The organism is Bradyrhizobium sp. UFLA05-112 (assembly GCF_053572325.1).
Genome location: NZ_JBANBK010000019.1, coordinates 1 through 112,427 on the forward strand (window position 1 = coordinate 1; position 112,427 = coordinate 112,427).

Annotated in this window: 111 protein-coding genes, 1 tRNA gene and 1 pseudogene (1 of these 113 running past the window's edge); 50 read left to right on the top strand and 63 right to left on the bottom strand. The window is 64.1% G+C overall.

Features of this window, described 5'->3' with window-relative positions:
- A pseudogene (locus SO180_RS13560) lies at positions 1-1,058 on the bottom strand (hypothetical protein); the annotation flags it as partial.
- A 272-nt stretch (positions 1,059-1,330) separates the two neighbouring features.
- On the opposite strand from SO180_RS13560, the gene SO180_RS13565 reads away from it, so the two are divergent.
- The gene (locus SO180_RS13565; protein ID WP_449379327.1) at positions 1,331-2,413 is read left to right on the top strand and encodes a helix-turn-helix domain-containing protein; all 1,083 of its coding nucleotides are present in this window, start codon (positions 1,331-1,333) and stop codon (positions 2,411-2,413) included.
- Between the two features lie 7 nt (positions 2,414-2,420).
- On the opposite strand, the gene SO180_RS13570 is transcribed toward SO180_RS13565, so the two are convergent.
- The 7 genes from SO180_RS13570 to SO180_RS13600 form a co-directional block, all read right to left on the bottom strand.
- Positions 2,421-3,680 carry an MFS transporter gene (locus SO180_RS13570; protein ID WP_449379328.1) on the bottom strand — a complete coding sequence of 420 codons (1,260 nt, stop codon included), beginning with the start codon at positions 3,678-3,680 and terminating at the stop codon, positions 2,421-2,423.
- 72 nt (positions 3,681-3,752) lie between these two features.
- Positions 3,753-4,721 carry an ABC transporter ATP-binding protein gene (locus tag SO180_RS13575; protein WP_449379329.1) on the bottom strand — a complete coding sequence of 323 codons (969 nt, stop codon included), beginning with the start codon at positions 4,719-4,721 and terminating at the stop codon, positions 3,753-3,755.
- A complete protein-coding gene (locus SO180_RS13580) occupies positions 4,718-5,713 on the bottom strand; it encodes an ABC transporter ATP-binding protein (RefSeq protein ID WP_449379330.1) in 996 nt (331 codons plus the stop codon). Before SO180_RS13580 ends, SO180_RS13575 begins: the two co-directional genes overlap by 4 nt.
- The gene (locus tag SO180_RS13585) at positions 5,713-6,642 is read right to left on the bottom strand and encodes an ABC transporter permease (protein WP_449379331.1); all 930 of its coding nucleotides are present in this window, start codon (positions 6,640-6,642) and stop codon (positions 5,713-5,715) included. The genes SO180_RS13580 and SO180_RS13585 overlap by 1 nt, the downstream gene beginning before the upstream one ends.
- Positions 6,608-7,567: an ABC transporter permease gene (locus SO180_RS13590; protein ID WP_449379332.1), complete on the bottom strand. Its 960-nt coding sequence runs from the start codon at positions 7,565-7,567 to the stop codon at positions 6,608-6,610. Before SO180_RS13590 ends, SO180_RS13585 begins: the two co-directional genes overlap by 35 nt.
- 28 nt (positions 7,568-7,595) lie before the next feature.
- The gene (locus SO180_RS13595) at positions 7,596-9,389 is read right to left on the bottom strand and encodes a peptide ABC transporter substrate-binding protein (protein WP_449379333.1); all 1,794 of its coding nucleotides are present in this window, start codon (positions 9,387-9,389) and stop codon (positions 7,596-7,598) included.
- 258 nt (positions 9,390-9,647) lie between these two features.
- Entirely contained in the window at positions 9,648-11,066 is a 1,419-nt protein-coding gene (locus SO180_RS13600) for a M20 family metallopeptidase (protein ID WP_449379334.1), read from the bottom strand.
- 265 nt (positions 11,067-11,331) lie between these two features.
- Here SO180_RS13600 and SO180_RS13605 point away from each other — a divergent pair, with 265 nt between their 5' ends.
- The 3 genes from SO180_RS13605 (at position 11,332) to SO180_RS13615 (ending at position 13,694) form a co-directional block, all read left to right on the top strand.
- Positions 11,332-12,303, top strand: coding sequence for a S1C family serine protease (locus tag SO180_RS13605; RefSeq protein WP_449379335.1), 972 nt, complete (start codon positions 11,332-11,334; stop codon positions 12,301-12,303).
- A 37-nt stretch (positions 12,304-12,340) separates the two neighbouring features.
- Entirely contained in the window at positions 12,341-13,411 is a 1,071-nt protein-coding gene (locus SO180_RS13610) for a carboxylesterase family protein (protein ID WP_449379336.1), read from the top strand.
- Between the two features lie 82 nt (positions 13,412-13,493).
- Positions 13,494-13,694 carry a hypothetical protein gene (locus SO180_RS13615; protein ID WP_027522122.1) on the top strand — a complete coding sequence of 67 codons (201 nt, stop codon included), beginning with the start codon at positions 13,494-13,496 and terminating at the stop codon, positions 13,692-13,694.
- 75 nt (positions 13,695-13,769) lie between these two features.
- On the opposite strand, the gene SO180_RS13620 is transcribed toward SO180_RS13615, so the two are convergent.
- From SO180_RS13620 to SO180_RS13630, 3 genes are all read right to left on the bottom strand, one after another.
- The gene (locus tag SO180_RS13620; RefSeq protein WP_449379337.1) at positions 13,770-14,444 is read right to left on the bottom strand and encodes a DsbA family protein; all 675 of its coding nucleotides are present in this window, start codon (positions 14,442-14,444) and stop codon (positions 13,770-13,772) included.
- Between the two features lie 132 nt (positions 14,445-14,576).
- Complete coding sequence (locus tag SO180_RS13625) at positions 14,577-15,056, bottom strand: PaaI family thioesterase (RefSeq protein WP_449379338.1); 480 nt, start codon at positions 15,054-15,056, stop codon at positions 14,577-14,579.
- Between the two features lie 4 nt (positions 15,057-15,060).
- Positions 15,061-15,486 (bottom strand): acyl-CoA thioesterase, encoded by a 426-nt coding sequence (locus SO180_RS13630; protein ID WP_449379339.1) that lies wholly within the window; start codon positions 15,484-15,486, stop codon positions 15,061-15,063.
- A 99-nt stretch (positions 15,487-15,585) separates the two neighbouring features.
- Here SO180_RS13630 and SO180_RS13635 point away from each other — a divergent pair, with 99 nt between their 5' ends.
- A complete protein-coding gene (locus tag SO180_RS13635; protein ID WP_449379340.1) occupies positions 15,586-16,140 on the top strand; it encodes a TetR/AcrR family transcriptional regulator in 555 nt (184 codons plus the stop codon).
- Positions 16,141-16,183: 43 nt separating this feature from the next.
- Here the strand turns inward: SO180_RS13635 and SO180_RS13640 are convergent, their stop codons facing one another.
- Complete coding sequence (locus SO180_RS13640; protein ID WP_449379341.1) at positions 16,184-16,675, bottom strand: hypothetical protein; 492 nt, start codon at positions 16,673-16,675, stop codon at positions 16,184-16,186.
- Positions 16,676-16,877: 202 nt separating this feature from the next.
- Here SO180_RS13640 and SO180_RS13645 point away from each other — a divergent pair, with 202 nt between their 5' ends.
- Together SO180_RS13645 and SO180_RS13650 are read left to right on the top strand one after the other, a co-directional pair.
- The gene (locus SO180_RS13645; protein ID WP_449379342.1) at positions 16,878-17,147 is read left to right on the top strand and encodes a PsiF family protein; all 270 of its coding nucleotides are present in this window, start codon (positions 16,878-16,880) and stop codon (positions 17,145-17,147) included.
- A gap of 89 nt (positions 17,148-17,236) precedes the next feature.
- Positions 17,237-18,322: an AbrB family transcriptional regulator gene (locus tag SO180_RS13650; RefSeq protein ID WP_449379343.1), complete on the top strand. Its 1,086-nt coding sequence runs from the start codon at positions 17,237-17,239 to the stop codon at positions 18,320-18,322.
- Positions 18,323-18,471: 149 nt separating this feature from the next.
- Here the strand turns inward: SO180_RS13650 and SO180_RS13655 are convergent, their stop codons facing one another.
- Positions 18,472-19,014, bottom strand: coding sequence for a disulfide bond formation protein B (locus tag SO180_RS13655; RefSeq protein ID WP_449379344.1), 543 nt, complete (start codon positions 19,012-19,014; stop codon positions 18,472-18,474).
- 154 nt (positions 19,015-19,168) lie between these two features.
- Here SO180_RS13655 and SO180_RS13660 point away from each other — a divergent pair.
- Positions 19,169-19,253 (top strand) — tRNA-Leu (locus tag SO180_RS13660).
- Positions 19,254-19,441: 188 nt separating this feature from the next.
- Positions 19,442-19,675 (top strand): hypothetical protein, encoded by a 234-nt coding sequence (locus SO180_RS13665; RefSeq protein ID WP_449379345.1) that lies wholly within the window; start codon positions 19,442-19,444, stop codon positions 19,673-19,675.
- A gap of 22 nt (positions 19,676-19,697) precedes the next feature.
- Here SO180_RS13665 and SO180_RS13670 read toward each other — a convergent pair whose 3' ends face one another.
- Positions 19,698-20,657 carry a helix-turn-helix transcriptional regulator gene (locus tag SO180_RS13670; protein WP_449379346.1) on the bottom strand — a complete coding sequence of 320 codons (960 nt, stop codon included), beginning with the start codon at positions 20,655-20,657 and terminating at the stop codon, positions 19,698-19,700.
- Between the two features lie 307 nt (positions 20,658-20,964).
- Here SO180_RS13670 and SO180_RS13675 point away from each other — a divergent pair, with 307 nt between their 5' ends.
- Positions 20,965-21,207, top strand: a complete 243-nt coding sequence (locus SO180_RS13675) for a hypothetical protein (RefSeq protein WP_449379347.1) — start codon at positions 20,965-20,967, stop codon at positions 21,205-21,207.
- A gap of 20 nt (positions 21,208-21,227) precedes the next feature.
- Complete coding sequence (locus SO180_RS13680) at positions 21,228-21,479, top strand: GCG_CRPN prefix-to-repeats domain-containing protein (RefSeq protein ID WP_449379348.1); 252 nt, start codon at positions 21,228-21,230, stop codon at positions 21,477-21,479.
- A 62-nt stretch (positions 21,480-21,541) separates the two neighbouring features.
- Here the strand turns inward: SO180_RS13680 and SO180_RS13685 are convergent, their stop codons facing one another.
- From SO180_RS13685 to SO180_RS13735, 11 genes are all read right to left on the bottom strand, one after another.
- Positions 21,542-22,507: an alpha/beta hydrolase gene (locus SO180_RS13685; RefSeq protein ID WP_449379349.1), complete on the bottom strand. Its 966-nt coding sequence runs from the start codon at positions 22,505-22,507 to the stop codon at positions 21,542-21,544.
- A 574-nt stretch (positions 22,508-23,081) separates the two neighbouring features.
- Positions 23,082-23,750, bottom strand: a complete 669-nt coding sequence (locus tag SO180_RS13690) for a hypothetical protein (protein ID WP_449379350.1) — start codon at positions 23,748-23,750, stop codon at positions 23,082-23,084.
- Between the two features lie 121 nt (positions 23,751-23,871).
- The gene (locus tag SO180_RS13695; RefSeq protein WP_449379351.1) at positions 23,872-24,549 is read right to left on the bottom strand and encodes a hypothetical protein; all 678 of its coding nucleotides are present in this window, start codon (positions 24,547-24,549) and stop codon (positions 23,872-23,874) included.
- Between the two features lie 129 nt (positions 24,550-24,678).
- Complete coding sequence (locus SO180_RS13700) at positions 24,679-24,927, bottom strand: hypothetical protein (RefSeq protein ID WP_449379352.1); 249 nt, start codon at positions 24,925-24,927, stop codon at positions 24,679-24,681.
- Positions 24,928-25,304: 377 nt separating this feature from the next.
- Complete coding sequence (locus SO180_RS13705) at positions 25,305-26,078, bottom strand: thioesterase family protein (RefSeq protein ID WP_449379353.1); 774 nt, start codon at positions 26,076-26,078, stop codon at positions 25,305-25,307.
- Positions 26,079-26,089: 11 nt separating this feature from the next.
- Positions 26,090-27,058 (bottom strand): NAD(P)H-dependent flavin oxidoreductase, encoded by a 969-nt coding sequence (locus SO180_RS13710; protein ID WP_449379354.1) that lies wholly within the window; start codon positions 27,056-27,058, stop codon positions 26,090-26,092.
- Positions 27,059-27,206: 148 nt separating this feature from the next.
- Entirely contained in the window at positions 27,207-28,607 is a 1,401-nt protein-coding gene (locus tag SO180_RS13715; protein ID WP_449379355.1) for an aspartate ammonia-lyase, read from the bottom strand.
- A 39-nt stretch (positions 28,608-28,646) separates the two neighbouring features.
- On the bottom strand, positions 28,647-29,186 hold the full coding sequence (locus SO180_RS13720) for a hypothetical protein (RefSeq protein WP_449379356.1): 540 nt from the start codon (positions 29,184-29,186) through the stop codon (positions 28,647-28,649).
- 63 nt (positions 29,187-29,249) lie between these two features.
- A complete protein-coding gene (locus SO180_RS13725) occupies positions 29,250-29,852 on the bottom strand; it encodes a YqaA family protein (RefSeq protein WP_449379357.1) in 603 nt (200 codons plus the stop codon).
- A 45-nt stretch (positions 29,853-29,897) separates the two neighbouring features.
- Positions 29,898-30,302 (bottom strand): phosphoribosyl-ATP diphosphatase, encoded by a 405-nt coding sequence (gene hisE / locus SO180_RS13730; RefSeq protein WP_449379358.1) that lies wholly within the window; start codon positions 30,300-30,302, stop codon positions 29,898-29,900.
- 105 nt (positions 30,303-30,407) lie between these two features.
- Positions 30,408-30,779 (bottom strand): hypothetical protein, encoded by a 372-nt coding sequence (locus tag SO180_RS13735; RefSeq protein ID WP_449379359.1) that lies wholly within the window; start codon positions 30,777-30,779, stop codon positions 30,408-30,410.
- Positions 30,780-31,007: 228 nt separating this feature from the next.
- Here SO180_RS13735 and SO180_RS13740 point away from each other — a divergent pair, with 228 nt between their 5' ends.
- The 6 genes from SO180_RS13740 to SO180_RS13765 all read left to right on the top strand — a co-directional run bounded on the left by SO180_RS13740 (position 31,008) and on the right by SO180_RS13765 (position 38,634).
- Positions 31,008-32,066: an ABC transporter substrate-binding protein gene (locus SO180_RS13740; protein ID WP_449379360.1), complete on the top strand. Its 1,059-nt coding sequence runs from the start codon at positions 31,008-31,010 to the stop codon at positions 32,064-32,066.
- Positions 32,067-32,157: 91 nt separating this feature from the next.
- Positions 32,158-33,954 (top strand): glucan ABC transporter ATP-binding protein/ permease, encoded by a 1,797-nt coding sequence (locus tag SO180_RS13745; RefSeq protein WP_449379361.1) that lies wholly within the window; start codon positions 32,158-32,160, stop codon positions 33,952-33,954.
- 181 nt (positions 33,955-34,135) lie between these two features.
- Positions 34,136-35,596, top strand: a complete 1,461-nt coding sequence (locus SO180_RS13750) for a D-alanyl-D-alanine carboxypeptidase family protein (protein WP_449379362.1) — start codon at positions 34,136-34,138, stop codon at positions 35,594-35,596.
- A 189-nt stretch (positions 35,597-35,785) separates the two neighbouring features.
- Complete coding sequence (locus SO180_RS13755; protein WP_449379363.1) at positions 35,786-37,471, top strand: long-chain fatty acid--CoA ligase; 1,686 nt, start codon at positions 35,786-35,788, stop codon at positions 37,469-37,471.
- A gap of 12 nt (positions 37,472-37,483) precedes the next feature.
- A complete protein-coding gene (locus SO180_RS13760) occupies positions 37,484-38,038 on the top strand; it encodes a DUF924 family protein (protein WP_449379364.1) in 555 nt (184 codons plus the stop codon).
- 110 nt (positions 38,039-38,148) lie between these two features.
- Entirely contained in the window at positions 38,149-38,634 is a 486-nt protein-coding gene (locus tag SO180_RS13765) for a peroxiredoxin (protein ID WP_027520654.1), read from the top strand.
- A 172-nt stretch (positions 38,635-38,806) separates the two neighbouring features.
- Here the strand turns inward: SO180_RS13765 and rnhA are convergent, their stop codons facing one another.
- From rnhA to ispH, 3 genes are read right to left on the bottom strand one after another with little or no spacing between them, the layout of a single operon-like run.
- Complete coding sequence (gene rnhA / locus SO180_RS13770; RefSeq protein ID WP_449379365.1) at positions 38,807-39,271, bottom strand: ribonuclease HI; 465 nt, start codon at positions 39,269-39,271, stop codon at positions 38,807-38,809.
- Entirely contained in the window at positions 39,268-40,263 is a 996-nt protein-coding gene (locus SO180_RS13775; protein WP_449379366.1) for a homoserine kinase, read from the bottom strand. Before SO180_RS13775 ends, rnhA begins: the two co-directional genes overlap by 4 nt.
- A 6-nt stretch (positions 40,264-40,269) precedes the next feature.
- Positions 40,270-41,238, bottom strand: a complete 969-nt coding sequence (gene ispH, locus SO180_RS13780; RefSeq protein ID WP_449379367.1) for a 4-hydroxy-3-methylbut-2-enyl diphosphate reductase — start codon at positions 41,236-41,238, stop codon at positions 40,270-40,272.
- Between the two features lie 245 nt (positions 41,239-41,483).
- Here ispH and SO180_RS13785 point away from each other — a divergent pair, with 245 nt between their 5' ends.
- The gene (locus SO180_RS13785) at positions 41,484-42,176 is read left to right on the top strand and encodes a DUF1013 domain-containing protein (RefSeq protein ID WP_449379368.1); all 693 of its coding nucleotides are present in this window, start codon (positions 41,484-41,486) and stop codon (positions 42,174-42,176) included.
- 292 nt (positions 42,177-42,468) lie between these two features.
- On the top strand, positions 42,469-42,651 hold the full coding sequence (locus SO180_RS13790; RefSeq protein WP_449379369.1) for a hypothetical protein: 183 nt from the start codon (positions 42,469-42,471) through the stop codon (positions 42,649-42,651).
- Positions 42,652-42,702: 51 nt separating this feature from the next.
- On the opposite strand, the gene SO180_RS13795 is transcribed toward SO180_RS13790, so the two are convergent.
- From SO180_RS13795 to SO180_RS13815, 5 genes are all read right to left on the bottom strand, one after another.
- Positions 42,703-42,909: a DUF6494 family protein gene (locus tag SO180_RS13795; RefSeq protein ID WP_449379370.1), complete on the bottom strand. Its 207-nt coding sequence runs from the start codon at positions 42,907-42,909 to the stop codon at positions 42,703-42,705.
- Positions 42,910-42,934: 25 nt separating this feature from the next.
- On the bottom strand, positions 42,935-43,204 hold the full coding sequence (locus tag SO180_RS13800) for a hypothetical protein (RefSeq protein ID WP_449379371.1): 270 nt from the start codon (positions 43,202-43,204) through the stop codon (positions 42,935-42,937).
- Between the two features lie 226 nt (positions 43,205-43,430).
- On the bottom strand, positions 43,431-45,353 hold the full coding sequence (locus tag SO180_RS13805) for a propionyl-CoA synthetase (protein ID WP_449379372.1): 1,923 nt from the start codon (positions 45,351-45,353) through the stop codon (positions 43,431-43,433).
- Positions 45,354-45,602: 249 nt separating this feature from the next.
- Positions 45,603-46,994: a tetratricopeptide repeat protein gene (locus SO180_RS13810; protein WP_449379373.1), complete on the bottom strand. Its 1,392-nt coding sequence runs from the start codon at positions 46,992-46,994 to the stop codon at positions 45,603-45,605.
- 262 nt (positions 46,995-47,256) lie between these two features.
- The gene (locus SO180_RS13815) at positions 47,257-47,985 is read right to left on the bottom strand and encodes a hypothetical protein (protein WP_449379442.1); all 729 of its coding nucleotides are present in this window, start codon (positions 47,983-47,985) and stop codon (positions 47,257-47,259) included.
- A 146-nt stretch (positions 47,986-48,131) separates the two neighbouring features.
- Between SO180_RS13815 and SO180_RS13820 the strand changes: the two genes are divergently transcribed.
- Entirely contained in the window at positions 48,132-49,676 is a 1,545-nt protein-coding gene (locus SO180_RS13820) for a cation:proton antiporter (RefSeq protein WP_449379374.1), read from the top strand.
- 192 nt (positions 49,677-49,868) lie between these two features.
- Here SO180_RS13820 and SO180_RS13825 read toward each other — a convergent pair whose 3' ends face one another.
- The 5 genes from SO180_RS13825 to SO180_RS13845 all read right to left on the bottom strand — a co-directional run bounded on the left by SO180_RS13825 (position 49,869) and on the right by SO180_RS13845 (position 55,063).
- Positions 49,869-50,675, bottom strand: a complete 807-nt coding sequence (locus SO180_RS13825) for an SDR family NAD(P)-dependent oxidoreductase (protein WP_449379375.1) — start codon at positions 50,673-50,675, stop codon at positions 49,869-49,871.
- Positions 50,676-50,730: 55 nt separating this feature from the next.
- Positions 50,731-51,144 (bottom strand): DUF1850 domain-containing protein, encoded by a 414-nt coding sequence (locus SO180_RS13830; RefSeq protein WP_449379376.1) that lies wholly within the window; start codon positions 51,142-51,144, stop codon positions 50,731-50,733.
- The gene (locus tag SO180_RS13835) at positions 51,105-53,213 is read right to left on the bottom strand and encodes a TRAP transporter permease (RefSeq protein ID WP_449379377.1); all 2,109 of its coding nucleotides are present in this window, start codon (positions 53,211-53,213) and stop codon (positions 51,105-51,107) included. Before SO180_RS13835 ends, SO180_RS13830 begins: the two co-directional genes overlap by 40 nt.
- Positions 53,214-53,416: 203 nt before the next feature.
- Entirely contained in the window at positions 53,417-54,364 is a 948-nt protein-coding gene (locus SO180_RS13840) for a TAXI family TRAP transporter solute-binding subunit (protein WP_449379378.1), read from the bottom strand.
- Between the two features lie 222 nt (positions 54,365-54,586).
- Entirely contained in the window at positions 54,587-55,063 is a 477-nt protein-coding gene (locus SO180_RS13845) for a hypothetical protein (RefSeq protein WP_449379379.1), read from the bottom strand.
- Positions 55,064-55,291: 228 nt separating this feature from the next.
- On the opposite strand from SO180_RS13845, the gene SO180_RS13850 reads away from it, so the two are divergent.
- Positions 55,292-55,597: a hypothetical protein gene (locus SO180_RS13850; RefSeq protein WP_449379380.1), complete on the top strand. Its 306-nt coding sequence runs from the start codon at positions 55,292-55,294 to the stop codon at positions 55,595-55,597.
- Between the two features lie 265 nt (positions 55,598-55,862).
- On the opposite strand, the gene SO180_RS13855 is transcribed toward SO180_RS13850, so the two are convergent.
- From SO180_RS13855 to SO180_RS13885, 7 genes are read right to left on the bottom strand one after another with little or no spacing between them, the layout of a single operon-like run.
- Positions 55,863-56,387: an NADH-quinone oxidoreductase subunit B family protein gene (locus SO180_RS13855; RefSeq protein ID WP_449379381.1), complete on the bottom strand. Its 525-nt coding sequence runs from the start codon at positions 56,385-56,387 to the stop codon at positions 55,863-55,865.
- A gap of 3 nt (positions 56,388-56,390) precedes the next feature.
- Positions 56,391-57,899: a hydrogenase large subunit gene (locus SO180_RS13860; protein ID WP_449379382.1), complete on the bottom strand. Its 1,509-nt coding sequence runs from the start codon at positions 57,897-57,899 to the stop codon at positions 56,391-56,393.
- A gap of 3 nt (positions 57,900-57,902) precedes the next feature.
- On the bottom strand, positions 57,903-59,342 hold the full coding sequence (locus tag SO180_RS13865; protein ID WP_449379383.1) for a hydrogenase 4 subunit F: 1,440 nt from the start codon (positions 59,340-59,342) through the stop codon (positions 57,903-57,905).
- Positions 59,339-60,001, bottom strand: coding sequence for a hydrogenase-4 component E (locus SO180_RS13870; RefSeq protein ID WP_027521310.1), 663 nt, complete (start codon positions 59,999-60,001; stop codon positions 59,339-59,341). The genes SO180_RS13865 and SO180_RS13870 overlap by 4 nt, the downstream gene beginning before the upstream one ends.
- Before the next feature lie 3 nt (positions 60,002-60,004).
- Positions 60,005-60,961: a respiratory chain complex I subunit 1 family protein gene (locus SO180_RS13875; protein ID WP_449379384.1), complete on the bottom strand. Its 957-nt coding sequence runs from the start codon at positions 60,959-60,961 to the stop codon at positions 60,005-60,007.
- Entirely contained in the window at positions 60,958-62,958 is a 2,001-nt protein-coding gene (hyfB, locus tag SO180_RS13880; RefSeq protein ID WP_449379385.1) for a hydrogenase 4 subunit B, read from the bottom strand. The genes SO180_RS13875 and hyfB overlap by 4 nt, the downstream gene beginning before the upstream one ends.
- Before the next feature lie 34 nt (positions 62,959-62,992).
- Positions 62,993-63,265, bottom strand: coding sequence for a helix-turn-helix domain-containing protein (locus SO180_RS13885; RefSeq protein ID WP_449379386.1), 273 nt, complete (start codon positions 63,263-63,265; stop codon positions 62,993-62,995).
- Between the two features lie 250 nt (positions 63,266-63,515).
- On the opposite strand from SO180_RS13885, the gene SO180_RS13890 reads away from it, so the two are divergent.
- Positions 63,516-65,621, top strand: a complete 2,106-nt coding sequence (locus SO180_RS13890; protein WP_449379387.1) for an EAL domain-containing protein — start codon at positions 63,516-63,518, stop codon at positions 65,619-65,621.
- Positions 65,622-65,786: 165 nt separating this feature from the next.
- On the opposite strand, the gene SO180_RS13895 is transcribed toward SO180_RS13890, so the two are convergent.
- Positions 65,787-66,317: a MarR family winged helix-turn-helix transcriptional regulator gene (locus SO180_RS13895; protein WP_449379388.1), complete on the bottom strand. Its 531-nt coding sequence runs from the start codon at positions 66,315-66,317 to the stop codon at positions 65,787-65,789.
- 177 nt (positions 66,318-66,494) lie between these two features.
- Between SO180_RS13895 and SO180_RS13900 the strand changes: the two genes are divergently transcribed.
- The 3 genes from SO180_RS13900 to SO180_RS13910 are packed head-to-tail and all read left to right on the top strand — an operon-like array spanning position 66,495 to position 70,038.
- Positions 66,495-67,535 carry a branched-chain amino acid ABC transporter permease gene (locus SO180_RS13900; RefSeq protein WP_449379389.1) on the top strand — a complete coding sequence of 347 codons (1,041 nt, stop codon included), beginning with the start codon at positions 66,495-66,497 and terminating at the stop codon, positions 67,533-67,535.
- A gap of 5 nt (positions 67,536-67,540) precedes the next feature.
- A complete protein-coding gene (locus SO180_RS13905) occupies positions 67,541-69,310 on the top strand; it encodes a branched-chain amino acid ABC transporter ATP-binding protein/permease (RefSeq protein WP_449379390.1) in 1,770 nt (589 codons plus the stop codon).
- Positions 69,307-70,038, top strand: a complete 732-nt coding sequence (locus SO180_RS13910; protein ID WP_449379391.1) for an ABC transporter ATP-binding protein — start codon at positions 69,307-69,309, stop codon at positions 70,036-70,038. The genes SO180_RS13905 and SO180_RS13910 overlap by 4 nt, the downstream gene beginning before the upstream one ends.
- A 180-nt stretch (positions 70,039-70,218) precedes the next feature.
- Here the strand turns inward: SO180_RS13910 and SO180_RS13915 are convergent, their stop codons facing one another.
- Positions 70,219-70,845, bottom strand: coding sequence for a pyridoxamine 5'-phosphate oxidase family protein (locus SO180_RS13915; protein WP_449379392.1), 627 nt, complete (start codon positions 70,843-70,845; stop codon positions 70,219-70,221).
- Positions 70,846-70,963: 118 nt separating this feature from the next.
- On the opposite strand from SO180_RS13915, the gene SO180_RS13920 reads away from it, so the two are divergent.
- The gene (locus tag SO180_RS13920) at positions 70,964-71,848 is read left to right on the top strand and encodes a LysR family transcriptional regulator (protein WP_449379393.1); all 885 of its coding nucleotides are present in this window, start codon (positions 70,964-70,966) and stop codon (positions 71,846-71,848) included.
- A gap of 47 nt (positions 71,849-71,895) precedes the next feature.
- Here SO180_RS13920 and SO180_RS13925 read toward each other — a convergent pair whose 3' ends face one another.
- Positions 71,896-72,315 carry a PaaI family thioesterase gene (locus SO180_RS13925; RefSeq protein WP_449379394.1) on the bottom strand — a complete coding sequence of 140 codons (420 nt, stop codon included), beginning with the start codon at positions 72,313-72,315 and terminating at the stop codon, positions 71,896-71,898.
- 213 nt (positions 72,316-72,528) lie between these two features.
- On the bottom strand, positions 72,529-73,698 hold the full coding sequence (gene pobA / locus SO180_RS13930) for a 4-hydroxybenzoate 3-monooxygenase (protein WP_449379395.1): 1,170 nt from the start codon (positions 73,696-73,698) through the stop codon (positions 72,529-72,531).
- Positions 73,699-73,959: 261 nt separating this feature from the next.
- Between pobA and SO180_RS13935 the strand changes: the two genes are divergently transcribed.
- The 9 genes from SO180_RS13935 (at position 73,960) to SO180_RS13975 (ending at position 83,068) form a co-directional block, all read left to right on the top strand.
- The gene (locus SO180_RS13935) at positions 73,960-74,976 is read left to right on the top strand and encodes a TRAP transporter substrate-binding protein (RefSeq protein WP_449379396.1); all 1,017 of its coding nucleotides are present in this window, start codon (positions 73,960-73,962) and stop codon (positions 74,974-74,976) included.
- 198 nt (positions 74,977-75,174) lie between these two features.
- The gene (locus tag SO180_RS13940) at positions 75,175-75,684 is read left to right on the top strand and encodes a TRAP transporter small permease (protein WP_449379397.1); all 510 of its coding nucleotides are present in this window, start codon (positions 75,175-75,177) and stop codon (positions 75,682-75,684) included.
- A 2-nt stretch (positions 75,685-75,686) separates the two neighbouring features.
- A complete protein-coding gene (locus SO180_RS13945) occupies positions 75,687-77,006 on the top strand; it encodes a TRAP transporter large permease (RefSeq protein ID WP_449379398.1) in 1,320 nt (439 codons plus the stop codon).
- Between the two features lie 10 nt (positions 77,007-77,016).
- Positions 77,017-77,478 (top strand): DUF3237 domain-containing protein, encoded by a 462-nt coding sequence (locus SO180_RS13950; RefSeq protein WP_449379399.1) that lies wholly within the window; start codon positions 77,017-77,019, stop codon positions 77,476-77,478.
- A gap of 354 nt (positions 77,479-77,832) precedes the next feature.
- Positions 77,833-78,642 carry a crotonase/enoyl-CoA hydratase family protein gene (locus SO180_RS13955; protein WP_449379400.1) on the top strand — a complete coding sequence of 270 codons (810 nt, stop codon included), beginning with the start codon at positions 77,833-77,835 and terminating at the stop codon, positions 78,640-78,642.
- Positions 78,639-80,522 carry a feruloyl-CoA synthase gene (locus SO180_RS13960; RefSeq protein ID WP_449379401.1) on the top strand — a complete coding sequence of 628 codons (1,884 nt, stop codon included), beginning with the start codon at positions 78,639-78,641 and terminating at the stop codon, positions 80,520-80,522. The genes SO180_RS13955 and SO180_RS13960 overlap by 4 nt, the downstream gene beginning before the upstream one ends.
- Before the next feature lie 25 nt (positions 80,523-80,547).
- Positions 80,548-81,309 carry an SDR family NAD(P)-dependent oxidoreductase gene (locus tag SO180_RS13965; protein ID WP_449379402.1) on the top strand — a complete coding sequence of 254 codons (762 nt, stop codon included), beginning with the start codon at positions 80,548-80,550 and terminating at the stop codon, positions 81,307-81,309.
- Between the two features lie 81 nt (positions 81,310-81,390).
- Positions 81,391-81,825 carry an acyl-CoA thioesterase gene (locus SO180_RS13970; RefSeq protein WP_449379403.1) on the top strand — a complete coding sequence of 145 codons (435 nt, stop codon included), beginning with the start codon at positions 81,391-81,393 and terminating at the stop codon, positions 81,823-81,825.
- Between the two features lie 91 nt (positions 81,826-81,916).
- Entirely contained in the window at positions 81,917-83,068 is a 1,152-nt protein-coding gene (locus tag SO180_RS13975; RefSeq protein WP_449379404.1) for an ABC transporter substrate-binding protein, read from the top strand.
- Positions 83,069-83,126: 58 nt separating this feature from the next.
- Here SO180_RS13975 and SO180_RS13980 read toward each other — a convergent pair whose 3' ends face one another.
- Positions 83,127-83,855: a glutathione S-transferase family protein gene (locus SO180_RS13980; protein ID WP_449379405.1), complete on the bottom strand. Its 729-nt coding sequence runs from the start codon at positions 83,853-83,855 to the stop codon at positions 83,127-83,129.
- Positions 83,856-83,891: 36 nt separating this feature from the next.
- Positions 83,892-84,167: a hypothetical protein gene (locus SO180_RS13985; RefSeq protein ID WP_449379406.1), complete on the bottom strand. Its 276-nt coding sequence runs from the start codon at positions 84,165-84,167 to the stop codon at positions 83,892-83,894.
- A gap of 114 nt (positions 84,168-84,281) precedes the next feature.
- Here SO180_RS13985 and SO180_RS13990 point away from each other — a divergent pair, with 114 nt between their 5' ends.
- Both SO180_RS13990 and SO180_RS13995 read left to right on the top strand, forming a co-directional pair.
- The gene (locus tag SO180_RS13990; protein WP_283038261.1) at positions 84,282-84,980 is read left to right on the top strand and encodes a helix-turn-helix transcriptional regulator; all 699 of its coding nucleotides are present in this window, start codon (positions 84,282-84,284) and stop codon (positions 84,978-84,980) included.
- A gap of 5 nt (positions 84,981-84,985) precedes the next feature.
- The gene (locus tag SO180_RS13995; RefSeq protein ID WP_449379407.1) at positions 84,986-85,312 is read left to right on the top strand and encodes a YkgJ family cysteine cluster protein; all 327 of its coding nucleotides are present in this window, start codon (positions 84,986-84,988) and stop codon (positions 85,310-85,312) included.
- Here the strand turns inward: SO180_RS13995 and SO180_RS14000 are convergent.
- Both SO180_RS14000 and SO180_RS14005 read right to left on the bottom strand, forming a co-directional pair.
- Positions 85,309-85,707 carry a hypothetical protein gene (locus SO180_RS14000; RefSeq protein WP_449379408.1) on the bottom strand — a complete coding sequence of 133 codons (399 nt, stop codon included), beginning with the start codon at positions 85,705-85,707 and terminating at the stop codon, positions 85,309-85,311. The two genes, SO180_RS13995 and SO180_RS14000, sit on opposite strands and share 4 nt — an antisense overlap.
- 126 nt (positions 85,708-85,833) lie before the next feature.
- Positions 85,834-86,181 (bottom strand): DUF3307 domain-containing protein, encoded by a 348-nt coding sequence (locus tag SO180_RS14005; protein ID WP_449379443.1) that lies wholly within the window; start codon positions 86,179-86,181, stop codon positions 85,834-85,836.
- A gap of 395 nt (positions 86,182-86,576) precedes the next feature.
- Between SO180_RS14005 and SO180_RS14010 the strand changes: the two genes are divergently transcribed.
- The 5 genes from SO180_RS14010 to SO180_RS14030 all read left to right on the top strand — a co-directional run bounded on the left by SO180_RS14010 (position 86,577) and on the right by SO180_RS14030 (position 91,098).
- Positions 86,577-88,034: a TAXI family TRAP transporter solute-binding subunit gene (locus tag SO180_RS14010; protein ID WP_449379409.1), complete on the top strand. Its 1,458-nt coding sequence runs from the start codon at positions 86,577-86,579 to the stop codon at positions 88,032-88,034.
- 108 nt (positions 88,035-88,142) lie between these two features.
- Positions 88,143-88,361 (top strand): hypothetical protein, encoded by a 219-nt coding sequence (locus tag SO180_RS14015; RefSeq protein WP_449379410.1) that lies wholly within the window; start codon positions 88,143-88,145, stop codon positions 88,359-88,361.
- A gap of 158 nt (positions 88,362-88,519) precedes the next feature.
- Positions 88,520-89,629: a cyclic nucleotide-gated ion channel gene (locus SO180_RS14020; protein ID WP_449379411.1), complete on the top strand. Its 1,110-nt coding sequence runs from the start codon at positions 88,520-88,522 to the stop codon at positions 89,627-89,629.
- A 12-nt stretch (positions 89,630-89,641) separates the two neighbouring features.
- Entirely contained in the window at positions 89,642-90,427 is a 786-nt protein-coding gene (locus SO180_RS14025) for an enoyl-CoA hydratase/isomerase family protein (RefSeq protein ID WP_449379412.1), read from the top strand.
- A gap of 431 nt (positions 90,428-90,858) precedes the next feature.
- Positions 90,859-91,098 (top strand): hypothetical protein, encoded by a 240-nt coding sequence (locus tag SO180_RS14030; protein WP_449379413.1) that lies wholly within the window; start codon positions 90,859-90,861, stop codon positions 91,096-91,098.
- A gap of 60 nt (positions 91,099-91,158) precedes the next feature.
- Here the strand turns inward: SO180_RS14030 and SO180_RS14035 are convergent, their stop codons facing one another.
- The 7 genes from SO180_RS14035 to SO180_RS14065 all read right to left on the bottom strand — a co-directional run bounded on the left by SO180_RS14035 (position 91,159) and on the right by SO180_RS14065 (position 99,631).
- A complete protein-coding gene (locus SO180_RS14035; protein ID WP_449379414.1) occupies positions 91,159-91,860 on the bottom strand; it encodes a nitroreductase in 702 nt (233 codons plus the stop codon).
- A 154-nt stretch (positions 91,861-92,014) separates the two neighbouring features.
- On the bottom strand, positions 92,015-93,259 hold the full coding sequence (locus SO180_RS14040) for an acyl-CoA dehydrogenase (RefSeq protein ID WP_449379415.1): 1,245 nt from the start codon (positions 93,257-93,259) through the stop codon (positions 92,015-92,017).
- A gap of 138 nt (positions 93,260-93,397) precedes the next feature.
- The gene (locus SO180_RS14045; protein WP_449379416.1) at positions 93,398-94,642 is read right to left on the bottom strand and encodes an acyl-CoA dehydrogenase; all 1,245 of its coding nucleotides are present in this window, start codon (positions 94,640-94,642) and stop codon (positions 93,398-93,400) included.
- A 143-nt stretch (positions 94,643-94,785) separates the two neighbouring features.
- The gene (locus SO180_RS14050) at positions 94,786-95,913 is read right to left on the bottom strand and encodes an acyl-CoA dehydrogenase family protein (protein ID WP_449379417.1); all 1,128 of its coding nucleotides are present in this window, start codon (positions 95,911-95,913) and stop codon (positions 94,786-94,788) included.
- An 85-nt stretch (positions 95,914-95,998) separates the two neighbouring features.
- A complete protein-coding gene (locus SO180_RS14055; RefSeq protein WP_449379418.1) occupies positions 95,999-97,870 on the bottom strand; it encodes an AMP-binding protein in 1,872 nt (623 codons plus the stop codon).
- 272 nt (positions 97,871-98,142) lie between these two features.
- Positions 98,143-98,901, bottom strand: coding sequence for an SDR family NAD(P)-dependent oxidoreductase (locus tag SO180_RS14060; protein WP_449379419.1), 759 nt, complete (start codon positions 98,899-98,901; stop codon positions 98,143-98,145).
- Positions 98,902-98,971: 70 nt separating this feature from the next.
- Positions 98,972-99,631 carry a TetR family transcriptional regulator gene (locus tag SO180_RS14065; RefSeq protein WP_449379420.1) on the bottom strand — a complete coding sequence of 220 codons (660 nt, stop codon included), beginning with the start codon at positions 99,629-99,631 and terminating at the stop codon, positions 98,972-98,974.
- 152 nt (positions 99,632-99,783) lie between these two features.
- Here SO180_RS14065 and SO180_RS14070 point away from each other — a divergent pair, with 152 nt between their 5' ends.
- The 5 genes from SO180_RS14070 to SO180_RS14090 all read left to right on the top strand — a co-directional run bounded on the left by SO180_RS14070 (position 99,784) and on the right by SO180_RS14090 (position 105,727).
- Positions 99,784-100,956: an acetyl-CoA C-acetyltransferase gene (locus SO180_RS14070; protein WP_449379421.1), complete on the top strand. Its 1,173-nt coding sequence runs from the start codon at positions 99,784-99,786 to the stop codon at positions 100,954-100,956.
- A gap of 190 nt (positions 100,957-101,146) precedes the next feature.
- Positions 101,147-102,691: an acyl-CoA synthetase gene (locus tag SO180_RS14075; RefSeq protein WP_449379422.1), complete on the top strand. Its 1,545-nt coding sequence runs from the start codon at positions 101,147-101,149 to the stop codon at positions 102,689-102,691.
- Between the two features lie 131 nt (positions 102,692-102,822).
- Complete coding sequence (locus SO180_RS14080; protein WP_449379423.1) at positions 102,823-103,965, top strand: alpha/beta hydrolase; 1,143 nt, start codon at positions 102,823-102,825, stop codon at positions 103,963-103,965.
- 166 nt (positions 103,966-104,131) lie between these two features.
- Positions 104,132-105,103, top strand: coding sequence for an iron exporter MbfA (gene mbfA, locus SO180_RS14085; RefSeq protein ID WP_449379424.1), 972 nt, complete (start codon positions 104,132-104,134; stop codon positions 105,101-105,103).
- A gap of 270 nt (positions 105,104-105,373) precedes the next feature.
- A complete protein-coding gene (locus SO180_RS14090) occupies positions 105,374-105,727 on the top strand; it encodes a nuclear transport factor 2 family protein (protein WP_449379425.1) in 354 nt (117 codons plus the stop codon).
- A gap of 198 nt (positions 105,728-105,925) precedes the next feature.
- Here SO180_RS14090 and SO180_RS14095 read toward each other — a convergent pair whose 3' ends face one another.
- Positions 105,926-107,014, bottom strand: coding sequence for a Zn-dependent alcohol dehydrogenase (locus SO180_RS14095; RefSeq protein WP_449379426.1), 1,089 nt, complete (start codon positions 107,012-107,014; stop codon positions 105,926-105,928).
- An 82-nt stretch (positions 107,015-107,096) separates the two neighbouring features.
- The gene (locus SO180_RS14100) at positions 107,097-108,881 is read right to left on the bottom strand and encodes an acyl-CoA dehydrogenase family protein (protein ID WP_449379427.1); all 1,785 of its coding nucleotides are present in this window, start codon (positions 108,879-108,881) and stop codon (positions 107,097-107,099) included.
- Between the two features lie 245 nt (positions 108,882-109,126).
- Here SO180_RS14100 and SO180_RS14105 point away from each other — a divergent pair, with 245 nt between their 5' ends.
- Together SO180_RS14105 and SO180_RS14110 are read left to right on the top strand one after the other, a co-directional pair.
- Positions 109,127-109,828, top strand: coding sequence for an SDR family NAD(P)-dependent oxidoreductase (locus SO180_RS14105; RefSeq protein ID WP_449379428.1), 702 nt, complete (start codon positions 109,127-109,129; stop codon positions 109,826-109,828).
- 119 nt (positions 109,829-109,947) lie between these two features.
- On the top strand, positions 109,948-110,778 hold the full coding sequence (locus tag SO180_RS14110; RefSeq protein WP_449379429.1) for an enoyl-CoA hydratase: 831 nt from the start codon (positions 109,948-109,950) through the stop codon (positions 110,776-110,778).
- Between the two features lie 22 nt (positions 110,779-110,800).
- Here SO180_RS14110 and SO180_RS14115 read toward each other — a convergent pair whose 3' ends face one another.
- On the bottom strand, positions 110,801-111,691 hold the full coding sequence (locus SO180_RS14115; RefSeq protein ID WP_449379430.1) for a LysR family transcriptional regulator: 891 nt from the start codon (positions 111,689-111,691) through the stop codon (positions 110,801-110,803).
- A 122-nt stretch (positions 111,692-111,813) separates the two neighbouring features.
- Between SO180_RS14115 and SO180_RS14120 the strand changes: the two genes are divergently transcribed.
- Positions 111,814-112,427, top strand: the 5' portion of a protein-coding gene (locus SO180_RS14120) for an oxidoreductase (protein ID WP_449379431.1). 229 nt of this gene lie beyond the right edge of the window; only the first 614 of its 843 coding nucleotides appear in the window; it begins with the start codon at positions 111,814-111,816; its stop codon lies off the right edge, out of view.

Consider the following 112,427-nt stretch of genomic DNA (forward strand, 5'->3'; position numbering starts at 1 on the left):
CCACCCGCAGCCCCGACGCCACCAACTCCATACCCAGACGGTCCGCCGCCACCGCCGCCGAAGCCACCGGCACTGCTCGGAGTGCTGCCCGACTGGCCGCCGAAGCCGCCGCCGCCGCCTGCGCCTCCTGGCGTGTCGCGGTTCCCCCCGCCGCCGCCGCCGCCTCGGGCACCCCCGGTTGTCCCGGTGCCGTCTCCGCCGGACTTGCCCGTAAGACCGCTGATCCCGAGTTGGCCGTCCTGCCCATTGAGGTTGTGGTTACCGCCGGCGCCCGTATAACCACCACCGCCGCCGCCGTCCGGGTATCCGAGGCCGCCGGTGCCGAAAACGCCACCGCCTCCCGCGCTGCCGTTACCTGCCCCGCCGCCACCGGCGCCGAACAATCCACCACCACCGCCGCCATTGAGACCGCTCGGATTTGTCCCGCCTCCAGCACCGCCGAGGCCGCCGCCGCCACCGCTCGTTCCGGCGGCACCGGCACCGCCTGTTGCGCTGTTGTTGTTGAACGAGACGCCGGTCAGGGTGACGTTCGCCGACTGGTTGACGAACAATGCGCCGCCCGCCCGCAGTCCTCCGCCCCCGCCGGAGCCGCCTGCACCGCCCTGGGCAAGGCCGTTAGCCAAGGTAAGATTACTGATACTGACGTTCTGCGTCTGGGCCACGATGGAGCCGGCCACTGCCGCGCTGGTCTTTGTCGCAGTGTCCACGCCGACAAAAAAGATCCGCTGGGTGCCGCCGCCATCGATGGTGTAACCATTGCCGTTGATCGAGAGCGAATTGAAGATCGGCGACAGTGGGCCGGACAGCGTCACATTGGTCTGAATGTTGATCGTGACCGCCGCCGACTGGGCATTGGCGTAGGCGAGCGCGTAGCTCAGCGTTCCGGCTGCACCCGTCGCACCACTCGAAGACGTACCGGGGTCGCTTGCAATCGTGACGGTGCAGGTATTGCCGGCACATTGGGCCTGCGCGACGCTTGCAACTGTCACATTGGCAATTGCAAACCCAATGGCTGCGATCGAGAAAGCCCGCACGCGCATCAGGCCACTCGACGTCATTCCCACCCGCATTCCAACCTCACTCCGCACCGGGCATAGGCGCCGGTTTTGCGGCCTGCACTCGGCATTGCCACGCAAAAGCGGACCATAATCGCGCGCCTGCGGTGCCGATGTGCCCAGAGTCTCAGTCACAGATTCGAGAAACGACTGATGCAATTGCACCACAGTTTGGACGCAAGCGTTGCCGCACGGTTGCCCGCCATTGTCCGAATGCCTAAGTCAGCGCGTCGATATCGGTGCGCTCTTCGTCCGTGCCGCGGGTGTGATCGGGAATGGACGGAGCAACCTTGAACGTGAACATGCTGGCGGACACTCCTGGGCGCGGGGCATATGCGCTCGCACAATTGCGCGCGATGACAACCGACATCTGCGACGTCATTCCGCTCACCGCGGATGACGATTTCCATGTCACCAGCCTCACGATGATGACCCGCAATGCATTGCTGGTCGACACGCGTTCCACCGATCTGGAATACGACCGGACTCCCGCGCACGTCGCCCGCGGCGCGATGGACCACTTCCAGATCACGCTCTGTGTCGAAGGCGAGATGCAGTTCAGCTCGGGCTCGCGCGAGGTGACGTTGGGGCCGGGCGACATCTGCCTGCTCGACATGGCGCAGCCGAACCGGACGGTGTTTCGCGGCGGCGGCGACCGCACACGCCTGATCGCGATCATCCTGCAACGTGCCATGCTGGCGCCGCGGCTAGCACATCCGGATTCCGCGACGGCTACCTTGCTGTCGTCAAATCACCCGCATGCGCGCCTGCTCGCCAACCATTTTGCGGCGCTTGCACTGCCGCCCGACCCTGAAGGCGGCAGCGCCGAGGCCACGATCGAGGCAATCGCCGACATCATGGCCGCGGCTGCGGGCGGCGCAGCCGACATTGCGGCCGGCGTCGACCGCGCCGAGCGACACCTTTACCTTGCGATGATCAAGCGGCGCATCGCAGACAACCTCGAAACCGACGAGCTCACGGCGGGTGAGCTCTGCCGCCACTTCCAGATCTCGCGTGCGAGCCTGTATCGGTTGTTCGAGGCCGACGGCGGGCTTGTCCACTATGTGAGAGAGCAGCGGCTGAATCTCGCTTTGAAGATCCTGATCTCTCCGGCCGCGCAGGACCGGCGCCTGATCGACCTCGCCGTCGACTTGCGGTTCAGCAGCGACTCGACCTTCATCCGGGCGTTCCGCCGCAAGTTCGGCCTGACGCCGGGCGAGCTGAGGGAGCTGTCAGATACCTGGCTTCGCGAGACCGGAGCGGTCCCGGCGATCGACACGGTGCTGCATCAACTGACCCGCCGCCGCAGCATTACAGCCGCCCGACACGGCGCCCCAGCAGCGTTCGGCGGACGGTGAGCGCACATCAAGCGAGCTCCACGCCGCGGCGCTCGGGGATCAGCGCGAGCAGCGCCGCGATATCGAGCAAGTAGAGCAGCGCGAGTCCGGCGATCGCGGTCGGAAAGCCATAGGCTGCGCTGACGATGCCGACCACCAGCGGACCAAAGCCGGCGACCGCGCGACCGATATTGAAGAACACGTTCTGCGCGGTGGCCCGCGCCGCGGTCGGATAGAGCTCGCTCATCAGCGCGCCGTAACCGCCAAGCATGCCGTTGACGAAGAAGCCCATCACGGCGCCGCCGATCAACAGCGCCGTCGCGGCCGTCAGCTGCGAATAGACCACCACCATGATGGCCGCGCCCAGCATGTAGGTCAGGAACGCAGGACGGCGGCCGAAGCGATCGGCGGCGTTGCCGAACAGGAAGATGCCGAGCGCCATGCCCGCAATGGTGACTGATGTCCAGACCGCCGATTGCGTCAGCCCATAGCCGAACCGCGTCGAAAGATAGTTCGGCAGCCAGATCATGATGCCGTAGTAGCCGAAATTCTGCACCGAGCAGAGGATGATCATCCCGAGGCTGATTTTGGTCGTCTCTCTGTCGGCGATGAGCGCGCGGAGCGAAGAACTTGCATCCGCCGGCTTCGCCTTGTGCGCCGTGAAGACATCCGGCTCGTGCAGCCTGCGCCGGATCAAATAGGCGACCAGCGCCGGAAACACGCCGAGTGCGAACATCCCGCGCCAGCCGATGAGAGGCAGCAGGATCGGCGTCACCAGCGCCGCTACGAGCACACCGAACTGCCAGCCGAGACCGACATAGGATGTGGCCCGTGCGCGTTTCTCCGCGGGCCAGGCCTCGGCCACCAGCGCCATGCCGATGCCGAACTCGCCGCCGAGACCAATGCCGGCGATGGCCCGATAGGTCAGGAGATCCCAATAGCCCTGTGCGAGTGCGCAGAGGCCGGTGAAGACCGCGAACAGGACGATGCTCCAGGTCAGCACGCGGACCCGGCCAAGCCGGTCCGACAGCATGCCGAAGACGAAGCCCCCGAGCACCGCGCCGACCAGTGTCCCCGTCACCAGCGAGGCCGCCTGGGGTTGCGTGAGATGGAGGTCGTTCGAGATCGCGCTCAGCATGAAGCCGAGGATGAGAAGGTCGAACCCATCCATGGCGTAGCCCAGCGCCGACCCCCACAGAGCCCGGCGTGCCATGGTATCGACATCCCCGGCACGGGAGGCCGACGGTGCTTCGGCTCCAGCGAGACTGACATCCTGTATTTGGCTCATGGCCCCCGCTCGCCGAACGATCCTCGGGACGATTCCTTGGGATCGTACCCCGTTACGCCGCCACCCTACAGCTCAGACCAGATGACACGCCACGGCGTGCCCGCCCGCACCTTCCTTCAGCTCCGGCGCGCTCTCCGAGCAACGCGGCTGGGCAATCGGGCAGCGGGTGTGGAAGTGACATCCCTTTGGCGGATTCATCGGGCTCGGCACGTCGCCCTTCAACCGGATGCGGTTGCGCTTGAGCTTGGGGTCCGGTACCGGCACCGCGGAGAGCAGCGCCTTCGTATAGGGATGCTGCGGATTGCGGTAGAGGTCGCTCGCCTTCGCGATCTCGACGATGCGCCCGAGATACATCACCGCGACGCGATCAGAGATGTGCTCGACCACCGAGAGGTCGTGCGCGACGAAGAGATAGGTGAGGTTCAGCTCGGCCTGGAGATCCTCCAAGAGGTTGATCACCTGCGCCTGGATCGAGACGTCGAGCGCGGAGACCGGCTCGTCGCAGACGATCAGTTTTGGCTCGACCGCGAGCGCACGCGCGATCACGATGCGCTGGCGCTGGCCGCCGGAGAATTCGTGCGGATAGCGCCGCATATGCTCGGCCTTAAGGCCGACCTTCACGAGCAGGCTCGCGACGCGATCCTCGCGCTCCTTGGCCGATGGCGCGAGGTTGTGGATGATGAAGGCTTCGCCGAGGATGGCGCCGACCGTCATGCGCGGATTGAGCGAAGCGAACGGGTCCTGGAACACCAGCTGCATGTTCCGCCGCATCGTGCGCAGATCGTTGCCGCCGAGCTTGCGCACGTCCTGGCCTTCGAATACGACCTCGCCGTCGGTCGGCTCGATCAGGCGCAGCACGCAACGCCCCGTCGTCGACTTGCCGCAGCCGGATTCACCGACCAGGCCGAGCGTCTCGCCGCGATTGAGCGAGAACGACACGCCGTCGACCGCATAGACGCTGCCGACCTGGCGCGACAACAATCCGCCGAGCACCGGGAAATGTTTCTTCAGGCCGCTGACGCGGAGCAAGGGTTCGCTCATGCCGCGCCTCCCAGATTCGTATCTCCCAGATGACAGGCCATGCGATGGCCGGGCGCGATCTCGCGCAAGCGCGGCTCCTTCTCCGTGCAGATGCTCATGGCATGACGGCAACGTGGGGCAAAACGACAGCCGACCGGCGGATTGATCAGGATTGGCACCGAACCGCCGATCGCCTCGAGGCGCGTCTTGTGCGCGCTGTCGAGATCGATGCGCGGGATCGAGCGGATCAGGCCCTGCGTATAGGGATGGCGGGGATCGCCGAAGAGATCGTCGACGAGCGCCTCCTCGACCACCTTGCCGGCATACATCACGACCACGCGCTGCGCGGTCTCGGCGACCACGCCCATGGCATGGGTGATCAGCATCACCGCCATGCCGAAGCGCTCCTTCATGTCCTGAAGGAGATCTAGGATTTGTGCCTGGATGGTGACGTCGAGCGCGGTGGTCGGCTCGTCAGCGATGACGAGCTTGGGCTTGCAGGCGAGCGCCATCGCGATCATCACGCGCTGGCGCATGCCGCCGGAGAACTGGTGCGGATAGTGATGAACGCGGCCTTCGGCATTCGGGATCTGCACCAACTTCAGCATCTCGATGGTGCGCTCTAGCGCCTGCTTCTTGGTCACCGCCTCGTGGCGGCGCAGGCTCTCGGCGATCTGCTCGCCGACGGTCAGCACGGGGTTGAGCGAGGTCATCGGCTCCTGGAAGATGAACCCGATCTCCTTGGCCCTGATGTCATCCAGCTGGTTGCTCGTCAGCGGCACGAGATCGCGGCCCTCGAAGATGATCTGGCCGGCCGCGATGCGGCCGGGCGGCATCGCGATCAGCTTCAGGATCGACATCGCGGTCACGGTCTTGCCGCAGCCGGATTCGCCGACGACGCAGAGCGTCTCGCCCCTGTTGATGGAGATGTCCACGCCGTCGACGGCCTGCAAAATGCCGTCGTCCGTCGAAAAGTGGGTCTTGAGACCTTTGATTTCGAGCAGCGGCGCCATCAGATCACCCGTCGCGCATCGAGCGCGTCGCGCAGGCCGTCGCCGATGAAGTTGATGGCCACCACGGCGATGAAGATCGCGCTGCCCGGAAACAGCGCCCAGTGCGGGCCGATGTCGAGAAAATCCTTGGCATCATAGAGCAGCCGTCCCCAGGTCGGCGTATCCGGCGGAAAACCGAGTCCGAGAAAGGACAGCGTCGATTCCGCGATGATCGCGGCCGCGACGTCGATGGTGCCAGCAATGATTACCGGCCCCACGGCATTGGGCAGGATGTGGCGCACCACCTGGCGCACCGGGCTCGCCCCGAGCGCGCGTGCCGCCTCGACAAATTCCTTCTCGCGGATCGACAGGAACTGCGCGCGCACCAGGCGAGCGACTGGCATCCAGCGCAGGCCGCCGATAACGAGCACGATCAGGATGAAGATGCCGCCTTCGGGACCGAACATCGCCTTCAGCCCGTCGCGGAAGAGATAGATGAGCAGGAGCAAGAGCGGCAATGGCGGCAGCGACAGGAAGAGATCGGTGAGCCACATCAAGCCATGGCCGAGCGCACCGCGCGACATGCCGGCGAGCGCGCCGATCAGCGTGCCGACGAACACCGAGACCAGCATCGCGGCAAGCCCCACCGCAAGCGAGATGCGGCCGCCATAGATCATGCGCGCCAGCAGATCCTGGCCGAGATCGTCGGTGCCGAAGGGATGAGCGAGCGAGGGTCCCTGGAGCCCAGCCACGATGTCGATGTCGTTGATCTTGACGCGCCAGAGGAAGGGGCCGACCAGCACCGCCAGGATCAGGAGCAGCAGCAGGAATGCGCTGAGCACGGCGAGCCGATGACGGCGAAAACGCCGCCATGTCTCGCGCCAAGGCGAATAGATCGTCCGCTTGGTTGCCTTCTCAGCGGAGGGAGATGCGAGGGTCAAGCCAGCCATACAGGACGTCCGCAATGAGATTGAAGAGCACAACGAGGCACGCGAACACGAAGGTGACGGCCATCACCACCGGCGTGTCGTTGGCGAGAATGGAGGAGATCAGCAGCGAGCCGATACCGGGGATGCGGAAGATCTGCTCGGTAACGATGGCGCCGCCGAACACGGCCGGCATCTGCAACGCAATGAGCGTGACGACCGGGATCATCGCGTTGCGCATCACGTGCTTGACGATCACCTTGGCTTGTCCGAGCCCCTTGGCGCGGGCGGTGGTGACGTAATCGAGCCGGATCACATCCAACATCGCCGAGCGCACGAAGCGCGTCATGGACGCCGCCTGGAACAGGCCGAGCACCGCCACCGGCATGATCGCCTGCCGGATCATCTCGAGGACCCAGTGGATGCCGGTCCCCTTGACGTCGGTGGTATAGACCAAGGGCAGCCAGTCCAGCGTCACTGAGAAGATCAGGATGAACAGGATGCCGGTGAAGAACGTCGGCAGCGAGAAGCCGACGAAGGCGAGCGTGTTGGCGATCTGGTCGAACAGCGAATAGGGCTTGGTCGCAGCAAAGACGCCGACGGGTATGGCGATCAGGAGCGCCAGGATCTGCGCCGAGCCGACCACGTAGAGCGTCGCCGGCAGGCGCTGGAGGATGAGCTGGTCGACGTTCATCCGGCTGACGAAGGAGAAGCCCCAGTCGCCGTGCGCCATCGCCGCGATCCAGTGCAGGTAGCGAAGATAGATCGGATCGTCGAGGCCGAACTTCGCCCGCAGCGCGGCAGCGACCTCGGCCGGCACATTCGGATTGGTCGCCAGCTCCGAGAACGGATCGCCCGGAGCGAGCGCCAGCACGACGAACAAAACCAGCGAAATGCCGAGCAAGCTCGGAATGGCGATCAGGATGCGACGCAGGACATACTGACTCATAGGGAAAGACCCCGTCTACGTCCCGTGATCATGCCTCCCGGTACCAGTCGAACAGATTGTCGGTCTCGTTGGCCCAGCCGCTGACGATACACACCAGGTTATTGGCGGCTGCTTCCACCTTGAGGCGGTGCTGCACCGGGATGAAGACGACCTCCTTGATCAGGAGATCATTGGCCTTGATGTAGAGCTCCGCGCGCTTGATCGGATCCATCTCGGCTTCCGCGGCCGCGATGATCGCGTCGTAGTCCTTGTTGGCCCAGCGCGAGAAATTCGGTCCCTGCCACTTGTTCTCCTTGGTCGCGACGTTGTCAGACGTATAGCGGCGCATGTGCTGCGCGGGATCCGGCTGGCTCATGGGGATCTGGAACATCTCCATGTCGGCGTAGAACTTCGGATAGGTGTCGGGATTGCCGACATCCGAGGAGAAGAACACGGAGGCCACGACCGACTTGAGCTCGACGTTGATGCCGGCCTTCTGGCACGCCTGCTTGACGATGGCCTGGGTCTTCTGGCGCGGGCCGTTGATCGAGGTCTGGTAGAGGAGCTTCAGCTTCTTGCCGTCCTTCTCGCGAATGCCGTCGGCACCGGGCTTCCAGCCAGCGTCATCAAGGACCTTCGCCGCTTTCTCGATATTGAATTCCCAGGTGTTGTTTTTGGAGACGAACTTTTCGGGACCGTTGAGGAAGTTGGCCGTGGTCCGTCCCGCGCGGCCGTAGATCGCCTTCTTGACCGCCTCGCGGTCGACCAGCATCGTCAGCGCCTTGCGCACCGCGGGATCGGAGAACAGCGGATGCTTGGTCTTCATCGAGGAGCGCTCACCGTCCACCTCGATGTTGGGATCGGTGGAGTTCAGCACGATGAACTCGGTGTCGCCGCCGACCGCGTAGACCGCTTTGCCCTTGCCGCCCTTCTCTAGGCGCAGCAGCACGTCGTCTTCGACCTGGATGTTGTAGCCAAAATCATACTCGCCAGTCTGGATCACCGCGCGGGCCGCCGAGACCGCATCGCCGCCGCCCTTCATTTCGAGCGTGTCGAAATAGGGACGATTCGGCATGTGATAGTCGGGATTGAGCTCGCCGCGAACGAGATCGCCCGGCTTGAACTCGATGAATTTGTACGGGCCGGTACCGACCGGCGAGAGGTTGTTCGGCGCCTCGCGGGATTTCGCACCCTTGTAAGCCTCAAACAAATGCTTGGGGATGATCGGTCCGACCGCAGCGCCGACGAAGGCGTCGGCCCAGAAGGGGGTCGGCTTGGGAAACAGGATACGGACCGTAAGATCGTCGACCTTCTCCACCGTGATATCGCGATAGACGGCAATGCTGGTTGCTGCGGTCGCGGGGTCCTTCGCATATTCCCAGTTGAACACGACGTCGTCGGCGGTGAACGGCTTGCCGTCATGCCATTTGACGCCGGGCTTGAGCTTCCAGGTCACCGACTTGCCGTCGGCGGCGAGGCCGCCGTTCTGGATCGACGGGATCTCGGCCGCGAGCACCAGCTTCATGTTGCCGTCGGGATCCCAGCAGGCCAGCGGCTCGTAGAACAGGCGCGAACCGTCCTGGTCCTTGGTGCCGGTGGCGAAATGCGGGTTCAGCAGGGTCGGACCCTGCCACCACAACAGCTTCAGCGCGCCGCCGCCGCCACGCTTGGTAGGCTTGTAGGTCGAGGGCCCCTCGGCCATGGCGACGCCGCCGAGCGCGAGGATCTGGTTGGCCAGCGGGGCGGTCAGGCCGACAGCAGCCATGCGCTTGACGAAGGCGCGGCGATCCATCCGGCCGTCCGCCACCTTGTCGATCATTGCGCGCAGTTTCTTGTCCAGCATGGTTGTCCCCCGTCTGGTTCCGGTATGGATGCAGGCAACCGCAAAGGGCCGCCGGGTTAGCTGGCGGTAGATGGCACACCGAATGGGGCGCGCGTCAACTGCGACCGTGTGTATGCAAACGGTCTGCTGGCTGTCTCTTGGGCAAAACTCTGTTCCGCCGCTCAACCGTTTGGCAATTCGGCGGCGAAACGCCCGTTAATCAACGCTGCACTGCGGAAAATTTGTTCGGCAGATCAGACGAAGTAACGAGACCGAATTCTACGCCACGGACATATCCAGCGGTGGTGCAATATGGTCCGGCAGCGGACAGACGTAAGGTGTCTTGGCAGTCCGCTTCGTCAGATCCGCTTTCGCAGCCTTGATCAGCTCCGGCTCCGTCAGCGCCTTGATGCCGAGACCGGCCATCGCCTTGGCGGCCTGCACCATCGCCTTGTGGGCATGCGGGGTCTTGCCCTGCGCCACCACCTGCCAGGTGTGGAACGGCGTGCCGATTGCAACCGTCGGTGCATGGACTTGCACGGTCGGCACCACCCAGCTCACGTCACCGACGTCGGTCGAGCCGACCAGCGGATTGCGCTTGGCATCGAGCGGCACCAGGAAGTCGGCGAGCGGCCGCTCCGTCGGCTCCATGCCGATCGCGTAATAGACCGACGCGATGTCCTTGTCGCTCAGCGTCGCGCGAATCTGGCCGGCGAAATTCTTGTCGGCATCGTCGAAATGCGGCGGTCCGAGCTCTTCCATCACCCGGTGCAGCGCCTGCTCCAGCGGCGCGTTGGGCAGGATGTTGGAGACTGCGGAAATGATCTTCATCTCTACCTTAGTCTCGGTCATCAGGGCTGCGCCCTGCGCGATCTTGCTCACGCGCTCGACGAGCTCGGTCATCCCTGGAAGATCACGGGCGCGGATGGAATAGCGCACGCGGGCATGGGCCTGCACCACGTTCGGCGCGATACCGCCAGTATCGAGCAGCGCGTAGTGCACGCGCGCGTCGCTCGGCATGTGCTCGCGCATGTAGTTGACACCGACATTCATCAATTCGACCGCGTCGAGCGCGGAACGACCGAGATGGGGCGAAGCCGCCGCATGCGAGGTACGACCGGTGAAGATGAAATCGGCGCGCGTGTTGGCAAGCGACGGCGTCACCGCGACTTCCCAGAAGCTGTGGGGATGCCAGGTGATGGCAATGTCGGCGTCCTCGAACGCGCCGGAGCGCACCATGAAGGCCTTGGCCGCGCCGCCTTCCTCCGCCGGACAGCCATAATAGCGCACACGGCCGGGCACCTTGTTCTCGGCGAGCCAGTCCTTCACCGCGGTCGCCGCGAGCAGCGCTGCCGAACCGAGCAGATTGTGACCGCAGCCATGGCCATGGCCGCCGGTCTCGACCGGACGATGCTCGGCGACGCCCGCCTCCTGGCTGAGGCCCGGAAGCGCGTCATATTCACCGAGGAAGGCGATGACCGGACCGCCCTCGCCCCACTCGCCCATCAGCGCAGTCGGAATGCCTGCGACATTCTCGGTGATACGGAAACCCTGATGACGCAGCTCGGCGAGATGCTCGGCGGCGGAGCGCGCCTCGGTGTAGCACACCTCCGGCGTTCCCCAGACCTTGTCGCTCAAGTCGATGAAACGCGCCTTGATCGTATCAATGCCACGCCAGATATCGCTGCGGTTGTCCATGCTTCGGTCCGTGATCCCTTTGTCAAACGAAGCACCAAGGGTTAGCAGCTTCGCCCGAGCGCGCCTAGCACCGGCCGGGACACCTGCCATGCGGCCGAAGCGGCACGCAAGTTGTGACACCGATTTCATCGATTCGCGTTGGCCGTCTGTTCCAATGGTCTTTCAAGACAGCCCTGCGAGGCATACATTGGCGGTGCTTCGCGCCTTGCTCGTTGCCGCAACTGCTGGAACGCCCAGGCCAAGAGACTTGCAAGGAGAGAACTCCATGCCCGCTCTGACCGAATGGAGAGTGCCGCCGGCACATCAGCCGCGTGCCGGAGACTACGGATTCGATCTCGACCGTGTGCTCTCCTCCGTCGTCGGCCTGCATTCTATCATCCCGTCGGACGCTTTCAGCGCCGAGACGCTCGGCACGGAGCGCGCCGGCAATGGCATCGTGATCGATGACGGCCTCGTGCTGACCATCGGCTACCTCATTACCGAGGCGGAAGCGGTATGGCTGCATCTTGGCGACGGACGCGTGATGGAAGGCCATGTGCTGGGTTTCGACCAGGTCACCGGCTTCGGCCTGGTGCAGGCGCTCGGCAGGCTCGACCTCGCGCCCGTTCCGCTCGGATCGTCGGCCGCGACCGGGATCGGGGACCGCGTCGTGCTCGGCGGCGCCGGCGGGCGCACGCGATCGGTCGCAAGCCAGATCGTGGCCAAGCAGGAATTCGCCGGCTACTGGGAATATCTGCTGGATGAAGCGATCTTCACCTACCCCGCCCATCCGAACTGGGGCGGCACGGGGCTGTTCAACGATCGCGGCGAGCTGATCGGGATCGGCTCGCTGCAGCTCGAACGCGAGCGAGACGACAAGGCCGAGCACGTCAACATGGTCGTGCCGATCGACCTGCTCGCGCCGATCCTGGACGATTTGCGTAAATTCGGCCGCGTCCACAAGCCGGCGCGGCCCTGGCTCGGGCTATTTTCGACCGAGATCGATCGCCGCGTGGTGATCATCGGCATCTCCTCGAACGGACCCGCGGCCCGCGCCGAGCTCAAGACCGGCGACGTCATCCTGGCCGTCGATGGCGAGAAGGTGACGAGCCAGACGGGCTTCTATCGCAAACTGTGGTCGCTCGGCACTGCGGGCGTCGATGTGCCCCTGACGGTGCACCACGAAGGCGTCACCTTCGACGTGACGGTGACCTCGACCGACCGCATGAAGCTGTTGAAAGCACCAAGGCTGCATTGATTGAGGCTGCGCCAAAGCAGGACAGGAACACGGGGCCATGAGCGAGGCCGTGGTCGACGACATCGTGGCCGTGCTACCGCCGCTGCTCGATTCGTTGGACGCGCTCGGCTTCGTCGCGCGGCACCTGCACCCGCCGGCCTTCGACTCCGTCATGACCGCGATCGGAACGCCGGATAAGGCGTTGCAGGCCGCGCGCTCTGCGCTTGGCGAATGGCCGCAGGCTTTTGCCGACATGCGGAGCCTGCTCGATCGAGCCTGTGACGAAGCGCTCGCCGCGTTGGGCGGCTTGCGGACAGTTCAAGCCGGCAATGGCGATATCGTCGCGGTCTTCCGCGCGCTGCGACACACGCCGCGCGCGCTTGAAGCGCTCTATCCGCTCGCTCAAAAATTTCCTCCGGTGAGCAGCTTCTTTCTCAACGCCGCGATGCGCGAGAACGAAGATCTGTTGATCCAGCTCGCCGAAGCTCCTACCGGGCAGACCGGCATCTTCCATCGTAACAACGAGCCCGGCAGCCGCGGCGGCTACTCGCTCTACGTGCCGGAATACTACACGCCCGAGCGGTCCTGGCCGCTGGTGATGGCGCTGCATGGTGGCAGCGGCAACGGCCGCGGCTTCCTGTGGAGCTGGCTGCGCGACGCGCGCAGCATCGGTACGATCCTGGTCGCGCCGACCGCGACGGGTCCGACCTGGGCGCTGATGGGCGGGGACACCGACACGCCGAATCTTGCGCGCATCCTCGAAACCGTCCGCAACCTATGGAATGTCGATCCGTCGCGAATGCTGCTGACCGGCATGAGCGACGGCGGCACGTTTTGCTATGTCAGCGGGCTCGATCGCACATCGCCCTTCACGCATCTCGCGCCGGTCTCGGCAACATTCCATCCGCTGATGGCGGAGATGGCGGACGCCGCGCGCATGCAGGGCCTGCCGATCTTCATCACTCATGGCAAGCTCGACTGGATGTTTCCGGTCCAGGTCGCACGGCAGACCCGGTCGGCGCTCTTCGCCGCCGGCGCAAACGTCACCTATCGCGAGATCGACGATCTCAGTCATTGCTATCCCCGCGAGATCAACGCGGAGCTGTTGCAGTGGCTGAATGGTGGGTGAACAGGTCGTCCTTATCCTCGCCGCACTGACCGGGAACTCTTGTCCGGCACTAAACGTTATTGCCGGTCACCGGAGGTTCGCTATGAGAGTTTTGTTCGGAATGATCCTGGGCGCGCTGCTACTTGGCATTGGCGTCTACATTCACGATTCGATGCAGACGTCTGCCAACAGCGAGGTCGCTGCAACCAGTCGCACCATCGTCAACTGGGACGTCGCGAAGGCCGATTGGGACGCGCTGGTGGACCGCGCACACAAGGACTGGGTGAGAATTTCGTCGAAGTAACGGCTTGCGGTCAGCAAGCCATCGACAGGGCGCCGTCGTGATTCGCGACGGCGCCTTTGTCTTGCTGTGCGGCGCTTAGTTGCTCTTGCCCGCTTTCGCCTTGCGCGCGTCCGCGATCACCTGTTCGAACTCGGCCATGGTGAGCACGCCGGGCACGCGGAATTTGCCGACGATGAAGGACGGCGTGCCGCGGAAGCCGAAGGCCTCGGCCTGATCGCTGTTGCGTTTCAGGATCGCGTCGATGTCCTTGGCGCGGCCCGTGAGGTCGCGCTTCAGGCGATCGATGTCGACACCGGCGCCCGCCAGCAGCTCGTTGATGCGCGGCTCGGTCAGGCGCGAATTCACGCCCATCATCGCATCATGCGCCTGGTCGTACTTGTCCTGGAATTTGGCCGCGAGCGCCATCCGCGCCGCGGTCACTGAAACCGGTCCGAGGATCGGCCAGTCCTTCAGCACCAGCCGGACCTTGCCATCGTCCTGAACGATCTGGCGCAGCTCCGGCTCGACGCGGCGGCAATAGGGACATTGATAGTCGGACCATTCCACGATGGTGATGTCGCCGTCGCGGTTGCCGATCACAGGCACGTCGGGATCGCGCAGCACGGCGGCTTCAGTCAGGATCGTACCGTCAGCGGCCGTCGCGGCGCGGCCGGCCCGCGGGCCGCCTGCGAGCACCACCCCGGCTCCGATCAGAGCAAGCGCCTCGCGACGCGTCCGTTTATCTTTATCTTTATCTTTAAGTCCGATCATAACCCGTTCCAATTCGGCCCTTTGGTGCTTCTACGGCCTGCGGCGCAGGAGCGTTACGCACCAGCATATAGAGTGCCCCGCCGGTAATGACAGCCGAAAAAAGCGGTATGCGGGCCTTCCCGCCAGCTCGGATCAGACGGGAGAGCCAGCTCGCACCTGGGCGGGCGCCGCCTCGCGGCGGGCCAGCGCCATCAGCGTGGCGGTCATGGTTGCAACCAGCATCGTCACACCGTGCTGCCGCGCGAAGGCCTTGGCCTCGCAGAAAGTGAGCGTGCGGCCCGGCTTGACCACCTCGGCCCTGAAGATGAAGCCCTCGCCCCGCGCCGGCGCGACCAGACTCGTCTTGAACTCGACAGTGAGGATGTCGGCTTCGCGCGGCATCAGTGTGAAGACGGCAACGCCGCAGGCGTTGTCGAGGCCTGCGGTGATGATGCCGGCATGCACGAAGCCGTTCTGCTGGGTAAAGCCGGCCGCATAATCCATCGCCAATTCCGCCTCGCCCGGCGCAACGTGCACGAGCGAGATGCCAAGCGTGCGCATCGCCGGCTGGCCGTCGAACAGCCGACCTGCGGCCGCACGAAAATCCGGATTCTTCGGCTCGAAGGCGGCCATCGCGTCACGCCATGATCGGCTCGGCGAGGTGCCGCATCGCGGTCTCGCGGATCACGGCTTCGAACGGTGTCGACCTGCGCGCCTCCCGGTCCATGTGCACGGCGGAGATCTCGCAAACTGCTGATATCTCGCCCGTCTCGGCGTTGCTCATCTCGTGCCGGAAGCGGATCGATTTCTCACGAAGCTCGAGCAGGACGCTGCGGATCTCGATGATGTCGCCGGCGAGCAGCTCGCGCTTGTAGGTGATGTTCTGCTGCACCGCGGCCATGCCGCGGCCGGAGGTACGCAGATAGCTCGGCGTCAGCCCGAGGCGCGCGAACAGATTCCAGTTGGCCTCGTCGAACTTGCCGACATACCACATGATGTTCATGTGGCCGACATGGTCGCATTGCCACGGATAGACCGTGCCGCGATAGCTCGCCTCCTGCATGGTCGTTTCCCGCCTTTTCGATTTTGATACGGTAGCGTATCAGACCCATGGCAGGTTAGCAATACGGCACCGTATCAAAGCTCGGTGAGAGGCGAATTCATGAGTGACGCCAAAGGCGATGTCTGGGTCGAAGTAGCCTTCGCGGAGCTTGCCCGTACTGGGGTCGAGGGCGTGCGGGTCGAGGTGCTTGCGAAAAATCTCGGCGTCACCAAGGGCGGTTTCTACCGCCGCTTCGCTGACCGCGCCGCACTGCTCGGCACGATGCTCGAACGCTGGCGCGAGGGGCGTACGGAAGCGATCGCGCAGCAGACGAGACTCGACGGACAAAGCCCGCGCGAGCGGCTGAAAGCGGTGATCCAGCTTTATTCCGAACGCATGAACCCCGCTGCCATGGCGATCGAGCTTGCGATCCGGCAATGGGCGAGAGCCGACGAGCGCGCGGCGTCAGCGGTGGCGAGCGTGGATGCGGCGCGTCTCAAACATGTCGCCGAGCTCTATCGCGCGACGGGCCTTCCCGCCGATGAGGCCGATGCGCAGGCCTTCCTGTTCTACTGCTTTGTTTTCGGCCAGAGCCTGCTCTTCGTCGAGCGTGGCCCGCGCAAGCGGGCGCAGATGATTGCGAAGTCGGCAGAGAAGCTGCTCGCGAACGATTGAGCGGCCGGAGCGAGAGTCCCGGCCGCTCACATTACTCGAAAGCTTAGGCTGTGCCCTTCAGGCGCTTGGTGCATTCGCTGTAATAGCCGCCGCCCTTCTGGATCCACTTCAGTCCGCCATTGCCGTTGGTCGCCTTGTTGGCGTTGTACTGGTCGACGCATGTGTGCATGCGGGCCTTGCCGGCGGTCTCCTTGCTGTATTTCGGATCGACCGCGTTCGGGAAGACCGCGGGGCCAGTGGCAGCCGGCGCTGGCGCGGGAGTTGCGGGCGGAGCAGCCTCCTTCTTCGCCTGCTTGGGCTCGGCCGGGGCCGCCGGTGCGGCGGCAGCGGGAGCCGCGGCTGGGGTCGCATCGGCGCCGCACTGCGCTTTCCGGAAATCATTCCATTTCATGCCGCCCAGCGTGCCGTCCTTCTTGGCCGCCTGATACTTGGCACTGCATTCCTGCGTGGTCAGCGCCTGGGCCGGCGCGGTCGCGAGCAACGCCGCAACGCCCGATGCCGCAATTGCGCAGAACAATTTTGCCTGAATGGTCATCCTTCGTCTCCTCCTTAGATCTGCCCCGGGGGAAGTAAATTGGGATCACTATCCTAGCGTGTCGGCGGCATCCGACAAGGAAGTGATGACTTTCGCAGCCAAAATTTAGTGATCGCGATGCGCCATCCATTCATGTGGCGTTCAGCAATGCAGGACGACGTTCTCCGCCCTTGTTCAATTCGCAAACACAAGAGTGCAACACATGACCCTCGCCTCGCGCATCGCCGTCGTCGCCCTCGCCTCCCTGTTCGCCACCGGCACCGCCTTCGCGCAGACCGCGGCGCCGGCTGCCAAGAGCGATACCGCGGCCACCACGACCGACAAGAAGGCACCGAAGCAGCACTCGGCCGAATCGCTCGAATGCTCCAAGCAGGCGGATGCCAAGGGCCTGCACGGCAAGGAGCGCAAGAAATTCCGCTCCGAGTGCATGAAGGAAGCGAAGGCCGGCACCGCCGCCCCCGCCGCAAAGTAGTTCCGTCACATTCCGCCCTTTTAGGCGCGCGCATTGCGGCATGACACGGCCGCAATTGTGCGCGCCTTTCCGATTTGCCATAAGGCGGTGTGAAGCAGATCACCGCCTCCCTGCCCTTTGAGCTGCCGTCCCGCGCCAAGATCAGAAGCGCGGTCGAGACGCTCGTCATCGGCGCTGCCGGCGGACTGGTCTTCCTGTTCGCCAACTTGCCCGGCGGACTGATCTCCGGCGCCATGATCTCGGTCGGGATCGCCGCCATCGCCGGCCGCCCGCTCGCGGTGCCGCCGATCCTGACGCAGACCGTGCTGGTGCTGCTCGGCATCTCCCTGGGGTCCGTCGTTTCGCGTCATCTGATCCAGCAGCTCAGCGCCTATCCGCTGACGATCGGACTGCTCGCGCTTGCGACCTTCTGCTCGACCTTCGGCTCGAGCTACTACCTGCAACGCGTCCATGGCTGGGACCGCACCTCGGCTTTTCTCGCCGGAAGTCCCGGCGCGCTGTCGCAGATCACCATTCTGGCGGTCGAGCGCGGCGCCGATCTGCCGGGGATCGCGGTGGTGCAGACCATGCGCGTGATCATCCTTACCGCGGCATTGCCGATGGTATTGGCGATCGGGGGTGTCGCGCCCTCGGCGGCACCGTCGCTGACGACCACGATTGCCTCGCCGTTCGAGCTCCTGATCCTCGTCGTCGCATCGCTCGCGCTATCGCTCCTGCTGCGGCTCGCCAAATTCCCCGCGAGCTGGATGTTCGGCGCAATGATCGCTTCCAGCGTGCTGCACGGAGCGGGATGGGTCGAAGGCGGCCTGCCGAACTGGGTGCGCGGCGTGGCGCTGGTGGGAATCGGCGCGCTGATCGGCAGCCGTTTTGCGCGGATGAAGATCAAGACCCTCGCCGGCCACATCAACGCGGCGCTCGGCTCGTTTGCGATCGCGATTGCGGTCTCCGCCATCTTCGTCGCGATCGTCGTGCTGACCACCCATGTGAAGTTTTCCGACGTCGTCGTCGCATTCGCGCCGGGCGCGATGGACGCGATGCTGGCGTTGGCGCTGACCCTGCACATCGACCCGATCTTCGTCGGCGCACATCACCTGTCACGCTTCGTGTTTGTGACCATCGCGACGCCCGGCATCGTGCACCTGTTCGGACGCACGCAGGACGATGTGGATGATTGAGGGCCGTTTCTTCTCCCTCTCCCCGTCCTTACGAGGAGAGGGTCGGGGTGAGGGGCTACATCCGCAATCACGATGACAAAGAGACTCGCGGAGAATCCCCCTCACCCGGCGCCTCTGCCGACCTCTCCCCGCGAGCGGGGCGAGGTGAACTACCCCCGCTTCGCCGTCGCCACGAATCCCCATGCCGCGATCGCTGCCAACGCGAGCGAGATCAGCACGTTGTAGCCGGCGAGCGAGAGGCCGAGGAAGCGCCACTGCACCTCGTCGCAGCGGATCACCTTCACCGTGTCGAGCCGCGACAACAGATCGGAGGCCGAGCCGAGATTGACGACGGGACCGGAGCAATCGGTCGGACCCTTCCAGAATCCCCATTCGACGCCGGCGTGATAGGTGCCGAGGCCGGCATTGGCCAGCGTCGCCAGCGCGAGCACGGCGAGCCCGGCAAGCAGCAGCGGCCGCGGCGCGCCGCCTCTTGCGGCAAGCGCCGTCAGTGCGCCGAGCGGGATCGCCAGGTAATAAGCGTAGCGCTGCTCCAGGCACAGGGGACAGGGCAGGATCTCCAGCACGAGCTGGAAGAACCACGCGCCCGCGATGGTCGCGGCCGCAATCAGGGTGACGGCCGCCGAGGCCGTGAGCGCCGGATTGGCGGCGGCCGGGCGGGAGGCTGGTATTGCAGCACTATTCGTCGTCACGACGGCCTCAGGGGTGAAGGGGTGTGTCTAGCCTCTAGCCTTCGCCGACGACCCTGTCGAGAACACCGAACATCACTTTGGCGCGGGTTGACCCCGCCTTTTCCATGGCTATAGTCCGCCGGCTTCGCGACGCCCAGCCACGGGCCGACCGGGGGCCCCTGTGGCGGAACTGGTAGACGCGCTCGACTCAAAATCGAGTTCCGCAAGGAGTGCTGGTTCGATTCCGGCCAGGGGCACCACGCTTTGCCCTTCCGGGCTTCGCGTGACGTAGCCATGTGAGGCCGAAAGCGCGAAGCGTGTCCGGCGAGGCCTCTTGGCGAAGACGGACCGCCTGGTTGCCCCTCTCGTAGCGAAGCGACGTCCTCCCTAGCAATCATCAAGCCCGCCTATATTTTCTTGCGGTGGTCTCCACGCAGCGAGCAGCTTGATGGCCAGACGACGCGAGACCGACGCAAAGCCCGGCGACCTCCCCCGCTATTTCGTCTGGGTACGCGGGCTAGACGGACCCGAGCCGCAGAAATGGATGGCGATGGATTTCGGCGTCGACGGCTGGAAGCGGGCGCAGGTGCTGGCCTATCTCGAGCTGCCGGAGGAGGAGCGACATCTGTCGCTGTCGATACTGGCAAGACGCTATCCGCCGCCGCGGGTGGAGGCGTCGTAACCCGTCCGACCAGAGCGAACACTCACCTCCCCCTCGCTGCCGTCGGCGTCAGGCCGAAGCGGCGGCGGAAGCAGCGGTTGAAATAGGAGAGGTCGTTGAAGCCGCAGGCAAATGCGATATCGCTGATGCGCCCGTCGCTGCGGGCCAGGAGATCGGCGGCCTTGCGCAGGCGCAGCTCGTTCAGGCGCGTGGTGAAGCTGGCGCCGGCCTCAAACAGCAGCTCGTTGACGTAGCGTTCGGAGAGACCAGCCGCGAGAGCGAGCTTCTGCGCGGAAAAATCCGGCTCGTGGAAACGCGTCTGCAGAATCGCCAACGCGGCCTGGAGCCGCACGGCGCGCAGGCCGCGTCGCCTGGCGGCGGACGCGACATCGGCGCGTGCGCCCAATCCGAGCGCCGTGAGGTCGAGCAGATGCGCCGCAATCGCCATGCCGGCCTCGTCGACGGCGGCGGAATAGCGCAGGAGAAGATCGCTGTAATCCATCGCGAGCGACAGCGCCCCGCCGGGCGCGAGCTCCTGCCCGACCAATTCATCGACATCGGCGACCATCGCGCGCAGCGTCGCGACCGGCAGATGCACGTTGGTGAAACGCTTGTGGTTCGCGCCGTCAGCGGCGACGAACGGCTCGTCCAGCTTGAGCAGCACCATCGAGCCCGGCCGCAAGGTGATCTCGCGGCCGCGGTGACGCACATGGGAGGCGCGATCACCGGTGTTGCGCACGAGGCAGAAGCGGTCGTCCCGGGTCTCGATCACCTGTCGCTTTTCGCGCCGCACGGTGACGAAGCTGCCGTCGCAGCGACCAAGCATGGTGGTGCCGACGTGGATTGAGTTCATGGTGGCGCGAAACGGCACGTCGGACGCGGGGTCGAGCTCACCGGTATTGGAAAAATGCTCGAACAATTCCGCAAAGCGGATGAAGCGCTGCCGCTCGGACAGGCCCTGCGGCAGCATATCGGTCGATAACGCTTTCCGGATGACGGGCATCGGGGAAGGATTTTTGGGAAAAGGATTTTGAAGAGAGACTTGTGAAGACTGACTGGCAAGAAACGGAGCGAACTTGCCGGGCGCGGACTGAACCCCCGGTGAACGCGCTCCGTCAGGCTAACAGCACGATGACGTGATTTAAACAGCGCCGGTCAGTCCAAACCCAAAATCGTTCGACGCCGGACAGTCCAAGACGGCGTCCTCGCAAGAGTCTTATTCAGGCCGCGGATGCGCCGGGTTCGTCTTCACGCCGGTGCCTCCCGGCATCCGGGCAGCCGTACCTGTCGCCCGCTGGAGGAGACAACGCATGCGAACTTCCCTACCCCGCAGCCTCGCACTGGGCGCGGCGATCGCCGCAAGCCTCGGCATCGGCTACGCAATCGGCGCCCAGCCGCACATGGACGAGAGCGTCACGATCCTGCAACAGGCCCGCGCCGAGCTCACCAAGGCCGAACCGAACAAGGGCGGCCACCGCGAGAAGGCGCTCGGCCTGATCGACCAGGCGATCGCCGAAGTGCGCGCCGGTATCGCCTTTGCGGCCACGCATTGAGCCGCAATGGAGGACTGCACATGATGCGACACATCCTTGCCGCCGCGTTTGCGCTCGCCGCGATCACCGGCTCCGCCAAGGCCATTCCCCTTGCACCAGTCGATGCTCCCGCGACGAACGACATCGTCGCGGTGGCCGGCGGCTGCGGCGCCGGCTGGCATCGCGGCCCCTACGGAGGCTGTCTGAAGAACTACGCCAACCCCGCCGCTCACGCCTGCCCACGCGGCTATCACATTGGCCCCAATGGCGGTTGCCGCGGGAACGGAAGGTAAATGGTCTCCCGGACGCCCGGCGCACCTCGCCCGGGCGTCTGCCAGCCTGCGAAGGAAGCCGCCTATGATGTCAGCGCCTGCGCACCGGTCAGGGGCGCCGTGTTGCGGGTCGGGATCAACGTGCGGTCGATCGAACCTTTCAACGTGATCGAGAGGTCACGGTGAAAGGTGGCGTCGGAGAAGTACCACGAATGCGATGTCACCGCGTCGAGGGTGACGTCGCCGGTCGCGGGGTAGGTCGCGTGAAAGTGATCCGAGCAATTGACGTTGACCGCCTTGGACGGTGCGTCGGCCGGCAATCCGACGCGACCGACGCGCGGCGATAGGCCAACGCGCTTCACGTTGGATATTTGCAAGACCTGATCATAGCCATTGAAGAAGTTGGTCAACCGGTAGCAGTGCCGGTAAGTGCTCTCGGTTTCCGGATTGCCTGCGGAAAACGACGATGCTGACACGTCGCCCGCGATCAGCACGAGCTGGCCGGCCGTCCATGCCGTCGCGGTGGCCTGTCCGTCGTCAGCATGATCAAACGCCTCGCGAATGAGATACGCCCCTGTTGAATGACCGAGAACGTGGACATTGATGTCGCACTTCTGCTGCTGGGCCCGCACGAACAGCTTGATGCCTGCGCTGACCAGTCGCACGGCAGTGATGCGCGCGTGGTCGCGGTCCCTGAGATAAGCAAGGGCCAGGTCACCGGACGGCCAGTCGAAGCTGATCACCTGGCAGGCAAACTGGTTCGCCGTCAGCCCGGCCTGGATCAGCTTGTGGCGCTGGTCAACCGTAGCAACGGTGTTGTTGTAGCCGTGAACAAAGAAGAGAACGTCGCCGCTCGGCCCATCGTCGGGATAGTTCGGATCGGGCGGAAAGATCGCCATGATCTGGCGGATCCACTGCGCCTGCGTGATCTGATGCTGGGGCGCGGGCGTTTCGTTGTCGGGCACTGCGAGATAGCGGGCCGGGCCAAGCTCGATCTCATCTGTGAATGCGCCGCCGGACACTTTTCGCAAGCTGATCCAGTACTTCATTGCACCGTCTCAAATGGTTGTCTCTTCGGGGGAGAGCAAAAGAAATCAGGACAACAATGATCGCGCGAAGCCGCGTCATATCGCAAACGAACGGTAGCATGTGGCCGACTGCGATCGAAAAGCCGACGGCCTCCGCCGCCTCAGAAGGCTACAGTGCAACGATCGGTGAAGCAATCAAAACGTGCATATTTTAATCTCACGCCTTCTTGGAGTACTCGGCCTCATGGTCCGAGACGTCCGCTTTGCGGGCTCCTCACCATGAAGGTCCGGGATTCTACCGCGATACAACAGGCGGGCATCTCGAAGGATGGCCGCAAGGTGAGGCTGCCGGGCAGATCCGTGCGGCTGCAACTACGGCAGATGAACGCATGCCTGCGCGACAACAGGGCCAAGCTATCGCATGCGTGGCGCAAGGTCGTGCAGTCGCATGAAGATTGATGCGGGGGGCGCTAAAGCGACGAGATTAGGATGAACCGTCATCGCGCTTTAGCGTTGTTGTTTGCGCATGATCTCCGCGCAAACGCTCCGCGTTTGTCGCGAGGGAAAACTGCTCCACACTTTTCAGGATCATGCTCTAATCGTCGTCGTCATCTCCGAACAGCCTCATCTGCGGGAAGCCGCGATTCTGCGGATAGCCACGGCGCGGACCTGAGCCGAATTCGCGGGCATCGGCATCTTCACGAACGTTGCGAGCGACATCGTCCCAGTCAGTCCGATCACGCATCTCGCGCGGATCGCGCATGTCGTAGCGGCGGCGCTCGGCCCAGCGCTGCCGTCGATCGGCGCGATGCCGCTCCGATGCCGCGCGCTTCACGTCGGCCTCCTTTGCCTTCGCATAGGCATTGTCCGGTGAGGCCGACTGCTCGGTCGAAGCTTGCTGCTCCGCAGGCTTGGTAGGATGCGCGGCTTGCGTGTTGGCCTGCTGGGACTCATGGCTTGCAGCCGGCTGAGCCGGCGGCGCGGATGACTCGGCATTGGCCGTGGCGGGCGGCGCCTCGGCCTGGACCGGCGGTGCGACCACGGCGCCGAAGACCTTCGATCCCGTGAGATATTGCACGCGCTCGGATGGCGCATTGGTCGTTGCCGTCGATTCTGCACGCCGCTCCGGCTTCGTCGTATCGGGGCCGTGCTTGGGCGCGATGGGGTTCATGATATTGCCGGCGACGATGCCGCCGCCAAGACCGACGGCGATGGCTGCGACGATGGTTCCTCCACCGAAGAAATAGGCTGTCAAGGCGCGCATCGGTCCACTCCCTCTTTCGAGCGAGCAACGCATCGCGCAATTTGATGTTCCGGGAACGATACGACGTTCAGGAAAATGCTGGAGTTCCGTCGCTTAGTGCGCGGAACTCTCGAGCTCCGCGTCAGATCTGCTGAGCGACCTTCTCGAGCCCGATGATGCGGGCGAGCTTGCGCACTTCCTCTTTCTGGTCGTCGCGCAACTGGAACAGCAGCGGCATCGCGGCCGACTTCAACTGCTGGACCTCATCGCAGTTCGGATCGATTGGCACACCCTGCACCTGCGGATTGGAGAGCTTGTTCGCCTGGATCTTGCGCGCGACATTGCGCAGCGCTGTCTCGACCGAGGGCCAATAATATTCCTGCGACGACGACAGCTTCAGCCGGTCCTTGATACCCGCGATCTGAACGTCGGAGAGCAGCGAATAGGATTTCTGCGGCTGCGGCTTTGCGACCAGCTTTGGCTTGGCAGGCGCGTCGGTCGCTGCAGCCGGCGCCTCGGAGGCGCTCGCCTTGGGCGCAGGGGGGAAATCGGATGGCGTGGCGGCGGCGAAGGCTTGGCGCAACTGCTCCGTAAGAGCAGGCCTGTCGACCGGCTCGACGGCGGCGGAGGCCAGAGCGAGTGTCGGAACGTTCAGCCGGTCGGCCTTGCTGGCGCGGTTGGCGGCGACCGGCTTGGGAGCGACCTGCGAGATCATGTCGGCGCCCGCGGCCGGCACGCTGTCACGGCCGAAAATAGCGATCGCGGCGGCGCCGAGAACCAGGAAGCAAGTCAGCACGACGATGGTGATGGCTTTCGACAAACGTCTCTCCGCGTCCGGCTCTCTACCCGCTTGATGCTAGGAAACTGGGCAGGAATTAAGGCCTAACCGCACCAGCGCAGCGGAAAACGCTGGGACGACGGCGACACCGACTTGGAAAATTCAACGAAATCAGGCGGCTAACGCCAGGTCGTAGGCGTCCTGGATATCGGCGACGATCTCGGAGGCCTCCCACACCGCCCGCGGCTCGATCGCCTGGAGCGTCACCGTCCAATTGCCGCCGCGCCGGGTGCGGGGCACGCTGAGGATGTCGAAGCGCACGTTGCGGCAGAGCGGATGACGGGCCAGCGCATGCGCCACGCGGACGCGGATTTCATCCAGCGTCGCCGACGTCTTTGCGTTGAGAAAATCGTAGTCCATCGCCTGTCCCCTCTTCGTGCCGATTGGCGGCTGCGAGGGGGATTCTGGGAGCGCGATGGTTAATGCTGCGTTAAATACGACGGCCGGCGGGATTGCGTGGATGGCGAAGGCGGTTATCCGCATTTTCCAGAGATCTGGCATCGCATCGCGTCCACCGCTGCGCCCAAACCACAGGTGTCATCGCCCGGCTCGACCGGGCGATCCAGTACGTTGCGGCTTCTCCGCTCAATCACAGCCGCCTCTGGAATGCTGGATGCTCCGCTTGCCGCCTACGCTGACGCTTCGGCGAGCCAAGACCTCGCACCCCGGCGAAGCCTTGGCGTAGCCGGGCCGCGGGGCATGACACCGAGATTGAGGCGCGTGCGTCGCGCAGCCAATCACCGCTTCTCGATCACCAGGCTTTGCACCGCGCGGCCGAAATAGCCTTGCCGGTCGGCGAGCCGCGACATCGCAAGGCCCGGGCCATCTGCGCCGATCCAGGATTCTCCGTCGAGCAGGATCCAGTCGCCGACCGGCTGCCGTGCAAAACTGACGGTGAGGTCGGCGTTGATGTAGGTCCAGGCGCGAAAATCGAGTGTCGAGGCGGTGCCGTTGGAGAAGTCGGCTGCGACGACCGCGCGCATGGCCTGCGAGACGGCTTCTCCCTCGATCAACGGCGTGTCGACCCGAAACCAGATCGCACCGGCACCGGCCTGGCCGAAGCGGCCGCGCGCTGCGCGCATAGAGACCGAACGCACGAACGGGCTGGTGGCAGCGTGCCCGTCCTCGATCAGCGACTGCTCCGGCGGCGGCAGGGTCACCGGCAGCTCCTTGACGTCATCGGGCAGCGTCAGCGCCTGCCGCCTGATCTTCAGCACGGTCGCGCCGACCACGACGACGCCGTCAGCCAGGAGCTTGATGCCGCAGAGCTGGATCTTGCGGCCTTCGCGCAAGACCTCGGTCGCGATGGTGAGAGGCGCCACCGGCACCGGACGCATCAAATCAATGGTGACGCGCGCGATGTCCATCGGCACGGACGTTGCCATCCGCTCAGCCGCCCACACCACGAGCGACGCCGGCGCCGAGCCGTGCTGCATGCGCGGGTCCCATGGACCCGCAGCATTAGGACTGGTGACGACGCTATTGCCGTCGACGCGGTAGATGGCACCCATTGCGAGCGCCATCACAGCGGCGGATCGATCGCTTCGTCATATTCCTTCTTGAAGCGCGCGATCAGCTCGGCCGCGGGCACGATTCCCTCGACGCTGCCGATGCCCTGGCCCGAGCCCCAGATCTCCTTCCATGCCTTCGGCTTGGCGCGCTCGCCGGAAGCATCGGTGCCGAAATTCATCTTGGAGGGGTCGGACGTCGGCAGGTTCTCCGGATCCATGCCGGCAGCGAGGATCGACGGCTTCAGGTAGTTGCCGTGCACGCCGGTGAAAAGATTGGAATACACGATGTCGTCGGCGCTCGAGCCCGCGATCATCTCCTTGTACTTCTCGACCGCGTTTGCCTCTTTCGTGGCGATGAAGGCCGAGCCGACATAGGCAAAGTCGGCGCCGAGGATGCGCGCGGCGCGGATCGCCTTGCCGTTGCCGATCGCGCCCGACAGCGCGATCGGGCCGTCGAACCATTTTCGCGTCTCGGCAACGAAGGCGAGCGGCGAGATGGTGCCGGCGTGGCCGCCGGCGCCGGCCGCGACCAGGATGAGGCCGTCGGCGCCCTTCTCGATCGCCTTGTGCGCGAACTTCTGGTTGATCACGTCGTGGAAGACGATGCCGCCCCAGCCATGCACGGCCTGATTGAGCTCCGCGCGCGCGCCGAGCGAGGAGATGAGCATCGGCACCTTGTACTTGGCGCAAAGCGCCATGTCGTGGTCGAGCCTGTTGTTCGACTTGTGTACGATCTGGTTCACCGCGAACGGCGCGGAAGGACGCTCGGGATGCGCGCGGTCATAGGCCGCGAGCTCTTCGGTGATCCGTGCCAGCCACTCGTCGAGCAGCTCCGGCGGCCGAGCGTTCAGCGCCGGGAACGAGCCGACCACACCTGCCTTGCACTGCGCGATCACCAGATCGGGCACCGAGATGATGAAGAGCGGCGAGCCGATCACGGGGATCGACAGACGCCCTTTGAACAAGGCAGGCATGGACATTGCGGAGCGATCCTCTATTGGCGGACGAGTTGAAGGCTTGGCGCCATACCAACAAGGCAATCTTTCCACTGTCAAGTATTGCGTTTGCGTCCGCCGGACGTCGTTACCGCAATTCCAAGTCGCGGAATTCACCGCGAGCGTCGGCGCCTCACTCGCCCAGATCAGGATTGATCAGCCGCTCGAACGAGAACATCTCGTCCCATTTCTCCTGTGTCAGCAGCTTGCGCTCGACCACCACGATCTGGTGTAGCGACTTGCCGCTCTTGTAGCCCTCGCGGGCGATCTCGGCGCACTGCTTGTAGCCAAGCAGCGGCTTCAGCACGGTGACGATGCCGAGCGAGTTGAGCACCATGTTGCGGGTGTGCTCTTCGTTGGCGGTGATGCCGACGACGCAGTTCTCGCGCAGGCTGTTGACCGCGCGCTCCATGGTGCGGATCGAGAAGAACAACGCGAACGAAATCACCGGCTCCATCACGTTGAGCTGGAGCTGGCCCGCGGAGGCCGCGAGGGTCACCGTGGTGTCGAGGCCGATGACGAGGAAGCTGGTCTGGTTGACGACCTCGGGGATCACCGGATTGACCTTGCCGGGCATGATCGACGAGCCCGGCTGAAGCTGCGGCAGGTTGATCTCGTTGAAGCCGGCGCGCGGGCCCGAGGCCAGCAGGCGAATGTCGTTGCAGATCTTGGTGAGCTTGCTCGCGGTGCGCTTCAAGACGCCGGAGAGCTGCACATAGGCGCCGGTGTCCGACGTCGCCTCGACGAGATCGCCGGCGAGCACGAAGTCGACGCCGGTCAGCGCGCTCAGGTGCCTGACGGCGAGCTTGGGATATCCGACCGCCGCTGTGACCGACGTGCCGATCGCGGTGGCGCCGAGATTGATCTCGCGCAACAATGCACGAGCTTCCGAGATGCGATCCACCTCCTCGCCGATCGTCGTGCCCCAGCCGCGGAACTCGGCGCCGAGCGACATCGGCACTGCGTCCTGGAGATGTGTGCGTCCCATCTTCAGCACGCGATCGAACTCGCGCCCCTTGGCGAAGAACGCCTCCTGCAACTGCCGCAGCGCCGTCATGTAGCTTTCAAGCCGCAGGATCAGCGCCAGACGGAAAGCGGTTGGATAGGTGTCGTTGGTCGACTGGCCGTAATTGACGTGGTCGTTCGGGCTGACGTGCTGATAGTCGCCCTTGCCGAAGCCGAGCGATTCCAGCGCGAGGTTGGCGATCACCTCGTTGGCGTTCATGTTGGTCGAGGTGCCGGCGCCGCCCTGGATGAAATCGGTGACGAACTGATCCATCATGTCGCCGGCGATGACGCGATCGCAGCCGAGGATGATCGCGTCCGCTACCTTGGCGTCGATCGCGCCGAGGTCGCGATTGGCCATCGCGGCGGCCTTCTTGACGTAGCCAAGCGCCTTCACGAAGTAAGGCTCCTGGTTCATCGGAATGCCGGTGATGTGGAAGTTCTCCTTCCCGCGGATGGTCTGGACGCCGTAGTAGATGTTGTCGGCGATCTCACGCTGTCCGAGGAAGTCCTGCTCCGTACGGCTCATAGGCGCTCCTTGTGGTTTGCTGGCGCGCAGGTCATCGCCTCAGTTCTGGCACAGCGCGCTGGTGACGAACGTATCGGTGCGGCAGTCATCCGGCTTGCGGGTTCTGCCGGGAATCAAGACCTTTGCTGAGCAGCTCTGCGCGGAGTCAGCGTTCAGGCTCTTGCCTTCCTTGTAGCCTTTGCCCTGGCAGAGCCTGTCGGCAGCCTGCTTGCAATCCGGCGCGCCGTTTGCGGAGGCCGGGCAGGCCGCGCGCCCCGACACCATGGTCGATGGCATTGCCATGCGCGACAGGTCGTCGATGGTCTCGCTCGGACTTTTGATCGGCGGCAGGATCGAGGGCAGCTTGTCGAACAGCTTACCGATTTCGTTGACCAGCCCGGGATTCTCCTCGCGCGCCGGTGGGGCTGATGCCGCGGGAGTTGATTGCGGCGGCGAAGCCTGCGGTCCGGCCTCTTGAAGGCCGAGCGACGGCGCCGTTGACTGTGCCCATCCGGGCCCGCCGGCGCAAGGCGGAAGGAATAGCGCTGCTGTCACAATCATCCGGAGTCGCGTGACCGGGTTGCCGGATCGAACCATCATGGCCCAACCGTAGCCGAAGCCAGCGCGCCGGCAAAGCGCCTGCCGCGCGATCGGATAAGTTGATCAGATCAGCTTGATCGCAACCACGAAGCCGAGCACCAGCACCGCGGCGCCGATCGCCACCCACAAGGCGAGATGCCGCTCGATCCTGACCCGGATCCAGTCGCCGTACCGGTTGAGAAGTACTGCGGCGACGAAGAAGCGCCCGCCACGCGCGATGATCGAGCACAGAATGAATAGCCCGATGTTGTAGCCGGCGAAGCCCGACGTGATTGTGACGAGCTTGTAGGGGATCGGCGTGAGGCCCTTGAGCAGGATGATCACCGCGCCCCATTCGGCATAGGAAGCCCGGAACGCATCAACCTTGTCGCCGAGGCCGTAGACCTGGATCAGCCAGTGGCCGACCGAGTCATAGAGCAGCGCGCCGATGGCATAGCCAAGCATGCCGCCCAGCACCGAAGTCGCGGTGCAGACCGCGGCGTAGACCCAGGCGCGCTGCGGGCGCGCCAGCGACATCGGGATCAGCATCACGTCCGGGGGGACAGGAAAGAACGAGCTTTCTGCAAAGGCCACGGCGCCCATGATCCAGAGCGCGTAGGGCTTGTGGGCGGAGTCGATGCACCAGTCGTAGATACGTTTCAGCATGGCGCCGCGATGAAGCACCATGGGAGCGATTTGTCCATGGCGAGATGGGGCCGATTTGTAGCGCTTCTAGTGGCGCTTGCGCGCCGTCCGACCCTCGAGCGCGACAATTGGCCGCCGGGCGGCAACGCCGGGTGAGGCGACTTTGGGCAGCTTCATCGGCGATTTCGGCAGCTTCTCGGCGATACCCAGCATGTCTTCCCGCCGCGCCATCTCGCGCCAGACGTCCTCGGGTCGCACGCCGGCCGAGGCCCAGAGCACGGTGAGATTGTAGAGCAGGTCGGCGCTTTCCCGGATCACGGCTTCGCTATCGCCATGAACGGCATCGATGACCACCTCGATGGCTTCCTCGGCAAGTTTTTTCGCCATTTTGGCCGGGCCACGCTGAAACAGCCGGGCGGTACGCGATGTTGCCGGATCAAGATCCCTGGCCGCGAGCACAGCCAGATATAGCCGCTCAAGCGAATCACTCATGTACTCAAAACTACTCTAAACCAATGGTGGACGTGTTAACGTCTGACAATAAAAGCAAAATTTGAGCCGGCGCGGCAACCGCGCCGGCTTATCGTGGTCAACAGCTTACCAACAGCCGGCGCCGCTTCGGCTGCAAGTCGCAAAGGGATCGCGACCGACATTGCCATTATAGGGGTAGTTCGGATCGCTCCCGTAGTAGCCCGAGCCCCTGTAGTAAGCCGGCCCACCGTAATAGGTTGGCCCGCCATAGTAGGCGGGTCCGCCATAGTCATAGGCGTAGGCATCGCGGGTGGCAGCGATCGCAAGCCCGGTGCCGACGATGCCGGCAAAGGCCGCCGCAGCGGCCGCTCCACCGCCACCATGCCAGTGGCGACCTCCGGCGAAGGACGTCGAGGGCGCGGCGATGGTCAGCGCCACTACGGCGACGGTGGCGAGTACGGCCTTGCGGCCAATCGTCGTGGAAATTCGGTCAAACATATCGGCCTCCATGGGTGCCTGCGGACGGGCTTATCTCTCTAAAACCCGCGCATCCCATGTTGGGTTCCCCAACCCCAACAGAAGCTGAACGGCGACAAATTCGCGCAGAGATTGCGAAATCGTGACACATTCCGCTCATCAACCGTTCAGGTTTGATGGGCCAGGATGACGACTGCCGGCGCTTTGCAAGCGTCACAAAAAGAAGCAACGCTAGTCCGGCGCGAATTCATGCGCGCATGCCCGAAATTCATCTCCCACTGTCTGTTGGCTCTCTGGATCGGGCTCGCGCTACTGGCGTGTCCGCGCCCGCGCCCGGCAAGCGCCGCGGACGACACGGCGCGGCATGCCGCGATCCAGTTCTCTTTCGACCGCCCGATTGAATCGAGCATGGCGCCGTTCTTCATGGCGGCGAAGGACGGGTTGTTCGGCGCCGAGCACCTCACCGTGTCGTTCAGCAACGCCGCAGGCTCGCCAGAGGCGCTTGCGCGAATCGCCAGGGGCGACAGTGATCTCGCTCTCGTCGACATCAACGAATTGATCCGCTTTCGCGACAGGCCAGATGCCCCGCCGATCAAGGCCGTGTTCGTGCTGTTCAACCGGGCGCCCTACGCGATCGTCGCGCGCAGGAGCCGCGGCATCCATACGCTATCCGACCTCGAGGGCAAGACGGTCGGCGTTGCCGACAGCGATTTGTCGATCCGGCTGTGGCCGGCGCTCGCGCGTCAGAATGCCATCAATGCGGCGCGTGTGAGATTCTACAAGATGAGTGCAGCGGTGCGCGAGCCGATCCTGTCCGCCGGACAGGTCGATGCCGTCGCCGGCTTCAGCTATTTGTCGGCCGTGAATTTGCGCGACCGCGGCGTGCCCGCCGACGATCTCGCGGTGCTGCGCTATGCCGATTATGGCTGCGAGGCCTATGGCTTTGCCGTGGTGGTGAACCCGTCCTTTGCCGCGTCGAAGCCGGACGCCGTGAAAGGTTTCGTGCGCGCGCTGATCGGCGGACTCAATGCAACGGTCAAGGAGCCGGAGCGCGCTGTCGACGAGGTCGTCAGCCGGATGGAGGACGGCGTGCGCGACCTCGAGCTCGCAAGGCTATCCACCGTGCTTGCCGACAACATCCTGACCGATGACGTCCGCCGCAACGGTCTCGGCGGCGTCGATCCCGCGCGCTTGGATCGCGCGATCGACCAGATCGCGCAGGATTTCAAGTTCCGCAGGCGCCCCACTGCGAGCGATATTTTCGACGAACAGTTCCTGCCGCCGATGGCTGGCCGGCTGATCAATTGAATAAAACTGAGAGCTTCGGCTGTATCTTGCGCCCCATCCCTGATTAGAATGCCACCTCGTTCGATCCCGCCCGCGCGAGTGCTGTACCTTCATGTCGATCCTTCGTCTCTACACCCGCGTTCTCGAGTTGCTCGGCAAGGAGGCGCGGCTGGGCTGGCTGCTGGCGATCGCCAATCTGCTGCTCGCGACGGCGCAGTTCGCCGAGCCCGTGCTGTTCGGCAAGATCGTCGACGTGCTCTCCGGCAAGACCGTCGCAGGCTCGAACTCCGCATGGCCATTCCTGTTCGCCTGGGTCGCGTTCGGGCTGTTCACGATCGGCTGTAGCGCGCTGGTGGCGCTGCATGCCGACCGGCTTGCCCATCGCCAGCGCCAGGCCGTGCTGACGAGCTATTTCGAGCACATTTTGCAACTGCCTCTGACCTTCCACTCCGGCACCCATTCCGGGCGGCTGATGAAGGTGATGCTCAACGGCACGGATGCGTTGTGGCGGCTGTGGCTCGGCTTCTTCCGCGAGCATTTTGCCGCGATCCTGTCGGTGTTCGTGCTACTGCCGCTGTCGCTCTATCTGAACTGGCGGCTCGCCATCCTGCTGTTCGCGCTCTGCGTCGTATTCACGGCGCTGACGACCTTCGTCGTGCGCAAGACCTACGGCATGCAGATGACGGTCGAGGAGCACTATAGCGACCTCTCTGCGCGCGCCTCCGACGCGCTCGGCAACGTGGCGCTGGTGCAGAGTTTCGTCCGCGTCGAAGCCGAGGTGCAGGGACTGCGCTTCGTTGCCGACCAGTTGCTCGCCGCGCAAATGCCGGTGCTGTCCTGGTGGGCGCTCGTCACCGTGATCACGCGCGCCTCCACCACCATCACGGTGCTCGCGATCTTCACGCTCGGAATCGCGCTGCACGACCAGGGACTGACGACGGTCGGCGAGATCGTGATGTTCGTGAGCTTTGCAACGCTTTTGATCCAGAAGCTCGAGCAGGTCGTGAGCTTCGTCAACAACGTCTTCATGGAGGCGCCGCGCTTACGCGAATTCTTCAACGTGCTCGATGCCGTGCCCGCCGTGCACGACCGGCCCGATGCGATCGACGTCGGGCGCCTGTCGGGCCTCGTCGAATTCCACGACGTCACCTTCTCCTATGACGGCAAGCGGCCGGCGGTCGAGGATCTCTCCTTCACCGCGCTGCCCGGACAGACGATCGCGCTGGTCGGCCCGACCGGCGCCGGCAAGTCGACCGCGATCGCGCTTCTGCATCGTGCGTTCGATCCGCAATCGGGCTTCATCAAGATCGACGGCATGGATGTGCGCGGGGTAACGCTCACGGCGCTGCGGCGGAACATCGGCGTGGTGTTCCAGGAAGCGCTGCTGTTCAACCGCTCGATCGCGGAGAATTTGCGCGTCGGCAAGCCGGACGCAACCGACGCGGATATGCGGCTCGCGGCCGAGCGCGCGCAGGCGCTCGAATTCATCGAGCGCAGCGGCGGCTTCGAGACCAACGCGGGCGAGCGCGGCCGCATGCTGTCCGGCGGCGAGCGGCAGCGGCTGTCGATCGCGCGTGCGCTGCTGAAGGACCCGCCAATCCTGATCCTGGACGAGGCCACCAGCGCGCTCGATGCCGTCACCGAGGCGAAGGTCAACGCTGCTCTCGATGAAGTGATGCGAGGCCGCACCACCTTCGTGATCGCCCATCGCCTCTCCACCATCCGCAATGCCACGAGGATCCTGGTGTTCGACAGTGGCCGCGTGATCGAAAGCGGAACTTTCGATGAACTCGTGGCCAAAGGCGGCCATTTCGCCGCGCTCGCCAGGGCCCAGTTCATGGTGCAGGAAAGTGCACGGACGAGCGTGACAGCGGCGGAGGCCGCAGCCCCGGCTGTGACCTCCCAGTAAAACCGTCGAAATTCGGCCTATTTCATCGCTGAATACCCGGTCAGGCCCCCTGTTCTCGGTGAACGAGCCGGTATAGGTTTGCACCCGCCGCAAGCGGCGGCGCTGACCTACGCTTCAAACCCGAACCTCAGATCATGAGAACCGCATTATCGGGCGGCTCTCCAAGGACCGGAATCGGATAGTGCACTTCTTTCGCCCGCTGCTTCGCCTTGCCCCGCTGAACCTGGCCATCGTGGCCGCCGCGCTGACGTTGCTTGCGCCGCGCGACGCGCGCGCCGAGGCGCTGCTTCTGATCGAGGCCGACAGCGGCAAGGTCTTGCAGGCGGAGAATGCGACCATTCCCTGGTATCCGGCCTCGGTAACCAAGATCATGACCGCCTACGTCACGCTGAAGGCGGTGAAGGACGGCAAGCTCACGCTCGACTCGCTGCTGACGGTCTCACCGACAGCGGCTTCGCAATCGCCCTCGAAGATGGGCTTTCGTCCCGGCACGCAGGTCACCGTCGACAACGCGCTGAAGATGATGATGGTCAAGTCGGCGAACGACATGGCCGTGGTGCTCGCCGAGGGCGTCGGTGGTTCGATCGACGGCTTCTCCGCAATGATGAACCAGACCGCCTCGAAGCTCGGCATGACGCAGACGAGCTACGTCAATCCGAACGGGCTGCCCGCCGACGGCCAGATCACCTCGGCGCGCGATCTTGGAATCCTGGCGCGCTCGTTCCTGCGTGACCTGCCGGAATACGAGTATTTCGTGCACATCCCGGCGATCCGCTTCGGCAAGCGCATCACGCCGAACTTCAACAAGCTGATCGGCCGTTATCCCGGCGCCGACGGTTTCAAGACCGGCTTCATCTGCGCCTCCGGTTACAACCTCGTGGCATCAGCGTCCCGCAACGGTCGACGGCTGATCGCGGTGGTGCTCGGCGCCAATTCCGGCACCGCGCGCGCGGTCAAGGCGGCTCAGCTTCTGGAGCGCGGCTTCTCGCAGGACACGCTGTCGTGGCTGCGTCCCGCGCTCGGCACGGTCGACAGCCTCGCGCCGGTCGACGCCTCGCCGCCGAACCTGCGCGACGAGATGTGCGGCGGCCACCGCAAGCGCCCGGCCAGCGACGACGACGATGCGCTGATCGCAACCAATGGCGGCACGGGCGGATCGACGTCCCTGACGGGCGGCGAAGCCCAGGTGACGTTCTTCACCGCCGGCCTGCAACCGCCCATGATGAAGGCGTCCGACTTGCTCGCCTCGGCCGCAGCGCCCGCCGAGCCGGTGCCGGTCTATACCGGGCCGACGCGAAGCGGCGCCGCCCTGATTGCGGCGGTCGCGGCCGATGCCGACCAGCAGGCGACCCCAAAGGCGCGAGGCAAGAAGTCGCGCGTTGCGGCGAAGAAGCCTGAGGCGACCGACAAGCCGAAAGATGCGGGCAAGGACGCCAAGTCGAGCGCCAAGCTTGATGCCAAGCCGGATGCGAAGGGTGAAGCCAAACCCGCAGCCAAGCCGGTCAAGCACGCCAATGCCAAGCCCGACACGGCCGCGAAGCCCCCGGAAAAGCCTGCGGCGAACGGCGACTCCGCGGCCAAGCCTGCCAAGCCGAAGGCAACCGCCAAGCCCGCGGCCAAGCCTGCGCCCAACAACAGTTAACGGCCCGCCGGCCGGCCCTTCACCCGCACTTCGCAACTGCGACAGCGCGGTTTGCGACGATTCCAGTAGCCACTTCCGGCCCCTTGTCCTAAGCCTCAACCGCTTGCCACCGGTTGCGGCAGGCTCAATACTGCGTGCAACGAGGCAAGCCTGAGACACATCGGGCTCTGGTTTAGGAGGGGAGTACCTATGGAGCGCATCTGGCTCAAACAATATCCGCCCGGCGTGCCAGCCGATATCGAGCCGACGCAATACGCATCGCTGGTCGACCTCCTGGAGGAGAGCTTTGCGAAGTTCGCCGACCGCAAGGCCTTCATCTGCATGGACAAGGCGATCAGCTACCGCGACCTCGACCAGATGTCTCTGGCGCTTGCCTCCTATTTGCAGAGCCGCGGCCTGCAACGCGGCGCGCGCGTCGCGATCATGATGCCGAACGTGCTGCAATATCCGGTCGCGACTGCGGCCGTGCTGCGCGCGGGCTTCGCGGTCGTCAACGTCAACCCGCTCTATACGCCGCGCGAGCTCGAGCACCAGCTCAAGGATTCCGGCGCCGAAGCCATCATCGTGCTGGAGAATTTTGCCCACACCGTCGAGCAGGTGATCGCCAAGACGTCCGTCAAGCACGTCGTCATGGCAAGCATGGGCGACCTGCTCGGCTTCAAGGGCGTGATCGTCAACCTCGTCGTTCGCCGCGTGAAGAAAATGGTGCCGGCGTATTCGCTGCCGGGTGCAATCGCCTTCAACGATGCGCTGGCAGCGGGCCGCAGCGCGACCTTCAACAAGCCAAAACTGTCGCCCGGCGACGTCGCTTTCCTGCAATATACCGGCGGCACGACCGGCGTCTCCAAAGGCGCCACGCTGCTTCACCGCAACATCGTCTCCAACGTGCTGCAGAACGACGCGTGGCTACAGCCGGCGGTCGCCGCGCCGCCGCATGTCGATCACCTCATGATCGTCTGCGCGCTCCCGCTCTATCACATCTTCGCGCTGACGGCCTGCTACCTGCTCGCGGTGCGTGCCGGCGGCTGCAATCTTTTGATCCCCAACCCGCGCGACATCCCCGGCTTCATCAAGGAGCTGGCGAAGTACCAGGTCAACAGCTTCCCGGCGGTCAACACGCTCTACAACGGCCTGATGCACCATCCCGACTTCAAGAAGCTCGACTTCTCCAAACTCAAGATCTCCAACGGCGGCGGCATGGCCGTGCAGCGCCCGGTCGCCGAGCAGTGGAAGGCGGTGACCGGCTGCTTCATCGCGGAAGGCTACGGCCTGTCCGAGACCGCGCCGACACTCACCTGCAATCCGGCGACCACGAATGAGTTCTCCGGCTCGATCGGCATTCCCGTGCCCTCGACCTGGATCTCGATCCGTGACGACGACGGCAACGAGGTGGCGCTGGGACAGCCCGGCGAAATCTGCGCCAAGGGCCCTCAGGTGATGTCAGGCTACTGGAACAGGCCGGAGGAGACCGCCAAGGTCATGACCACGGACGGCTACTTCCGCACCGGCGACATCGGCGTGATGGACGAGAAGGGGTATATCAAGATCGTCGATCGCAAGAAGGACATGATCCTGGTCTCGGGCTTCAACGTTTATCCGAACGAGATCGAGGAAGTGATCGCGAGCCATCCGGGCGTGCTCGAATGCGCGGTGATTGGCATTCCCGACGCGAAATCGGGCGAGGCGGTGAAGGCCTTCGTGGTGAAGAAGGACCCGAACCTGACGGCCGAGGACGTGATCAAGTACTGTCACGAGCAGCTCACCGGCTACAAGGTGCCCAAGCACATCGAGTTCCGGAGCGAGCTGCCGAAGACCAATGTCGGCAAGATTTTGCGTCGGCAGCTCCGCGACGAGAAGAAGGCCGAGGCGGCGTAAGCCAGCCCCTCGATGCCTGATGCCAACGACATCGCGCCGGCCGGCGTCCTCGCCTTCTGGCGCGAGGCCGGCGGCGAGCGCTGGTACAAGCGCGACGATGATTTCGACGCCGAAATCCGCAGCCGCTTTCTGGAGCTGTGGCAGCGCGCGGCGAATGGAGGCTTGTCGTCGTGGGAGGCCAGCGATGACGGTGCGCTGGCGCTCGTCATCGTGCTCGACCAGTTTCCCCGCAACATGTTCCGCGGCGACGCGCTGACCTACGCGAGCGACGCGCTGGCGCGCGAGGTGGCCCGCCGAGCGCTCGCCCGCGGCGCCGACGGACGGGTCGATCCAGCCTTGCGCGAATTCTTCTACCTGCCGTTCATGCATTCCGAGCATTTGCCCGACCAACTGCACTGCGTCGCGCTGTTCCGAAAAATCGACAGCAGCGACAACCTGAAATACGCCGAGGAGCACGCCGACATCATCCACCGGTTCGGACGCTTCCCTCACCGCAATCGCATCCTCGGCCGCTGCTCCACGCCGGACGAGCAAGCGTTCCTGGATGGTGGCGGCTTTTCCGGTTGATGACATCACGGTGAAGGGCGGAGAGCTTTCGTCCCCTTGCGCATCGGAAATATTGTGCGGCCCGGCCGCCCGGTCTACAAAGCGGAACCGAATTCCAGGGAGAACTGACGATGGCGATCCAGATTGGCGACAAGCTGCCCGAGGCGAAATTCCGCGTGATGACGGCGGAGGGTCCGCAGGTCAAATCGACCGATGACATTTTCAAAGGCAAGAAGGTGGCGCTGTTCGCGGTGCCCGGTGCCTACACCGGCACCTGCCACAAGATGCATCTGCCGAGCATCTTCCTCAACGCCTATGCCATCAAGGACAAGGGCGTCGACACGATCGCGATCGTCTCGGTCAACGACGCCTTCGTCATGAACGCCTGGAAGCGCGACACCGACCAGCGCGATGAGGCGACCTTCCTCGCAGACGGCAATGCCGACTTCACCAAGGCGATCGGCATGGAGCTTGACGCCTCCGCCAACGGTCTCGGCATCCGCTCCAAGCGCTACTCGATGCTGGTCGAGGACGGCGTCGTGAAGAAACTGAACCTCGAGGCAATGCCCGGCAAGGTCGAGGTATCTGGCGGCGATACGCTGCTCGGGCAGCTGTAAGGCGCGACTCAACTTAAGCCAAACAAACGACTGTCATGCCCCGCGAAGGCGGGGCATCCAGTATTCCAGAGACGTCGAGATTTCATTGCGACCGCCGCAGCGTACTGGATCGCCCGGTCAAGCCGGGCGATGACGACTGAGGTTGAGGCGGCATCGCTACGATGACCGCGCCCTACTCCCTCACTCTCTGCTGCATCCTCGCCATCGCAATCCCGTCACGTGCGAGTTGGTCAGCGCGCTCGTTTTCGGGGTGGCCGGCGTGTCCCTTGACCCAGTGCCAGCGCACCTCATGCGCCTTCAGCGCTGTGTCGAGGCGCTGCCAGAGCTCGACGTTCTTCACTGGCTTCTTGTCGGCGGTGCGCCAGCCGTTGCGCTTCCAGCCATGGATCCAGCCGGTGATGCCCTGCCGGACATATTGGCTATCGGTGTAGAGATCGACGGTGCAGGGCTTCTTCAGGGCTTCGAGCGCCGAGATCGCCGCCATCAGCTCCATCTGGTTGTTGGTGGTGTGGCGCTCGCCGCCGTTCAGCTCCTTCTCCTTGTCGCCGAACCTCAGGATTGCGCCCCAGCCGCCGGGCCCGGGATTTCCCGAGCATGCGCCGTCCGTGAAGATCGTGACATTGGGCAGCTCGCTCACGCGACCAGTCCTGACGGCAAGAGGCCATAGTCACGCACGCTCGAAACGCTCCGGTGGAAGCGCAGCTTGCGGACGTATTCCATCGGGTCCTTGGGGCGCACCAGCGCACCCGATGGCACGTTCAGCCAGTCGACCAGCCGCGTCAGCAGGAAGCGGATCGCCGCACCGCGCGCCAGCAGCGGCAGCGCGGCTTCCTCCGCCTCAGTCAACTTGCGGACGCGCCCATAGGCATTGAGGAAGGCGCGCGCCTTGGTGACGTTGAAGGAGTGATCCGGCTCGAAGCACCAGGCATTGAGACAGATCGCGACGTCATAGGCGAACATGTCGTTGCAGGCGAAGGTGAAGTCGATGATCCCGGAGAGCTTGTCGCCGAGGAAGAAGACGTTGTCATTGAACAGGTCGGCGTGGATCACACCCTCGGGCAGGTTGTTAGGCCAGACACCGCTCGAGAGATGGTCGAGCTCGACTTCGAGGAATGCACGCAGGCCTGGCTGCACCTCGTCGGCGCGTGCTGCGGCCTGGTCGAACAGCGGCCGCCAGCCGGACACCGAGAGCGCGTTGGCGCGCCGAACCGGGAAATTGGCGCCGGCCAGATGCATCTTCGCCAGCGCCTCGCCGACGCCCGCGCAATGCGTGGCGTTCGGCTTGCGCGGCCAGACGCCTTCGAGAAAGGTGATGATCGCCGCCGGCCGTCCCGCAAGCTCGCGCAGCGCCTCGCCGTCCTTGCCCTTCACCGGCAGCGGGCAGTTAATGCCGTGTTCGGCCAGGTGCGTCATCAGCGCGAGGAAGAACGGCAGGTCGTTCTTCGCCACGCGCTTCTCGTAGAGCGTGAGGATGAACGAGGCTTGCTTGTTTCCTTGGCTCGTGTGCAGCAGGAAGTTGGAGTTCTCGACGCCTTCGGCGATGCCCTTGTAGGACAGGAGTTCGCCGAGATCGTATTGGCTTAAGTAATCCGCAAGCTCGTCGGCGGCGACATCGGTGTAGACCGCCATACAAGATTACTCGGCAGCGGCTTCGGGGCGCAGCGAGCGCGGCAGCGGGAAGAACTCGTTCTCTTCGGCGGCCGACACCGTCTCCACATGCAGCGTGTAGCGCTCGGCGAAGGCATCCATGATCTCCTCGACGATCACCTCCGGCGCCGAGGCGCCCGCGGTGATGCCGAGGCTCTTGATGTTGCCGAAACGATCCCAGTCGATGTCGGCGGCGCGCTGCGCCAGCACGGCGATGTTGCAGCCCTCGCGCTCAGCGACCTCGCGCAGGCGCTGCGAGTTCGACGAGTTCGGCGCGCCGACCACGATCAATGCATCGACCACGGGGGCCACCTTCTTCACCGCGAGTTGGCGGTTGGTGGTGGCGTAGCAGATGTCTTCCTTGTGCGGCCCATTGATGTTCGGGAAGCGCTCCTTCAGGAGCGCCACGATCTCCGCAGTGTCGTCGATCGACAGCGTGGTCTGGGTCACGAAGGCGAGGTTGTTCGGATCCTTCGGGGCGATGGTCTTGGCGTCCTCGGCGGTCTCGATCAGGGTCACGGCGCCGGCCGGGAGCTGGCCGAGGGTGCCGACCACCTCGGGATGATGGGAATGGCCGATCAGGAAGATCTCGCGGCCACGCTTGAAGTGGATCGCGGCCTCGCGGTGCACCTTGGTCACCAGCGGGCAGGTCGCATCCAGCGAGAAGAGGTTGCGGGATTGCGCGTCGGCCGGAACTGACTTCGGCACGCCATGGGCCGAAAACACCACGGGCGCAGTGGTATTTTCCGGGATTTCAGCCAGCTCCTCGACGAAAATCGCGCCCTTCTTCTTCAACCCGTCCACGACATATTTGTTGTGCACAATCTCATGGCGAACATAGACCGGGGCACCATACATGGTGAGCGCCCGCTCCACGGTGTCGATGGCCCGCACCACCCCCGCGCAGAAGCCGCGGGGAGAACAAAGCACGATCTTGAGGTCTGGTTTGGCTGACATGAAGCGATCTCGGGACCGAATCACCCTCGGCCGATGGGCCGGGAACGGTCGATGGATGAAATAGGGCTTGGCACGGACTGCTAGGGACTTGGGCCCCCTTTCGGGCGCTGTCAAGGCACTATCTATAGCAGAACCATTGCGTGAATGGCCCCTCACGGCTTATATAGGCGTTAATTCCCGTCATCGCTGATGACCCCCCGGTTTCGCCTCCAAAGAGGTGGGCGAAGCACAAAGGAGATTTGCCCATGAGCAACGCACCTCTGATGCCCAAGGCGACCGCCGTCTGGCTGCTCGACAACACGGCGCTGACCTTCGATCAGGTCGCCGATTTCACCAAGATGCACCCCCTGGAGGTGCGCGCGATCGCCGACGGCGACGCCGCCCAGGGCATCAAGGGCATGGATCCCCTCTCCAACGGCCAGTTGACCCGCGAGGAGATTGAGAAGGGCGAGAAGAACCCCGACTACCGGCTCCGCCTCCAGGAGAGCAAGGTGGTGCTGCCGCCCCAGCCCAAGCGCAAGGGGCCGCGCTACACCCCAGTGTCGCGCCGCCACGAGCGCCCGAGCGCCATCCTCTGGCTGCTGCGCAGCCATCCCGAGCTCAAGGACGCCCAGATCATGCGACTGGTCGGCACCACCAAAAGCACCATCGCCAGCGTCCGGGATCGCACCCACTGGAACACCTCCCAGCTGACGCCGATCGACCCGGTCACGCTCGGCCTCTGCTCGCAGATTGAGCTCGATTTCGAGGTGGCGCGTGCAGCCAAGGAAAAGCCGGTCGACGCGGCCTATGGCGGCGCCACCCTGCTGCCGGCCTCCGAAACCACGAAGAAGGACGAATACGAGCCGGCGGAGAAGAGCAGCGACGACCTCAACGTCGACGCCGTGTTCGCCAAGCTGAAGACGCTCGGCGGCAAGAAGCAGGAGGAAGAGGAGTAGTTTCGCTCCTCGGCCGATCGTCGAAAATCATTTCAACGCGGCGGCCAACCCGCCGCGTTTTTGTTTGAGAGCACGATCCAGCCGATTTTCCGTTGTCATGCCCCGCGAAAGCGAAAGCGGCATCCAGTAAGCTGCGGCCTCTCGGTCCAACCATCGCTGTCGCTGGAATACTGGATCGCCCGGGCAAGGCCGGGCAGTGACAATACAGCGAGCAGCTTCGACGATATCATCGCCCGTCCCCCCTCCGGAACGATGCGGTCGATGTCGCATTGATCCGCGCGGAGGATGTGCGATGCAACTCGACGAAGAACGCTTTGCTGTGATGCTCGGGCGCGCGGTTCTGGCGGTCTGGGGCGATATGCCCCGCTACGTTCAGGAGGCCCTCTTCGACGCTGCCCTGAAGGATCATCCTGCGGACCGTGATCCACTGGCTAAGCTGCTCCATGAGCGGCATCCCCGGACGGCCCACGACTAGATGCATCTCCGTCATCACGGGAGCCGTCAATATAGGGCTCGCACGGGCAGATCAGCCCAGCTCGATCGCGTCGTCGACCTCGTGGACGAGCCCGACGCCGTCGATGGTCAGCACCATCTTCGCCTTCAGCTTCTCGTGACCCGTGATCCTGCCTGCCGCGATCGCATCGCGCACGGCCTTCTCGATCTCGCGCTGTGAAGTGACGCCGACTTGCTTGAGGAATTTGCGCAAGGACGTGTTGAACTGGTCCTCGTTCATGACGGCCTCCGTTGACCGGAACGACTTACGGCCGTTCCGGATGGTTGAGCATGTACTCACCAAGATCGCGTTGGCGGCGATCGGCACGGGCCGTCGCGGCACTGCGCTGGACATCGCGGTCCTTGCGGCAGGCAACGTATTCGGGCGAGCCCTGCGCATAGCCGCGGCCCTGGCAGACGGCATCGTCATCGTCGTTGCCCATCGCCACCGGCGCCTGGTTGCGCGCGGCACAGGCGGACAGGGCCAGCGCAAGCAGAACAGCAGTGAGAAGGCGCGACGCGGTCGTGATGGGCATAACGGGTCCTCGATTGCCGGCACTCTGTAGCGCGGAATGAGGAGATTGTAAGTCCTGCAACGTGCGCTCGTCATGCCCCGCCCCGCGAAGGCGAGGGCATCCAGTATTCCAGAGACCCCGAGAGATCCGGAGAGGGCGCGGCGTACTGGATTCCCCGCTTTCGCGGGGAATGACAGCGGAGGTCGAAGCGATGGCGTCCTGTTACGCTCGTAGAGTGCGCTTCGCCTCACACCCTCCCCTTCAAGGCATCCCCGATTTCATCCAGCACCTTGGGATCCTCGATGGTGGCCGGCATGGTCCAGGATTCGCCGTCGGCAATCTTCTTGATGGTGCCGCGCAGGATTTTTCCGGAGCGCGTCTTGGGTAGGCGGCCGACGGTGATGGCGAGCTTGAAGGCCGCCACGGGGCCGAGCTTGTCGCGCACCAGCGCGATGATCTCCTTTTCGATTTCGGCTGGCGCGCGCTTGACGCCCGCCTTCAGCACCAGGAAGCCGCAGGGGACCTCGCCCTTGATTGCGTCCTTGATGCCGAGCACAGCGCATTCGGCAACATCAGGATGCGAGGCGAGAATCTCCTCCATGCCGCCGGTGGAAAGCCTATGGCCAGCGACATTGATGATGTCGTCGGTACGGCCCATGACCCAGACATAGCCGTCCTCGTCCTTGTAGCCGGCATCGGAGGTTTTGTAGTAACCGGGGAATTCGGTCAGGTAGGCTTCCTTGAAACGCGCGTCCTGATTCCACAGCGTCGGCAGGCAGCCAGGCGGCATCGGGAGCTTGATGACGATCGAGCCCATGGTGTTGGCGCCAACGGGCTTGGCAGCCTCGTCCACCACGTCGACCTGATAGCCCGGCATCGGCACGGTCGGCGAGCCGTGCTTCACCGGCAGCTGACCTAAGCCCACCGGGTTGCCGGCGATACACCAGCCGGTCTCGGTCTGCCACCAGTGGTCGATGACAGGCACCTTCAACTGCTCTTCCGCCCATTCCACCGTCGGCGGGTCGGCGCGCTCGCCGGCGAGGAACAGCGTGCGGAAATTCGACAGGTCGTATTGCCGGATGAATTTTCCGTCCGGATCCTCTTTGCGGATCGCGCGGAAGGCGGTCGGCGCGGTGAACAGCGCCACCGCGTTGTGCTCTGAAATCACGCGCCAGAACGCGCCCGCGTCGGGCGTGCCGACCGGCTTGCCTTCATACATGACCGTGGTCGCGCCATGGATCAGCGGACCGTAGACGATGTAGCTGTGGCCGACCACCCAGCCGATGTCGGAGCCGCACCACCAGACCTCGCCCGGCTTGACACCGTAGAGGTTGAACATCGACCATTTCACCGCGACCAGATGCCCGCCATTGTCGCGCACCACGCCCTTGGGAATGCCGGTCGTGCCCGACGTATAGAGGATATAGAGCGGATCGGTGGCCGCGACCGGCACGCAGGGCGCGCGCTTGCCGTCGTTCAGCGCCTTGCGGCGCAGGCTCGCCCAGTCATAATCGCGACCCGGTGTCAGCTCGCAAACAAGCTGTGGACGTTGCAGGATGATGCAGGCTTTCGGCTTCGCCGTCGCGAGCTTGATCGCTTCATCGAGCAGCGGCTTGTACTGCACGATGCGCCCCGGCTCGATGCCGCAGCTTGCGGAGAGGATCAGCTTCGGCTGTGCATCGTCGATGCGGGTCGCGAGCTCCTTGGCGGCAAAGCCGCCGAACACCACCGAATGCACCGCGCCGATGCGCGCGCAGGCGAGCATGGCGACCACGGCCTCCGGCACCATCGGCATGTAGAGGAGAACGCGATCGCCCTTCCCGACCCCGAAATCCTGCATGATGGCGCCGAGCGCCTGCACCTCTTTCAGGAGTTCGGCATAGGTCAATTTCGTGACGCTGCCCGTGAGCGGGGAATCGTGGATCAGGGCGAGCTGGTCGGCGCGGCCGCGTTCGACGTGGCGGTCGAGCGCGTTGTAACAGGTGTTGACGACGGCGCCTGCGAACCAGCGGCCGTAGGTGCCCTGGGCGGGATCAAAAACTTTCTTCGCAGGTTCGATCCAGTCGATCTCCTGCGCGGCCTCGGCCCAGAACCTCTCGGGGTCGGCCAGCGAGCGCGCATGGACCTCGTGATATCGGCCTTTTCCTTCGAGGCTTCCCTGGACGTTCATACCCGGCTCCCGTTTTCTCTTTTTCGCTGGCTTTGACCTGACGGCGAAAACGCTGTTCCGCCATGATCAGCGTCAATTGCCCACGCTGTTTGGCGGGTATTTTCCCGGGAACGGGCGGCGGTTCAAGCTGAAAAGGATGGGTCTTTCGGCGAACATAGCTGGACTCGCGGAGGCTCCCCCTCACCCGGATCGCATCTGCGAGGCGATCCGGTCTCTCCCCGCAGGCGGGGCGAGGCGAAGAGAACAACCTCAGCTATCCGTCAGCCGCTGCAAACGCTCCTGCATGGCCTTCTTGAGATCGTAACCGGGCCGGCCGAAATTCGTGTTGCGGGCACTCAGGAAATCGCGCTGGGTGCGGCGGAGGTCGGCGGCGGTGCGGCCGCTCGACGATTTCAGCACGCGCGCATAGGTATCGGCGATCTGGCGGTCGAGCACGCCCAACTGCGGATCGGCGCAGATCGCCCTCTCGACCTCGCGCTTTGCGGCGGAGCAATCGAACGACGGACCGCTGTCGTCGTCGGACCGCGCATGCAGCGGGCGCGACGGCTGGGCGCCGAACTTGGCGATCTCGGCAATCATGGTGCGGCGGCCATCGGCCGCATTCTCGTTGCCGGGATCGAGCCGCAGCGCCGACTCATAATCGGCCAGCGCTTTCTTGCGCTCGCCCATCTTGCCGTAGAGCACGGCTCGGTTGTTATAGGTGAGCGCGAAGTTCGGATCGAGCTTGAGCGCGGCATCATAGTCGCTGAGCGCAGCACCGAGCTCGCCCTTGAACTGGTAGGAATCGCCGCGGTTTGTGAAGAAGTTCGGTCGGTGCTCCAGCTTGAGCGCCTGGTCGTAGTCGGCGATCGCCTTGTCGTACTCGGCCTTCGCCGCGTAGGACAGGCCGCGATTATCGTAGAATTCCGCTTCCGTGGGATCGGGCCGGATCGCCTCGCCGTCGTCGGCAATGGCCTTATCAAGCTGGCCGAGCTTTTTGTAGGCGGCGCCACGGTTGGTGTAGCTGCGCGCGTGGTTCGGATCGAGCCGCAGCGCTTCGCTGAGATCCCGGATGGCCTTCTCATGGTCGCCGCGGAGATAATAAGTCGCGCCGCGATCGGACCAGGCCTGCGCATAGCCCGGTTGCAACTTGATCGCCTGGTCATAGTCCGCAAGCGCCCGGTCGAGGCGGCGCTGGTTGGTGTAGACGATGCCGCGCAGCTCGTACGCTTCGGCATCCTGCGGATCGAGCTCGATGGCCTTGCTGAGGTCGGCCGCGGCGCGGCCAAGATCGCCGCCGGCCTCGCGCAGGAGATCGCCGCGTAGGCGAAAGGCGCGCGCGTTCCTGCCATCGAGCGCGATGGCGCGGTCGAGATCCTTCAAGGCGCCCGCCGAGCCGCCGGAGGTTTTTGCATCGACATCGGCGCGCACCACCAGCGCCGCGGCGCGGTCGACGGCCGCATTTGCGGTCTGGTCGATGATCGTCGTGCAGGCCGCGATGAGCTGCGGAATGGGCTCCTTGCTGCCGAGCACGCAATCGACGGATATGCCGCCCGCCACGGCCGGACTGCCGGTAAGCGCGAGGCCCAGCACAAGGCCTGCGCCGAGCAGCGCGGATCTGGCAAGAAACGAGAATTGCCCAGGTTGATGCGGACCGCACATGGCGTGGCTCCGTGACGACGGCTTTCCCCGTTGTCGCCACCAAGCGGCGGCAGGTTCAAGCTGCCGCCGCGAACTCACTGCACCTCTCCCGCTTCCGGAGAGACACAGGCCGCCTTCGAATAGACGCTGAGGCGAAGCCCCGGCTACGGCGAAGCGCCGGGTGGAGGCTCTCTCCTCTCAGGGAGCTTCTCTGTTGAGACACCCTCGCCCCAAGCCTCTCCCGCACGCGCGCGAGAGAGCGCGCGTCCCGCGCCGATGCAGTTCAGTACCCATCCGCGCCGTTCAGCCGCTGCAAGCGATCTTTCATCGTCTTCTTCAAATCATACCCCGCCCGGCCGAATTCAGCGTTGCGGCGGGCGATGAAATCGTCCTGCTCGCGCTGGAGAGTTTTGGCTTCGCTCGGCCCCCGGGCTTCGCGCATGACGCGTGCGTTGGCGGCAAATATCTCGCGGTCGAGATCGGCAAGCTCCGGACTTCCGCAGATCGCCTTCTCCACGGCGCGGCGAGCGCGCGCGCAGTTGAAGCTGGGCTTGCCGGCGACCGCCATCTGCGCGCCCAGGCGCTCGAGCTCCTGCGCCATCGCCTTGTGGTTGGCCCTGGCCTTCTCATGATTGGGATTGATCCGCAGGGCCGCGCCAAAATCCTGCACCGCTCTGGGCCGGTCGCCCTTCTTCAGCCAGAGCTCACCGCGCGCGTTGAAGATGTCGGCGAGCGAGGGATCGAGCAGAAGCGCGCGGCTGTAGTCTGCGATGGCGCGATCGATCTGGTCGTGCCGCGCCAGCAGCGCGCCGCGCACGACCAGCGCCTTGACCAGATCGGGCTTGGCGGTCTTCTCGTTGTCGATCACATCAGCGCAGACGGATGTCGCCTTCTCGACATCATCCGCCGCGGTTGCAGCGAGGCACGGCGCGATGTCGGCTTGCCCGGCTGCAGCCGGCTCGCCGCCGGTCGCTCCCCAGCCTAGATGGGCCGGCAGCACGCACAGGATCATGGCGGTGCAGAGGTTCAGAATCAGAATGGATCGGCGCATCATCGTTGCAGTAGGAAGTTCTCGTGTCGTGGAGGCGATCTCCACTATATAGCCGGATTGGTGCTAGCCTCTCGCATCGTGCCGCCGACCGCTTTTAAGGATATCTCGTGTCGACCTTCGAATGGATCATCGCACTTCTGCTCGGCGCCGTTGCCTTATCGGCGCTGGCGCGGCGGATCAAGGTCCCCTACCCGACCTTTCTCGCCATCGGTGGCGCGCTGCTCGCCTTCGTGCCCGCGAGCCCATCCTGGACGCTCCAACCCGATCTCGCTTTGGCGCTTTTTGTCGCACCGGTACTGCTGGATGCCGCCTATGACACTTCGCTTCGCGATCTCCGCAACAATTGGGTTCCGGTGGCGACGCTCGTGGTCGCCGCGGTCGGCTTGACGACGGCCGGTGTCGCGCTGGTGGCGCATCGGCTGGTCCCCGATATGCCCTGGGCCGCTGCGGTCGCGCTCGGTGCGATCGTCGCGCCGCCCGATGCGGCCGCTGCGGTCGCCATCCTGCGCCAGGTCCGACTGCCCTATCGCATGGTCAAGGTCCTCGAGGGCGAAAGCCTGCTGAATGATGCGAGCGCGCTATTGATCTATCGCATCGCGGTCGGCGCGGTGGTGATGGAGCATCTGAAATGGAGCGAGATCGCACCGACGATCGCGCTCGCGCTCGGCGGCAGCATCGTCGCCGGCTATCTCGCGGCGCGCATCATGCCGCTGTTCATCACGCGGATCACCGAAGCGCCGAGTGCGATCATCGTGCAGTTCGCGACGACCTTCATGATCTGGATCGGCGCCGAGCACCTCGGCCTCTCCGGTATCCTGACCATCGTCGTCTACGCCATGACTGTCGCGCGCATGGCGCCGGCGCGCATGCCGGCGCGGCTGCGGGTGCCATCCTACGCGGTGTGGGAGACCACCGTGTTCGTGCTCAACGTGCTCGCCTTCATCCTGATCGGATTGCAGGTGCAGCCGATTTGGTCGCGTCTCGCAGAGGACGTGCGCTGGGAGTATTGCGTGGCGGCGGCGTGGATCCTGCTCACGGTGATCCTGGTGCGGCTCGCCTGGGTGATGACCTACCGCACGATCCTGCGCATACTCGTCGCATACGGCATCTATTGCCCGAAGGACCCGAATGCGGTGACCTCGCCCAAGGGCGGCATCATCGTGTCCTGGTGCGGCATGCGGGGCCTGGTAACGCTCGCCACCGCCTTTGCGCTGCCGGAAGGCTTCCCCTATCGCGACTTCATCCTGTTCATCGCCTTCGCCGTCGTGCTGGGATCGCTGGTGATTCAAGGCCTGACCCTGCGGCCACTGATCCTGGCGTTCGACCTCAAGGACGATGATCCCGTCTCGGGCGAGGTCGCCCGCGGACGCGCGATCGCCTATCAGGCGGCGCTCGCCGAGATCGACGCCGATCCGTCGGAAGAGGCGGAGATCCTGCGGCTGGAATATCGCGCGCTGCTGATGCAGGCCGAGAACGATCCCAATGGCGGCGTCGCCAGCGGCGAATTGCCCGCCGATCCCCTGCGCCGCCGCGCCATCGACGCGGCCCGCAAGACCATCTTCGACCTGCGGGCCACCGAGGTGATTGGCGACGACGCGTTTCACCGGCTCGAGGAGGAGCTGGATCGGGCGGAGCTGAGCGCGGGAGGATGATATGCGCGACACAAATTCAGTCGTCGTCCCGGACAAGCGCGAGCGCAGATCGGGGACCCAAACCGCGGAATCTATCGATTGTGATTGATAGAAGTACCGAACGACGAGTCTTCGCCAAACTTCTCCCTGTGGTTACGGGTCCCGGGCTCGCGCTAGGCGCCCCGAGACGACAGCGAAGGGCGTGGCTGGCGCCTACGCCCCCGACTTGCAGGTAATGCCGCCGTCGACGACGAGCTCGATGCCCGTCACGTATTTCGACTCGTCGGAGGCCAAAAACAGCGCGGCATTCGCGACGTCCCAAGCGTCGCCCATGTGGCCCATCGGCACCTGGGCGTCGCGGGCACGCCACATCGCCTCCACATCGCCCTTGGCGTAGCTGGCGGCGAACCCGGCGGAATGCTCGACCATCGGTGTCTTCATCAGGCCGGGCAGGATCGCGTTGACACGGACGTGGTGGCGCGCGAACTCGACGGCGGTGGTCCGCGTCATCATGTTCATCGCGGCCTTCGAGGTGCCGTAGCTGACGTAGGACAGGCCCATGTGGCGGATCGAGGCGATCGAGGAGATATTGATGATCGAGCCACCGCCCTGCTTTGTCATCACGGGGATCACCTGCTTCATGGCGAGATAAGCGCTCTTGAGGTTGACGGTGAAGACCCGGTCCCAGCTCTCCTCGGTCACCTCGACCACGCTGCCCATCTCGGCGATGCCGACATTGTTGTCGAGCACGTCGATGCGGCCATAAGCCTTCAGGCACGCCGCAACCATCAGCTCGATATCGCTCGCGCGCGCAACATCGGCGGTGAAGGCGGCCGCCTTGCCGCCCTCGCTCGTAATGATCTTCGCAGTCTCCTCGGCGGCAGTGCCGTTGCGGTCGACGCAAAATACCGAGGCACCCTCGCGCGCAAAGGTCACGGCGGTCGCCTTGCCGTTGCCCCAGCCCGGTCCGATCGAGCCGGCGCCGACCACCATCGCAACCTTGCCCTTGAGCCGATCCATCGCGTTTCTCCTTGTTGTTGTGATTGAAGCCCGGATGGAGCGCCGTGAATCCGGGCTACGGATCGTTACAGACCTTCATCATGGTGACATTAGCACCAATCGGATGACCGAAAATCTCCGACAACGTCCGGCATTGTCCCTCGCTGCACAACCGCCATTCTCCGGCCACGCCGGAATTGCCGAGCACGACCTCTTGCATCGGCGAACGCTTCGGCTGCCACTGAAACCAGCCGTCAATGAGCCTTGCCTCGGGCGGCGGCTCCATGCCGGCGCCGGAGCCTTTGACGCGCGCCTGCACGAGCTCGAGGCCGGCGGGCGTGATGCGCCAGTCTTCCTGCCAGTCGACCTTCTCGATCGAATGCGTCCACACGAGCGTGAAGCCCGTGAGCGCCAGCGCCTTCACGCTTCCCGCGGATAGCAGGCAGAGGCTCACACCGCCTCGACCGTTGCCGGTGGGCGCTGCCGCCACTGCCAGAGCACGAGGGCTGCCGTCAGCACGAAGCCGATGGTATCGCTGAGCGCGAAGTCGCCAAGCAAGCAGAGCGCGGCGCCGAGCGCGAGCGCACGCTCGATCAGCGTCAGGCGCGTGAACAAGAAACCGATCGCCACCATCCCGAACAGCGCGATCGCCACCAGCGCCTTGAAGGTCGCGAGCGCCACCGCGCCGTAGAAGCCGAGCTTTGCGGCCATGGGATCGCCCGCCTGCAGCATCAAGGCCGGCGAATAGACGAAGATGAAGGGGATGACGTAGCCGGCGAGCGCGATGCGCATCGCCTCCCAGCCGATCTTGTCAGGGTTTTCCTTCGCGATCGGCGCCGCCGCGAGCGCGGCGAGCGCCACCGGCGGCGAGAGATCAGCCATGATGCCGTAGTAGAACGCGAACATGTGGCTCGCGATCAGGGGCACCCCTAGCTTTGCCAGCGCAGGAGCGGCGAGCGCGGCGGTGATGATGTAGGTCGGGATCGTGGGAATGCCGGTACCGAGCAGGATCGACAGCAGCATGGTCATGATCAGCGCCAGAAACAGGCTCCTCTCCCCTAACCCGATCACCCAGCCGCCAAAGATGGTGCCGACGCCGGTCTGCGACATCATGCCGATGATGACACCGACGATGGCGCAGGCCATGCCGACGGTGATGGCGGATTTCGCGCTTTCGGCCAGCGCATCGCGGCAGGCGTGCAAGGCGGCAAGCCCGCCGCGGACGAAGGCGGTGATCACGATCAGCGCGAGGACGACACATGAAACCGGCACGATCTGGAGGCCGTCGCGCGACAGCGCGGCGACGACGAGTGCAAGCCCGATCCAGAAGATGTAGCGGATCACTATAGCAGATGCCCCCGCCGTGATGCTGGCCCCCAGGATCAGCGTCACCGTCAGTGCGAGGCCCATGCTGCCGGCATAGAGCGGCGTAAAGCCTTCGAACAGCATGTAGACGAGGGCTGCGAGCGGCAGCACGAGGTACCAGCGCGTCACCAGCGCCTTCCAGGCGCTCGGGATCTCCGCGCGCTTCATGCCGGTGAGCCCGTGCTTGCCGGCTTCCAGATGCACCATCCAGAACGCGGAAGCAAAATAGAGCACCGCCGGGATCGCCGCCGCTTTGACGATTTCGGAGTATTGAACGCCCAGCGTCTCCGCCATGATGAAGGCGACCGCGCCCATCACCGGTGGCATGATCTGCCCGCCCATCGATGCGGTAGCTTCAACGCCTGCAGCAAAGGCGCGGCGATAACCAAACTTGATCATCAGGGGAATCGTGAACTGGCCGACGGTCACGACATTGGCGACGCCCGAGCCGGAGATCGTGCCCATCATCCCCGAGGCGAACACCGCGACCTTGGCGGGGCCGCCGCGGGTGCGGCCGAACAGGCCGAGCGAGACGTCGGTGAAGAGCTGGATCATGCCGGCGCGCTCGAGGAACGAACCGAACAGGATGAACAGGAAGATGTAGGTCGCCGAAACGTAGATCGGCACGCCGTAGAAGCCTTCCGTGCCGAAGGACAGATGCGTGACGATCTGGTCGAAGTCATAACCGCGATGGTTGAGCGGCGACGGCAGATACTGGCCGAAGAACCAGTAGACGAGACACGCGCCGCACATCAGCGGCAGCGCCGCGCCCATCAGGCGCCGCGTGCCCTCAAAGACGAGGATCGCGAGCAGCGTGCCGACGGCGAGATCGACCCGCGTCGGATCGCCGTCGCGGGCGATCAGATCGGCATAGAAGATCCATTGATAGAGGCCGCACAAAAACCCGGCGCCGCCGATCAGCCAGCCGATGGCGCGCCCCATATCGCTCTTCGCGGTGAAGTTGCCGATCAGGCCGAAGGTGAGCAGCAGGAGGAAGCCGACATGAACGCCGCGCACCACCTGGCTCGGCAAATAGTTGAAGGCGGCGACGTAGAGCTGGAACGCTGCAAACGCGATGCCGATCCAGTAGGCGAGATGCCCCCACCAGCCAGGACCAAATCCTTCCGGAAAGCCATGCTCGAAATTGTCGAATTCAACCTTGATGGGCGCTTGTACGCTCTCAGCCTGCAACATGCCCGTTTCCCCGCGCCCTGATGGGGGCGTTCTTACAGCATTCGCGCTGCGTCCCAAATGCGTCGTACGCGGGCTCGACCCGCACATCCAAGCTTTCGCCTCTCGTGCCGTCATTCCGGGGCGATGCGCAGCATCGAGCCCGGAATCTCGAGATTCCGGGCCTGGCGCTTGGGCGCCATCCCGGAATGACAACGGAGAGAGTGTTACTTGATCAGCCCCTTTTCCTTGTAATAGCGGATCGCGCCGGGGTGCAGCGGAACCGGGCTCCCGGTGGCGGCCGTCTCGAGCTTGATCTCCCTGCCCGCGACATGCGCATTGGCAAGCTCCGGCAGCGACTCGTAGATCAGCTTGGTCATCTGATAGGCGAGATCATCCGAGACCGCCGAGCTGGTGACAAGATAATTCACCACCGCCGCCGTGGGCACGTCCTTGTCCTGCCCGGTATAGGTGTTCGCGGGGATGACGGCCGAGATAAAGGGCGGTCCGATCTTGTCGACGGTCTCCTTCGGCACGGCAACCACGGTGATCGGGCTCGAGGTCGAGAGATCCTTCAGCGAGGCGACGCCGAGGCCCGCCGATTGCAGCGTCGCGTTGAGCTGGCGGTTCTTCATGAGGTCGACGGACTCGGCGAAGGGGAGATACTCCACCTTGCCGAGATCCTTGTAACTCATGCCGGCCGCAGCCAGGATTGCGCGCGAGTTGAGCTCGGTGCCGGATTTTGGCGCGCCGACCGAGAGGCTCTTGCCCTTGAGGTCGGCGAGGGTCTTGATGCCGCTCTCGGCTGTCGCGACGATCTGGATGTAGTTCGGATAGATCGCGCCGATGGTACGGAGCTTGTCGAGCTTGGTCTTGAAGCCCGCCTCCTCCTCGCCGTCCCAGGCCGCCTTCAGGGAGTCGCCGAGCGTGAACGCCAGTTCACCGCGGCCCTGCTGCAAAAGGATGAGATTCTCGACCGACGCCTTGGTGGCCTGCACCTGTGTCTTCACGTTCGGAATCTTGTCGCCGTAGATTTTTCCGATCGCGACCCCGAGCGGGTAATAGACGCCGGAGGTGCCGCCGGTCAGCACGTTGATGAACGATTGCGCCTGCGCACACGACACCGACGCCGCCAGAGCAAGAGCCGAGGCCGCGCCGATCAACTTCAATTTCATGATTTCAATCTCCCCAAACCGGCGGCGAAATTGGCCGGATGAGGGGAGCGGGTCAACCCATCCAAAAGGCAAAACAGGGCTGCGCGAGACAGCCATTTCGACGGAAATTTAACGGAGGCCAGGAGGGTGCGGCGACATGGCGCAGTGAGCGCCTGGGGGGACACGCTCGAACGCAGCGCTCGAGCGTGCCCCATCCTCACTGGCAAGCCTTTCTAGCGAGCCTTACTGGAACGTCATATCCAAGCACTTGGAGATGTCGGAGCCGAGGCCGGAGGAGATGGTGATGCAGCCGCGGACCTTTTGCGCGGTGACGTCGGCCGCCCATATCGAATAGCCGCCAGGCCCGAAGAACGAGTTGGTATTCGGCGGCTCGGTCTCGGTCGCATCGAAATCGTAGCGGCCGTCGGTCTCGAAGATGCGCGGCTTCTTGGTGCAGCCGCCGTCGGTCTGCACGTTGATGACTTCCTTGTTGTCGCGGGTCAGCGCCAGCGAGACCTGACAACGGAAATATTCCGAGGTCTTGGTGTTGAAGAGATAGGTGTAGGACTTGCAGGTCGCGGTGTTCAGCTTTCCCGGGGCAAGGCCGCGGCTACAGGAAATCCGCTGGTTGTGGCTGAGCTGGTAGTCATCGGCATGGGCGACGGGCGCCAGCGTCACCAGCAACGCGGCGGACAGGCAAATTTTTATGACATGGTTCATTCGAATCATCCCTACCCAATCTCTTTGTCGAATTGCGTTCTAGACGGAAAGCGGAACATAGTCGCGAGGGGACGAAGGGAAAATCACAAACTGCTAGTCAGGATGTGATTGGGCACGACGACCCGTTGGACGGGACGTGGTGCGTTGCGATCGAGGCGCGTCTTGACCGGCAAAGACCGTTCGTGATTTGTTCGGAACGGCAGCCAAGTGGTTATGGGGAGGATGAGGATGACTGGATTTCCAAGGAAGGCCTTGATGGCCGCGGCGATGCTTGGGGCGCTCGCCGCGCCAGCCGTCGCGCAGACCGCCGCGACGCCGTGGGAGCTAAAGCCCGACATGGGCTATGCCTATGACAAGGAAGGCAAGACCTTCTCCTACAAGATGGGCACCAGCAATGCCGGCGACCTCCTGAAGGGCGCCAAGAAAGTGCCGCGGGGCACGCTGTTCTTCATCGGCCAGAACGGCCAGCTCTACATGCGCACCGGTCCGTACCTCGAGGGCGACGGGCGATTCAAGTTCGGCCCGGATCAATAGGAGCGGCGAGGCGACGCCATATATTCGGTGTCATCACCCACGAAAGCGAAAGCGGGGCATCCAGTACGCCGCGGCTTCTGTGTACCCTCACCGGCCCTGGGATACTGCATCGCCCGCCTTCCGCGGGCGATGACTGAGAGAAATGAGGGGGCGCAGCTCCAACAATCTCGTCATTGCGAGCGCAGCGAAACAATCCAGAGTCTCTCCGCGGCGACATTGCTGGATGGCTTCGCTACGCTCGTAATGACGGAATGTGCGGGGCAGCTCACCTCTTGCCGCCGACATGTTCCAGCAGCGCGAGTAAGCCCTTCAGCAATTCCGTTGGCGAGGGCGGGCAGCCCTTGACGTGCAAGTCCACCGGCACGACGTCGGAGACGCCGCCGACGCAGGCGTAGCTGCCTTTGAAAATGCCACCATCAGCGGCGCAGCCGCCCGCCGCGACCACCCACTTCGGATCGGGCGTGGCGTTGTAGGTGCGCTCCAGCGCCTGCCTCATGTTCTTCGTCACCGGACCCGTGACCAGCAGCACGTCGGCATGGCGCGGTGAGGCGACGAAGCGCAGGCCGAAGCGTTCGATGTCATAGAAGGCGTTGGAGAGCGCGTGGATCTCGAGCTCACAGCCATTGCAGGAGCCGGCATCGACCTGGCGGATCGCGAGCGAGCGACCGAGCTTGGCCTGCGCCGCGCGATCGACCTTCGCCGCAAGTTCCGCAAGCGCGGCCTCGTCGGGCGCAGGCGCGGGCTCGGTCAGCGATCCATGCGTGAGGCTTTCGAGCAGAGTCTTGCGCATGGCTTAGAGATCCACGCCCGAATAGGAACAGTTGAACGACTTGTTGCAGAGCGGGAAGTCGGCGATGATGTTGCCCTCGATCGCGGTCTCCAGCAGCGGCCATTGGAACCAGGAGGCATCGCGCAGGTGGCAACGCTGCACGCGCAGCTCGGTATCCAGCCTCAACCAAACCAGCACGTCGCCGCGAAACGCTTCCGTCACAGCCAGGCCTTCGCATTCACCGTGCCCGGCCGGCAGCGCGCTCCTGATCTCGCCCGGCGCCAGCAGGTCCAGGATCTGCGCAATCAGTGCGACGCTCTGCTCGACCTCGCGGATGCGGATCCAGACCCGCGCATTGACGTCGCCCGCCTCGAGCACCGGCACTTCGAACGACAACCGATCGTAGGGGGCGTAAGCAAGCATGCGCCGCGCATCGAAATCACGCCCCGAGGCGCGGCCGACATAGCCGCCGGCGCCGAACTGCCGCGCATACTCCGTTTTCACCATGCCCGTGGTGACGGTGCGGTCCTGAAGCGACGCCGTATTGTCATAGAGCTCGATCAGACGCGGAAACACCTTGGTGACTTCGGCAAGCAGCGTGCGCAGTGCCGCAACGCCGTCCGGCGCGATATCACGCGTCACGCCGCCGGGCACGATGATGTCCATCATCAGGCGATGGCCGAACGCGACATTCGCGGCACGCAGGCAGCGCTCACGCAAAATGCCGGTCTGGGCATGCATCAGCGCAAAGGAGGCGTCGTTGCAGATCGCGCCGATATCGCCGAAATGATTGGCGAGCCGCTCCAGCTCCGCCATCAGCGCCCGCAAATGCGTCGCGCGCGACGGCGCTTCGATGTCGAGCGCCGTCTCCGCGGCGCGCGCAAAGGCGAAGGCGTAGGCGACCGCGCTGTCCCCCGACGTGCGATTGGCGAGTTTTGCCGCGGCCTCGAGGCTTGCGCCCTGCATCAGGGATTCGACGCCCTTGTGGGTGTAGCCGAGCCATTGCTCGAGCCGCACCACGTGCTCGCCGTTGGCGGTGAAGCGGAAATGGCCCGGTTCGATGATGCCGGCATGAACGGGGCCGACCGCAACCTGATGCAGCGCCTCGCCTTCGGCCGGCAGAAACTGATACGGGACCGCCTCGCGCGGCGCGTTGCGGCTTCCAAGTGGGAACGATTCTCCCCAGACGTGGTGATCGAGCCATGGCCGCATATCGTCCGCGCCGATTGGCGTCAGTCCGAACAAGTCGTGGATGGCACGCTCCAGCCGCAGCGCGGGCGGATGATGGCGAGCGACGCTCGGGAATGCGCCGGCTGCACATCCGTAACTGACGACCGCGAGCTCGGCGACGGCTTCATCGAGCAGCGCCATGTGGACAGCGGTCGGCTCCCCCCAGAAGCCGAGCAGCGTCAGGCGGCCTGCGGCCAGTTGGTCGATTGCGGCCCGCCAGCCGGCTTCCACCACGACGACACGCGGCCAGGGCCGATGCGATGGCACTGCGTGAACATGGGGGATGCTGTCGAGGATGCCCATCGCCTATCCCAGCAGCTTTGCGACGTTCGTAAAGCCGGTCACCAGGACCGGCGGCAGATAGATGCCGGCCATAGCGACCAGCGCCAGATGCGTGAACATCGGCACATAGGAGGCGTCCGCCGGAGCAGTCTTGCCCCTGGGCTCGCCGAACATCACGACGCCGACCCGCAGCAACAGCCCGCCGAGCGCGATGATGATGCCGAGCACCAGGATCGCGGTCACCCATGGCGCGCGAGAAAAGGTCGAACTGATGACCAGGAACTCGCTCATGAAGATGCCGAGCGGCGGCAGGCCGACGATGGCGATGACGCCGAGCATCAGGCCCCAGCCGAGCACGGGGTTGGTCACCGTAAGGCCGCCGATGTCGGCGATCTTCTGCGTACCCTTAACCTGCGCGATATGGCCAACCGCGAAGAAGATCGCGGATTTGGTCAGCGAGTGCATGGTCATGTGCAGAAGGCCGGCGAAATTCGCGAGCGGCCCGCCCATACCAAAGGCAAAGACGATGATGCCCATGTGCTCGATCGAGGAATAGGCAAACATGCGCTTGATGTCACGGCGGCGATACAGCATCAGCGCCGCGAAGATCACCGAGATCAGGCCCATCGTCACCATCAGCGGTCCCGGTGCAATCGCCGCGGAATTGACCGCGAGCATCATCTTGAAGCGCAGGAGCGCGTAGAGCGCGACGTTGAGCAGGAGGCCCGAGAGGACCGCGGAGATCGGCGTCGGGCCTTCGGCATGCGCGTCGGGCAGCCAGGCATGCAGCGGCGCGAGGCCAACCTTGGTCCCGTAGCCGAGCAGCAGGAAGACGAAGGCGACATTCAGCAGCGCCGGGTCGAATGCGGCGGCGTGCTGCACCAGCACAGTCCACACCATGCCGTCGAGCCCCTCCCCCACCGCCGGGCGCGCCGCCATGTAGACCAGGATTGTACCGAACAGCGCCAGCGCAATTCCGACGCTGCCGAGGATGAAATATTTCCAGGCGGCTTCCAGCGCCTCATGGGTGCGGTAGATGCCGACCATCAGCACGGTCGTCAACGTTGCGACCTCGACTGCAACCCATATCAGGCCGATATTGTTGGCGACGAGTGCGAGGTTCATCGCGAACATCAGCGTCTGGTACATCGCGTGGTAGAAGCGCAGGAAGGCTGGTGTCAACCGTCCGGTCTCGATCTCGTGGTGTATGTAACTCGCGCTGAACACGGATGTCGTGAAGCCGACGAAGGTCGTCAGCACGATGAAGACCTTGTTGAGGTCGTCGAGCAGCAGATATTGGCCTGACGTCGGTTCGATCACGAATAGCGACAGCGAGGTTAGGAAAGTCGCAAGCGCTGCAACGACGTTGAGCTTTGCCGTCAAGAAGTAGCCGGGCAGGATCGCGAGCAGCGCCGCCGAGACGGCCGGGATCAGCAGGATGACACCAAGCGCGTCGACCGTCATCGCCGCTCTCCCCTGAACCGGTCGAGTGCCTGCACATCGACGCTGTCAAAGCGCTCGCGGATACGGAACAGGAAGATGCCGATCACGATGAAGGCGATCAGCACCGAGAAGGCGACGCTGATCTCGACGACGAGTGGCATGCCCTTGGCGCCGGTCGCCGCCAGCACGAGGCCGTTCTCCAGCGACATGAAACCGACCACCTGGCTCACGGCATTGCGCCGCGTCACCATGATCAGGAGCCCGAGCAGCACCACCGACAAGGCGAAGGCGAGATCCTCCCGCGCCAGCGCATCCGCGCCCGGCGTGACCCGCAGCATCACCACCATCGATAGCGCCACGAGGCCGATGCCGGCCATCATGGTGAGCCCGATCCCGATCACGTTCTCGATCTCGCGGTGAATGCCGAGCCGCCGGATGATCCGGTGCAGCGCCACCGGAATGATGATGGCCTTGAAGACGAGAGCGATCAGCGCGGTGACATAGAGATGCGGCGCGGCCTGCACGTAGGCCTGCCAGGCCACCGACAGCGCCAGCACGCCGGCGTGCAGCGCATAGACGTTGAGCAGCGCGTAGAGCCGGTCCTGGTAAAGCAGCATGAAGCTCGCCAGCACAAGCGAGCCGGCGAGCAGGTGGGCGATGTCGAATTGCAGGCTGCTCATGTCTTACAGGCTCCCCGACACGAAGCGCAGCAGGGTCGCGAGCAGCGCCAGCATCAGCGCCGCGCCCAGGAATTCAGGGATACGGAAAACGCGCATCTTGGCGATCGACGTCTCGAACAGCGCAAGCAGGAAGCCGCATAGTCCAAGCTTGCCGAAATAGAGCAGCGCGCCGACGCCGAGCGCTCCGATGCCGGCGTCCGCGGTCGCGGCGCCCCAAGGCAGAAACACGCAGGCGATCAGGGAGACGTAGAGCAGAAGCTTGAGCTGCGACGACAGGTCGACCAGCGCGAGATGCCGTCCGGAATATTCCAGCACCATCGCCTCGTGCACCATGGTGAGTTCGAGATGGGTGGCGGGATTGTCGACGGGGATGCGGGCATTTTCGGCGAGCGCCACGATGGTGAGCGCGACCAGTGCCATCCCCAGCGAGACGCGCAGGCCCACCAGGCTCGATCCCATATATTCGGCGACCGTGGAGAGCTGGGTCGAGCCGGCGATCATCGCGACTGCGAACACCGTCATCAGGATGGCGGGCTCGGCCAGGGTTGCGATCATCACCTCGCGGCTGGAGCCGATTCCGCCGAAGGCGGTGCCGACATCCATGCCGGCAAGGGCCTGGAAGAAACGGGCGCTGCCGAGCAGCGCAATGATGGCGATGAGGTCGGCGCTCCAGGAGAACAACAGGCCGTTCCCGAAGGTTGGCACCAGCGAGGCCGCTACCCAGGTGCCGGCGAACATCAGATAGGGAATGACGCGGAACAGCCAGGAGGCGTTGTCCGCGAGCACGACATCCTTGCGCATCAGGCGCACGAGGTCGCGATAGGGCTGAAGCAGCGGAGGCCCGCGCCGGCGGAGCAGCCGCGCCTTCACCTTGCGCACGAAGCCGGTCAGCAGCGGAGCGAGCAGGAGCACCAGCAGCATCTGCACTCCTTGCGAGATGATGTCGCGCAGCGCGGTCATAGGGCCACCACCAGGAGCAGCACGATCAGCGCCACGAAGACCAGGGTCAGATAGCGGCGGATGGTGAGGAACTGGAGGACGTTGATGTGCTCGGTGGCGAAGCCAATGCCCTTTGCGATCGGCGCGTAGAGCGCCTCCCAGATCAGGTCATGCAGCTCGACGGTGAGCCGCGCTGGCGCGGGCGAGGACGGCGGTGGCATCTCGCCGATCTCGCGCGCGGCGAAGATGACACTGCCGAACACGCGGCGGATCGGCTGCGAGAAGCTCGAGGCCGAATACTGGATCGCGGGGTTGGGGTCGGGATAGCCGCAATCCCAGGCAGGGGCGCGGCGCAGCCGGTCGGAGGCGAGACGATGAATGGCTGTCGCCGCCGCGGTGCCGCTGAGCGCGGCAAACAGGAACACCAGAAGTCCATTATAGGAGCTGCGGCTTTCCGCGATCGGCACGATCGTGAGCCATTCCAGCCCGGTCTGATGCGGCATGACATTGCCGACCATGGCCTTGCTCACCGGCGCCAGCGCATCGATGAACAGGCCCGGCAGAATGCCCGCAATGAGGCAGAGCGCCGCGAGCGCGAACATCGCGGCCAGCGAGAAGCGATCGGTCTCATGCGCAACCGCTGCGACGTCCGAGCGGGGACGGCCGAGGAAGCCGATACCATAGAGCTTGACGAAGCAGGCGGCGGCGAAGGCGGCGGCCAGCGCCAGCAGGCCGCCGACCGCGGGGATGGCGAGCTTAAGGCCCCAGGACGGTAGTTGCGGCGACAGCAGTATCGCCTGAAACGTCAGCCATTCTGAGACGAAACCGTTGAACGGCGGCAGCGCCGAGATCGCGACGCAGCCGACCAGCACCGCGAATGCCGTCTTCGGCATGCGATGGATCAGCCCGCCGAGCTTCTCCATGTCGCGCGCGCCGGTCGCTTCCAGCACCGCGCCGGCACCGAAGAACAGAAGACTCTTGAACAGCGCGTGGTTGAAGACGTGCAGCATCGCCGCGGTGAAGGCGAGTGCCGCCACCCAGTCGACCCCCTGCGCCTTGAAGGCAAGCGCAAGACCGAGGCCGGTGAAGATGATGCCGATGTTCTCGATGGTCGAATAGGCCAGCACGCGCTTGATGTCGCGCTGCATCAGCGCATAGAGCACACCCAGCGTCGCGGTAGGGCCGCCGACCAGCAGCACCACCATGCTCCACCACCATTCCGGCTCCGGCAGCAGGTCGAAGACGATGCGGACAAAACCGTAGACGGCGACCTTGGTCATCACGCCGCTCATGAGGGCCGAGACGTGGCTGGGTGCGGCGGGATGGGCGAGTGGCAGCCAGGCGTGCAGCGGTACGAGGCCCGCCTTGGAGCCGGCGCCGAGCAGGACGAGGATCACCACCGTGCCGGCGAGCGCGGCCGGGGGATGCGAGGCGCGGATTGCATCGAAATCGTAACCTGCACCACTGGCGAGCAGGCCGAAGGCGAGCAGCAGCGCCAGCGTGCCGAAGCTCGCCATCAGGAGATAGACATAGCCGGCGCGGACGTTGTCCGTGTCACGATGATGCGCCACCACCAGCGCCCAGGAGGTCAGCGACATGAACTCCCACGCCACCAGGAAGCTGAAGGCATCGTTGGCGAGCACGACCGTGTTCATGCCGGCGAGATAGGCCGGATAGAACGGCAGCACGCGGCCGGGAGATTCTTCATGCGCGCCATAGCCGAGCGCGAACAGGCTCGCGGCTGCGCCACCAAGATTGATCACGACCAGGAGGAAAGCCGACAGTGCATCCAGACGGAAGTGAGCCCCCAGCCAGGGCAGGCCTATCGGCAGCGTCGTGCCCAACGCCGGATGGGCGGGATCGAGCAAGTACACGAGCGCGACGATGCAGAGCGTCGCAGTGACGACGAGGCAGCCGCCATAGAGCACGATCGAACCGCGCGGACGCGTCGACAGCGCGATCCCGACCGGCGCCAGCGCCAGTAGCAGTGCCACCGACCATAGCGCCACCGAGATCATCAGAGCTCCCGGGTTGCGAGTTGTGCGCGTGTCGTCATTTGTTGTCCTCACCCGCGCTCTGATGGGATTTCAGCCGCACGCCGCGGCCGCTTCCGGTTGAGGGCGCGCCCTCGCCGATCAACTCGATGCCCGCGACCGCGAGCGCCTCGACCAGTTTCATCAGGGAATCGACGTTGCCGCGAATGACGCCCTCGGAGGCCTCCATGCGCTGGATCGTCGGCAGCGACAGCGAGCAGCGCTGCGCCAGCTCGCGTTGGTCGATCCCGAGCAGGGCTCGAGCGGCCCGGAGCTGCGCGGCGGTAATCATTGGAAGCGGCTCCATTGCAGGTGCCATGATTGATAAGGCAAGCGTACAGCATCTAAAATGATGTATCAAGCATCAATATTGCTGCATTGAAAATCAGGATGTGAATCGCCGTCAGCTGCAATCTCGTCGCGACCCCTTAACGTGAAATTCGCTGCAACTTCAGGAAGCTGCCTGCGCGGACGGCAGATCGTGGAGACCATTCACCGGCCTCTGCTCTAATGCTTTCCGCACTTGAAGGGGGCGAAGACACATGGAGGATCGCGACAGTCAGGTCGCCGACGCCGGCGGGCTCAGCTCGCTCGCCTTGGACGGACTGCTCGAGCAGGCCGTCAACAATCTTTGGCTCGGCATCATCCTGTTCAACCGGAGCCGCGAGGTCATCTACTGCAACCAGCGCTACATGGACATGTACGGCCTTGGGCCGGACGAGGTGCGGCCGGGCACGCCGGTCAGCAACCTGATCCAGCATCGACTCAAGCTCGGATTGAAGGTCCGTGGAAAGGCCGATGACTATGTTCGCGCCCGCACGGAGCGCACGATCGTCAGGGAACGAGCGGTGCAGGAATTCGCGGACGGGCGGATCATCGCCTATACCGTCCACCCTCTACCGGACGGCGGCGGCATGGCGACCCACGAGGACATCACCGAGCGCGAGGAGCTCAGCGCGCGACTGCAACAGCGCAACATGCAGTTCGACATCGCGATCAACAACATGTCGCACGGTCTGTGCTTCTTCGATGCCGATCACCGGCTGATCGTGTGCAACAAGGACTTCATCGACATGTACGGACTGCCGCCCGAGCGTGTCCGTCCCGGCACGCCCCTGTCAGACATCGTCGACATGCGCTTTGAGGCCGGCAGCGTGCCCGCGATGTCGCGCACCGAGTACATGAAATGGCGCACCGGCGTCGTCGTTTCAGCCGAGCCCGTCGACAGCATCGTCGAGATGCGAAACGGGCGCACCTTCAAGATCCGCCATCGCCCGATGCCGGACCTCGGCTGGGTGGCGACCCACGAAGACATCACCGAGCAACGGAAGACCGAGCTGAAGATCGCGCATATGGCGCATCACGACGCGCTGACTGATCTCGCCAATCGCGCCCTGCTCAACCAGCGGCTCGAGCAGGCGTTCGCATCGCAACAGATCTTTGCCCTGCATCACATCGACCTCGACAAGTTCAAGTCGGTGAACGACACGCTGGGCCATCATGCCGGCGATGCCCTGCTCAAGGGCGTGAGCGAGCGTCTACGGCGCCTCGTTCGCCCGGGCGACACGATAGCCCGGATGGGCGGCGACGAATTCGTCGTCCTGCAGACCCCGATCAGCGAGGCAAGCGAAGCAGGCACGCTGGCGCAGCGCATTATCGGCCAGATGAGCGCGCCGTTCGAGATCGACGCACAGCAGACGATCGCTGGGGCAAGCATCGGCATCGCCATTGCGCCGGCCGATGGAGCAACACCCGAGCAATTGCTGCGTAACGCCGACCTTGCTCTATACCGGGCCAAGAGCGACGGCCGGGGAATGTACCGCTTTTTCGAGCCGGCGATGGACGAGCAGGTGCAGAGCCGCCGCGCATTGGAGGTCGATCTGCGCAAGGCGCTCGCTAGTGGCGAATTCGAGCTTCACTATCAGCCGCTGGTAAGGAGTCACAGCGGTGCGATCAGCGGCTTCGAGGCGCTGATCCGCTGGCAGCATCCGCAGCGCGGACTGATCCCTCCGGGCAGCTTCATCCCGCTTGCCGAGGAGATCGGCCTGATCGTGCCGATCGGCGAGTGGGTGATCCGGCAGGCCTGCATGACGGCCAGCCGATGGCCAAAGCACCTCCACGTCGCCGTCAACATATCGGCCGTACAATTCCGCTACGCCGGCCTTGCCGAGGTGATCGTCGGCGCGCTTGCGGCCGCGGGGTTGGAAGCCAGTCGACTCGAAATCGAGATTACCGAGAGCGTCCTCTTGCAGGACAAGGAGGGGACGCTCGCCACGCTGCACCGGCTGCGCGAGCTCGGAACCCGGATCGCGATGGACGATTTCGGCACCGGCTATTCGTCGCTGACTTATCTGCAATGTTTCCCGTTCGACAAGATCAAGATCGACCGCTCGTTCGTGCGCGACATCGCCACCGATGCCGGATCACTCAACATCGTGCGGGCGATTGCTGCGCTCGCAAGCGGGTTGGGAATGACGGCGACGGCGGAAGGCGTCGAAACGCGCGAGCAGCTCGACCGGATCGCTGCCGAAGGATGCACTGAGATGCAGGGCTATTTGTTCAGTCGCCCCCTGCCCGCAGCGGAAATCGAGCGCCGCTTCCTGTCCCCGGAAGCGCCCACCTTGCCCGACCGGTTCGCTGCGGCGTAATCGCCTCCAGCCGCATCGTCTCTCTCTCCGCACGCACTGCTGCGTTCCCTCCCCCCTTGCGGGGAGGAAGCGCTGGGGGCCAAGTGGGGAGAACGAAGCCTCAGTAAGTTCAGGGAGAAGTCATCGCGGCGTGAGATCACTCGCGCGTCGGAATGACGTGAAGCCTCAAAACTCGTTGGCGATCTTGGACAGCATCGCGATCAGGGACTCGCGGTTGGCCCCGCCCAACAACTCGTTCAGCCGCGCCTCGTGCTTGGTGGCGACGAGCTTTTTGGCGCGGGACAGCACGGCCTTGCCCTTGTCGGTCAAGACCAGGATGTGCGAGCGGCGGTCGTTGGTGGAGCGGATCCGCGCGCAAAGATCGCGGCTCTCGAGATTATCCAACATGGCCACGAAATTCGGGCGCAGAATGCCGAGCGTGGAGGCGATCTCGGTTTGATTGCGGCCCGGATTCTTCTCGACCAAAAGTAGCACGGAGAACTGCGCCGGCGTGAGCTGGAGCGAGGCCATGCAGCGCAGGAAGTTCTCGAATACCTTGAGCTGGGCGCGTTTGAGCACGTAGCCGAGCTGTTCGGAGAGTTCGCCAAGCTGAAGGGCCCCGCCGGCATCATCAAGCGCGTCCTTGCGCGCCCTGGCCGCCTCCGCTCCCTTAGCGGTTGCTTCCGCCGATTTTTCCGCCGCCTTGGAAACGGTCATCGCCTGTTGCTCGCAATCCCGTTAGATTTGGATCCGGTGTTCCCCGGCCCTTGAAGTTATAATCGATAATTGTTATTGACCATACCAAATATCGTCAGCGATTTTCAATGGCTGTGAGGGACGATTCACCGCGAAAGCGGGATCGGCCCGGATCTTAATAAGGGGGAGCGTCCGGTCTTGAATACCACCATCCTGCTGTTCCTTATCCAGGACGGCATCACCAACGGCGCGATCTACGCGCTGCTCGGACTAGCGCTGGTGCTGGTATTCGCGGTCACCCGCGTGATCCTGATCCCGCAAGGCGAATTCGTCACCTATGGCGCGCTGACCTATGCCTCGCTCGCCTCTGGGCAGATGCCTGGCACGGCCAAGCTTGCGCTCGCGATGGGCCTCGTCGCCTTCGTGTTCGACCTGTTCGCGGCGCGCAAAGCACTGCACGGGCGGCTGATCCTCCGCACCTTTCTCACCAACATCGCGCTGCCGGGAATCGTGCTGGCGGCAACCCTCTACTTCGCCGGCCAGAAGCCTCCGGTCGCGATCTCGATGGCGCTGTCGCTCGTGATCGTCGCGCTGATCGGCGTGTCGCTCTATCGCATCGTGTTCCAGCCGCTGGCGCACACCTCCGTGCTCGTGCTGCTGATCGCCTCCGTCGGCGTCCATCTCGCGCTGCAGGGCCTGGGTCTTCTGTTCTTCGGCGCCGAGGGCCAGCGCGGCCCGGCGGTGCTGTCGACGGCCTTTACGCTCGGCACGCTGCGCTTCACCGGCCAGAGCATCACGGTCTACGGCATCACCATCGCCTTCATCGTCGGCCTCTGGCTGTTCTTCGGCTTCACGCGCTACGGCAAGGCGCTGCGCGCGACCGCCGTCAACCGTTTGGGTGCGCGGCTGGCCGGCATCCGCACCTCGCTGTCGGGGCAGATCGCCTTCCTTCTGGCATCCGTGATCGGCGCGCTATCGGGCATACTGATCGTCCCAATTACAACTCTCTACTACGACAGCGGCTTCCTGATCGGCCTGAAAGGCTTCGTCGCCGCGATCATCGGCGGCCTCGTCAGCTATCCCCTGACGGCAATCGCGGCGCTCTTTGTCGGCATCGTCGAGGCGTTCTCGTCCTTCTACGCCAGCAACTACAAGGAGGTCATCGTCTTCATGCTCCTGATTCCGGTGCTGCTGCTGCGCTCGCTCGCAGCCCCCGCGGTCGAGGAAGAGAAGGACTGAGCACGATGAACGACCGGCTTCCCATTCTCGTCTTCGCCCTTGTCATGGCGGCGATCCCATTCATTCCCGGCATGCCGCCGTTCTGGATCGTGCTGCTGGACAATATCGGCCTCGCCGCGCTGGTCGCGATGGGCCTCGTCCTGCTCACTGGCGTCGGCGGTCTCACCTCGTTCGGACAGGCGGCCTTCGTCGGCTTCGGCGCCTATACCACGGCAGTGCTGTCGACGGCGTATGGCCTGTCGCCCTGGCTGACCTTGCCGCTCTCGCTGCTGGTCAGCGGCCTGCTCGCGGTGCTGCTCGGGCTGATCACGGTCCGCCTGTCGGGCCACTATTTGCCGCTCGGCACGCTCGCCTGGGGGCTCGGGCTGTTCTATCTCTTCAGCAAGCTCGAATTTCTGGGACGCAACGACGGCATCTCCGCGATTCCCCCGCTGTCGATCGGCACGTTCAAAATGCTCTCACCCGGCTCGATCTACTACGCGATCTGGGTTGCGGTGATCGTCTCGGCGCTGCTCACGATGAACCTGCTGGACTCCCGCACCGGCCGCGCCATCCGTGCGCTCAGGCGCGGGCATGTCGCTGCCGAAGCCTTTGGCGTGCAGACGCCGCGCGCAAAGCTGCTGGTGTTCATCCATGCCGCGGTGCTCGCAGGTCTCTCCGGCTGGCTCTATGCGCATCTCCAGCGCGCGGTGAATCCGACGCCGTTCGGCGCGCAGGCCGGCATCGAGTATCTCTTCATCGCGGTCGTCGGCGGCGCCGGCTATGTCTGGGGCGGCGTGCTTGGCGCGGCGATCGTCGTCGTCCTGAAGGAAGTGCTGCAGAGCTATCTGCCGCTCATCCTGCCGGGCTCTGGCCAGGTCGAGACCATCGTGTTCGGCATCATGCTGGTGGCGCTCTTGCAGCTCGCGCCCGGCGGCGTCTGGCCGTGGCTGATGTCGTTCATGCCGCAGAGGGCTGGCGGTAGGAAGCCGGATACCTCGCTGACCCTGCCGGCGCGCGTCCGCGCGCCCGGCGAGGCAAGCGTGCTGCTGCAGGTGGAAAAGGCGCGAAAGCAGTTCGGCGGCGTGATCGCCGTGAACAATGTCTCCTTCGATGTCCAGGCCCGCGAGATCGTTGCGCTGATCGGTCCGAACGGCGCAGGAAAGAGTACGACGTTCAACTTGATCACCGGCGTGCTGTCGGCAACATCAGGCTCGATCTCGGTGCTCGGCAAGAAGGTCGACAAGGCGCCGCCGCAGGAGATCGTCAAGCTCGGAATTTCCCGAACCTTCCAGCACGTGAAGCTGGTGCCCGATATGACCGTGCTGGAGAACGTCGCGATCGGCGCGCATCTGCGCGGCCATTCCGGCCCGATTGCCTCGATGCTGCGGCTCGACCGTACTGACGAGGCGCGGCTGCTGGCGGAAGCCGCGCGCCAGATCGAGCGCGTCGGCTTGGGCGAGCAGATGCATCAGCTCGCAGGCTCACTCTCGCTCGGACAGCAGCGCATCGTCGAGATCGCACGCGCTCTGTGCGTCGATCCGATGCTGCTGCTGCTCGACGAGCCGGCGGCTGGCCTGCGCCACATGGAGAAGCAGCAGCTCGCAAGGCTGCTGCGCGACCTGCGCGACGGCGGCATGAGCGTCCTCCTGGTCGAGCACGACATGGGCTTTGTGATGAATCTCGCCGACCGCATCGTGGTGCTCGATTTCGGCACCAAGATCGCCGAAGGCACGCCCGCCACGATCAAGACCAATCCCGAAGTGATCAAGGCCTATCTCGGAGTGGCGGCATGAACGCGCTGTTGTCAGTCGCCGACGCGCATGTCGCCTATGGCAAGGTCGAGGCCGTGCGCTCGGTTTCGCTCGAGGTCGGTCAAAACGAGATTGTCACCATCGTCGGCGCCAACGGCGCCGGCAAGACCACGCTGCTCTCCGCTGTCATGGGTATCCTGCCGCTGAAGGGCCGGGTTACCTTTGCCGGGCAGGACCTCGCACGGCTCGACATCGAGGACCGCGTCGCGAAGGGTTTGGGGCTCGTACCGGAGCACCGCGAATTGTTCGTGACCATGAATGTCGAGGACAATCTGGAGTTAGGGGCCTTCCGTATCGAGAAGAGCAGGGCGAAAAGCTCGATCGAGCGCGTCTACGCGCTGTTCCCGCGACTGAAGGAGCGGCGCAAGCAACTCGCTGGCACGCTGTCCGGCGGCGAGCAGCAGATGCTCGCAATGGGCCGCGCGTTGATGGGAGAGCCAAAACTGCTGATGCTGGACGAGCCGAGCCTGGGCTTGGCGCCAATCATCGTTGCCGACATCTTCCGCATCGTCACCGAGCTGCGTGCCAGCGGCGTCTCGGTGCTGCTGGTCGAGCAGAACGCACAGGCCGCGCTGAAGATCGCGGACAAGGCTTACGTGATGGAGCTCGGCGAGTTCGTGCTTTCCGGCAAGGCCAGCGACGTCGCCGCCAATGAGCGCGTCGCGGCGAGCTATCTCGGCTTCCAGCACGAAGGCGCGAGCGCGCTGTAGTCTTGCGATGACGCCCACGAGCGCATCATCCGCACCGCTGTCATCGTCCGCCTTGTGCGCAATTGCGCACTGGAGCGGACGATCCGGTATCTCAGTGGCGGCTGTACTTGAACCGAAACGGCGTACTGGATCTCCCGCCTTCGCGGGGCATGACAGCGAAGAATGCGACGAGATTCGCTCTTAAAGGCCTGCCGCCTTCTCTCCCTTCAACGCCGCCACCTCCGCTTCGAGCTCCGCAATCCTTGCATCACGCGCGGCGAGTGCTGCGGCGACATCCGCCGCGTCGAATTTCTGCGGGATGTGCTGCGGGCAGTTGGTGTCCCAGGCGGCGATCTTGAACACGATGACCTGCTCGGGGCGCGCTTTGTAGCCTCTTGGCATCAGCGACTGCGTCAGCGCGGGATCGTCCTCCACCACGCGCGCTTCGCCCCATATCTTCACCCTGCGGCGATGGGCGTAGTCCATCACGAAAATATAGGCTTTTGGATTTTCGGAGAGATTTCCTTGCGTGAGATACTGTCGATTGCCAGCGTAGTCGGCGAAGGCAAGCGTCTGCTTGTCCAGCACCTTCAAAAAACCCGTCGGGCCGCCACGGTGCTGAATATAGGGCTGGCCGTCGGCCGAGGCCGTGGCGAGATAGAAACTGTTGGCATCGCCCAGGAACGCCGCGAGGTTTTCGTCGACCTCGGTGCGCCAACCGCGCTGCTCGGCGTGGGAATACGCCTCGCGCGACCCTTTTCGCGTCTGAATCAATTTGACTGCTGGGGTGAAGGCGACGTCGCTGGCGTAGGTGCGGGCGGACGGCATCGGAGCATCTCCAGGAAACTGACGCGTTAGCGTTCTCACACCGAAAAGTGGCCCCCTTTCGGTCCAAAACAATCGACCTGCTTGACACTTCATCATTGCGATATATGCAATAATAGCGATGGACCGGCTCGAGGCCATGCACGTCTTCGTCACCGTCGCCGAGATGCGCGGCTTTGCGCCGGCGGCGCGCAAGCTGCGGCTGTCGCCGTCGGCGGTGACCCGCCTGATCGCTTCGCTGGAGGAGCATCTCGGCGCGCGGCTGTTGCAGCGGACCACGCGCTCCGTGACGCTCACCGACGTCGGCACGCGCTATCTGGAGCGCGCGCGACGGATCCTCGCCGATGTCGAGGAGGCGGATGGCTCGGCGCGCGCAGAGCGAAACCGGCCGAGCGGGCGGCTCGTGGTCTCCGCGCCGGTGGGGTTCGGCCGGCTGCATGTCGGGCCCGTGATGTCGGCGTACCTGAAGCGCTATCCGGATGTCACCGGCGAATTGCGGCTCTCCGACCATATGATCAACCTCATCGAGGACGCGGTCGACCTCGCGGTACGCATTGGCCACCTCGCCGATTCCTCGCTGGTCGCGCGGCAGGTCGGCGAGATGCGACGGATCGTGGTTGCCTCGCCCGACTACCTCAAGCGCCATGGCGAACCGAAGTCGCCGGAGGCACTGCTTCAGCACCGAACCATCCAGTTCGGCCCCGCCACCAACTGGCTCTTCTCGCGCGATGGCCGCGATATGGAGGTCACGCCGAGCCCGCGCTTCATCAGCAACAGCGCCGATGCGGTGCTGCAATATGCCGAACAAGGTGGTGGGGTGACGCGGGTGCTGGCGTATCAGGCCGCCGATGGCCTGAAGCGCGGGCGCTTGAAAATCGTGCTCGCGAAATTCGAGCAGGCGGCCTTGCCGATCCACATCGTCTACCCGACCTCGCGGCTGCTCTCCGCCAAGGTGCGCGCCTTCATCGATCTCGTGGTGGAGACGACGAACTGGCGGTTTGGATAACTCTCGTATCCCGGATACAGCGCACCGTGTCCGGGACACGAGATCGCTCACTCCTTCTTCGGCACCACGCGGAACGTGCCGTTGGCCCGCGCGATGACGATGTCGTCGGCCTTGACCAGACATTGCGCGAAGCAGATCGTGCTGCCGGTCTTGATCACCTCACTCTCGACCGCACACCACTGCCCGATCTCGGCTGCGCCGACATAGTCAACGGCGAGCGAGATCGTAACGAACGAAGTCGTCCAACGCGTTGCCTGCGCACAGCTATAGCCCATCGCGGCATCGGCCAGCGCTGCAATCAGGCCGCCGTGAATGAGCCCGCGCGCATTGGTGTGCGGCTTTGCCAGCCGCAATCCGACGACCACGGCCTTCTCGGCGCGCTTGGAATAGAGCGGCTCCCAGGGATCGGTGAGCGGGCTTTTGCGGAAATGCGGCTCAAAGCCGTCGGGAATCCCGGTGGTCGTCATGTGCGTCTCGCATCGTTAGCTGCCACCATTGAACGCGATGGACGTGACGGATGCACCACCTACAAAGTTTTAAACGACATTTGCGCGGACGTTTGAATTGACTGCTGGGCCGTAGGGTAAGCAAAGGCGCATCGCGCCGTGCCCACCATCTCTCCGCGATTTGCGACAGAAGTGGTGGGCACGCTTCGCTTTGCCCACCCTACAAGCTACAGATCAGAACGGCAGCCCCACGTAATTCTCCGACAACGACGTCATCGCAGCCTGCGACTGCGTAACGTAGTCGAGCTCGGCGAGCTGGATGCGAGCGCCGATGGTGCCGGTGTCGGGGAACTTGTGCAGCATGGAGGTCATCCACCAGGAGAAGCGCACTGCCTTCCAGACCCGCGCCAGCGCTGTCGTGGAATAGGCATCAATGCCCGCGCTCGATTTCTCGTCGTAATATTCACGCAAAGCGGTCGCGAGGTAATGCGCGTCGCTCGCGGCGAGGTTGAGCCCCTTGGCGCCGGTCGGCGGCACGATGTGGGCGGCATCGCCGCACAGGAACATCCGGCCAAAGCGCATCGGCTCGGCCACGAAGCTGCGCAAGGGCGCGATGCTCTTCTCGATCGAGGGACCCGTCACGAGGCTGTCGGCCGCCTCCTGGTCGATCCGACGCTTCAACTCGTCCCAGAAGCGATCATCTGGCCACTGGTCGACGTGATCGTCGAGCGAGCACTGAACATAATGCCGGCTGCGTTTGGTCGAACGCATGGTGCAGAGCGCAAAACCGCGGGCGTGGTTGGAATAGATCAACTCGTGACTGACCGGTGGCGTATCGGAGAGGATGCCGAGCCAGCCGAACGGATAGACCCGCTCGAACTCCTCGATCGCCGAGGGCTTGATGCTGGCGCGGCTGACACCATGGAAGCCGTCGCAGCCGGCGATGAAGTCGCAGAGAATCTCGTGCGTAATGCCATCCTTCACGTAGGTTACGCGCGGGTGACTGCCGTCGAAATCATGCGGCCGCACGTCTTTGGCCTCGTAGACCGAGGTCAGCCCCGCCGCCTTCCGCACGTTCATCAGGTCGAGCGTCACCTCGGTCTGGCCGTAGATCATGACCGTCTTGCCGGTCGCAGCCTTCATGTCGATGCGGTGACGGCGGCCGGAAAATGCAAGCTCGATGCCCTCATGCAAGAGGCCCTCAGCATGCGCGCGCCCTCCCGCGCCGACCTCATCGAGTAGCGCCACGGTTCCCTCTTCGAGAAGGCCGGCGCGGATGCGCCCGAGCACGTAGTCCGGGCTCTGCCGTTCGAGAATGACATTGTCGATGCCGTAACTGTGCAGCAATTGGCCAAGCAGCAGTCCCGCCGGCCCGGCACCGATGATTGCGACTTTTGTCCGCAATACTTGCTCCTCCCGATCCTGTAGGGTGCGGCGCGAGCTTGCTTGTCGCGATCGCCCGCGCGCGATAATTATATCATATAACGTTTGAGCAAAAGGGAGTGCCTTTCGCCGCAGCGCGACATATCCAGGCAACAGCTTTCCGCGAGACGAAAGCAGTCGCGCTGCCACTTCCGGCTTGAACCAGCGATCCAATTATATAACATGTTAACTAACGAGACCGGGCCAAAGAAGCCTGCGGTCAAGAACAGGGAGAGACGAGCAATGAGGAAAGCCTGTCTGGCGTTGCTGCTGGCAGCAAGCATGACGCCTGCCTTCGCGCAGGACAAGAATTTCGACCTGAAGATCTCGCATTGGGTACCAGCCTCGCATCCGCTCCAGAAATCGCTGGAGGACTGGGCGGCCGCTGTGGAGAAAGACTCCGGCGGCACCATCAAGAGCAAGGTGTTTCCGGCGCAACAGCTCGGCAAGGCGTTCGACCATTACGACATGGCGCGCGATGGCATCGCCGACGTCACCTACGTCAACCCCGGCTACCAGCCCGGCCGCTTCCCGATCATTGGCGCCGGCGAACTGCCGTTCCTGATCTCGGACGCCAAGGGCGGCTCGATGGGGCTCGATGCCTGGTACCGCAAATATGCAGAAAAGGAGATGAAGGACGTCAAATACTGCCTCGCCTTCGTCCACTCGCCCTCCTCGTTCCACTCTCGCACCAAGAAGATCGTGGTGCCGGAGGACGTGAAGGGCCTGAAGATCCGCCCGGCCCACGCCACCATGGCGAATTTCGTCACCTCGCTCGGCGGCACCAACGTGCAGTCGTCCGCGCCCGAAGTGCGCGACATCATCGAGCGCGGCGTCGCCGATGGCGTCACCTTCCCCTGGGGCTCGCTGCTGCTGTTCGGCATCGACAAGGTGACGAAGTACGACATGGAGGCGCCGCTTTATGTCACGACCTTCGTCTTCGTGATGAACAAGGACAAGTACAATGCGATGTCCGACAAGCAGAAGGCGGCGATCGACAAGAACTGCACGACCGAGATGGCCGGCGTGGTCGGCGAGCACTGGGGCAAGTTCGAGGATGCCGGCATCGACAAGATCAAGGCGGAAGAAGGTCATGAGGTCTACAAGCTGAACCCGGAGCAGACCGCGTCCTGGAAGAAGGCCGCCGAGCCGCTGGTCAAGACCTGGGGCGAGGGCGTGAAGAAGACCGGCGCCGACCCGGACGCAGCGCTCGCCGAGTTGAAGGCCTCGCTGAAGAAGTACAACGCCCTGGCGGAGTGACGCCAAGACGCGGCCGCGAGCTCGCTGCACCTCTCCCGCTCGCGGGAGAGGTCGGCGCAGAGCGCCGGGTGAGGGCTCTCTCCTCTTGGGGGTTCTCGATTGTGGAAGCACCCTCTCCCCAGCCCTCCCCCGCGGGCGGGGAGGGAGCGCAGCTCCACCGCGGGCACACCTCGAACTCGTCGGAAGGACTCTTTTCCCATGAAGCGCGCCTGGATGGATCGCTTTATCGATACGATCGAATGGATCGCGGCCGGCTTCGTCGGCCTCGTCGCGCTCGACATCTTCGTTTCGGTCCTGCTGCGCAACACGCTGAACTACTCGATCCCGGATTCCTTCGACATCGGCCGCATGCTGCTCGGCATCCTGATCTTCTGGGGCATCGCCGCGACCTCCTATCGCGGCACGCACATCACGGTCGACCTGGTCTGGGCCAATTCGAGCCCGCGCTATCAGCGCTGGATCGACGTGTTCGCCACCCTGGTGCTGCTGTTCGTCGTCACCGTGCAGACCTGGACGCTGTTCGACAAGGTACGCGGCACCTATAACGACAATGTGCAGACCTTCGATATGCACATGCCGACCTGGCCGTTCTTCGCGATCGCCTGGATCGGCGATGTCTCGGCGGTGCTGCTGATCGCGATCCGCACCTACCGACTGATCTTCCATCCGGAAGAGATGCACGATCCCAAGCTGAAGGCGACGGAGTAGTCATGAGCACCGATGCCGTCGCCGTAATCGGCTTCGTTTCCTTATTTCTCCTGATGCTGCTGCGCGTGCCTGTCGGCATGGCCATGGGCCTCGTCGGCGTGTCCGGCTTCTCCTATCTCGTCGGCGCCACGCCGGCGCTGAAACTGGTCGGCCAGACCTCGATGCGCACGGTCACCGACTACACTTTTGGCGTCATCCCGATGTTCTTGCTGATGGGCTCCTTCGTCAGCAATTCCGGCATGAGCCGCGAACTGTTCCGCGCCGCCAACGGCTTTGTCGGCCATTTGCGCGGCGGGCTCGGCATCGCAACCGTCGGCGCCTGCGGCGGCTTTGCCGCGATCTGCGGCTCCTCCGTCGCGACGGCCGCGACCTTCTCAGCCGTCGCCTATCCCGAGATGCGCCGCTTCGGCTATCCGCAGTCCTTTGCCACTGGCGTGATCGCAGCCGGCGGCACGCTGGGTGCGATGCTGCCGCCCTCCACCGTGCTTGCGGTCTACGGCATCATCACCGAGCAGGACATCGGAAAACTCTTCATCGCCGGTATCATCCCGGGCCTGCTGGCGATGAGCATGTACATGATCACCATCGGCCTGATCGGATACTTTCGTCCGGACTTTTTGCCGAAGGGCAAGAAACTGCCGTGGAACGAGCGCTTCGCGGGCCTCAAGGATATCTGGGCGCCGGTCCTGCTGTTCGTGTTCGTGATCGGCGGCCTCTACGGCCTGCCGTTCCTGCCTCGCTTCACGCCGACCGAAGCCGGCGGCGTCGGTGCCACCGGCGCCTTCATCATCGGCGTGCTCACCGGGCGGCTCGACCGCGAGAAGATTTTGGCCTCGCTCCTGCAGGCGACGCGCACCGCGGCCGCCGTGTTCACCGTGCTGATCGGCGCGCTGATTTTCGGCTACTTCCTGACGGTGACTCAGACCCCGCAAAAGGTCACGGAATTCCTCACAGGCCTCGGCCTCGGCTCTTACGGCGTGCTGGCGCTGATCATGGTGATGTACCTCGTGCTCGGCTGCCTGATGGACGCCATGGCAATGATCATCCTGACGGTGCCGATCATCTTCCCCGTGATCACACATCTTGGTTTTGATCCGATCTGGTTCGGCGTCATCATCGTCATGACAGTCGAGCTCGGCCTGATCCATCCGCCGGTCGGCATGAATGTCTTCGTCATCAAGAGTGTGGTGAAGGACGTGTCCTTTTCCACCATCTTCAAGGGCGTGATCCCGTTCGTGGCCACCGACCTGGTGCGGTTGGTGATCCTGATCGCCTTCCCGCTGCTGGCGACCTGGCTGCCGACGCGGATGATGGCGCATTAGGGGTGGAGTGATGACCACACCCAAGCTCGAGACAAAGTACGTCTTCACCATCACCGCGTGGATTGGTGACGTCGTCACCGCGGGCGAGACTGGTACGGGTGTCCGCCGCATCATCCCGATCATCGGCGGAGAGGTGCGGGGCGTGATCAACGGCAAGGTCTTGCCGTTTGGTGCCGACTTCCAGGTCATCCGTCCGAGCGAGCTGATCGACCTGGAAGCCAAATACGCCTTCGAAACCGACGACGGCGCCACCGTCTATGTCGAGAACAAAGGGATTCGCTTCGGCCCGGTGGACCTGCTGCAGAAGCTCAAGCGCGGCGAGCCCGTCGACCCCGAGCTGATCTACTTCCGCACCGTGCCGCGGTTCGAGACCGGACACGAGAAATACCGTTGGCTGATGCAGCACATCTTCGTGGCCTCAGCCGCACGGCACGCAGACCGCGTGGTGATCGACGTGCATCAGGTGATGTGAGACAGGCGCTTCGGCCTCGAAGCGATGGCAGGCGCCGGGACTATTAGTGGCAATGTCCGCGCCTCGCACTTCGCTCGTCCTCCCGGAGCGCGACAAAGTCGCGAGCCCGGAACCCATAATCACAGGATAGGGTTGTTGGGGAAACTCGGGCCACGAATCTTCGCCAAATATTCTCCTGGGGTATCTCGACGGGCGCAAGCGCTCGCGCGGGGTCTCGGCCCCTGCACAATTGCGCACTAGGCCTGGACGACACCGATTTGGAGCACCCTCTTGCCCACTCAACCGAACTCCCCATCGGCATATTGACTCCTCCGAAATTCGTTATACAACATAACTATTCTGAAAAGGACGCAAATGACACAGGGAAACGCCGATACCGCAACCGCGGGACCTGATGCGCTGCTTAGGATCGAGAGGGCAGGCAAGGTCTTGACCGTGGGTCTGAACCGGCCCGCCAAGCGCAATGCGCTCAATGACGGCATCATTCGCGAGATCAGCGACTGCTTTGCGACGCTGCCGGACGACATCGGCGCGGTCGTCATCCATGGCATCGGCGACCATTTCTCCTCCGGCCTCGATCTCTCCGAGCTGACCGACCACGACGCCACTGGCGGGCTTCTGCACTCCCAGATGTGGCACCGAGTGTTCGACCGCATCCAGTACAGCCGCGTGCCCGTGATCGCGGCGCTGAAGGGCGCCGTGATCGGCGGCGGGCTGGAGCTGGCCTGTGCCGCGCATATCCGCGTCGCCGAGCCCTCGACCTATTTCGCGCTGCCGGAAGGCCAGCGCGGCATCTTCGTCGGCGGCGGCGGCTCGGTGCGGCTTCCGCGGCTGATCGGCGTCGCGCGCATGATGGATATGATGCTGACCGGCCGCGTCTATTCCGCGACCGAAGGCGCCTCCTACGGCTTTGCGCAATACCTGACCGAGGAAGGCGGCTCGCTGACGAAGTCGCTCGAGCTCGCCGCCCGCATCGCCTCCAATGCGCCGCTGACCAATTTCGCCGTGCTCCAGGCGCTGCCGATGATCGCCGAGGCCAATCCGCAGACTGGCCTGCTGATGGAATCGCTGATGGCGACGGTTGCCCAGAGCGACAAGGAAGCCAAGCGACGGATCCGCGAGTTCCTCGAACACAAGACCGCCAAGGTGAAGCCCAAGTCATGAGTGCACAGCCGTCCTCTTCCACCACGGAGCGCGGCGCGAGCACCTCCCCGCTGCGGCCGATCTCGTTCGGCGATCCCGTCGTCAACATCGAGCGGCGCGATGACGGCACGATTTACCTGCGGCCAAAACAGCCGCTCGGCGACTATCCGGTGCGCATCACCGACCGCCTGCATCATTGGGCGAAGACGACGCCGGATCGCGTCTTCATGGCCGAGCGCGAAGGCGGCCGGGGCTGGCGCAAGATCACCTATGCCGAGCTCCTCACCGCGAGCCGGCACATCGCTTCCGGCCTGATCCAGCGTGGCCTGTCGGCGGAGAAGCCGGTCGTCATCCTCTCCGGCAATTCGATCGACCATGCGCTGCTCGCCTTTGGCGCCTATTACGCCGGCATCCCGTTCTGCCCGGTCTCGCCGGCCTATTCGCTGGTCTCGAAGGACTACGGCAAGCTATCGTACCTGATGAAGCTGCTGACGCCGGGCCTCGTCTTTGCCGAGGACGCCGACAAATTCGCGAACGCGCTTGCCGGCAACGTCTCGCCCGGCATCGAGATCGCCGCGTCCTACGGCACCGTCCCGGGGCACGACGTCACGCTGCTCGCCGACCTCATGGCGACGCCGATCCATCCCGCGCTCGACGAGCTGCATGGGAGAATCGGCCCCGATACGATCGCGAAATTCCTACTGACGTCAGGATCGACGGGCAATCCCAAGGCGGTCATCAACACCCAGCGCATGATCTGCGCCAACCAGGTGATGCTGCGCGAGACGCTGGCCTTCCTCAAGGACGAGCCGCCGGTCATCATCGACTGGCTGCCCTGGAACCACACCTTTGGCGGCAATCACAATATCGGTTTGACCCTCTATAACGGCGGCTCGATGTATCTCGATGCCGGCAAGCCGGTGCCCGGCGGAATCGAGGAGACCGTGCGCAATCTCCAGGAGATTTCGCCGACGGTCTATTTCAACGTGCCAAAGGGCTACGAATCGCTGCTGCCCTATTTGCGCGACGACCAGGGCCTGCGCGCAAAATTCTTCGACCGCCTGCACGCGATGTTCTTCTCCGGCGCGGCGCTTTCGCCCTTCGTCTGGAACAGCCTCGATGAGCTTGCGGTGAAGGAGAAGGGCTATCGCGTGCCGATGCTGACTGGCCTTGGCGCCACCGAAACCGCGCCGTTCTTCATGTCGGTCAATCCACGCACCAGCCGTTCCGGCCATGTCGGCCTGCCGGTCTCCGGCAATGACGCCAAGCTCGTGCCCAACAACGGCAAGCTGGAAGTTCGCTGCAAGGGCCCGAACGTCATGCCTGGCTACTGGCGCCAGGCGGAGGTCACCGCAAAATCCTTCGACGAGGAAGGCTTTTACAAACTCGGCGATGCACTCAAGCCCGCCGACCCTGATGACTTCAATGCCGGTTTCGACTTCGACGGCCGCGTCAGCGAGGACTTCAAGCTCGCGAGCGGCACCTGGGTCAGCGTCGGCCCCTTGCGCGCGCGCTTCGTTGCCGCCTGCGCGCCTTTGGTGCGCGACGTCGTGATCGCCGGCATCAACCGCGACGAGATTTCCGCGCTCGTTGTGCTCGACCTCGACGGCTGCCGCCTGATCAATCCGACGCTGCCGGCCGACGATCTCGTCGTCACCGCGCGCGACCGCCTGGTCCGCGAGGCGTTCCGCGAGCGCCTCACCCAGTTCCTCGGCTCGGCGACCGGCTCCTCGACCAGGATTACCCGCGCGATCCTTCTGGACACGCCGCTCTCGATCGACAAGGGCGAGGTCACCGACAAAGGCTCGATAAACCAGCGCGCCGTGCTCGAGCATCGCACCGCACTGATAGACGAGCTCTATGCTGCAAATCCATCGGACCGTGTGATATCGGTCGCTTAGAAACAATCCGCCAAAGGAGAACGCCATGTTGTTGAAGGATCAGGCAGCCATCGTGACCGGCGGTGCATCGGGACTGGGTGCGGCGACCGCACGCAAGCTGGCGGCGCAGGGCGCCAAGGTCGCAGTCTGCGACCTCAACACCAAGCTCGCCGAAACAGTCGCGGCCGAGATCAAGGGCGTCGCCGTGACCTGCGACGTTTCCGATGCCGCCTCGGCCGAAGCCGCGATCGCGGCTGCCACCAAGGCGCATGGTCCGGCCCGCGTGCTCGTCAATTGCGCCGGCATCGGCGTTGCCAAACGCGTGGTCGGCCGCGATGGTCCGATGGCGCTTGCCGATTTCGACAAGGTGATCAAGGTCAACCTGATCGGCACCTTCAACATGTTGCGTCTTGCCGCCACCGAAATGTCCAAGCTCGAGCCGCAGGCGAGCGGCGAGCGCGGTGTCATCATCAACACCGCTTCCGTCGCGGCTTATGACGGCCAGATCGGCCAGTCCGCCTATTCGGCGTCCAAGGGCGGCATCGTCGGCATGACGCTGCCGATCGCGCGCGAGCTCGCGCAGTTCGGCGTCCGCGTGCTGACCATTGCCCCCGGCCTGTTCCTCACGCCGCTGCTCGCCAACCTGCCGCAGGAGGCACAGGATTCGCTCGCCGCCGCGATCCCGTTCCCGCGCCGGCTCGGCCACGCCGACGAATTCGCGTCGCTCGCGCTGCACATGGTCGAGAATGCCTATCTCAACGGCGAGGTCGTGCGGCTCGACGGCTCGCTGCGCATGGCGCCGAAGTAAACCGAACGGCTGTAGCCGCGACTTCCACCTTACCTCTCCCTCCGGGAGAGGTGTGGCGCAGCACTAGTGGGTATATCACGCATGTTCGTCCATCGGCGCGACGTCCAGATCCAGTGGGGTGACTGCGACCCCGCCAACATCGTCTATTATCCGCGCTATTTCTCGATGTTCGACGATTCGACCTCGGTCCTGTTCGAGAAGGCCGGCTTCTCGAAACAGGACCTGGTCCACAAATATGGCCTGGTCGGCATTCCCATGGTCGACACGAGGGCGAAGTTCTACATCCCCTCGACCCACGGCGACTGGATCACCATCGAGACGAAGATCGAGAGCATCAAGCGCTCGAGCTTCGAGGTAAAGCACGACGTCTACAAGGGCGAGGACTTGGCGACCAGAGCCTTGGCGATCGAGGCCTTCGAGACCCGTGTCCTCGTCGGCCGCGACCCGGCCAATCCCGACAAGCTGAAATCCGCGGCGTTTCCGCCGGAGATGGTGGCCAAATTCGTGGGCAATTAGATTCTGGAGCTAAATCGCCGCACCGCCCAAAGACGGGGCTGAATTCGATCACAAAGTCTGCTTTCAAAGGCACACCTTAAGGGAGGAATAGATGAAACGCTTTTACCTGACCGCCGCTGTTGCGGCGGCAACGTTGGCCCTGCCGGCGCTGCCCGCGATGGCCCAGACCAACGAAATCACCATCGGCATCACCACCACCACGACAGGCCCGGGCGCGGCGCTCGGCATTCCCGAGCGCAATGCGCTGGAGTTCGTGCCGAAGGAAATCGCCGGCGTGCCGCTGAAGGTGATCGTGCTCGATGATGGCGGCGATCCGACCACCGCGACCACCAACGCGCGGCGCTTCGTCACGGAATCCAAGGCCGACATCATCATGGGCTCGGCGCTGACGCCACCGACGATTGCGGTCTCCAACGTCGCGAACGAAGCCGGCATTCCGCATTTCGGCCTCGCTCCCTTTCCGATCACCCCCGAGCGCATGAAGTGGTCGGTGGCGATGCCGCAGCCGATCCCGATCGTGGGCAAGGTGCTGTACGACCACATGAAGGCCAAGGGCGTGAAAACGGTCGGCTATATCGGCTATTCCGACTCCTATGGCGACCTCTGGTTCAACGACCTGAAGGCGCAGACCGGACCGATGGGCATAACCATCGTCGACGAGGAGCGCTTCGCGCGTCCCGATACGTCGGTGACCGGACAGGTGCTCAAGCTCGTCGCCGCCAATCCCGACGCGATCCTGGTCGGCGCATCCGGCACTGCAGCCGCGCTGCCGCAGACCGAGCTGCGCGAGCGCGGCTATCAGGGCCTGATCTACCAGACCCACGGCGCGGCGAGCATGGATTTCATCCGCATCGCCGGCAAGGCGGCGGAGGGCGTGCTGATGGCTTCAGGGCCCGTGATGGATCCCGAAGACCAGCCGGACGAGGCGCAGACCAAGAAGCCGGGCCTTGCCCTCAATACCGCCTATGAAGCGAAGTACGGCCCGAACAGCCGCAGCCAATTCGCCGGCCACTCCTATGATGCGTTCGAGCTTCTGAAGCGCATTATCCCGACGGCGCTGAAGACCGCCAAGCCCGGCACGCCGGAATTCCGTGAGGCGATCCGCCAGGCCCTGCTGTCGGAGAAGGAATTGGCCGCAAGCCAGGGCGTCTACAACTTCACCGACAAGGATCGGTATGGCCTTGACGAGCGCTCACGCATCCTGCTCACGGTGACGAACGGCAAGTACAAGCTGGTGAAGTGAGAGCAGCGATCACTCGAAGGCGATCAGAGCCGGCCATGAAGGGCCGGCTCTTTTCTTTTCAGGCCGCCTCTCGGAGCTTGGTCCAGGCGAACTCCGGATAGTACTGATCCATCATGCGGTCGACATAGGCGGTGAGGTTCGGAAACTCTTCCGCCTGCTCGCGCAGCTTGGATTCGAAGAATGGCGTCATGATTCCAGCGAGCGCGCCGAACGCAGTGGCGTCGACGCCCGAAGGCTTGTTGCCCATCAGATGGGCCTTGTCGCCGAGCTGCACGGACAGCGCGAACAGCGAGCGCACGGCGAGATCGACGTCGTCATCGGGCGCATGGCGGCCGAGGCCAGAGAGCAGATAGTTCTCGGCGACGCGGAATTGCGCGTCCTCGCGCAGCTTCTCGCGATTGTGCTCAGGCGCGCCGTCGAAGAAATGCGCCGGGCCCTTGGCGAAATTGACCGGGTCCACCCAGCGCGCTCCGACCAGTCCCCAATAGACGTGATGCTCGATCATGCGCTCGAAGGCCCATGCCTGCGCGCGTTCCTGCAACGACAGGCCGGCGTCGAAGTCGAAACCATAGCGACGCTCGATATGCGCGCGGATAAAGGTGGAGTCGGCAACTGCCTCGCCGTCGTCGTCGATGAACGGCAGCTGCCCCTTGGGCGAAGCTGGCGGCATCGCCCGCTCCTTCCGGTAGGGCAGTCCTGCCATTTTCAGCTGCACCTCCGTCTTGGTGACGAAGGGGCTGATTTCCGGCAAGCCGAAGCCGATGCCAAAGCCGTAAAGCGTGATCATGCTCTTGCTCCTGATCCCCGAAACAGTTGTTGGAACCTACCGACCGGCTGCTGCCACCATGGTGGCAGCAGCCGTGATATCCTGCGCGAAACGGGCCCCGTGCCAGGCGCGGCCCATGACGTGACAAACCACGGCGTTCGCAGCTCCGAGCAGCGAGCGCGCCGCGAGAGTGACGATCGCGAGACGGAGGTCGACGAACATGAGATCGAACGCGCCGAGACGGCCAAGAGCACGGCCAAGAGTGAAGGTTTGCAGCAAGGCCTGCACCCGCCACAGCGGGCTCGCCTGGCCGAAGGTGGTGGGAAGCATCATGGACAAATCCTCTTCATTCGAAGTGTTGTCCCGGTATAGAACTCCCCTGCTGCCAACATCCTGTCAGCATCCGCGCGCCGGTTTTTTAAACGGTGCCAAATCGGAAGACGTGTCATGAGACGTGCCGACCGGCTGTTTCAGATCATCCAGGTGCTTCGGCGCAGCCGCAAACCGTTGACGGCGGACGCGATCGCGGCCGAGCTCGAAACCTCCAAGCGCACCGTCTATCGGGACATCGCCACGCTGATCGGCCAGCGCGTGCCGATCCGCGGCGAAGCTGGCATGGGCTATATCCTCGAAAAGGGCTTTGACCTGCCGCCTTTGATGCTGACGCCCGATGAGATCGAGGCGGCGGTGCTGGGCGCGCAATGGGTTGCCGGCCACGCCGACACGGCGCTGGCGCGCGCCGCCGAGGATCTGATGGCGAAGATTGCCGACACCGTGCCCGAGCGCCTGCGTCCTTTCGTGCTGGAGCCGGCAAGCCGTGCGCGACCGAGCTGGAATCGCGAACCCGATCGCATGGACATGGTGCGCACGCGCACGCAGATCCATGAGGGCAAGAAGATCACGCTGCGCTATCGCGACGAACAGGGCCGCGACAGCCAGCGCACGATCTGGCCGATTGCAGTCGGTTATCTCGAGGCCGTGCGGCTGCTCGCAGCCTGGTGCGAGCTGCGCAGCGATTTCCGCAGCTTCCGCACCGACCGCGTGGTAGATGCGACCTATCTCGACGAGAGATATCCGGAGCGGCGCGACGTGCTGCGCGCCAAGTGGCGGCAGAGCCTGGTCTGGGGTCCTCCGAAGGACAATTGAGCGACATGGACCAGAATTCCGCGACCGACCTATCGCAGCTCTGCCAGGCTTGCGGCGCCTGCTGCGCCTATTCGGCGAACTGGCCGCGCTTCTCGATCGAGAGCGAGGAGGAGCTCGCAGCTATCCCGCAAGCCTTCGTCAACGATCGGCAATCGGGCATGCGCTGCGACGGCAACCGTTGTTCGGCGCTGAAAGGGAAGATCGGGGATGCGACCGCCTGCGGCGTCTATGCCGTGCGGCCGGAGGTGTGCCGCACCTGCATGCCCGGCGATGCCGAATGCGCGATGGCGCGGCGGAAGTTCGGACTGCCGGTGATCGAGACGATAACTTAAGCCGGGACGGCTTCCGCGAGATCGTCGTCGAGCTCGTCCTCGAGCGGCGCAAGCACCGAGAGCGGTTTGGTCGACAGCGTAATCGGCTTGCGGCTGCCCGACAGCGACGGCGATGCCTTCGCCGTGCTTTCACGCGACAGCGCGTAAAGCGTGGAGCCGACGCGTCCCCCGCTCTCGATCAGTTCGCGCTCCGTGCAGCTCGCCGCGATTGCGATCGCCAGCGAATGCAGATGGCTGCGGCGGTAGCAAAACAGGGCCAGCCTGGCGCGGGCCTCGGGGGCAACACTCTCAACCAGCCTCGGCAGGCCGCTTTCGCTGGCGCGATACATCTCGCCAAGGAGCTCGTCGCGGACCGGGCAGAAATCGCTTTCGTAGGCGTCTCGGCTTGAAAACATTGCGATTCTCCTCGTATGCCGAAGATGCCGCGCAATCCTCTAACGAAAGGTTAACCACACGAGCCTGTAGTGTCCCGGGGTCTTTCCCCCGATTTGCGAATCGGAACGCCGCCGAAGCCTGCGAGCTCAGTTCGCCGCCATGAAGATCGACAGCCCAAAACCGGTGAGGTGGTGCAGCGCCTGGTCGACGCCGATCAGGGTCCAGAACCAGGGGTGCTCCTGGTTGACGCCGAAATTGGCCGAGACCAACCCCTTGGCCCGATCGACCGTGATGTGAATCGCGAAATCAATCAGGGCGACGAACCAGAATTTTGGCGCGACTATCAGGATCAGCGGCAGCGCAACCGCAAGGTGAACCAGGCAATGCACCAGGAGCGGCAGAGCCCAGCCATGCTTCTGGTCCTTGCCATGCGCCATCCAGGCGGTCTGCAGGACGAAGTCGGCGATGATGTGCTTGAAGGTGAGCAGCAGCATCCAGCCAATGAGCGCTTCGACCGGAACCGCCGATGACATGGGTGGAAACGACAAAGCTGGACGCCCTCATTGAACGTGGAAGAAAAAATGGAGCGTTCAGTGCGACTTCTTCTTGGGTCCGGCCAAATCGCCGAGATCGCGCTTTTATGACATCTCTCGCGGTGGAATGCACCCCGGAAGGAACCGGAAAATCGCAAGGTTTGGCGCAACGTCGATGAGGACCGCCGCCGCCGCCCCCTCGCGGTAACGTTACCCGCGGCTCGAAATTTGCATTCTGCCGCCAGAGAGCTATCATCCTCAGGCAGAGGATTATCGTATTTTTTTCAGACGCTTACGAATTTTCGAGCGGCCTTTGCCGGCAAGCCGGCCGCCGCCATGCAAGGATAAGGCCGGCCATGAGTGCTGAAGGCCAGATGTCATCGCCCGAGCAGTCCCCGCCGTCGCGCCCGAAGGTCATCAAGACCAATCAGCAGCAGGTCGTGCTGTATGTCGTGCTGACCTTGATCCTGTCGCTGGCCACCGTCTGGGGCGGCCGGGCCATGCTGCGCAATTCGGAGACCCTGATCTTTGCCGTCGGCGATGCCAACAGCGACGAGGCGCGTTTCGCCAACAAGCTCGCCGCCGTGCTCAAGAACAATGCCTCCCGGTTCCGGATCAAGATCGTCAACAATCCTGACAACGCCAAAGCGATTGCCCAATTCGACCGCAAGCAGGCCGATCTCGCCATCCTGCGCACCGACGGCAAGGTGCCGCCGCGGGCGCGCGCGCTCGCCATCCTCGAGCATGATCTCGTGCTGCTGCTCGGCCCCGGCAACAAGAAGGTCAAGTCGCTCGCGGAATTGAAAAAGAAGAAGGTCGCGGTGCTCGCCGAGAACGACAATTCGCTCGCCTTCGTCCGCAGCATCCTCGACGTCCCCGACACGCCGGACGCTGCGGCACGCGTGCAGATGGCCCCGCAGGGCGTAACGCTGGACAAGCTGCTGGCGCCCGCTAGCGGCTATTCCGCGGTGATCGCCATCGTCCACGCCTCCAAGGCGGTGCGCGACAAGGCCTATGAGCAGGTCGCCAAGCGCGGCGGCTTCACATTGAACGCGATCGACGAGGCCAAGGCGCTGGCGCGCAAGATTCCCGGCATTTCCGAGGAGACCTTGACCGCGGGCACGCTGTCGGCCTCGCCGGAGATTCCCGACGACGATCTCGATACGATCGGGCTCGAATGGCTGCTGGTCGCACAGTCGAAGATGTCGTTGTCCACCGCAGGCGACCTCGCGCGCATCGTCTACGAGAACAAGTCCGAGCTCGGCCTCGAAAGTGGATTCGCCACCCGGATCGAGCCGGCTTCCGTCGACAAGGACGCCTTCGTCATGGCGCACCAGGGCGCGGCCGACTACATCAACGATGACACCAAGTCGTTTATGGATAAATACAGCGACATGATGTATCTGGGCGCCGGCGCGCTCAGCGTCATCGGCTCGATCTTCGCGGCAATTTACGCCAAGGTCACCAGGATCGCACCAGAGAAGGCCAGCGAGCTCTCCACGGCCATCCTCGATGTCGGCGAGCGCGTCGAGCATGCCCATTCGCTCGATGAGCTCGAGTGCCTGGCAGACGAGCTCGAAGCGATCCTGCGCAGAGCCGTGGTGGGATTAAGAGACGGCACGATCAGTACCGACGGGCTCGATACGTTCAAGCTCGGCTATGAATTCGTCCGCGACGAGATCGGCATGCGGCGCGAGCATTTGAAGCGGCACGCAGGCGATGCCGAGAAGCACGCTAGCGAGGCCTCGGCGCGCGAAGCCGCTGCACATGACGACACCAACGTGGTGGTGGTGAAGACCGCACACAGTGCGTGAGGCCTGACCTCGCACGCAGCGCAGGGAACCTGCGCGCGCGACGGCGTCGCGCATCGGGAACTGACTTGACCTGCAACCGTTGATGCTCCGCGCAACCGGAGATCGGCCATGCGTGCACTGCTCATCATCATCCTGCTCGCGATGCTCGCTGGCGTCGGGTATTTCGCCTACTCCGCCCTGTCCGCCGACGGTGAGCCGATTCCGACGGAAGGTTACATTGCGCTCGCGCTGGGCGCGGGCTTCTCGGTGATCGTCGGCGTCGGGCTCATGGCGCTGCTGTTCTTCTCGAGCCGCCGCGGCTACGACGAGCCGCCGCATTTCAAGTAACGGTCTCCTCCATTTCGGCCCATGATTGCGGCTTGCATGGCAGGCCGCGATAATGCTGTCAGCGTCCGATCGTTGACGGCCCCCGTCCGCGCAGGCACTTTGGCGCGACCGTCCCAACCGGGACCGGCATTCCAGCCAAGACCGGACCTCAATCCCGTATGTCTAAGCCGTTGATTCCCCCTCTGGCGAAATTCGTGGCCGCGACGGCCGGCCGGAACATGACCACGGCGGCCTATGTCGCGGTCACGGTCGGCGTCGTGACCATGATGCTGTTGACGGTCAACCCGGCCTATGAAACCGCGCATCACTGGGCGAACGCCGTGCTGTGGGCGTGCCTGGCCTATTTCGTGTTCGAATGGCTGGTCCGGTTGCGCCACATGGCAAGACAGCAGCGACTGGGGCTCTACGTGCTGTCCTCGAGCGGACTGGTCGATGCGATCGGGGCGTTGGCGGTGCCCGTCGCGCTGGTGCTGGGTGTCGAACCCAAGACGGCATGGCTCCTCAGCGTACTCTGGGTGCTGAAGGTCGTGCCGGGCATTCCGGGCCTGCGCCAGCTTCGCCGCGTGCTGGTACTGGAATCGGGACCGTTGCTCAGCGTGCTCGTGATCTTCCTGATGGTGGTGTTCCTCGCCTCCGTTGCTGAATATTTCCTCGAGCGCGACGTGCAGCCCCAGACCTTCGGCAGCGTGCCGTCGGCACTATGGTGGGCGGTGGTGACGCTGACGACGACGGGCTATGGCGACGTCGTGCCGGTGACGCCGCTCGGGCGGATGGTAGCAGCGTTGGTGATGATCTCCGGCCTTGGGGTGTTCGGCCTGTGGACCGGTATTCTGGCGACTGGCTTCGCCGCCGAGACGCGGCGCGACAATTTCCTCAAGACCTGGGAGACCGTCAGCAAGGTGCCGTTCTTTGCCGCTCTCGGACCGTCCGCGATCGCCGACGTCACCCATATGCTGCGCACCATGGATTTGCCCGCCCGCACCATGATCATCAGGAAGGGCGCGCAGGGCGACTGCATGTATTTCATCGCCTCCGGCGAGGTCGAGGTCGATCTGCCCGGCAAGAAGGTGGCGCTCGGCGAAGGCGCATTCTTCGGCGAGATGGCGCTGCTCGGCAACAACGTGCGCGGTGCCAACGTCACGACCGTCAAGGTCTCGCGGCTGCTCGTGCTCGACCTCGTCGATTTCCGCGTGCTGATGGCGCGGCATCCCGATCTCGCCGAGACCATTGATGCCGAAGCCAAACGCCGCGCACTCGAAAACAAGTAGATGGAGACGGCAATGTCGGATGCGGCCGAGACCGCCAGCACGCCCCTGCTCGACATCGACGGCGCGCGTGCCACCGTACGCCTCAACCGTCCCAGGCATCTCAACCGGTTGCAGGCTGAAGATCTCGCCGAGCTCTTGAAACTGTTCGACCGGATCGAGGCCGATCCCGCGATCCGCGTGCTGGTGCTGACCGGCACCGGGCGCGCCTTCTCCGCCGGCTACGATCTCAATTCGGTGGCCGAGCGCGCAGTGAGCGCCAGCGAGCAGCAGAGCGCGGGCTCGGCGTTCGAGGTGGTCGTCAACCGCCTGGAGGATCTCGGCGTGCCCACGATCTGCCGACTCAACGGCGGCGTCTATGGCGGCTCGACCGATCTTGCGCTCGCCTGCGACTTCCGTATCGGCGCCGACACCGCCGAGATGTTCATGCCTGCTGCACGGCTGGGACTTCACTACTACACCAGCGGCATCAAGCGTTATGTGACGCGGCTCGGCGTCGACAACGCCAAGATGTTGTTCCTGACCGCGCAGAAGATTACCGCGCCGGAGATGCTGCGCATCGGCTATCTCACCGCTATGGTGGCATCAGAGCTTCTCGACGAGGAAGTCGACAAGCTCGCCAATATCCTCGCTGGCAACGCGCCGATCGCGATGCGCGGCATGAAGCGCGCCATCAACGAATTCGCCCGCGGCGCGCTCGATGAAGAGGCCGCCGACCAGCGTCACCGCGAGAGCATGCGCGGCGACGAGATCAAGGAAGGCATCAAGGCCTTCGCGGAAAAACGGCCGCCGCGGTTTTGACTTCGGCAAAATCGGCAACCACGATCTCGCGCCACGACCGCTTCCTGTGATTATGGATGCCGGGCTCGCGCTTGGCGCGCACGGGACGACGAGTTGAGATTGAGGCGCAACTGCCTCCCACACGTCGTTGCGAGCGCAGCGAAGCAATCCAGATTGTCGCCGCGCAAAGACTCTGGATTGCTTCGCTGCGCTCGCAATGACGGAGAAGAGATGGTGACGCCACCCTCATGCAGATAACCGCTGCTCGCCGTCGGAACGTCGCGTGACGCCGCATCGCGACGCGCAAAACCTAAAGGCCGGCCCGCCCCTCTCTCCCCACGAAACAGTACAGAAACACGATTCCTGCCAGCGCGAATGAACGCGTTTCGCGGTCATGCCGACCGAGATGCAGGGACACAACAATGGCTTCGTGCCACACTGGAGAGAAGAGAATGTTTCGCAAGCTTGCACTTGGTCTCGTCGCCGCCGGTTCGCTCGGCGTTGCCGCCGTTGCGCCCAGCGCCGCGTCGGCCCACGGCTTCCATCATCACTGGGGTCCGGGCTGGGGCTGGGGCTATGGCGGCCTCTATGTCAACACTGGCGTGAGCGGCTGCTACCAGGAGCGCGTGGTGCCCACCCGCCACGGCCCGCGCGTGCGCATCGTGAACGTCTGCGCGTACGGCATCTACTAAGCGACAGCGTCCGGCAACGAAGCCCCGATCTTGGCGATCGGGGCTTTCGTCGTCTGCAACTCACTCGTCCACGAACCTCACGGTGTCAGCCAGGCTTGCCCGCGAAGTGCGGTAGCTGTTGACCTTGTGGGCGTGGTCGGCATAGCCGAACGAGATGCCGCAGACGACCCGGCGATCGTCGGGCAGGTCGAAATGCCGGCGGATCAGGCCGGAATGGCGCGCCAGCGCAGCCTGCGGAATCGTGCCGAGCCCGAGTGCCTGCGCGGCCAGCATGAAATTAGAGACGTATGCGCCGCAATCGATCGCTCCGTAGATGCCGAGCGGCTCGTCGGTATGGATGATCGCGACATGCGGCGCGCCGAAGAAGTTGTAGTTCTCCAGCGCCTGTTTTGCGTAGGCGGCCTTGTCGCCGCGGGCGATACCCAGCGTGTTGTAGAGTTGAAAGCCGCTCTCGCGGCGGCGCTCCAGATACACGCCGACATATTCGCGCGGCGGGGTGAAGTCGTAGTCATTGCCGATGCCGCCTGACGCCTCCTCGTAGATCGCCTTGCGGAACCGTTCCTTGGCCTCGCCGCTGGCAATGACGACCTGCCAGGGCTGACTATTGCACCAGGACGCGGTGCGCTGCGCCGTCGTCAGGACATGCGCGATGGTCGCGCGATCGACCTCCTTCGGCAGGAAGGCGCGAACGGAATAGCGCTCATTGAGGAGCTCTTCGAGCACGCCAATGCGGTTCTGGTTCTGACTCACTGCGACATCCATGGACTAACTCTCGTTGTTCGGCGTTCGTAGGGTGGGCAAAGGCGCGCAGCGCCGTGCCCACCAACAGCGCGCCCCCGCGCCGATGCATAAAGTGGGCACGCTTCGCTTTGCCCACCCTACAATCTTCGCGCCGCACCGCGTCCGGGGTACGAGATCATCGCCCCTTGGTCGGAATCTTGTTATACGGCACGTCCTTGTCGACGCGGATGTCACCGGGCAAGCCCAGCACGCGCTCGGCGATGATGTTGCGCAAGATCTCGTCGGTGCCACCGGCAATGCGCATCGAGGGCGAGGACAACAGCATCTGCTGGAACTGGCCGTGAACCGTCTCTTCATCGGCGCCAGTGAGAACGCCGGCCGCACCTTGCAGGTCCATCGCGTAGGCCGCGATGTCCTGCAGCATCACGCCCGACACCAACTTGCCGATGGAGTTTTCCGGGCCCGGACGCTCGCCTTTCGAAAGCGCCGAGATGGCGCGATAGCTGGTATATTTCAGCCCGTTCGATTTCACCGCCCAGCTCGCAAGTTTCGAGCGCACGGCGGGATCGTCGATCGCAAGGCCATCCTCCAGCATCAGGTTTGAGCAAAATTCGAACATCTCGGGCACGCCGGTCGCAAGCCGCGAGCCGATCGACATGCGCTCGTTCATCAGCGTGGTCAGCGACACGTTCCAGCCGTCGCCGACGGCGCCCAAGCGCTGGCTGTCAGGGATCACCACATCGGTGAAATAGACCTCGTTGAACTCCTGCATGCCGTTGGCCTGCTTGATCGGCCGCACCTCGACGCCAGGACTCTTCATGCTGAGGAAGAACATGGTGAGGCCCTTGTGCTTGGGCACGTTGGGATCGGTCCGCGCGATCAGGAGCCCATAGTCCGAATAGTGCGCGCCAGAGGTCCAGATCTTCTGGCCGTTGACGACCCAGTCGTCGCCCTTCTTCTCCGCGCGGGTGCGAAGCCCAGCGACGTCGGAGCCGGCTGACGGCTCGGAGAAGAGCTGGCACCAGATCTCCTCGCCAGAGGCGAGCTTCGGCAGATAACGGCGCTTGGCCTCCTCGCTGCCCCAGGCCATCACGGTCGGGCCGCACATGCCTTCGCCGATCTGGAACGGCTGCGTCAGCTTGCCGTAGACGCCCTCTTCCTGCTGCCAGATCACCCGCTCGATCGGCGTCGCGCCACGGCCGCCATATTCCCTCGGCCAGTGCAGGCAGGCCCAGCCCGCCTCTGACTTCCTCTTCTGCCAGGCCTTGCCGACCTCGACCATGTCGTGTTTCGCAAGCCGGATGCGACCGAGCGAGGATTTCGACAACTCCTCCTCGAACTCCTTCGGTGCGTTGGTGGCGACCCATTTGCGGGCGGTTGCGCGAAACTCGGATTCCTGCGGCGTGTCGTCGAAATTCATTCTCGAACTCTCCTCTCTCGTGCCCCGGACGCGGCGCAGCGCCTAAGCGGTGCGCTGCAGAGCCGGGGCCCATGGCGGCTTCTAGGTCCGGGCTCTACGAAGCAGCACTGCGTGCTGCATCGCGTCCGGGACACGAATTCATCTTCCCTTCGTCGGGATCTTGTTGAACGGCACGTCCTTGTCGACGCGGATGTCGCCGGGCAGGCCCAGCACACGCTCCGCAATGATGTTGCGCATGATCTCGTCCGTGCCGCCCTCGACTCGGGTGCCGGGCGCACGTAGCAGCATGGCCTGGAAGCGGCCTGCGACCTCGGCATCCTCGGGGCTGCTGACGACGCCGGCCGCGCCTTGCAGGTCGAGCGCGTACATCGCGACCTCCTGGATCATCGAGCCTGCCACCAGCTTGCCGATGGAGTTTTCCGGCCCGGGGCGCTCGCCGCGCGACAATGCGGAGATCGCGCGCATGCTGGTGTATTTCAAGCCGCTCGCCTTCACCGCGTAGTTTGCAAGCTTCGAGCGCACGCTGCGGTCTTCGATCGCAGGACCGTTATCGAGCACCAGGCTCGCGCAATAGTCGAACAGCTCCGGAAAACCGGTGGCAACGCCCGCGCCGATCGACATCCGTTCGTTCATCAGCGTGGTCAGCGAGACGTTCCAGCCGTCATTGACCTCCCCGAGACGCTGGTGATCGGGAATGCGGACGTTGGTGAAATAGACTTCGTTGAAATCGGAATTCCCGTTGGCCTGCTTGATCGGCCGCACCTCGACGCCGGGGCTCTTCATGTCCAGGAAGAACATGGTGAGGCCCTTGTGCTTGGGCACGTTGGGATCGGTGCGGGTGAGCAGGATGCCGTAGTCGGAATAATGCGCACCTGAGGTCCAGATCTTCTGACCGTTGATCACCCACTCGTCGCCGCCCTTCTCGGCGCGAGTCCGCAGGCCCGCAACGTCGGAGCCGCCCGCCGGCTCGGAGAACAGCTGGCACCAGATCTTCTCGCCGGAGGCCAGCGGCGGCAGATAGTTGCGCTTATGCTCCTCGCGCGCAAACGCCATCATGGTCGGCCCGCACATGCCGTGGCCGATGATGAACATCGCCGAGAGCTTGCCGAACACGCCCTCCTCCTGCTGCCAGATCACGCGCTCGATCGGCGAGGCGCCGCGGCCGCCATAATCCTTCGGCCAATGCAGGCAGGCCCAGCCCGCATCAGCTTTCTTCTTCTGCCAGGCTTTTGCGACCTCCAGGATGTCAGCGTTGCTGAGCTGCGTGCGGCCGAGCGAGGATTTACGCAGCTCGTCCTCATACTGCTTCGGGGCATTCGCGGCGATCCAGGCGCGTGCGGTGGCGCGGAACGCGGCTTCCTGCGGGGTGTCGTCGAAGTTCATGACGCTTCTCTTGTCCTTCGTAGGGTGGGTTAGCCCTGCGGCTGCGCGAAGCGCAGTCCGCTAGGCGTAACCCACCTCTTTGGTTTCCGCGGGAACAGAAGTGGCGGGTTACGCTTCGCTAACCCACCCTACGAATCCCTCGCTTACGCCGCGTTCTTCCTGCGCATGCGGTCGATGAGCTGATCTTCCCAATACGACAGGCTGCCGAGCCCAAGTGCGAGCGCATTGGCGCGGCGGTAGTACATGTGGCAGTCGAACTCCCAGGTGAAGCCCATGCCGCCATGGACCTGGATGTTGTTCTTGGCGCAGTGCTGGAACGCCTGCGTCGCGCTGATGCGCGCGGCGGCAGCGGCCTCTGGCAACTCCGCGGCATCGGTCGAGAGCGCCCAGGCGCCGTAATAGCTGTTGGAGCGCGCCAGCGTGGCCGAGACATACATGTCCGCGAGCATGTGCTTGATAGCCTGGAATGAGCCGATCGGACGGCCGAACGCGATGCGGTCGAGCGCGTAGTCGCGCCCCATCTCCAGTGCGCGATCGGCACCGCCAACCTGCTCGAAGGCTGTGAGCACCGCGGCGCGGTCAAGCACCTGAGCCAGGATGCTCCAGCCTTCTCCGGCCGCGCCCAGCGGTTCAGCCTTGCAGTTCTTGAAGGTGAGCTCGGCCTGCCCGCGCGTGGGATCGAGATTGGTGAGGCTCTTGGCCTCCACGCCGCCGGCTTTGAGATCGACGAGGAACAACGAGATATCGCTATCACGGCCGCTCGATCCCGTGCGTGCGGCGACAACGGCGAAGTTGGCGACCGCACCATCGGGAACCGGCTTCTTGACGCCGTTGAGGGTGCCTCCGGAGGCGCTGAGTTTAACATTGGCCGGCGACGGATTGCCCTTGCCCTCGAACAGCGCCAACGTGCCGATCGCCTCGCCCGAAGCGATCGCCGGCAGCCATTTTGTCTTCTGCGCGTCACTGCCCGCGATCAGCAGCGCCTCGGCGGCGAGGTAGACGGTGGAAGAGAACGGCACCGGCGCATTCGCGCGCCCCATCTCCTCGGCGATCACGCAAAGCTCGAGATGGCCGGCGCCCGCGCCGCCGAATTTTTCGGGGATCGCGACGCCGAGGAAGCCCATTTCGGCGAGGCCTTTCCACAGGTCCTTGTCGTAAGGCGCCTTGCCATCGAGCACGACCCGCACCGCCTTGGGCGAGCATTTTTCGCTGAGGAATTTGCGCGCCTGGTCGCGGAGCTGTTTCTGGTCGTCGGAGAAATCGAAGTTCATGGCGGCTTACCTTTTTTCGTTGTCATTTATTTTTGTGCCGTCAGTCCGGGATGGGCCGGAATGACGAGGTGAGAGAGCCGAGTCTTCATCGCAGCACGATCACGCCTTCATCCGGCTTCTCGGCATACAGCCGCTCCACCAGTGCGGCGCGTCGCTCGAGGCCAGCGCGCTGGTTGATGTAGCCCTTGTCTGTCAGTTCGTTGCCGTCGATCGAGGGCGGCTCGACCATCAGCATGGCGCGCGCGATCATGCGGCTGCTCGCGCCTTCGCATTCCCTGTTGTGTGCCTCCAGCCCGCGCCTGAAGCAGGCGATCACCTCGGGGTGCTTCACGGCATCCTCAAAGCTCAGCTCGGAATTGCCGACGAGTTGGCGACAGGCATGCAGGTTCGGCCAGGCAAGCAGGCCAATGGAGCAACGATCCTGTCCGGCGACCAGCGCATCATGCACGACCGGCGTCGCGGCGGCGATCGCATCGGTGCGGAGCGAGCCGACATGCACGAAGGTGCCAGTCGTGAGCTTGAAATCCTCGACCACTCGGCCGGCAAAGATGATGCCCTGCACGGGATCCTCATCGTCGACGAAGATGCCGGCATCGCCGATGCAGTAAAAACCTTCCTCGTCGAACATCTTCCTGGTCAGCTCGGCCTGGCCGAAATAGCCGGGCGTGACGTTGACACCGCGCAGGCGCAATTCGTATTTCGAGCCGCACGGCACCATCTTCAATTCGACGCCGGGGAACGGCAGGCCAATCAGGCCGACACGCTCGGTGTCCCAATAGGTGCCGGTCGAGGTCGGTGCGGTCTCGGTCGAACCCCAGCCGGTGTAGAACACGATGCGTTCGCCGGTGGTTTTCACCGCCAGCGCCTGCATGCGGTCGTAGAGGTCGTCCGGGAGCCGCGCCCCGCCATAGGCCATGATCGAGAGGTTCTTGAAGAACGAGCGACAAAGCGCGTCGTCCTTCTCCATCGCCGCGGCAAGCGCCGCATAGCCGGCCGGAACGTTGGCGTAATAGGTCGGCGAGATCTCGCACAGATTGCGCAGCGTTTCCTCGAACTGGCCCGGCATCGGCCGTCCGTCGTCGATATAGAGCGTGCCGCCATCGACCAGGATCGGATGGAACGCGGCATTGCCGCCCATGGTGTGATTCCAGGGCATCCAGTCGAGCATGGTTGGCAGCGGGCCTCCGGGCGTGCGCGGACGGACCTGCATCATCATCGCCGCGTTCGCGCACATCATCGCTTGCGTGTTGATGACCGCCTTGGGCATGCCGGTCGAGCCGGAGGTGAACAGGAGCTTACCGACAGTCTGTGGCGCAATCTTCGCGATCGACGCGTCGACATCGTGCGTCACTGGCGTTGCCGCGAACTCAGCGAAACTGACGCTCTTGATGCCCTCGCAGGCGCGAGCGACGTGAACAACAGTGACACCGGTGAGGTCGATCGCCCTGAGCGCCTTCTCGAAAGTCGGACCATCCTGCACCATCACGACGGCCGGCCTGATCAGGTCGAAGAGATACTTCAGCTTGACGTGATCGTGGCTCATCAAGGAGTAGGCCGGCGACACCGGCGCCGCGGGAGAGCGCGCCTGCATCGCAGCCTGCGTCATCAGCGCGTGCTCGATCGAATTGCCGGAGAGAATCGCAACCGGCCGTCCGTCGAGACCGAGATTGAGCAAGCCTTGCGTCAGCGCATCCACCGTCCGCTTGGCTTCACCGTAGGACACCTTGCGCCACGCGCGATCCGGGCCGCCACGCTGCGCGAGCCAGATGCGCTCGGGCGCTTGCCTCGCCCATTTCGCCAGCGAGGCGGGAATGTGCGTTTCGTAAGACTGCAGCGGAATGCGCGACTTCAGCACCACCGTGCCATCTGCGCGCCGCTCGACGTCGATGTCGCGCGGCAGCCATTCGATCTTGCGAAAGGCAGGCTTCGCCATCACCGTCGCCACGCTCCCACTCATTTTGCGTCTCCCGGAATTAACGTCCTTTGCGGATCATTCTCGTTCAGCGCTTGATATAGACAGGCTTTCGCTTGTCGAGGAAGTGAACTTCCTGCATCGACGGCATGAGTGCCGATTGCTGTATACTCTCCCCTTGCGAGAGAGGGCAGGTATGTCCCTGGCCAGGAATTCGCTTGGGTGAGGGGCCTGTCTCCGCGGACAGAACCCCTCATCCGGCGTCATAGCCGATGCGAAGCATCGGCGTTCTTTTAGGGACAGCGGCGGAGCATCGCTTACCGCGGCGCCATGCGGATGGCGCCGTCGAGGCGGATGGTCTCGCCGTTGAGCATCGCATTCTCGACGATATGCACGGCGAGCGCGCCGTATTCGGCGGCGTCCCCAAGACGCGAGGGATGCGGGACCTGGGCGCCCAGACTCTTGCGCGCCTCTTCGTTCAGACCCATCAGCAGCGGCGTGAAGAACAGGCCGGGCGCGATGGTGTTGACGCGGATCTTCTGGCTGGCGAGATCGCGCGCTGCCGGCAACGTCAGGCCGACGACGCCGCCTTTTGAGGCCGAATAAGCGATCTGACCGATCTGGCCCTCATAGGCCGCGACCGACGCGGTGTTGATGATGACGCCGCGCTCCTCACCGATCGGCTCTGCCGTGACGAGGCGCTCTGCAAACAGGCGCAGGCAGTTGAAGGTGCCGATCAGGTTGACATTGATGATGCGCGCGAACTTTTCCAGCGGATAGATGCCGTCACGGCCGACGATGCGCTGCGAGCCGCCGACGCCGGCGCAGTTCATCAGCACGCGAGCGACCCCATGTGCTGCTTCCGCCCTTGCGATCGCGGCCTTGATCTGCTCCTCGCTGGTGACGTCAGCATGAAGCGCGACGCCCTTCACCTCGGCCGCGACCTTCTCGGCGTTCTCCTTGCTCTGGTCGATCACGCCGATCTTGGCGCCCTTGGCCGCCATGGCGCGGGCGGTCGCGGCGCCTAAGCCCGAACCACCGCCGGTGATGAGAACGGCTACGTCATTCAACTGCATTGCTGGTACCTCTCCTTGGGCGTTTCTTCTCTGGACTTGAACGTCTCTGGATTTGAATGTTTTGGGCCGATTATCCGGCCGCGGCAGCTTCCTCGGCTTGCGCGAGGATGCCGCCGCAGATCAGCGTTTCCATGTGCTTGATATATTGCCGGCAGACTTCGTCGGTGACCGGGCCGACGCCGGTCGCGCGAGACATCGCGTGCCGGCCGAAGAACAGGTGATCGCAGGCGCCGATCAGGCTGGTGTAGAACAGCACGGGATCGGTGATACGAAACTCGCCGCGGCTGACGCCCTCGGCAAGCAGGCGGCGATGGAAATCGAGCAGCGGCGCGACGAAGAACTTTGAGACCTCGTCGGCGGACTCCGCCGTGCTCTCATGCAAGAGATAGTGGATCAGCCGGTTCATGTAGGGGAACCGGTGATAGGCGCGGATGATGCCGCCGATATGCAGCTTGAGCTTTGCGGTCGGCGTGATCGGCTGCACCAGAAGATATTCGAGGTTTGACAGCTCGGTCGCGGCATCGCGCGCGAGCAGCGCCAGCAAGAGGCCGTCCTTATTGCCGAAGTGATATTTGACCAGCGCCGCGTTGGCGCCCGACTTCTGCGCGATGTCGCTGAGCGAAATTTCGATCGAGGAGCGTTCGATCATCAGCTCGCTCGCGGCCACCAGCAGTTTCTCTGCCGTGGAATTTTTGCCGCTCGGAAGCCTGTTCGGTACGCTGGTAGTCACGGAGATCCCTGTCTCGTCGCACGAAGGGCCGCAGATAAGCGCAAGCGGCGCCTCCCCACAAGAGTTAATTGATCGATTGACTAAATCATCATCGACCCCTTTAATCCGCCCCCGACAACAAACCATTCAGAAGAATTCAGGGAGAAACCGACATGGCCGAGGCTTACATCGTCGCCGCTGCGCGGACCGCCGGCGGGCGCAAGGGGGGCCGCCTCGCCGGCTGGCATCCGGCCGATCTCGCCGCAAAAGTGCTGGATGAGCTGGTCGATCGCGCCAAGGTCGACCCGGCCCAGGTCGAGGACGTGATCATGGGCTGCGTGATGCAGGTCGGGGAGCAGTCCAACAACGTCGCGCGCAACGCGATCATGGCCTCGAAACTGCCGGAGAGCGTGCCGGGCACCTCGATCGACCGGCAGTGCGGCTCCTCGCAGCAGGCGCTACATTTTGCGGCCCAGGCCGTGATGTCCGGCGCAATGGACGTCGTAATTGCGGCCGGCGTGGAATCGATGACCCGCGTGCCGATGGGCCTGTCCTCGCAGCTCGCGGCCAAGAACGGCTTTGGCCACTACAAGAGCCCGGGCATCGAGCAGCGCTATCCGAACATCGTGTTCAGCCAGTTCACCGGCGCGGAGATGATGGCCGAGAAGTACGCCCTCTCCAAGGATGAGCTCGACGAGTATTCCTACAACAGCCATCAGCGAGCGATTGCGGCGACGCAAGGAGGCCATTTCAAGGACGAGATCGTGCCGCTCGAGATCACCCGCGCCGACGGCTCGACGGACACCCACCATATCGACGAAGGCATCCGCTTCGACGCCAGCCTCGATGGCATCAAGAGCGTCAAGCTGATCGCCGAGAACGGCAAGCTGTCGGCGGCGAGCGCCAGCCAGATCTGCGACGGCGCGTCCGGCGTCATGGTCGTGAACGAGCGAGGCCTCAAGTCGCTCGGCGTCAAGCCGCTCGCGCGCGTGCATCACATGACCATGATGGGCGGCGATCCCGTCATCATGCTCGAGGCGCCGCTGCACGCGACCAAGCGCGCGCTGGAGAAGGCCGGCATGGCAATTGGCGACATCGACCTGTTCGAGGTCAACGAAGCCTTTGCCTCGGTACCGACGGCGTGGCTGAAGACAACCGGCGCCGATCCGGGCCGCCTCAATGTCAATGGCGGCGCGATCGCACTCGGCCATCCCCTCGGCGGCTCCGGCACCAAGCTGATGACGACGCTGGTCCATGCGCTGAAGCAGCGCGGCAAGCGCTACGGCCTCCAGACCATGTGCGAAGGCGGCGGCATGGCGAACGTGACGATCGTGGAGCGATTGTAAGCCGCGGCCACACAAACGGTGTCGTCCCGGCGAAAGCCGGGACCCACACCGCGCAATCTATCGATCTTGGTTGGTCGCAGTACCGAATGACGATCCTCCGCCAAACTACGCCCTGTGGCTATGGATCCCGGCCCCCGTGCGCAATTGCGCACTAGGCCGGGATGACTACGTAATTTGCTGCGAGATCTCGATGACCCACCCCTCCGTCTACGCCCGCACCACGCCGAACAAGATCGCCTACCAGATGGCCGGAACCGGCAAGGCGATCACCTATCGCGAGCTCGACGAGCTCTCGAACCAGGGCGCGCAGCTGTTTCGCTCGCTGGGACTGAAGGCCGGCGATCACGTCGCGCTGTTGATGGAGAACCGCCTCGCCTTCATGGAGATTTGCTGGGCCGCGCAGCGCAGCGGTCTCTATTACACCGCGATCAGCCGCTATCTGAAACAGGACGAGATCGACTACATCATCGGCGATTGCGGCGCCAAGGTCGTCGTCACCACGCCGAAATGCGCCGACCAGATCAAGGGGTTGATCAAGGGCGCACCGGGCGAGCCGATCTTCTACATGATGGACGAGCCGCTGGCCGGCTTCCGCTCCTACGACAAGGAAGCCGCGGCGCAGCCGGTGACGCCGATCGCGGACGAGGTCGCCGGCTATGACATGCTGTATTCGTCGGGCACGACGGGCCGCCCCAAGGGCATCAAGAAGGTCTTTGAGGGCAACCGCATCGATGCGCCGAACGCCTTCCTGCGCGTGCTCTGCGCCGACATGTGCGGCATGAATGCCGGGACCACTTACCTGTCGCCAGCACCGCTCTATCACGCAGCTCCGCTGCGCTTCAACATGATGGCGATCGTGCTCGGCGGCACCTCCATCATCATGGAGCATTTCGACGCCGAGGAGTTCTTGAAGCTGGTCCAGAAATACAAGGTGACACAGTCGCAGCTCGTGCCGACCATGTTCGTGCGCATGCTGAAGCTGCCGGACGAAACCCGCGCGAAATACAACGTCTCCACGCTCAAGGGTGCGATCCACGCCGCCGCTCCCTGTCCGGTCGACGTCAAGGCAAAGATGATCGAATGGTGGGGGCCCATCCTGATCGAGTACTACGCAGGCTCGGAAGGCAACGGCGTCACCGTCTGCAACTCCACGCAATGGCTGGAGCATCGCGGCAGCGTGGGCCGCGCGGTGGTGGGCAAGATCAGGATTTTGGACGAGAACGACGAGGAGCAGCCCGTGGGCGAGATCGGCACGGTCTATTTCGCCGACGCGCCAGCCTTCACCTATCACAACGATCCCGAGAAGACGAAGAGGGCCTATAACGCCAAGGGCTGGTCGACGCTCGGCGACGTCGGTTATCTCGACGAGGACGGCTTCCTCTATCTTACCGATCGCAAGTCCTACATGATCATCTCGGGCGGGGTGAACATCTACCCGCAGGAAACCGAGGACGTGCTGATCAGCCATTCCGAGGTCTCCGACGTCGCCGTGTTCGGCGTGCCAAACGAGGAGATGGGCGAAGAGGTGAAGGCGGTGGTGCAGCCGCACGACATGAGCCGCGCGGGCAAGGAACTCGAAGCCGACCTGATCGCCTATTGCAAGACCCGCCTTTCCGCCCTCAAATGCCCGCGCTCAATCGATTTCGAAGCCGAGCTGCCGCGCACGCCGACCGGCAAGCTGGTCAAGCGCCATTTGCGCGACAGGTATTGGCCGAAGACCGCGGTGAAGATCTAGCAACAACACGGATGTCGCAGGGTAGGCAAAGGCGCGCTCTTCGGCGCCGTGCCCACCGTCTCACCGCATGCGCGATGAAAGTGGTGGGCACGCTTCGCTTTGCCCACAGGTTCGTGCAATGATCTAAAGCCATGACCGATCTCCCCGACATCCCCCTGCCCGCCGGCATCCGCTCGCGCTATGTCGATGGCATCAACGGCCTCTGCATGCACGTGCTCGAAGCCGGCTTCGAGACGCAGGGGCGGCCCTGCGTTTTGCTGCTGCATGGCTTTCCGGAGCTCGCCTTCTCCTGGCGCAAGGTGATGCCGGCGCTCGCCAGTGCCGGCTATCACGTGATCGCGCCGGACCAGCGCGGCTACGGGCGTACCACTGGATGGCAGGCGGATTACGACGGCGATCTCGCGCCCTTCCGGCTCTTCAATCTGGTGCGCGACGCGCTCGGGCTGGTGTCGGCGTTCGGCTATCGGCAGGTCGATGTGGTCGGGCATGATTTCGGCAGCCCGGTTGCGTCCTGGTGCGCGCTGCTGCGGCCGGACGTGTTCCGTTCGGCGGTGATGATGAGCGCGCCGTTCGGCGGGCCGCCGTCCTTGCCGTTCAACACAGCCGACAAGCCGGCCGCGGCGCCGCACGCCGATCCCGTGCATCGCGAGCTCGCCGCGCTGCCGCGGCCGCGCAAGCACTACCAGTGGTACTATTCGACACGCGAAGCGAATACCGACATGCAGCACGCGCCACAGGGCGTGCACGATTTCCTGCGCGCCTACTATCATCACAAGAGCGCGGACTGGACGGACAACAAGCCTTATCCGCTGAAGTCCTGGTCCGCAGGCGAGCTCGCAAAGCTGCCGACCTACTACCTGATGGATCTCGGTGAGACCATGTCGCAGACAGTCGCGAAGGAAATGCCCTCGCCTGCCGAGATCGCCGCCAACCAGTGGCTGCCGGATCAGGAGCTAGCCTATTACAGTGCCGAATATGGTCGCACCGGATTCCAGGGCGGGCTGCAATGGTACCGCTGCGGCACGTCGGGTGCTTTCAACAACGAATTGCAACTGTTCGTGGACCGCACCATCGAGGTGCCCTCCTGCTTCATCTCCGGCAAGCAGGATTGGGGCACGTATCAGCGTCCCGGCGTGTTCGAGGCGATGCAGGCCCGCGCCTGCACGAACATGCTCGGTTGCCATCTCGTCGACGGCGCAGGTCATTGGGTGCAGCAGGAGCAGCCCGCCGAGGTGAGCCGGCTGTTGATCGAGTTCCTCGCCAAGACTCGCTGACGCAAAGACTCGCTGACGCCAAGACTTGCTGACGCCAAGACTTGCTGACACCAAGGCTCGCTGACGCCAAAACTCACTGAGACAAAGTTCACGCGGCATGATTTGACCCCGGCGCGGGCGCGCCGTATAACGATTTAGAATCATTCTAAATCTCTTGGGGCGCGTCGTGAAGAGCTTTGCCGATCTGACCGAGCGCGAGGTGCTCGCGGTCGCGATTTCCTCCGAAGAGGAAGACAGCCGCATCTACATGACCTTCGCCGAGGACCTGAAGGAGCGCTATCCGGATTCGGCCAGGATCTTCGAGCAGATGGCCGAGGAGGAACGCGGCCATCGCCACCGCTTGCTCCAGCTCTACGAAGAACGCTTCGGCCCGCATCTGCCACCGATCCGCCGCGAGGACGTCCGGGGCTTTCTGCGCCGCCGCCCGATCTGGCTGACCAAGAACCTGCCGCTCGACACGATCCGGAAAGAGGTCGAGACCATGGAGCTCGAGGCCGAGCGGTTTTACGCACGCGCCGCCGAGCAGGCCGAGGATGTAGGCGTCCGCCGCCTCCTCGGCGATCTCGCCGAGGAGGAGAAGCATCACGAGAACACTGCCGCCAAGCTGACGGACGAGATCCTCAAGCCCGACGTGCGCGCGGAGGAAGACCGCACGCGCCGCCGCATGTTCGTGCTGCAATATGTGCAGCCGGGCCTCGCCGGTCTGATGGACGGCTCGGTCTCGACGCTGGCGCCGCTGTTCGCCGCCGCCTTCGCCACGCACCAGAACTGGCAGACGTTTCTGGTTGGGCTCGCCGCTTCGATCGGCGCCGGCATCAGCATGGGCTTTGCCGAAGCGCTTTCCGACGACGGCTCTCTCACCGGCCGCGGCTCGCCCTGGCTACGCGGCATCACCTGCGGCTTGATGACGACGCTCGGCGGACTTGGCCACACCATGCCTTATCTCGTCCCGGACTCCTGGCCCAATGCGTTCTGGATCGCCACCGCGATCGCTTGCGTCGTCGTATTTTTCGAATTATGGGCGATCGCCTTCATCCGCGCGCGCTACATGGACACGCCGTTCCTCCAGGCGGTGTTCCAGATCGTGCTCGGCGGCGCCATCGTGCTCGGGGTCGGGATATTGATCGGCGCAGCATAGGTTTTGCCGCGTTCCTGCGTCCCGCCGCAATCACCTCAAATGGCGGCGTTGAAGCTCGCCGAACTGATCGAGTGGGATTTCGCCGGCTTCACACCACCGCCCAGGTTTGATGATTAGCGTAATCATCATGATCGTGATGCTTCGGTCGAGACCGAAACATCATTGCGATCAGGCATGCTCTTGTCCGTAATCAACCGAGTCTCGCTGACGACTTCGAGACTGTGGGTCGCACCTCGCGCGCCCCAGAGTGACCAGAAGGGAAGAAATGTGATGAACAGAGACCTCGAAGAACTGACCGTGCTCAACCGCGACTACGTCGCCTCCGTCCAGAATTGCGACGTCAAGCGCTTCGACGAGATCCTCGCGCAGGACTTCTATTGCTCCAATCCCGACAAGACGCTGGTCGATCGCGCCGGCTTTTTGAAGCAAACGGCACAGCCGATCGCGATCCGCAATCTCAGGGAACACGACGTCAAGATCCGCATCATGGGCGATTTCGCCATTATTCACGGCGCGACCAGCTATACGACTGCGGACGGCCAGCAGGCTTCGGGCCGCTATACAGATTGCTGGGCGAGGCAGAACGGGAAGTGGCTCGCGGTGTCGGCGCACGTGTCGCGGTGAGGCGCGTGAACGGTGAGGCGAGCACATCGCCCACACAAATCTCCGCTGTCATGCCCCGCGAAGGCGGGGCATCCAGTACGCGGTAGCCTCTCCGTATTCGTCGTCGCCTCTGGAATACTGGATCGCCCGCCCCGGGGCGCAATTGCGCACAAGGCGGGCGATGACACCTGACTGAGGAGCGACGCTTGAGATTGTTGCCTAGCTATCGAACATGATCACGCTGCGCAGCGTCTTGCCGGCTTTCATGTTGGCGAAGCCTTCGTTGATCTCGGAAAGCTTCAGCTTGGCCGAGATCCAGTCCTCCAGGTGCAAGCGGCCACGCAGGTAGAACTCGACCAGCCGCGGCATGTCGACGCGAAAATGGTTCGAGCCCATCGACGAGCCCTGGATCTTGCGTTCGCGCAGGAAGTCGAAGCCGTGCAGCTCGATCTTCTGCCCGAACGGGATCATGCCGACGATCGTCGCCGTGCCGCCGGCGGCGAGCATGCCGAACGCCTGCTCGGCGGTCTCCTTGCGACCGAGAACCTCGAAGGAATGGTGCACGCCGCCATTGGTGAGGTCGCGCACCTGCTTCACCACGTCGCCATCGGCGGGATTGATGATGTCGGTGGCGCCGAGCTTGGTCGCGAGCTGGAGTTTTGCCGGGTTTGTATCGATCGCGATGATGCGGCCGGCACCCGCGATCTCAGCGCCGTTGATCGCGGCCATGCCGACGCCGCCGCAACCGATCACCGCAACGGTCTCGCCAGCCTGGATTTTTGCGGTGTTTACCACCGCGCCATAGCCAGTGATGACCCCACAGCCGATCAACGCAGCGAGCTCGAGCGGCATGTCCTTGCGGATTTTGACGATGGCGTTCTCGTGCACCAGCATCTGCTCGGCGAAGGACGACAGGTTGAGAAACTGATGCAGCTTCTCCGGCTTCGACCACTGCATCCGATCGGAGACGCCCGGCAGCATCTTCACCGTCGTGTCGGTGCAGAGCACCGTGCGGCCCGTCGTGCAGTTGTCGCAGGTGCCGCAGAACACGGACAGGCAGGTCACGACGTGATCGCCCGGCTTCACGTAGGTCACGTCGGAGCCGACCTGCTCGACGACACCAGCCGATTCATGACCGAGCACTGCGGGCAGCGGATGCGGATAGAGCCCTTCCATGAAGTGCAGGTCGGAGTGGCAGAGGCCGGCAACCGCGGTGCGGATCAAAACCTCGCGCGGGCCCGGCTTCGGCAGGCTGACGTCCTCGATGACGAGCGGCTTGTTGACTTCATAGAGGACGGCAGCCTTCATTTGTTTGTTTCCTCGTTATTATCGTTTTCGTTGGCGCCCAGCTCGCCCATAGGGAGAGGTGAACGACGCCCTCGGCCGCAGCCTACGCTGCCAGAATCAGTTCGCCAACCTCGGGCATTGCGGCCGCACGCTCGCCCAGCAGCAGCGACACGATGGCTTGCTGGGTTGGATTTTCCGTGAGCCGGAACGGATCGCTTGGCGATACCCGATGATCGATCACGAGCCGCGACAACAGGAGCCGTCGCGCATCGCCCCGCCTCTCGTGGATGCGATGTGATTCCCATGCCAGCGCCACGGCGCTTGCGACATGATAGAGCAGGCTGGTGGCGCGCCGCGCATCGGCTTCGTTGTCGGCGCTATCAGCGACCTCACGCGCGAAGCCGACGGCACGATCGGTAAGCCCGCGCAAGCGATCGCGCCAGGCCTGCGGCACGGACGCGCTGTCGTCGAGCCGGGCGTGCAGATCGGCGGCGAGTGCGGCTTCTGCACCATGGCGGCCGACCGCACGCGTCAAGGCGTCGATCGCCACGATGTTGCCGGTGCCTTCCCAGATCGACCCGAGATGAGCATCGCGGAGCAGCCGTGAAGTGGCGAACTCCTCGATATAGCCGATGCCGCCGCGCATCTCGAGCGCATCGCCGCAGACCTTTCGCGCATCACGCGCGGCACGAAACTTCAGCGTCGGTGTGAGGATGCGCAGCAGCGCTGCGGCATCCTGGCTGCCGGCCTCGGCGCGGTCGAGCGCGTCGGCGGTCAGAAAGCTCATCGACAGGGCCTGCTCGACCGGCAGCATGATCTTCATCATCTGCCGCCGTCCGAGGGGGAGGTCGACGATGCGCTTGCCGAACACCACGCGATTGGTCGCGACCGTCATCGCGTCGTGGTAGGCGCGGCGCATCAGCGCCGTCGACTTCACGCCGTTCGAGAGCCGCGAGGAGTTGACCATCTCGGCCATCTGCACGAAGCCGCGGTCGAGCTTGCCGACCGCATAGGCGATTGCGCCTTCGAGCTTGATCTCTCCCGAGGCCATCGAACGGGTGCCGAGCTTGTCCTTCAGCCGCACGATCCGGTAGTTGTTTTGCGAACCGTCGTCGAGGAAGCGTGGCATCAGGAACAGGCCTACGCCGCGCGTGCCGGGACCGGCGCCCTCGGGACGCGCCAGCAGCATCACGACTTTGGCGTCGGCATTCGAGCAGAACCATTTTTCGCCGTAGAGACGCCAACGATCGCCCTCCTGCACCGCGCGCGTTGTCAGCGTGCCGACGTCGGAACCGCCCTCCTTTTCGGTCATGAATTGGCCGCCCTGGGTCAGCTTGCTCATGTCGGTCTGGGTCAGGCCGTCCAGATATTTCGCCTTCAGCGCCTCGCTGCCGAAATTCGCGAGCAGTTTTGCACACCCGTCGGTGACGTTGATCGGGCAGCCCATGCCGAATTCGGTCTGGTTGAACAGGAAGGTAAAGGCGTGCTTTGCCGCGACGGGATACTTGTCCGGCCAGCCCATGACACCCTTGCGAATCGACAGCGCATGAATGCCGAACTCGCCAAACGCCGCCTTCTCCAGCTCGCGATAGGCCGGATGATATTCGATCCACTGCACGTCGCGGCCGAACTTGTCGCGCTGGTGCAGCACCGGCGCATGCCGGTCGGCGAGCCGTGCGCATTCGTCGAGAGTGCCCCCGGCGAGCTCGCCGAGACGATCGAGATGCGGCTCGATGTGACGGAATAGCGGATCGGGCAGATGGATGCGCAACAGGTCCGTCAATGCCGGATCGGCGCGGTAGAAATTCATCCCGGTGGTGTCGGGCGCAAGCAGGCCCGGCTGCTCGACCGCAACGCCTTTCTGCTGCGACGTGCCCGGCTTGTGCATGATCGACCTCTTTCGTTTCCGTCCCGCGGGATTTGTCCGCCGTTTTGGTGCTTGCTGCTTTGGATGATGTCGATCATGCTCCAGGCGAGAACGCGGATAAAGCCGCAAATCGTCAGGGAGGCATGAGCGTGGCGATGGCTGAGACCGCTCTGCGGAATTGTGATCAGCCGCTTTCGCGGACGCGGCTGGCTCTTCGGGCCAAGCATGCATAGATCCGTTGTTCCTGCTCCCAAAAGGATCGCATCATGGAACATCCCAAATACAACATCGCGCTCATCGTCGGCGCCGGCGAAGGCTTGAGCGCCTCGCTGACACGGCTGTTGTCCGCCCAGGGTCTGCGCGTAGCGCTCGCCGCGCGAAAGATCGAAAAACTCGGCGCACTCTGCGGCGAGACTGGCGCGAAGGCCTTTGCCTGCGACGCGACCAAGCCGGAGGAGGTCGAGCGCCTGTTCGGCCTTGTCGAGCGCGAGATCGGCACGCCAGATGTCGTGATCTACAATGCAAGCGGCCGGACGCGTGGACCGTTTGTCGAGCTCGTCGCAGCGGATGTCGCGCAATCGATCGCAGTGAGCGCCTTCGGCGGTTTCCTTGTGGCGCAGGAGGCAACCAAGCGCATGCTGCCCAACAAGCACGGCGCGATCCTGTTCACGGGCGCATCGGCGAGCGTGAAGGGCTATGCGCAGTCGGCGCCATTCGCGATGGGCAAGTTCGCGCTGCGCGGGCTTGCGCAAAGCATGGCGCGCGAGCTCGCGCCGCAGGGCATCCATATCGCGCATTTCGTCATTGACGGCGGCATCCGCAGCGCAGCGCGCACGGAGGCGCCGGACAGACCGGATTCGATGCTCGATCCCGATGCAATCGCGCAGAGCTATTGGAACGTCCTGCAACAGCCGCGCAGCGCCTGGGCCTGGGAAATGGAGCTGCGGCCCTGGGTGGAGAAGTTTTGAGGCGTACTGCCGTAGGGTGGGCAAACGCGCGCAGCGCCGTGCCCACCTCTCATGATCAACACGGGATGCAGAAGTGGTGGGCACGCTGCACTTTGCCCACTCTACCGGAGCAGTGAAGCATGACCACCGAAACCACCATCGACACCGGCACCGACGAACTCCTCTGCGTCATTCGCGACCGCGTCGCGGTGATCACGCTGAACCGTCCCGACGCGCGCAATTCGCTGTCGGACACGCTGACGCCGGCGCTGCGCGCGATGATCCGAACCTGTGGCGAGGATCAAAATGTCGGCGCGCTGCTGATCACGGGCGCCGGACAAGCCTTCTCCGCCGGCGGCAACGTCAAGGGCATGGGCGCGCATCGCGACAAGGCCAAGCTCGAAATGTCCTTCGAGGACCGGGTTGCCGATTTGCAGGAGCGGCAGCGGCTCCTCACCGGTGTGCTGGTCTCGGTGCGCAAGCCGACCATTGCGGCGCTGCCCGGCCCCGCGGTCGGCGCGGGGCTCGCAATCGCCATGGCCTGTGACATCCGCATCGCCGCACAATCGGCTTTTGTGGCCACCGGCTATGCCCGCGTTGCACTCAGCGGCGACTACGGCATCGCCTGGCTGCTCACGCGTCTGGTCGGCACGGCGCGGGCGCGCGAATTGATGTTCACGGGCGGCAAGGTCGATGCCGACAGGTGCGAGGCGATCGGCCTCGTCAATCGCGTCGTGCCGGACGACAGATTGCAGGACGAGGCCTTCGCGCTGGCCAAGTCGCTGGCCGAGGGCCCGCGGCTCGCGCTGCGGTACATGAAGGACAATCTGGACGAGGCCCTGCTGTTCGATTTCGAGACCGCCCGCGACCACGAGGCTGGGCGGCTGATTCGCCTGGCCACGACGGCCGATCACAAGGAGGCGGTGCAGGCCTTCATCGAGAAGCGCAAGCCGGTGTTCACGGGGAAGTAACGCGCTCCGCCGTTCATTCGGGCTACGCGGCAGGCGCCCGTGCGAAATCGACAAAGGCCCGCAGTGCTGCCGGCAATTGCCGGCGGCTCGGATAGTACAGGAAGAAACCCGGATAGGCCGGGCACCAATCGGCGAGCACGCGAACCAGTTTGCGCCTCGCCAGCAACTCTTCGACCTGGCCTTCGAACACATAGGCGAGACCGAGCCCGTCGAGTGCCGCATCGACCATCAGATCCTGGTCGTTCAGCGTCAGCGGTCCTGTGACATCAATATCGACCTCGATGCCGCCGCGCTCGAACTCCCAATGATAGAGCGCACCGCTGGTGAAGCGGTAGCGAATGCAGGGCAGTGCTTTCAGGTCATGCGGCGCGACAGGCGCTTTGTACGCCTTGAAGAAAGCAGGCGAGCCGATCACCGCAAAGCGATGCCGCGGGCCGATCGGCACCGCGATCATGTCGGCGGCGATGGTCTCGCCAAAGCGCACCCCGGCGTCGAAGCCGGCCGCGACCATGTCGATCAGCGCATCGTTGATCATGATCTCGATGCTGACGTCCGGGAACGCCTTCAGAAAGCGCGTCACGATCGGCAACAGAACGAGCTGCGCGGACTGGCGCGCGGCGGTGAAGCGCAGCATGCCGGCCGGCTTGCCGCGGAAATTGTTGAGGTCTTCGAGCGCGTCGTCGATGTCGCGAAACGCCGGCTTGATGCGGGCGAACAGGCGCTCGCCGGCTTCGGTCAAGGCCACACTGCGCGTGGTGCGGTTCACCAGCCGCAGGCCAAGTCGCTCCTCGATGTTACGCAGCGCGTGGGACAACGCCGATGGCGTGACGCCGAGCTCGGTCGCAGCCGCCCGAAAGCTGCGGTGACGGGCAATGGCGAGAAAGATCGCAAGGTCGGACGGGTCAATCCGCATTGATGAATTTTGCTCAGCAGCCTACGAAATATATAGCTGATTATCTCACCTATGGCGAGGCGATACACGTTGTCCATCAGCTTCGGCACATCGCCGGAGCCTCAAATGGAAAGGGCAACATCATGCGTGTCTGGTTCATCACAGGAGCGTCCCGCGGATTTGGCGCGCTGATCGCCGAGGCCGCACTCAGCGCCGGCGATGCGGTGGTTGCCACCGCGCGCGACCCGTCGACCGTCACCGCGCGGCTCGGCAGTCACGAGCGGCTCCTGGCCACCCGGCTTGATGTCACCAGCGAGGCCGAAGCCCATGAGGCCGCAGGCCAGGCGGTCAAGCGATTCGGGCGCATCGACATCCTCGTCAATAATGCCGGCTACGGCCTGCTCGGTGCGATCGAGGAGGCGAGCGCTGCGGAAACGCAAAAGCTGTTCGGCACAAATGTGTTCGGCCTGCTGAGCGTCACCCGCGCGGTGCTGCCGCATATGCGCCGCCAACGTTCGGGCCACGTCATCAACATCTCGTCGGTCGGCGGCTACACCGGCTATCCCGGCTGGGGTGTCTATGGAGCGACCAAATTCGCAGTCGAAGGCATCAGCGAGGCGCTGGCCGGCGAAGTGGCTCCCCTCGGGATCAAGGTGACCGTGGTCGAGCCGGGCTTCTTCCGCACCGATTTCCTCGACGAGACCTCGCTGTCGCGGACGGCACTCCAGATCGATGACTACAGTGAGACCGTTGGCAA

Excerpts from the sequence above, each read along its gene's own strand:
- SO180_RS13790 (WP_449379369.1), top strand. The coding sequence starts at position 42,469 with ATGCAACTCGACGAAGAACGCTTTGCTGTGATGCTCGGGCGCGCGGTT.
- SO180_RS13565 (WP_449379327.1), top strand. The coding sequence starts at position 1,331 with ATGGACGGAGCAACCTTGAACGTGAACATGCTGGCGGACACTCCTGGG.
- SO180_RS13985 (WP_449379406.1), bottom strand. The coding sequence starts at position 84,167 with ATGATGCTTCCCACCACCTTCGGCCAGGCGAGCCCGCTGTGGCGGGTG.
- SO180_RS13615 (WP_027522122.1), top strand. The coding sequence starts at position 13,494 with ATGAGAGTTTTGTTCGGAATGATCCTGGGCGCGCTGCTACTTGGCATT.
- SO180_RS13995 (WP_449379407.1), top strand. The coding sequence starts at position 84,986 with ATGGACCAGAATTCCGCGACCGACCTATCGCAGCTCTGCCAGGCTTGC.
- SO180_RS13630 (WP_449379339.1), bottom strand. The coding sequence starts at position 15,486 with ATGCAGGAGGCGAGCTATCGCGGCACGGTCTATCCGTGGCAATGCGAC.
- SO180_RS13905 (WP_449379390.1), top strand. The coding sequence starts at position 67,541 with ATGAACGACCGGCTTCCCATTCTCGTCTTCGCCCTTGTCATGGCGGCG.
- SO180_RS14105 (WP_449379428.1), top strand. The coding sequence starts at position 109,127 with ATGGAACATCCCAAATACAACATCGCGCTCATCGTCGGCGCCGGCGAA.
- hyfB (WP_449379385.1), bottom strand. The coding sequence starts at position 62,958 with ATGATCTCGGTGGCGCTATGGTCGGTGGCACTGCTACTGGCGCTGGCG.
- SO180_RS14010 (WP_449379409.1), top strand. The coding sequence starts at position 86,577 with ATGAGTGCTGAAGGCCAGATGTCATCGCCCGAGCAGTCCCCGCCGTCG.
- SO180_RS13665 (WP_449379345.1), top strand. The coding sequence starts at position 19,442 with ATGGCCAGACGACGCGAGACCGACGCAAAGCCCGGCGACCTCCCCCGC.
- SO180_RS13585 (WP_449379331.1), bottom strand. The coding sequence starts at position 6,642 with ATGGCTGGCTTGACCCTCGCATCTCCCTCCGCTGAGAAGGCAACCAAG.
- SO180_RS14000 (WP_449379408.1), bottom strand. The coding sequence starts at position 85,707 with ATGTTTTCAAGCCGAGACGCCTACGAAAGCGATTTCTGCCCGGTCCGC.
- SO180_RS14090 (WP_449379425.1), top strand. The coding sequence starts at position 105,374 with ATGAACAGAGACCTCGAAGAACTGACCGTGCTCAACCGCGACTACGTC.
- SO180_RS14045 (WP_449379416.1), bottom strand. The coding sequence starts at position 94,642 with ATGAACTTCGACGACACCCCGCAGGAAGCCGCGTTCCGCGCCACCGCA.
- SO180_RS13860 (WP_449379382.1), bottom strand. The coding sequence starts at position 57,899 with ATGGGCATCCTCGACAGCATCCCCCATGTTCACGCAGTGCCATCGCAT.
- SO180_RS13620 (WP_449379337.1), bottom strand. The coding sequence starts at position 14,444 with ATGATCGGACTTAAAGATAAAGATAAAGATAAACGGACGCGTCGCGAG.
- SO180_RS13735 (WP_449379359.1), bottom strand. The coding sequence starts at position 30,779 with ATGTTTGACCGAATTTCCACGACGATTGGCCGCAAGGCCGTACTCGCC.
- SO180_RS13765 (WP_027520654.1), top strand. The coding sequence starts at position 38,149 with ATGGCGATCCAGATTGGCGACAAGCTGCCCGAGGCGAAATTCCGCGTG.
- SO180_RS13990 (WP_283038261.1), top strand. The coding sequence starts at position 84,282 with ATGAGACGTGCCGACCGGCTGTTTCAGATCATCCAGGTGCTTCGGCGC.
- SO180_RS14100 (WP_449379427.1), bottom strand. The coding sequence starts at position 108,881 with ATGCACAAGCCGGGCACGTCGCAGCAGAAAGGCGTTGCGGTCGAGCAG.
- SO180_RS14060 (WP_449379419.1), bottom strand. The coding sequence starts at position 98,901 with ATGCAGTTGAATGACGTAGCCGTTCTCATCACCGGCGGTGGTTCGGGC.
- SO180_RS13895 (WP_449379388.1), bottom strand. The coding sequence starts at position 66,317 with ATGACCGTTTCCAAGGCGGCGGAAAAATCGGCGGAAGCAACCGCTAAG.
- SO180_RS13685 (WP_449379349.1), bottom strand. The coding sequence starts at position 22,507 with ATGAAGTACTGGATCAGCTTGCGAAAAGTGTCCGGCGGCGCATTCACA.
- SO180_RS13720 (WP_449379356.1), bottom strand. The coding sequence starts at position 29,186 with ATGATGGTTCGATCCGGCAACCCGGTCACGCGACTCCGGATGATTGTG.
- SO180_RS14070 (WP_449379421.1), top strand. The coding sequence starts at position 99,784 with ATGGCCGAGGCTTACATCGTCGCCGCTGCGCGGACCGCCGGCGGGCGC.
- SO180_RS13680 (WP_449379348.1), top strand. The coding sequence starts at position 21,228 with ATGATGCGACACATCCTTGCCGCCGCGTTTGCGCTCGCCGCGATCACC.
- SO180_RS13965 (WP_449379402.1), top strand. The coding sequence starts at position 80,548 with ATGTTGTTGAAGGATCAGGCAGCCATCGTGACCGGCGGTGCATCGGGA.
- SO180_RS13705 (WP_449379353.1), bottom strand. The coding sequence starts at position 26,078 with ATGGGTGCCATCTACCGCGTCGACGGCAATAGCGTCGTCACCAGTCCT.
- SO180_RS13815 (WP_449379442.1), bottom strand. The coding sequence starts at position 47,985 with ATGATCCTGTGCGTGCTGCCGGCCCATCTAGGCTGGGGAGCGACCGGC.
- SO180_RS13595 (WP_449379333.1), bottom strand. The coding sequence starts at position 9,389 with ATGCTGGACAAGAAACTGCGCGCAATGATCGACAAGGTGGCGGACGGC.
- SO180_RS13715 (WP_449379355.1), bottom strand. The coding sequence starts at position 28,607 with ATGAGCCGTACGGAGCAGGACTTCCTCGGACAGCGTGAGATCGCCGAC.
- SO180_RS14005 (WP_449379443.1), bottom strand. The coding sequence starts at position 86,181 with ATGCTGCTGCTCACCTTCAAGCACATCATCGCCGACTTCGTCCTGCAG.
- SO180_RS13855 (WP_449379381.1), bottom strand. The coding sequence starts at position 56,387 with ATGCGCAAGACTCTGCTCGAAAGCCTCACGCATGGATCGCTGACCGAG.
- SO180_RS13875 (WP_449379384.1), bottom strand. The coding sequence starts at position 60,961 with ATGACCGCGCTGCGCGACATCATCTCGCAAGGAGTGCAGATGCTGCTG.
- ispH (WP_449379367.1), bottom strand. The coding sequence starts at position 41,238 with ATGTCAGCCAAACCAGACCTCAAGATCGTGCTTTGTTCTCCCCGCGGC.
- SO180_RS13610 (WP_449379336.1), top strand. The coding sequence starts at position 12,341 with ATGAGCGAGGCCGTGGTCGACGACATCGTGGCCGTGCTACCGCCGCTG.
- SO180_RS13925 (WP_449379394.1), bottom strand. The coding sequence starts at position 72,315 with ATGACGACCACCGGGATTCCCGACGGCTTTGAGCCGCATTTCCGCAAA.
- SO180_RS14025 (WP_449379412.1), top strand. The coding sequence starts at position 89,642 with ATGTCGGATGCGGCCGAGACCGCCAGCACGCCCCTGCTCGACATCGAC.
- SO180_RS13710 (WP_449379354.1), bottom strand. The coding sequence starts at position 27,058 with ATGTCCATGCCTGCCTTGTTCAAAGGGCGTCTGTCGATCCCCGTGATC.
- SO180_RS13760 (WP_449379364.1), top strand. The coding sequence starts at position 37,484 with ATGCCTGATGCCAACGACATCGCGCCGGCCGGCGTCCTCGCCTTCTGG.
- SO180_RS13755 (WP_449379363.1), top strand. The coding sequence starts at position 35,786 with ATGGAGCGCATCTGGCTCAAACAATATCCGCCCGGCGTGCCAGCCGAT.
- SO180_RS14035 (WP_449379414.1), bottom strand. The coding sequence starts at position 91,860 with ATGGATGTCGCAGTGAGTCAGAACCAGAACCGCATTGGCGTGCTCGAA.
- SO180_RS13825 (WP_449379375.1), bottom strand. The coding sequence starts at position 50,675 with ATGGATCGGCTCAAGGGCAAGGTTGCGATGGTGGTCGGCGCCGGCTCG.
- SO180_RS14030 (WP_449379413.1), top strand. The coding sequence starts at position 90,859 with ATGTTTCGCAAGCTTGCACTTGGTCTCGTCGCCGCCGGTTCGCTCGGC.
- SO180_RS13935 (WP_449379396.1), top strand. The coding sequence starts at position 73,960 with ATGAGGAAAGCCTGTCTGGCGTTGCTGCTGGCAGCAAGCATGACGCCT.
- SO180_RS13795 (WP_449379370.1), bottom strand. The coding sequence starts at position 42,909 with ATGAACGAGGACCAGTTCAACACGTCCTTGCGCAAATTCCTCAAGCAA.
- SO180_RS13640 (WP_449379341.1), bottom strand. The coding sequence starts at position 16,675 with ATGACCATTCAGGCAAAATTGTTCTGCGCAATTGCGGCATCGGGCGTT.
- SO180_RS13940 (WP_449379397.1), top strand. The coding sequence starts at position 75,175 with ATGAAGCGCGCCTGGATGGATCGCTTTATCGATACGATCGAATGGATC.
- SO180_RS13740 (WP_449379360.1), top strand. The coding sequence starts at position 31,008 with ATGCGCGCATGCCCGAAATTCATCTCCCACTGTCTGTTGGCTCTCTGG.
- SO180_RS13785 (WP_449379368.1), top strand. The coding sequence starts at position 41,484 with ATGAGCAACGCACCTCTGATGCCCAAGGCGACCGCCGTCTGGCTGCTC.
- SO180_RS13670 (WP_449379346.1), bottom strand. The coding sequence starts at position 20,657 with ATGCCCGTCATCCGGAAAGCGTTATCGACCGATATGCTGCCGCAGGGC.
- SO180_RS14020 (WP_449379411.1), top strand. The coding sequence starts at position 88,520 with ATGTCTAAGCCGTTGATTCCCCCTCTGGCGAAATTCGTGGCCGCGACG.
- SO180_RS13570 (WP_449379328.1), bottom strand. The coding sequence starts at position 3,680 with ATGAGCCAAATACAGGATGTCAGTCTCGCTGGAGCCGAAGCACCGTCG.
- SO180_RS13645 (WP_449379342.1), top strand. The coding sequence starts at position 16,878 with ATGACCCTCGCCTCGCGCATCGCCGTCGTCGCCCTCGCCTCCCTGTTC.
- SO180_RS13910 (WP_449379391.1), top strand. The coding sequence starts at position 69,307 with ATGAACGCGCTGTTGTCAGTCGCCGACGCGCATGTCGCCTATGGCAAG.
- SO180_RS13800 (WP_449379371.1), bottom strand. The coding sequence starts at position 43,204 with ATGCCCATCACGACCGCGTCGCGCCTTCTCACTGCTGTTCTGCTTGCG.
- SO180_RS14015 (WP_449379410.1), top strand. The coding sequence starts at position 88,143 with ATGCGTGCACTGCTCATCATCATCCTGCTCGCGATGCTCGCTGGCGTC.
- SO180_RS13955 (WP_449379400.1), top strand. The coding sequence starts at position 77,833 with ATGACACAGGGAAACGCCGATACCGCAACCGCGGGACCTGATGCGCTG.
- SO180_RS13975 (WP_449379404.1), top strand. The coding sequence starts at position 81,917 with ATGAAACGCTTTTACCTGACCGCCGCTGTTGCGGCGGCAACGTTGGCC.
- SO180_RS13960 (WP_449379401.1), top strand. The coding sequence starts at position 78,639 with ATGAGTGCACAGCCGTCCTCTTCCACCACGGAGCGCGGCGCGAGCACC.
- SO180_RS13890 (WP_449379387.1), top strand. The coding sequence starts at position 63,516 with ATGGAGGATCGCGACAGTCAGGTCGCCGACGCCGGCGGGCTCAGCTCG.
- SO180_RS13980 (WP_449379405.1), bottom strand. The coding sequence starts at position 83,855 with ATGATCACGCTTTACGGCTTTGGCATCGGCTTCGGCTTGCCGGAAATC.
- SO180_RS13605 (WP_449379335.1), top strand. The coding sequence starts at position 11,332 with ATGCCCGCTCTGACCGAATGGAGAGTGCCGCCGGCACATCAGCCGCGT.
- SO180_RS14050 (WP_449379417.1), bottom strand. The coding sequence starts at position 95,913 with ATGAACTTCGATTTCTCCGACGACCAGAAACAGCTCCGCGACCAGGCG.
- SO180_RS13575 (WP_449379329.1), bottom strand. The coding sequence starts at position 4,721 with ATGAGCGAACCCTTGCTCCGCGTCAGCGGCCTGAAGAAACATTTCCCG.
- SO180_RS14075 (WP_449379422.1), top strand. The coding sequence starts at position 101,147 with ATGACCCACCCCTCCGTCTACGCCCGCACCACGCCGAACAAGATCGCC.
- SO180_RS13865 (WP_449379383.1), bottom strand. The coding sequence starts at position 59,342 with ATGACGGTCGACGCGCTTGGTGTCATCCTGCTGATCCCGGCCGTCTCG.
- SO180_RS13745 (WP_449379361.1), top strand. The coding sequence starts at position 32,158 with ATGTCGATCCTTCGTCTCTACACCCGCGTTCTCGAGTTGCTCGGCAAG.
- SO180_RS13845 (WP_449379379.1), bottom strand. The coding sequence starts at position 55,063 with ATGAACCATGTCATAAAAATTTGCCTGTCCGCCGCGTTGCTGGTGACG.
- SO180_RS13580 (WP_449379330.1), bottom strand. The coding sequence starts at position 5,713 with ATGGCGCCGCTGCTCGAAATCAAAGGTCTCAAGACCCACTTTTCGACG.
- SO180_RS14080 (WP_449379423.1), top strand. The coding sequence starts at position 102,823 with ATGACCGATCTCCCCGACATCCCCCTGCCCGCCGGCATCCGCTCGCGC.
- SO180_RS13725 (WP_449379357.1), bottom strand. The coding sequence starts at position 29,852 with ATGGTGCTTCATCGCGGCGCCATGCTGAAACGTATCTACGACTGGTGC.
- SO180_RS13840 (WP_449379378.1), bottom strand. The coding sequence starts at position 54,364 with ATGAAATTGAAGTTGATCGGCGCGGCCTCGGCTCTTGCTCTGGCGGCG.
- SO180_RS13850 (WP_449379380.1), top strand. The coding sequence starts at position 55,292 with ATGACTGGATTTCCAAGGAAGGCCTTGATGGCCGCGGCGATGCTTGGG.
- SO180_RS14110 (WP_449379429.1), top strand. The coding sequence starts at position 109,948 with ATGACCACCGAAACCACCATCGACACCGGCACCGACGAACTCCTCTGC.
- SO180_RS13590 (WP_449379332.1), bottom strand. The coding sequence starts at position 7,567 with ATGAGTCAGTATGTCCTGCGTCGCATCCTGATCGCCATTCCGAGCTTG.
- SO180_RS13915 (WP_449379392.1), bottom strand. The coding sequence starts at position 70,845 with ATGCCGTCCGCCCGCACCTACGCCAGCGACGTCGCCTTCACCCCAGCA.
- SO180_RS14055 (WP_449379418.1), bottom strand. The coding sequence starts at position 97,870 with ATGAGTGGGAGCGTGGCGACGGTGATGGCGAAGCCTGCCTTTCGCAAG.
- SO180_RS13625 (WP_449379338.1), bottom strand. The coding sequence starts at position 15,056 with ATGGCCGCCTTCGAGCCGAAGAATCCGGATTTTCGTGCGGCCGCAGGT.
- SO180_RS13805 (WP_449379372.1), bottom strand. The coding sequence starts at position 45,353 with ATGAACGTCCAGGGAAGCCTCGAAGGAAAAGGCCGATATCACGAGGTC.
- SO180_RS13950 (WP_449379399.1), top strand. The coding sequence starts at position 77,017 with ATGACCACACCCAAGCTCGAGACAAAGTACGTCTTCACCATCACCGCG.
- SO180_RS13600 (WP_449379334.1), bottom strand. The coding sequence starts at position 11,066 with ATGGACAACCGCAGCGATATCTGGCGTGGCATTGATACGATCAAGGCG.
- SO180_RS14115 (WP_449379430.1), bottom strand. The coding sequence starts at position 111,691 with ATGCGGATTGACCCGTCCGACCTTGCGATCTTTCTCGCCATTGCCCGT.
- SO180_RS13700 (WP_449379352.1), bottom strand. The coding sequence starts at position 24,927 with ATGGACTACGATTTTCTCAACGCAAAGACGTCGGCGACGCTGGATGAA.
- hisE (WP_449379358.1), bottom strand. The coding sequence starts at position 30,302 with ATGAGTGATTCGCTTGAGCGGCTATATCTGGCTGTGCTCGCGGCCAGG.
- SO180_RS13775 (WP_449379366.1), bottom strand. The coding sequence starts at position 40,263 with ATGGCGGTCTACACCGATGTCGCCGCCGACGAGCTTGCGGATTACTTA.
- SO180_RS13635 (WP_449379340.1), top strand. The coding sequence starts at position 15,586 with ATGAGTGACGCCAAAGGCGATGTCTGGGTCGAAGTAGCCTTCGCGGAG.
- SO180_RS13920 (WP_449379393.1), top strand. The coding sequence starts at position 70,964 with ATGGACCGGCTCGAGGCCATGCACGTCTTCGTCACCGTCGCCGAGATG.
- SO180_RS13885 (WP_449379386.1), bottom strand. The coding sequence starts at position 63,265 with ATGATTACCGCCGCGCAGCTCCGGGCCGCTCGAGCCCTGCTCGGGATC.
- SO180_RS14095 (WP_449379426.1), bottom strand. The coding sequence starts at position 107,014 with ATGAAGGCTGCCGTCCTCTATGAAGTCAACAAGCCGCTCGTCATCGAG.
- SO180_RS14040 (WP_449379415.1), bottom strand. The coding sequence starts at position 93,259 with ATGAATTTCGACGACACGCCGCAGGAATCCGAGTTTCGCGCAACCGCC.
- SO180_RS13870 (WP_027521310.1), bottom strand. The coding sequence starts at position 60,001 with ATGAGCAGCCTGCAATTCGACATCGCCCACCTGCTCGCCGGCTCGCTT.
- SO180_RS13810 (WP_449379373.1), bottom strand. The coding sequence starts at position 46,994 with ATGTGCGGTCCGCATCAACCTGGGCAATTCTCGTTTCTTGCCAGATCC.
- SO180_RS13835 (WP_449379377.1), bottom strand. The coding sequence starts at position 53,213 with ATGTTGCAGGCTGAGAGCGTACAAGCGCCCATCAAGGTTGAATTCGAC.
- SO180_RS13970 (WP_449379403.1), top strand. The coding sequence starts at position 81,391 with ATGTTCGTCCATCGGCGCGACGTCCAGATCCAGTGGGGTGACTGCGAC.
- SO180_RS13675 (WP_449379347.1), top strand. The coding sequence starts at position 20,965 with ATGCGAACTTCCCTACCCCGCAGCCTCGCACTGGGCGCGGCGATCGCC.
- SO180_RS13945 (WP_449379398.1), top strand. The coding sequence starts at position 75,687 with ATGAGCACCGATGCCGTCGCCGTAATCGGCTTCGTTTCCTTATTTCTC.
- SO180_RS13690 (WP_449379350.1), bottom strand. The coding sequence starts at position 23,750 with ATGCGCGCCTTGACAGCCTATTTCTTCGGTGGAGGAACCATCGTCGCA.